General features: G+C 65.2%; 113 protein-coding genes, 1 tRNA gene and 2 pseudogenes (1 of these 116 only partly in view). 55 read left to right on the forward strand and 61 right to left on the reverse strand.

What is annotated here, in order from left to right; all coding sequences use genetic code 11:
- On the reverse strand, positions 1–938 hold a 938-nt coding region (locus LGN10_RS14945; RefSeq protein ID WP_226224101.1), incomplete at its 3' end, for a Bcr/CflA family efflux MFS transporter.
- A 248-nt stretch (positions 939–1,186) separates the two neighbouring features.
- On the opposite strand from LGN10_RS14945, the gene LGN10_RS14950 reads away from it, so the two are divergent.
- From LGN10_RS14950 to LGN10_RS14990, 9 genes are all read left to right on the forward strand, one after another.
- A complete protein-coding gene (locus tag LGN10_RS14950; protein ID WP_034182952.1) occupies positions 1,187–1,639 on the forward strand; it encodes a hypothetical protein in 453 nt (150 codons plus the stop codon).
- Positions 1,640–1,816: 177 nt separating this feature from the next.
- Positions 1,817–3,100: a glutamate-1-semialdehyde 2,1-aminomutase gene (gene hemL / locus LGN10_RS14955; protein WP_059574137.1), complete on the forward strand. Its 1,284-nt coding sequence runs from the start codon at positions 1,817–1,819 to the stop codon at positions 3,098–3,100.
- A 15-nt stretch (positions 3,101–3,115) separates the two neighbouring features.
- Positions 3,116–4,237, forward strand: a complete 1,122-nt coding sequence (gene ribD, locus LGN10_RS14960) for a bifunctional diaminohydroxyphosphoribosylaminopyrimidine deaminase/5-amino-6-(5-phosphoribosylamino)uracil reductase RibD (protein WP_226224102.1) — start codon at positions 3,116–3,118, stop codon at positions 4,235–4,237.
- 14 nt (positions 4,238–4,251) lie between these two features.
- Complete coding sequence (locus tag LGN10_RS14965; protein ID WP_059574139.1) at positions 4,252–4,881, forward strand: riboflavin synthase; 630 nt, start codon at positions 4,252–4,254, stop codon at positions 4,879–4,881.
- A gap of 317 nt (positions 4,882–5,198) precedes the next feature.
- Complete coding sequence (locus LGN10_RS14970) at positions 5,199–5,717, forward strand: DUF1993 family protein (protein ID WP_059574140.1); 519 nt, start codon at positions 5,199–5,201, stop codon at positions 5,715–5,717.
- A gap of 157 nt (positions 5,718–5,874) precedes the next feature.
- Positions 5,875–7,017: a bifunctional 3,4-dihydroxy-2-butanone-4-phosphate synthase/GTP cyclohydrolase II gene (ribBA, locus tag LGN10_RS14975; RefSeq protein ID WP_059574141.1), complete on the forward strand. Its 1,143-nt coding sequence runs from the start codon at positions 5,875–5,877 to the stop codon at positions 7,015–7,017.
- Between the two features lie 53 nt (positions 7,018–7,070).
- Entirely contained in the window at positions 7,071–7,586 is a 516-nt protein-coding gene (gene ribH, locus LGN10_RS14980; protein ID WP_034206641.1) for a 6,7-dimethyl-8-ribityllumazine synthase, read from the forward strand.
- Entirely contained in the window at positions 7,583–8,020 is a 438-nt protein-coding gene (gene nusB, locus LGN10_RS14985) for a transcription antitermination factor NusB (RefSeq protein WP_006476662.1), read from the forward strand. Before ribH ends, nusB begins: the two co-directional genes overlap by 4 nt.
- A gap of 69 nt (positions 8,021–8,089) precedes the next feature.
- A complete protein-coding gene (locus LGN10_RS14990; protein ID WP_059574142.1) occupies positions 8,090–9,286 on the forward strand; it encodes a pyridoxal phosphate-dependent aminotransferase in 1,197 nt (398 codons plus the stop codon).
- A 106-nt stretch (positions 9,287–9,392) separates the two neighbouring features.
- Here LGN10_RS14990 and LGN10_RS14995 read toward each other — a convergent pair whose 3' ends face one another.
- On the reverse strand, positions 9,393–10,520 hold the full coding sequence (locus LGN10_RS14995; RefSeq protein ID WP_059574143.1) for a transglycosylase SLT domain-containing protein: 1,128 nt from the start codon (positions 10,518–10,520) through the stop codon (positions 9,393–9,395).
- Positions 10,521–11,118: 598 nt separating this feature from the next.
- Here LGN10_RS14995 and LGN10_RS15000 point away from each other — a divergent pair.
- A complete protein-coding gene (locus LGN10_RS15000) occupies positions 11,119–12,675 on the forward strand; it encodes a UbiD family decarboxylase (RefSeq protein WP_059574144.1) in 1,557 nt (518 codons plus the stop codon).
- 58 nt (positions 12,676–12,733) lie between these two features.
- Positions 12,734–13,402 (forward strand): LysE family translocator, encoded by a 669-nt coding sequence (locus tag LGN10_RS15005; RefSeq protein WP_059574145.1) that lies wholly within the window; start codon positions 12,734–12,736, stop codon positions 13,400–13,402.
- A gap of 118 nt (positions 13,403–13,520) precedes the next feature.
- Here the strand turns inward: LGN10_RS15005 and LGN10_RS15010 are convergent, their stop codons facing one another.
- The gene (locus LGN10_RS15010; protein ID WP_059574146.1) at positions 13,521–13,817 is read right to left on the reverse strand and encodes a hypothetical protein; all 297 of its coding nucleotides are present in this window, start codon (positions 13,815–13,817) and stop codon (positions 13,521–13,523) included.
- Between the two features lie 514 nt (positions 13,818–14,331).
- On the opposite strand from LGN10_RS15010, the gene LGN10_RS15015 reads away from it, so the two are divergent.
- Entirely contained in the window at positions 14,332–15,261 is a 930-nt protein-coding gene (locus tag LGN10_RS15015; protein ID WP_226224103.1) for a Rossmann-like and DUF2520 domain-containing protein, read from the forward strand.
- Positions 15,262–15,337: 76 nt separating this feature from the next.
- On the forward strand, positions 15,338–15,901 hold the full coding sequence (locus tag LGN10_RS15020; protein ID WP_006488584.1) for a YggT family protein: 564 nt from the start codon (positions 15,338–15,340) through the stop codon (positions 15,899–15,901).
- Between the two features lie 13 nt (positions 15,902–15,914).
- On the opposite strand, the gene LGN10_RS15025 is transcribed toward LGN10_RS15020, so the two are convergent.
- Positions 15,915–16,265: a DUF190 domain-containing protein gene (locus LGN10_RS15025; protein ID WP_226224105.1), complete on the reverse strand. Its 351-nt coding sequence runs from the start codon at positions 16,263–16,265 to the stop codon at positions 15,915–15,917.
- A gap of 23 nt (positions 16,266–16,288) precedes the next feature.
- On the reverse strand, positions 16,289–16,675 hold the full coding sequence (gene crcB / locus LGN10_RS15030) for a fluoride efflux transporter CrcB (protein ID WP_059574149.1): 387 nt from the start codon (positions 16,673–16,675) through the stop codon (positions 16,289–16,291).
- Positions 16,676–17,090: 415 nt separating this feature from the next.
- Between crcB and LGN10_RS15035 the strand changes: the two genes are divergently transcribed.
- Complete coding sequence (locus tag LGN10_RS15035; RefSeq protein ID WP_089464599.1) at positions 17,091–18,302, forward strand: S53 family peptidase; 1,212 nt, start codon at positions 17,091–17,093, stop codon at positions 18,300–18,302.
- Positions 18,303–18,355: 53 nt separating this feature from the next.
- On the opposite strand, the gene LGN10_RS15040 is transcribed toward LGN10_RS15035, so the two are convergent.
- From LGN10_RS15040 to LGN10_RS15050, 3 genes are all read right to left on the reverse strand, one after another.
- The gene (locus tag LGN10_RS15040) at positions 18,356–19,222 is read right to left on the reverse strand and encodes an SIR2 family NAD-dependent protein deacylase (RefSeq protein ID WP_226224106.1); all 867 of its coding nucleotides are present in this window, start codon (positions 19,220–19,222) and stop codon (positions 18,356–18,358) included.
- 174 nt (positions 19,223–19,396) lie between these two features.
- Positions 19,397–19,777, reverse strand: coding sequence for a hypothetical protein (locus LGN10_RS15045; protein ID WP_059574152.1), 381 nt, complete (start codon positions 19,775–19,777; stop codon positions 19,397–19,399).
- Entirely contained in the window at positions 19,774–20,373 is a 600-nt protein-coding gene (locus LGN10_RS15050) for an NUDIX domain-containing protein (protein ID WP_226224108.1), read from the reverse strand. Before LGN10_RS15050 ends, LGN10_RS15045 begins: the two co-directional genes overlap by 4 nt.
- 81 nt (positions 20,374–20,454) lie before the next feature.
- Between LGN10_RS15050 and LGN10_RS15055 the strand changes: the two genes are divergently transcribed.
- The 3 genes from LGN10_RS15055 (at position 20,455) to LGN10_RS15065 (ending at position 22,493) form a co-directional block, all read left to right on the forward strand.
- Positions 20,455–21,210, forward strand: coding sequence for a DeoR/GlpR family DNA-binding transcription regulator (locus LGN10_RS15055; protein ID WP_059574154.1), 756 nt, complete (start codon positions 20,455–20,457; stop codon positions 21,208–21,210).
- A gap of 132 nt (positions 21,211–21,342) precedes the next feature.
- Positions 21,343–21,954, forward strand: coding sequence for a chromate transporter (locus tag LGN10_RS15060; protein WP_059574155.1), 612 nt, complete (start codon positions 21,343–21,345; stop codon positions 21,952–21,954).
- Positions 21,951–22,493 carry a chromate transporter gene (locus LGN10_RS15065; protein WP_059574156.1) on the forward strand — a complete coding sequence of 181 codons (543 nt, stop codon included), beginning with the start codon at positions 21,951–21,953 and terminating at the stop codon, positions 22,491–22,493. Before LGN10_RS15060 ends, LGN10_RS15065 begins: the two co-directional genes overlap by 4 nt.
- 144 nt (positions 22,494–22,637) lie before the next feature.
- Here the strand turns inward: LGN10_RS15065 and LGN10_RS15070 are convergent, their stop codons facing one another.
- Complete coding sequence (locus LGN10_RS15070; protein WP_059574157.1) at positions 22,638–23,816, reverse strand: mandelate racemase/muconate lactonizing enzyme family protein; 1,179 nt, start codon at positions 23,814–23,816, stop codon at positions 22,638–22,640.
- Between the two features lie 345 nt (positions 23,817–24,161).
- The gene (locus LGN10_RS15075; protein WP_059448122.1) at positions 24,162–24,506 is read right to left on the reverse strand and encodes a cupin domain-containing protein; all 345 of its coding nucleotides are present in this window, start codon (positions 24,504–24,506) and stop codon (positions 24,162–24,164) included.
- A gap of 529 nt (positions 24,507–25,035) precedes the next feature.
- Here LGN10_RS15075 and LGN10_RS33685 point away from each other — a divergent pair.
- A complete protein-coding gene (locus LGN10_RS33685) occupies positions 25,036–25,923 on the forward strand; it encodes an HNH endonuclease signature motif containing protein (RefSeq protein WP_226093716.1) in 888 nt (295 codons plus the stop codon).
- Positions 25,924–25,928: 5 nt separating this feature from the next.
- Here the strand turns inward: LGN10_RS33685 and LGN10_RS15085 are convergent, their stop codons facing one another.
- Together LGN10_RS15085 and LGN10_RS15090 are read right to left on the reverse strand one after the other, a co-directional pair.
- On the reverse strand, positions 25,929–26,141 hold the full coding sequence (locus tag LGN10_RS15085; protein WP_059574159.1) for a hypothetical protein: 213 nt from the start codon (positions 26,139–26,141) through the stop codon (positions 25,929–25,931).
- Between the two features lie 44 nt (positions 26,142–26,185).
- Complete coding sequence (locus tag LGN10_RS15090) at positions 26,186–27,280, reverse strand: hypothetical protein (protein ID WP_059574160.1); 1,095 nt, start codon at positions 27,278–27,280, stop codon at positions 26,186–26,188.
- Positions 27,281–27,539: 259 nt separating this feature from the next.
- On the opposite strand from LGN10_RS15090, the gene LGN10_RS15095 reads away from it, so the two are divergent.
- Positions 27,540–27,614: transfer RNA gene (locus tag LGN10_RS15095), tRNA-Gly, on the forward strand.
- Between the two features lie 84 nt (positions 27,615–27,698).
- Positions 27,699–28,115 carry a DUF6538 domain-containing protein gene (locus tag LGN10_RS15100; protein WP_179231715.1) on the forward strand — a complete coding sequence of 139 codons (417 nt, stop codon included), beginning with the start codon at positions 27,699–27,701 and terminating at the stop codon, positions 28,113–28,115.
- A gap of 711 nt (positions 28,116–28,826) precedes the next feature.
- On the opposite strand, the gene LGN10_RS15105 is transcribed toward LGN10_RS15100, so the two are convergent.
- Together LGN10_RS15105 and LGN10_RS15110 are read right to left on the reverse strand one after the other, a co-directional pair.
- Positions 28,827–29,279, reverse strand: a complete 453-nt coding sequence (locus LGN10_RS15105) for a hypothetical protein (protein WP_226224109.1) — start codon at positions 29,277–29,279, stop codon at positions 28,827–28,829.
- Between the two features lie 20 nt (positions 29,280–29,299).
- Positions 29,300–29,884 (reverse strand): recombinase family protein, encoded by a 585-nt coding sequence (locus LGN10_RS15110; protein WP_059574163.1) that lies wholly within the window; start codon positions 29,882–29,884, stop codon positions 29,300–29,302.
- Positions 29,885–30,067: 183 nt separating this feature from the next.
- Between LGN10_RS15110 and LGN10_RS15115 the strand changes: the two are divergent.
- Positions 30,068–30,358: pseudogene (locus LGN10_RS15115) on the forward strand (phage late control D family protein); the annotation flags it as partial.
- Between the two features lie 39 nt (positions 30,359–30,397).
- Positions 30,398–30,877, forward strand: coding sequence for an MltR family transcriptional regulator (locus LGN10_RS15120; RefSeq protein ID WP_143328695.1), 480 nt, complete (start codon positions 30,398–30,400; stop codon positions 30,875–30,877).
- Between the two features lie 68 nt (positions 30,878–30,945).
- Here LGN10_RS15120 and LGN10_RS15125 read toward each other — a convergent pair whose 3' ends face one another.
- The 3 genes from LGN10_RS15125 to LGN10_RS15135 form a co-directional block, all read right to left on the reverse strand.
- The gene (locus LGN10_RS15125) at positions 30,946–31,689 is read right to left on the reverse strand and encodes a hypothetical protein (RefSeq protein ID WP_143328694.1); all 744 of its coding nucleotides are present in this window, start codon (positions 31,687–31,689) and stop codon (positions 30,946–30,948) included.
- 947 nt (positions 31,690–32,636) lie between these two features.
- Positions 32,637–33,998: a P-loop NTPase fold protein gene (locus LGN10_RS15130; RefSeq protein ID WP_081066594.1), complete on the reverse strand. Its 1,362-nt coding sequence runs from the start codon at positions 33,996–33,998 to the stop codon at positions 32,637–32,639.
- 376 nt (positions 33,999–34,374) lie between these two features.
- A complete protein-coding gene (locus LGN10_RS15135; protein WP_059574328.1) occupies positions 34,375–34,707 on the reverse strand; it encodes a hypothetical protein in 333 nt (110 codons plus the stop codon).
- 487 nt (positions 34,708–35,194) lie between these two features.
- Here LGN10_RS15135 and trmB point away from each other — a divergent pair, with 487 nt between their 5' ends.
- Complete coding sequence (gene trmB, locus LGN10_RS15140; RefSeq protein WP_059574166.1) at positions 35,195–35,971, forward strand: tRNA (guanosine(46)-N7)-methyltransferase TrmB; 777 nt, start codon at positions 35,195–35,197, stop codon at positions 35,969–35,971.
- A 92-nt stretch (positions 35,972–36,063) separates the two neighbouring features.
- Here the strand turns inward: trmB and LGN10_RS15145 are convergent, their stop codons facing one another.
- From LGN10_RS15145 to LGN10_RS15155, 3 genes are all read right to left on the reverse strand, one after another.
- Positions 36,064–36,894: an undecaprenyl-diphosphate phosphatase gene (locus tag LGN10_RS15145; RefSeq protein WP_059574167.1), complete on the reverse strand. Its 831-nt coding sequence runs from the start codon at positions 36,892–36,894 to the stop codon at positions 36,064–36,066.
- A 79-nt stretch (positions 36,895–36,973) separates the two neighbouring features.
- Positions 36,974–37,555, reverse strand: a complete 582-nt coding sequence (locus LGN10_RS15150) for a DUF1439 domain-containing protein (RefSeq protein ID WP_059574168.1) — start codon at positions 37,553–37,555, stop codon at positions 36,974–36,976.
- Entirely contained in the window at positions 37,552–37,881 is a 330-nt protein-coding gene (locus LGN10_RS15155; RefSeq protein WP_226224110.1) for a YkgJ family cysteine cluster protein, read from the reverse strand. Before LGN10_RS15155 ends, LGN10_RS15150 begins: the two co-directional genes overlap by 4 nt.
- A gap of 160 nt (positions 37,882–38,041) precedes the next feature.
- Between LGN10_RS15155 and hemN the strand changes: the two genes are divergently transcribed.
- The 16 genes from hemN (at position 38,042) to ureG (ending at position 52,607) form a co-directional block, all read left to right on the forward strand.
- Positions 38,042–39,433 carry an oxygen-independent coproporphyrinogen III oxidase gene (gene hemN, locus LGN10_RS15160; RefSeq protein WP_226224111.1) on the forward strand — a complete coding sequence of 464 codons (1,392 nt, stop codon included), beginning with the start codon at positions 38,042–38,044 and terminating at the stop codon, positions 39,431–39,433.
- 95 nt (positions 39,434–39,528) lie between these two features.
- Positions 39,529–39,786, forward strand: coding sequence for a hypothetical protein (locus tag LGN10_RS15165; RefSeq protein ID WP_059574169.1), 258 nt, complete (start codon positions 39,529–39,531; stop codon positions 39,784–39,786).
- A gap of 104 nt (positions 39,787–39,890) precedes the next feature.
- Complete coding sequence (locus tag LGN10_RS15170) at positions 39,891–40,547, forward strand: protein-L-isoaspartate O-methyltransferase family protein (protein WP_060312942.1); 657 nt, start codon at positions 39,891–39,893, stop codon at positions 40,545–40,547.
- Positions 40,548–40,561: 14 nt separating this feature from the next.
- Complete coding sequence (locus tag LGN10_RS15175; RefSeq protein WP_006488544.1) at positions 40,562–40,885, forward strand: rhodanese-like domain-containing protein; 324 nt, start codon at positions 40,562–40,564, stop codon at positions 40,883–40,885.
- 354 nt (positions 40,886–41,239) lie between these two features.
- Positions 41,240–42,547 carry an urea ABC transporter substrate-binding protein gene (urtA, locus tag LGN10_RS15180; protein ID WP_059574171.1) on the forward strand — a complete coding sequence of 436 codons (1,308 nt, stop codon included), beginning with the start codon at positions 41,240–41,242 and terminating at the stop codon, positions 42,545–42,547.
- A gap of 139 nt (positions 42,548–42,686) precedes the next feature.
- Positions 42,687–44,306 carry an urea ABC transporter permease subunit UrtB gene (gene urtB, locus LGN10_RS15185; RefSeq protein ID WP_226224112.1) on the forward strand — a complete coding sequence of 540 codons (1,620 nt, stop codon included), beginning with the start codon at positions 42,687–42,689 and terminating at the stop codon, positions 44,304–44,306.
- A 1-nt stretch (position 44,307) separates the two neighbouring features.
- Positions 44,308–45,492, forward strand: a complete 1,185-nt coding sequence (gene urtC / locus LGN10_RS15190) for an urea ABC transporter permease subunit UrtC (RefSeq protein WP_059574173.1) — start codon at positions 44,308–44,310, stop codon at positions 45,490–45,492.
- Positions 45,489–46,346 carry an urea ABC transporter ATP-binding protein UrtD gene (gene urtD / locus LGN10_RS15195; RefSeq protein WP_059574174.1) on the forward strand — a complete coding sequence of 286 codons (858 nt, stop codon included), beginning with the start codon at positions 45,489–45,491 and terminating at the stop codon, positions 46,344–46,346. Before urtC ends, urtD begins: the two co-directional genes overlap by 4 nt.
- A gap of 4 nt (positions 46,347–46,350) precedes the next feature.
- On the forward strand, positions 46,351–47,043 hold the full coding sequence (gene urtE, locus LGN10_RS15200; protein WP_059574175.1) for an urea ABC transporter ATP-binding subunit UrtE: 693 nt from the start codon (positions 46,351–46,353) through the stop codon (positions 47,041–47,043).
- 114 nt (positions 47,044–47,157) lie between these two features.
- The gene (locus tag LGN10_RS15205; protein WP_059574176.1) at positions 47,158–48,033 is read left to right on the forward strand and encodes an urease accessory protein UreD; all 876 of its coding nucleotides are present in this window, start codon (positions 47,158–47,160) and stop codon (positions 48,031–48,033) included.
- Between the two features lie 236 nt (positions 48,034–48,269).
- A complete protein-coding gene (ureA, locus tag LGN10_RS15210) occupies positions 48,270–48,572 on the forward strand; it encodes an urease subunit gamma (RefSeq protein WP_006406310.1) in 303 nt (100 codons plus the stop codon).
- Between the two features lie 17 nt (positions 48,573–48,589).
- Positions 48,590–48,895, forward strand: a complete 306-nt coding sequence (locus LGN10_RS15215) for an urease subunit beta (RefSeq protein ID WP_059641908.1) — start codon at positions 48,590–48,592, stop codon at positions 48,893–48,895.
- A gap of 29 nt (positions 48,896–48,924) precedes the next feature.
- Positions 48,925–50,631 carry an urease subunit alpha gene (gene ureC / locus LGN10_RS15220; protein WP_006491061.1) on the forward strand — a complete coding sequence of 569 codons (1,707 nt, stop codon included), beginning with the start codon at positions 48,925–48,927 and terminating at the stop codon, positions 50,629–50,631.
- A gap of 18 nt (positions 50,632–50,649) precedes the next feature.
- The gene (ureE, locus tag LGN10_RS15225; RefSeq protein ID WP_226224113.1) at positions 50,650–51,276 is read left to right on the forward strand and encodes an urease accessory protein UreE; all 627 of its coding nucleotides are present in this window, start codon (positions 50,650–50,652) and stop codon (positions 51,274–51,276) included.
- Positions 51,263–51,943, forward strand: coding sequence for an urease accessory protein UreF (locus tag LGN10_RS15230; protein ID WP_099316138.1), 681 nt, complete (start codon positions 51,263–51,265; stop codon positions 51,941–51,943). Before ureE ends, LGN10_RS15230 begins: the two co-directional genes overlap by 14 nt.
- A gap of 16 nt (positions 51,944–51,959) precedes the next feature.
- Complete coding sequence (gene ureG / locus LGN10_RS15235; RefSeq protein WP_226224115.1) at positions 51,960–52,607, forward strand: urease accessory protein UreG; 648 nt, start codon at positions 51,960–51,962, stop codon at positions 52,605–52,607.
- Positions 52,608–52,670: 63 nt separating this feature from the next.
- Here ureG and waaA read toward each other — a convergent pair whose 3' ends face one another.
- The 4 genes from waaA to LGN10_RS15255 form a co-directional block, all read right to left on the reverse strand.
- Positions 52,671–54,023: a lipid IV(A) 3-deoxy-D-manno-octulosonic acid transferase gene (gene waaA, locus LGN10_RS15240; RefSeq protein WP_226224117.1), complete on the reverse strand. Its 1,353-nt coding sequence runs from the start codon at positions 54,021–54,023 to the stop codon at positions 52,671–52,673.
- Between the two features lie 37 nt (positions 54,024–54,060).
- Positions 54,061–54,945 (reverse strand): Kdo hydroxylase family protein, encoded by an 885-nt coding sequence (locus LGN10_RS15245; protein WP_059642178.1) that lies wholly within the window; start codon positions 54,943–54,945, stop codon positions 54,061–54,063.
- Between the two features lie 23 nt (positions 54,946–54,968).
- A complete protein-coding gene (gene waaC / locus LGN10_RS15250; protein WP_226224119.1) occupies positions 54,969–55,964 on the reverse strand; it encodes a lipopolysaccharide heptosyltransferase I in 996 nt (331 codons plus the stop codon).
- A 171-nt stretch (positions 55,965–56,135) separates the two neighbouring features.
- On the reverse strand, positions 56,136–57,530 hold the full coding sequence (locus LGN10_RS15255; protein ID WP_059574184.1) for a phosphomannomutase/phosphoglucomutase: 1,395 nt from the start codon (positions 57,528–57,530) through the stop codon (positions 56,136–56,138).
- Between the two features lie 246 nt (positions 57,531–57,776).
- Here LGN10_RS15255 and LGN10_RS15260 point away from each other — a divergent pair, with 246 nt between their 5' ends.
- The 5 genes from LGN10_RS15260 to LGN10_RS15280 are packed head-to-tail and all read left to right on the forward strand — an operon-like array spanning position 57,777 to position 63,214.
- Positions 57,777–59,033: a lipopolysaccharide biosynthesis protein gene (locus LGN10_RS15260; protein ID WP_059641920.1), complete on the forward strand. Its 1,257-nt coding sequence runs from the start codon at positions 57,777–57,779 to the stop codon at positions 59,031–59,033.
- Positions 59,030–59,854: a glycosyltransferase gene (locus LGN10_RS15265; protein ID WP_059641923.1), complete on the forward strand. Its 825-nt coding sequence runs from the start codon at positions 59,030–59,032 to the stop codon at positions 59,852–59,854. Before LGN10_RS15260 ends, LGN10_RS15265 begins: the two co-directional genes overlap by 4 nt.
- Positions 59,855–59,905: 51 nt before the next feature.
- Positions 59,906–61,042, forward strand: coding sequence for a glycosyltransferase family 4 protein (locus LGN10_RS15270; RefSeq protein WP_226224120.1), 1,137 nt, complete (start codon positions 59,906–59,908; stop codon positions 61,040–61,042).
- Positions 61,043–61,057: 15 nt separating this feature from the next.
- On the forward strand, positions 61,058–62,080 hold the full coding sequence (gene galE / locus LGN10_RS15275) for a UDP-glucose 4-epimerase GalE (protein WP_099316135.1): 1,023 nt from the start codon (positions 61,058–61,060) through the stop codon (positions 62,078–62,080).
- A 27-nt stretch (positions 62,081–62,107) separates the two neighbouring features.
- Positions 62,108–63,214, forward strand: coding sequence for an MraY family glycosyltransferase (locus tag LGN10_RS15280; RefSeq protein ID WP_226224122.1), 1,107 nt, complete (start codon positions 62,108–62,110; stop codon positions 63,212–63,214).
- Positions 63,215–63,317: 103 nt separating this feature from the next.
- Here the strand turns inward: LGN10_RS15280 and LGN10_RS15285 are convergent, their stop codons facing one another.
- Genes LGN10_RS15285 through LGN10_RS15300 form a run of 4 tightly spaced genes read right to left on the reverse strand, consistent with a single transcriptional unit; the run spans position 63,318 to position 68,028 of the window.
- A complete protein-coding gene (locus tag LGN10_RS15285; protein ID WP_226224124.1) occupies positions 63,318–65,192 on the reverse strand; it encodes a polysaccharide biosynthesis protein in 1,875 nt (624 codons plus the stop codon).
- 12 nt (positions 65,193–65,204) lie between these two features.
- Positions 65,205–66,221, reverse strand: a complete 1,017-nt coding sequence (locus LGN10_RS15290) for an MraY family glycosyltransferase (protein ID WP_226224126.1) — start codon at positions 66,219–66,221, stop codon at positions 65,205–65,207.
- A gap of 5 nt (positions 66,222–66,226) precedes the next feature.
- Positions 66,227–67,192, reverse strand: a complete 966-nt coding sequence (locus LGN10_RS15295) for a UDP-glucose 4-epimerase family protein (protein ID WP_226224128.1) — start codon at positions 67,190–67,192, stop codon at positions 66,227–66,229.
- The gene (locus LGN10_RS15300; RefSeq protein WP_226224130.1) at positions 67,189–68,028 is read right to left on the reverse strand and encodes a glycosyltransferase; all 840 of its coding nucleotides are present in this window, start codon (positions 68,026–68,028) and stop codon (positions 67,189–67,191) included. The genes LGN10_RS15295 and LGN10_RS15300 overlap by 4 nt, the downstream gene beginning before the upstream one ends.
- Positions 68,029–68,432: 404 nt before the next feature.
- Between LGN10_RS15300 and LGN10_RS15305 the strand changes: the two genes are divergently transcribed.
- Both LGN10_RS15305 and LGN10_RS15310 read left to right on the forward strand, forming a co-directional pair.
- On the forward strand, positions 68,433–70,874 hold the full coding sequence (locus LGN10_RS15305; RefSeq protein ID WP_226224132.1) for a glycosyltransferase: 2,442 nt from the start codon (positions 68,433–68,435) through the stop codon (positions 70,872–70,874).
- A gap of 2 nt (positions 70,875–70,876) precedes the next feature.
- Entirely contained in the window at positions 70,877–71,827 is a 951-nt protein-coding gene (locus tag LGN10_RS15310; protein ID WP_226224134.1) for a glycosyltransferase, read from the forward strand.
- A gap of 61 nt (positions 71,828–71,888) precedes the next feature.
- Here the strand turns inward: LGN10_RS15310 and glf are convergent, their stop codons facing one another.
- The 12 genes from glf to rfbB form a co-directional block, all read right to left on the reverse strand.
- The gene (gene glf / locus LGN10_RS15315; protein WP_264163162.1) at positions 71,889–73,037 is read right to left on the reverse strand and encodes a UDP-galactopyranose mutase; all 1,149 of its coding nucleotides are present in this window, start codon (positions 73,035–73,037) and stop codon (positions 71,889–71,891) included.
- A 1-nt stretch (position 73,038) separates the two neighbouring features.
- The gene (locus LGN10_RS15320; protein ID WP_226224136.1) at positions 73,039–74,895 is read right to left on the reverse strand and encodes a DUF4422 domain-containing protein; all 1,857 of its coding nucleotides are present in this window, start codon (positions 74,893–74,895) and stop codon (positions 73,039–73,041) included.
- Positions 74,896–74,958: 63 nt separating this feature from the next.
- Positions 74,959–75,231, reverse strand: coding sequence for a hypothetical protein (locus LGN10_RS33520; RefSeq protein WP_319001236.1), 273 nt, complete (start codon positions 75,229–75,231; stop codon positions 74,959–74,961).
- Positions 75,232–75,235: 4 nt separating this feature from the next.
- On the reverse strand, positions 75,236–75,880 hold the full coding sequence (locus LGN10_RS15325) for an NAD-dependent epimerase/dehydratase family protein (RefSeq protein ID WP_264163164.1): 645 nt from the start codon (positions 75,878–75,880) through the stop codon (positions 75,236–75,238).
- Between the two features lie 80 nt (positions 75,881–75,960).
- Positions 75,961–76,659, reverse strand: a complete 699-nt coding sequence (locus tag LGN10_RS15330; RefSeq protein WP_226224138.1) for a sulfotransferase family 2 domain-containing protein — start codon at positions 76,657–76,659, stop codon at positions 75,961–75,963.
- Between the two features lie 104 nt (positions 76,660–76,763).
- Positions 76,764–77,510, reverse strand: coding sequence for an ABC transporter ATP-binding protein (locus LGN10_RS15335; protein WP_226224140.1), 747 nt, complete (start codon positions 77,508–77,510; stop codon positions 76,764–76,766).
- 10 nt (positions 77,511–77,520) lie between these two features.
- A complete protein-coding gene (locus LGN10_RS15340; RefSeq protein ID WP_226224142.1) occupies positions 77,521–78,303 on the reverse strand; it encodes an ABC transporter permease in 783 nt (260 codons plus the stop codon).
- 39 nt (positions 78,304–78,342) lie between these two features.
- Positions 78,343–79,251: a glycosyltransferase family 2 protein gene (locus LGN10_RS15345; RefSeq protein WP_226224144.1), complete on the reverse strand. Its 909-nt coding sequence runs from the start codon at positions 79,249–79,251 to the stop codon at positions 78,343–78,345.
- Between the two features lie 4 nt (positions 79,252–79,255).
- The gene (gene rfbD / locus LGN10_RS15350) at positions 79,256–80,137 is read right to left on the reverse strand and encodes a dTDP-4-dehydrorhamnose reductase (protein ID WP_226224145.1); all 882 of its coding nucleotides are present in this window, start codon (positions 80,135–80,137) and stop codon (positions 79,256–79,258) included.
- A gap of 8 nt (positions 80,138–80,145) precedes the next feature.
- The gene (rfbC, locus tag LGN10_RS15355; protein WP_226224146.1) at positions 80,146–80,697 is read right to left on the reverse strand and encodes a dTDP-4-dehydrorhamnose 3,5-epimerase; all 552 of its coding nucleotides are present in this window, start codon (positions 80,695–80,697) and stop codon (positions 80,146–80,148) included.
- Entirely contained in the window at positions 80,682–81,575 is an 894-nt protein-coding gene (gene rfbA / locus LGN10_RS15360; RefSeq protein ID WP_226224147.1) for a glucose-1-phosphate thymidylyltransferase RfbA, read from the reverse strand. The genes rfbC and rfbA overlap by 16 nt, the downstream gene beginning before the upstream one ends.
- Positions 81,576–81,586: 11 nt before the next feature.
- A complete protein-coding gene (rfbB, locus tag LGN10_RS15365; protein WP_226224213.1) occupies positions 81,587–82,648 on the reverse strand; it encodes a dTDP-glucose 4,6-dehydratase in 1,062 nt (353 codons plus the stop codon).
- 334 nt (positions 82,649–82,982) lie between these two features.
- On the opposite strand from rfbB, the gene LGN10_RS15370 reads away from it, so the two are divergent.
- On the forward strand, positions 82,983–83,822 hold the full coding sequence (locus LGN10_RS15370; RefSeq protein WP_226224148.1) for a symmetrical bis(5'-nucleosyl)-tetraphosphatase: 840 nt from the start codon (positions 82,983–82,985) through the stop codon (positions 83,820–83,822).
- Between the two features lie 42 nt (positions 83,823–83,864).
- Here LGN10_RS15370 and LGN10_RS15375 read toward each other — a convergent pair whose 3' ends face one another.
- The 8 genes from LGN10_RS15375 to LGN10_RS15410 form a co-directional block, all read right to left on the reverse strand.
- Entirely contained in the window at positions 83,865–84,722 is an 858-nt protein-coding gene (locus LGN10_RS15375) for a lysophospholipid acyltransferase family protein (RefSeq protein ID WP_059641977.1), read from the reverse strand.
- Between the two features lie 19 nt (positions 84,723–84,741).
- Positions 84,742–86,019 (reverse strand): dihydroorotase, encoded by a 1,278-nt coding sequence (locus LGN10_RS15380; RefSeq protein WP_226224149.1) that lies wholly within the window; start codon positions 86,017–86,019, stop codon positions 84,742–84,744.
- Between the two features lie 61 nt (positions 86,020–86,080).
- Positions 86,081–87,112: an aspartate carbamoyltransferase catalytic subunit gene (locus LGN10_RS15385; RefSeq protein WP_006476735.1), complete on the reverse strand. Its 1,032-nt coding sequence runs from the start codon at positions 87,110–87,112 to the stop codon at positions 86,081–86,083.
- Positions 87,113–87,185: 73 nt separating this feature from the next.
- On the reverse strand, positions 87,186–87,698 hold the full coding sequence (pyrR, locus tag LGN10_RS15390) for a bifunctional pyr operon transcriptional regulator/uracil phosphoribosyltransferase PyrR (protein WP_226224150.1): 513 nt from the start codon (positions 87,696–87,698) through the stop codon (positions 87,186–87,188).
- Positions 87,685–88,134: a Holliday junction resolvase RuvX gene (ruvX, locus tag LGN10_RS15395; RefSeq protein WP_226224151.1), complete on the reverse strand. Its 450-nt coding sequence runs from the start codon at positions 88,132–88,134 to the stop codon at positions 87,685–87,687. The genes pyrR and ruvX overlap by 14 nt, the downstream gene beginning before the upstream one ends.
- Positions 88,131–88,709: a YqgE/AlgH family protein gene (locus LGN10_RS15400; RefSeq protein WP_006491354.1), complete on the reverse strand. Its 579-nt coding sequence runs from the start codon at positions 88,707–88,709 to the stop codon at positions 88,131–88,133. The genes ruvX and LGN10_RS15400 overlap by 4 nt, the downstream gene beginning before the upstream one ends.
- Before the next feature lie 182 nt (positions 88,710–88,891).
- Complete coding sequence (locus LGN10_RS15405; protein ID WP_089464582.1) at positions 88,892–90,193, reverse strand: hypothetical protein; 1,302 nt, start codon at positions 90,191–90,193, stop codon at positions 88,892–88,894.
- A gap of 102 nt (positions 90,194–90,295) precedes the next feature.
- Positions 90,296–90,466 (reverse strand): rubredoxin, encoded by a 171-nt coding sequence (locus tag LGN10_RS15410; protein WP_004186709.1) that lies wholly within the window; start codon positions 90,464–90,466, stop codon positions 90,296–90,298.
- 256 nt (positions 90,467–90,722) lie between these two features.
- Here LGN10_RS15410 and LGN10_RS15415 point away from each other — a divergent pair, with 256 nt between their 5' ends.
- Positions 90,723–91,589: a hydroxymethylpyrimidine/phosphomethylpyrimidine kinase gene (locus LGN10_RS15415; RefSeq protein ID WP_059574212.1), complete on the forward strand. Its 867-nt coding sequence runs from the start codon at positions 90,723–90,725 to the stop codon at positions 91,587–91,589.
- A gap of 146 nt (positions 91,590–91,735) precedes the next feature.
- On the opposite strand, the gene groL is transcribed toward LGN10_RS15415, so the two are convergent.
- From groL to LGN10_RS15475, 11 genes and pseudogenes are all read right to left on the reverse strand, one after another.
- Entirely contained in the window at positions 91,736–93,376 is a 1,641-nt protein-coding gene (groL, locus tag LGN10_RS15420; RefSeq protein ID WP_006485462.1) for a chaperonin GroEL, read from the reverse strand.
- A 46-nt stretch (positions 93,377–93,422) separates the two neighbouring features.
- Complete coding sequence (groES, locus tag LGN10_RS15425) at positions 93,423–93,716, reverse strand: co-chaperone GroES (RefSeq protein ID WP_011351136.1); 294 nt, start codon at positions 93,714–93,716, stop codon at positions 93,423–93,425.
- Positions 93,717–94,108: 392 nt separating this feature from the next.
- Complete coding sequence (locus tag LGN10_RS15430; protein ID WP_226224152.1) at positions 94,109–94,624, reverse strand: SRPBCC family protein; 516 nt, start codon at positions 94,622–94,624, stop codon at positions 94,109–94,111.
- 44 nt (positions 94,625–94,668) lie between these two features.
- Positions 94,669–95,301 carry a LolA family protein gene (locus tag LGN10_RS15435; protein WP_059574214.1) on the reverse strand — a complete coding sequence of 211 codons (633 nt, stop codon included), beginning with the start codon at positions 95,299–95,301 and terminating at the stop codon, positions 94,669–94,671.
- On the reverse strand, positions 95,298–95,720 hold the full coding sequence (locus LGN10_RS15440; protein ID WP_059574335.1) for a hypothetical protein: 423 nt from the start codon (positions 95,718–95,720) through the stop codon (positions 95,298–95,300). The genes LGN10_RS15435 and LGN10_RS15440 overlap by 4 nt, the downstream gene beginning before the upstream one ends.
- 26 nt (positions 95,721–95,746) lie before the next feature.
- A complete protein-coding gene (locus LGN10_RS15445; protein ID WP_226224154.1) occupies positions 95,747–96,529 on the reverse strand; it encodes an anti-sigma factor family protein in 783 nt (260 codons plus the stop codon).
- On the reverse strand, positions 96,526–97,041 hold the full coding sequence (locus tag LGN10_RS15450) for a sigma-70 family RNA polymerase sigma factor (RefSeq protein ID WP_059574216.1): 516 nt from the start codon (positions 97,039–97,041) through the stop codon (positions 96,526–96,528). The genes LGN10_RS15445 and LGN10_RS15450 overlap by 4 nt, the downstream gene beginning before the upstream one ends.
- Positions 97,042–97,068: 27 nt before the next feature.
- Positions 97,069–97,428, reverse strand: a complete 360-nt coding sequence (locus LGN10_RS15455) for a hypothetical protein (RefSeq protein WP_099316113.1) — start codon at positions 97,426–97,428, stop codon at positions 97,069–97,071.
- 328 nt (positions 97,429–97,756) lie between these two features.
- Positions 97,757–99,634 carry a beta strand repeat-containing protein gene (locus LGN10_RS15460; RefSeq protein WP_226224156.1) on the reverse strand — a complete coding sequence of 626 codons (1,878 nt, stop codon included), beginning with the start codon at positions 99,632–99,634 and terminating at the stop codon, positions 97,757–97,759.
- Positions 99,635–100,143: 509 nt separating this feature from the next.
- Positions 100,144–101,386, reverse strand: a pseudogene (locus tag LGN10_RS33525) (NAD(P)/FAD-dependent oxidoreductase).
- A 67-nt stretch (positions 101,387–101,453) separates the two neighbouring features.
- A complete protein-coding gene (locus tag LGN10_RS15475) occupies positions 101,454–102,233 on the reverse strand; it encodes an ABC transporter substrate-binding protein (protein ID WP_089464579.1) in 780 nt (259 codons plus the stop codon).
- 377 nt (positions 102,234–102,610) lie between these two features.
- Here LGN10_RS15475 and LGN10_RS15480 point away from each other — a divergent pair, with 377 nt between their 5' ends.
- From LGN10_RS15480 to LGN10_RS15500, 5 genes are all read left to right on the forward strand, one after another.
- On the forward strand, positions 102,611–103,573 hold the full coding sequence (locus tag LGN10_RS15480; protein WP_226224157.1) for an ornithine cyclodeaminase family protein: 963 nt from the start codon (positions 102,611–102,613) through the stop codon (positions 103,571–103,573).
- Positions 103,570–104,364, forward strand: coding sequence for a transcriptional regulator (locus LGN10_RS15485; protein WP_089464577.1), 795 nt, complete (start codon positions 103,570–103,572; stop codon positions 104,362–104,364). Before LGN10_RS15480 ends, LGN10_RS15485 begins: the two co-directional genes overlap by 4 nt.
- A 196-nt stretch (positions 104,365–104,560) precedes the next feature.
- The gene (locus tag LGN10_RS15490) at positions 104,561–105,292 is read left to right on the forward strand and encodes a DsbA family oxidoreductase (RefSeq protein ID WP_226224158.1); all 732 of its coding nucleotides are present in this window, start codon (positions 104,561–104,563) and stop codon (positions 105,290–105,292) included.
- A 145-nt stretch (positions 105,293–105,437) separates the two neighbouring features.
- Complete coding sequence (locus tag LGN10_RS15495) at positions 105,438–106,877, forward strand: DHA2 family efflux MFS transporter permease subunit (RefSeq protein ID WP_060312794.1); 1,440 nt, start codon at positions 105,438–105,440, stop codon at positions 106,875–106,877.
- A gap of 303 nt (positions 106,878–107,180) precedes the next feature.
- Complete coding sequence (locus LGN10_RS15500) at positions 107,181–107,969, forward strand: sulfite exporter TauE/SafE family protein (protein WP_059574336.1); 789 nt, start codon at positions 107,181–107,183, stop codon at positions 107,967–107,969.
- A 287-nt stretch (positions 107,970–108,256) separates the two neighbouring features.
- Here the strand turns inward: LGN10_RS15500 and LGN10_RS15505 are convergent, their stop codons facing one another.
- Entirely contained in the window at positions 108,257–110,344 is a 2,088-nt protein-coding gene (locus LGN10_RS15505) for a D-(-)-3-hydroxybutyrate oligomer hydrolase (protein ID WP_226224160.1), read from the reverse strand.
- A 137-nt stretch (positions 110,345–110,481) separates the two neighbouring features.
- Complete coding sequence (locus LGN10_RS15510; protein WP_059574226.1) at positions 110,482–110,847, reverse strand: BON domain-containing protein; 366 nt, start codon at positions 110,845–110,847, stop codon at positions 110,482–110,484.
- A 432-nt stretch (positions 110,848–111,279) separates the two neighbouring features.
- Here LGN10_RS15510 and LGN10_RS15515 point away from each other — a divergent pair, with 432 nt between their 5' ends.
- Positions 111,280–112,722 (forward strand): TAXI family TRAP transporter solute-binding subunit, encoded by a 1,443-nt coding sequence (locus tag LGN10_RS15515; RefSeq protein ID WP_059642030.1) that lies wholly within the window; start codon positions 111,280–111,282, stop codon positions 112,720–112,722.
- Between the two features lie 94 nt (positions 112,723–112,816).
- On the forward strand, positions 112,817–113,067 hold the 5' end (the start) of the coding sequence (locus tag LGN10_RS15520; protein ID WP_059574337.1) for a 2-hydroxychromene-2-carboxylate isomerase. The gene runs 388 nt beyond the window's last position; only the first 251 of its 639 coding nucleotides appear in the window; the start codon lies at positions 112,817–112,819; its stop codon lies beyond the right edge, outside the window.

The raw sequence follows: 113,067 nt of genomic DNA on the forward strand, positions 1-113,067 counted from the left end.
CCCCCCCCCCCCCCCCCCCCCAACCCCGTCAGCGCGACGAACGCGACCGCGAGCGACGCGATGCAGCTCACGAGCGACGCGGCCGAGATGATGCGCAGCGAGCCGATGCGGCCGACGAGCCGCGTGTTCGCGAAGTTGCCGATCATGATCCCGACGACGTTCAGGCCGAACAGCAGCCCGTAGTGCTGCGGCGACACGTGGAAATACTCGATGTACACGAACGGCGTCGCGGTGATGTACGAGAACATCGACGCGAACGCCATCCCGCCGCACAGCATGTGCCCCCATGCGACGGGATCGGACAGGATGCGCCCGTACGACGCGAACGACGCGAGCACGGCCGCGCTCTTGCGCCGCTCCTTCGGCCAGGTTTCGGGCACGCGCAGGTACGCGGTCGTCGCGCAGATCGCGCCGAACACGGCCAGCACGACGAACACGCCGCGCCAGCCGGAGAAACGCAGGATCTGGCCGCCGATCAGCGGCGCGAGCAGCGGCCCGACCGCGGTGACGATCGCGACCATCGACAGCACCTTCGCCGCATCGCTCGGCTCGTGCGCGTCGCGCGCGATCGCACGCGCGAGCACCGACGCGGCGCCGGCGCCGAGCGCCTGCAGGAAACGCACGACGATCAGCATGTCGATCGAACCCGACACGAAGCAGCCGATGCTCGCGAGCGTGAACAGCGCAATGCCGCCGAGCAACACGGGGCGGCGGCCCCACGTATCGGACAGCGGGCCGTACAGCAGCATGCCGATCGAGAAGCCGGCCATGAAGCTCGTCAGCGTGCGCTGCGCGGCGCCGGCGCTGACGGAGAAGCTGTCGGCGATCGACGGCAGGCTCGGCAGGTACATGTCGGTGGCGATCGGCCCGCAGGCCGCGAGCGCGCCGAGCAACAGGATCAGCCGGGCATCGGGCCGGCGCCGGACGACGTGAGACATGGGTATCCGGAATGGGAGCCCGCGCGCATCGGGGCGCGCGTGGCGGTGAAGACGGGAAACCGCGCCGCAAGCGACGCGTTCAGGCTCATGATTGTACGCGCAACTTTTTTGCGTGCCTTGGGCCGCGTGCGGCGGCACGCCGCGAAACACCCATGCTCGTCATGCGCGGAACAAACGCGCGGGCCGATTCGATTAAGCTTGCTGCTGCTTGCCTCTCTCGTCTGACCATTCGACGTACGACCCACCCGATGACCGCTTTCCTGCTGATCTGGAGCCCCAAGAAATGGCCGTGGCCCGAGCTGCCCGACGTCGCCGCGCGCGTGAAGGCCGGCGAGGCCGTGCATGACGTGTGGGGCTGCGGCTTCGCGCGCGGCATCCTGCCGGGCGACCGCGTGTTCCTGCACCGCGTCGCGAAGGAACCGAAGGGCGTGTTCGGCTCCGGCTACGTGACGCGCGCGCCGTACGAGGTGCCCGATCCGTCGACGAAGCGCGGCTACCGGCTGTGCATCGACTTCGTGTACGACTGGCTGGTCGATGCGCATCAGGACGTCGTAATCGCGCGCGACGCGCTGCGCGTCCATCCGTATTCGGTCCAGACCTGGGATGCGCAGAGCTCCGGCACGTCGATCAAGCCGATGGTCGAAGGCCCGCTCGAAAAGCGCTGGGCCGAGCTGACCGGCAAGCGCAAGCCGCCGCGATAAGCGGAAACCGGGTCGCATCACGCGCGCCTTTCCGGCCGGCCGATGCCGCGCGCCGAAAGGCCGCAGACCGGCCGGCGGGCTTGCCGCGCGCGTCTCCGGTACAATCGGACGATCGTTCCGCCCAGGCGCCGCGGCCCGTGCACCGGCCCCCGCGCCCTTCTCTCGCAGGTTTCGCTCATGTCCAACAATCAGCTTCTCTTCGAACGCGCCCAGAAGACCATTCCGGGCGGCGTCAACTCGCCGGTGCGCGCGTTCCGGTCGGTCGGCGGCACGCCGCGCTTCGTCGCGCGCGCGCAAGGCCCGTATTTCTGGGATGCCGACGGCAAGCAGTACATCGACTACATCGGCTCGTGGGGCCCGATGATCGTCGGCCACGTCCATCCGGAAGTGCTGTCGGCCGTGCAGAACGTGCTCGCCGACGGCTTCTCGTTCGGCGCGCCGACCGAAGCGGAAATCGAGATCGCCGAGGAAATCTGCAAGCTCGTGCCGTCGATCGAGCAGGTGCGGATGGTGTCGAGCGGCACCGAGGCCACGATGAGCGCGCTGCGTCTCGCGCGCGGCTTCACGGGCCGCAGCCGCATCGTCAAGTTCGAGGGCTGCTACCACGGCCACGCGGACAGCCTGCTGGTCAAGGCCGGCTCGGGCCTGCTGACGTTCGGCAACCCGACCTCGGCCGGCGTGCCCGCCGACATCGCGAAGCATACGACCGTCCTCGAATACAACAACGTCGCCGCGCTCGAGGAAGCGTTCGGCGCATTCGGCGACGAGATCGCCGCGGTGATCGTCGAGCCGGTCGCCGGCAACATGAATCTCGTACGCGGCACGCCCGAATTCCTGGGCGCGCTGCGCGCGCTGTGCACGAAGCACGGCGCCGTGCTGATCTTCGACGAGGTGATGTGCGGGTTCCGCGTCGCGCTCGGCGGCGCGCAGGCGTACTACGGCATCGCGGCCGATCTCACCTGCCTCGGCAAGGTAATCGGCGGCGGGATGCCGGCCGCCGCGTTCGGCGGCCGCCGCGACATCATGGCCCACCTCGCGCCGCTCGGCGGCGTCTACCAGGCCGGCACGCTGTCGGGCAACCCGATCGCGGTCGCCGCGGGCCTGAAGACGCTGCAACTGATCCAGGCGCCGGGTTTCTACGACGCGCTCACCGCGCAGACGAAGCGGCTCGCCGACGGCCTCGCGGCGCAAGCGCGCGCGGCCGGCGTACCGTTCGCGGCCGATTCGATCGGCGCGATGTTCGGCCTGTACTTCGCCGAGCGCGTGCCGGGCAGCTTCGCGGAAGTCACGAAGAGCGACATCGCGCGCTTCAACCGCTTCTTCCACCTGATGCTCGACGAGGGCGTGTACTTCGCGCCGTCCGCGTACGAAGCCGGCTTCGTGTCGAGCACGCACGACGATGCGGTGATCGACGCGACGCTCGCGGCCGCGCGCCGCGCGTTCGCGGCACTCGCCGCCTGACCCGGGGCCGCGCGCATGTTCTCGGATACCGATTTCGCCCACATGCAGCGCGCGCTCGGGCTCGCCGCGCACGGCATGTACACGACCGCGCCGAATCCGCGCGTCGGCTGCGTGATCGTCAAGGACGGCGACGTGATCGGCGAAGGCTTCACGCAACCGGCCGGCCAGGATCACGCGGAAGTGCAGGCGCTGAAGGATGCGCGTTCGCGCGGCTACGACGTCGCGGGCTCGACCGTCTACGTGACGCTCGAACCGTGCAGCCATTTCGGCCGCACGCCGCCGTGCGCGAACGCGCTGATCGACGCGCGCGTCGCGAAAGTCGCCGCCGCGATGGAAGACCCGAACCCGCAGGTGTCGGGGCGCGGCCTCGGGATGCTGCGCGACGCGGGTATCGACGTGCGCTGCGGGCTGCTCGCGCACGAGGCCGGCGAGCTGAACATCGGCTTCGTGTCGCGGATGACGCGCGGCCGCCCGTGGGTGCGGATGAAGACCGCCGCGTCGCTCGACGGCCGCACCGCGCTGCCGTCCGGCGAAAGCCAGTGGATCACCGGCGAGGCCGCGCGCCTCGACGGGCACGCGTGGCGCGCACGCGCGTGCGCGATCCTCACCGGCATCGGCACGGTGCGCGAGGACAATCCGTTGCTGACCGTGCGCGGCATCGACACGCCGCGTCAGCCGCAACGCATCCTGGTGGACAGCCGCCTCGACCTGCCGCTCGACGCGCGGCTGCTCGAAGGCGCGCCGCTGCTGATTTTCTGCGGCCGGCTCGACGCCGCCGGCGAAGTCCGCGCGAACGTGCTGAGGTCGCGCGGCGCGGAAATCGTGCCGCTCGCGAATGCGCACGGCAAGGTCGACCTGCCCGCGATGCTGGCCGCGCTCGGCGCGCGCGGCGTGAACGAACTGCACGTGGAGGCCGGCCACAAGCTGAACGGTTCGCTGCTGCGCGAGCGGTGCGTCGACGAATTGCTGGTCTATCTGGCGCCGAGCCTGCTGGGCGCCGACGCGGCCGGCATGTTCGATCTCGCCGCGCCGGCCAGCCTCGATGCGCGCACCCGGCTGTCGTTCCACGGGTTCGAGCGGATCGGCGACGACTTGCGGATCCTCGCGCGGCTCACGCCGCCCGACGCCTCTCACTGAACGGGATCGTCACGATGTTTACCGGAATTGTCGCGGCCGTCGGCCGCATCGAATCGATCGCCGCGCTCGGCACGTCGGCCGAAGCCGGCGTGCGCCTGACCGTGCAGGCCGGCGGGCTCGACCTGGCGGATGTCGCGCTCGGCGACAGCATCGCGATCCAGGGTGCGTGCATGACGGTGATCGAGAAGACCGACACCACGTTCGACGTCGACGTGTCGCGCGAAAGCCTGAACCGGACGGTCGGTCTCGCGCAGCCCGGCGAAGTGAACCTGGAGAAGGCGCTGCGCGCGCACGACCGCCTCGGCGGGCATATCGTGTCGGGCCATGTAGACGGCCTCGGCGCCGTCACGCGCTTCGCGCCGGTCGGCGAGTCGCACGAACTGCGAATCGTCGCGCCGCGCGAGCTCGGCCGCTATCTCGCGTACAAGGGCTCGATCACGGTGAACGGCGTGAGCCTGACCGTCAATACGGTCGACGATCGCGCGGACGGCTGCGAATTCTCGATCAACCTGATTCCGCATACGGTCGAAGTCACGACGCTGCGTCACGTGAAGGCCGGCGACAAGGTCAACCTCGAAGTCGACATGATCGCGCGGTATGTGGAGCGGATGCTGTCGGCGTCGCAGGGCGTCCAGCAGGACTGATCGGGCAGTTCGGTCCCATATATGTAACGACGGCTGACGGTTCGGCCCGGCATTGTCCGGGCGTCGCCGCAGCCCCATCGCTTCACCGAGCGTTGCTCCCGCCCTACTTCGTGCTGGGCCGCCCCGTCGGCCATCCCAAGCGACAGCATCGCGATCGCGTTCGCTCGTTGGCCGTCCGGCAAGCCGACACCTGGCCGAACGGCCAACGACGCGCACGGGTCATGCCGCCGCGCTAAGATGCGTCGACAGCGGTTCCCATGCTGCCACGTACGACGCGCCGCGTAGCGGCCGCCATTCTTCCCATTGGAGTCGTCCCCATGTCCATCTCGATGTACCAGGCTTCGCTGCCCGTCCTGATCCGCGGTCTCACCAACCTGCAGCACATCCTCGGCAAGGCGCAGGCGCATGCGGCCGAGAAGCAGATCGATCCGTCGGTGTTCATCGGCGCACGCCTTTATCCGGACATGCTGCCGCTCGTCCGCCAGGTCTACATCGCGACCGACACGGCCAAGGGCTGCGCCGCGCGGCTCGCCGGCGCCGAGATCCCGAGCTACCCGGATGTCGAGCAGACCTTCGACGAACTCCACGCGCGCATCCAGAAGACGATCGACTATCTGAAAAGCTTCGACGCCGCGCAGATCGACGGCAGCGAGGCGCGCCAGATCGTGCTGAAGATGCGCGTCGGCCCGATCGAGTTCACCGGCCAGTCGTACCTGCTGAATTTCGTGCTGCCCAATTTCTTCTTCCACGTGACGACCGCGTACGACATCCTGCGCCACAGCGGCGTCGAACTCGGCAAGCTGGACTACCTCGGCGGCCGCAACGACCACGCGTGACGCGCGGCCGGGCCACGCCCGGCCCACAACCGTCCGCACCCGCGCACAGGCCGGCCGCAGCGCTTTCCGGAGCACTCGCCGGCCCCGCGCCGCCCGCGCCAGCCGAAACGCCGTCCGGCTGGCGTAAAATACGCACTTTCCTCTTTCTCGCCCCCTTATGACGCTCGCCTCCACGCTCGACATCATCGCCGAGCTGAAAGCCGGCCGGATGGTGATCCTGGTCGACGAAGAAGACCGCGAAAACGAGGGCGACCTCGTGATCGCCGCCGAATTCGTCACGCCGGAAGCGATCAACTTCATGGCCAAGTACGGCCGCGGCCTGATTTGTCTGACGTTGACGCAGGAACGCTGCAAGCAGTTGCACCTGCCGCTGATGACCTACCGCAACGGCACGCAGTACGGCACCGCGTTCACGGTCAGCATCGAAGCGGCCGAAGGCGTGACGACCGGCATCTCGGCCGCCGACCGCGCGCACACGATCGCCACGGCGGTCGCGCACGACGTGCGCCCCGAGCACATCGTGCAGCCGGGCCACGTGTTCCCGATCATGGCGCAACCGGGCGGCGTGCTCGTGCGCGCGGGCCACACCGAAGCCGGCTGCGACTTCACGGCGCTCGCGGGCCTCACGCCGGCCGCGGTGATCTGCGAGGTGATCAAGGACGACGGCACGATGGCGCGCCTGCCCGACCTGATCGAATTCGCGAAGGAACACAACCTGAAGATCGGCACGATCGCCGATCTGATCCAGTACCGCAGCCGCACCGAGTCGATCATCGAGCGGATCGCCGAGCGCACGATGCAGACCGCGCACGGCACGTTCCGCGCGGTGCTGTACCGCGACCAGCCGAGCGGCTCGCCGCACATCGCGCTGGTGCGCGGCACGCCGTCGCCCGACGTCGACACGCCGGCGCGCGTGCACGAGCCGCTGTCGGTGCTCGATCTGCTCGAGACGGGCGTGTCGACCCACTCGTGGACGCTCGACGCGGCGATGCGCGAGATCGCCGCACGCGACCTCGGCGTGATCGTGCTGCTCAACTGCGGCGACACGAAGGAACACCTGATCGACGTCTTCAAGGCGTTCGACGAGGAAGAAAAGGCCGCTGCGCTCAAGCGCCGGCCGGTCGATTTCAAGACGTTCGGCATCGGCGCGCAGATCCTGCGCGATGTCGGCGTCGGCAAGATGCAGGTGCTGTCGAATCCGCGCAAGCTGGGCAGCATGTCCGGCTACGGCCTCGAAGTCACGGGCTTCATCCCGATGCCCGGCGGCGAAGCCACGTCCTGCCCGGCGTCCCACGCGTAACCCGCCACGGCGCTTTCGCCCTATAACCGTTCATCCACACCACGGACCAGATCATGGAAATCGGACAATACCAACCGAATCTCGAAGGCGACGGCCTGCGTATCGGCATCGTGCAATCGCGCTTCAACGAACCCGTGTGCAACGGCCTCGCCGACGCGTGCGTCGAAGAACTGGAGCGCCTCGGCGTCACCGGTGAAGACGTGCTGCTCGTGTCGGTGCCCGGCGCGCTGGAAATCCCGCTCGCGCTGCAGAAGCTCGCCGAAAGTGGCCAGTTCGACGCGCTGATCGCGCTCGGCGCGGTGATCCGCGGCGAGACCTACCACTTCGAACTCGTGTCGAACGAGAGCGGCGCGGGCATCACCCGCATCGGTCTCGATTTCAACCTGCCGATCGCGAACGCGGTCCTGACGACCGAAACCGACGAGCAGGCCGTCGCGCGCATGACCGAGAAAGGTCGTGACGCCGCACGCGTCGCCGTCGAGATGGCCAACCTGACGATGGCCCTCGACCAGCTCGGCGACGACGAGGACGAAGAGGAAGACGAAGACGACGAAGAGGAGCGCGCATGAAGAAGAGCGCCCGCCGACAATCGCGCGAGCTGGCGACGCAGGGCCTGTACCAGTGGCTGCTGTCGAACGCGCCCTCCGGCGAGATCGACGCGCAACTGCGCGGCGCGCTCGGTTACGACAAGGCTGACAAGGAACTGCTCGAAGCGATCCTGCACGGCGTGATCCGCGAGCATGCGACGCTCGTCGAAGCGCTGGCGCCGTCGCTGGACCGTCCGATCGATCAGCTGTCGCCGGTCGAACGCGCGGTGCTGCTGATCGCGACGTTCGAGCTCACGCACCACGTCGAAACGCCGTACCGCGTGATCATCAACGAAGCCGTCGAACTCGCGAAGACGTTCGGCGGCTCCGACGGCTACAAGTACGTGAACGGCGTGCTCGACAAGCTGGCCGCGAAGCTGCGCCCCGCCGAAACGCAGGCGCGTCGCAACGGCTGATACCCGTTCGCTGGTCCACGGGCGCGCAAGCGCCCGTTTTTCATTCTTTTCTCCCCGCCCTGCCCGCCGATGAATACCACCGCCGATTCGCTCGTCACGCTCGCCGCACGCGTCGACGCGATCCAGCCCTTCTACGTGATGGAACTGATGAAGGAGGCACAGCGGCTCGAGTCCTTGGGGCGCGATGTTATCCACATGGGCATCGGCGAACCGGATTTCACCGCGCCGGAGCCGGTTGTCGAGGCCGCCGCGGCTGCGCTGCGCCGTGGCGTCACGCAGTACACGAGCGCGCTCGGCATTACGCCGCTGCGCGAGGCGATCGCCGCGCACTATGCACGTGCATACGGCCTCACGATTGGCCCGGAGCGGATCGTCGTGACGGCCGGCGCATCGGCCGCGCTGCTGCTCGCGTGCCTCGCGCTGGTCGGTCGCGACGACGAAGTGCTGATGCCCGACCCGTCATACCCGTGCAACCGGCACTTCGTCGCGGCGGCCGAAGGTCGCCCGGTGCTCGTGCCGAGCGGCCCGGACGCGCGCTTCCAGCTCACCGAAAACGACGTCCGCACGCACTGGAACGCGCGCACGCGCGGCGTGCTGCTCGCGTCGCCGTCGAACCCGACCGGCACGTCGCTCGAGCCGGACGAACTCAAGCGAATCGTCGACGCGGTACGCGCGCGCGGCGGCTTCACGATCGTCGACGAGATCTACCAGGGGCTCAGCTACGACGCCGCGCCCGTGTCGGCGCTGTCGTTCGGCGACGACGTGATCACCGTGAACAGCTTCTCGAAGTATTTCAGCATGACGGGCTGGCGGCTCGGGTGGCTCGTCGTGCCGCCCGCGCTCGTCGGCACGTTCGAGAAGCTGTCGCAGAACCTGTTCATCTGCCCGTCCGCACTCGCGCAGCATGCGGCGCTCGCCTGCTTCGAACCCGCGACGCTCGACATCTACGAAACACGCCGGCTCGAATTCAAGCGCCGCCGCGATTTCATCGCACCGGCGCTCGAGCGGCTCGGCTTCACGGTGCCGGTGATGCCCGACGGCGCGTTCTACGTGTATGCGCATTGCGGCGGCGTCGCGCACCCGGCGGCCGGCGACAGCGCCGCGCTCACGCAGGCGATGCTGCACGACGCGGGCGTGGTGCTGGTGCCGGGCATGGACTTCGGTGTCCATGCGCCGCACGACTATATCCGCCTGTCCTATGCGACGGCCTACTCGCGGCTCGAAGAGGCCGTCGACCGGCTCGCGACGCTGTTCGGTCGACACTGACGCCGCGGCCGGCGCAGCGGCCGCTTCACCGTACCGCAAAACGAAAAGGCACCCGGGTGCCTTTTTCATGTCCTGCCGGCCGCAGCCGCACGGCGGGCGTGACGCGTTACGCGCCGAGCTCCGAATGATCGCCGCGCGACTGCTTCGCGGTATCGACGCTCGCGTCGTCCTGCGAAGCCGCTTCCTTCGGCGCCGCCTTGACCGACGTCGTGCCGTCGAGCGTCGCATGTACGCGCTTCGCGCCGCCTGCCGCGGCCGTCACGGCAGCGGCGGTGACGATCGGCTTCGCGGGCTGCGCAGGCGCCTGCGGCGCATTGATCGGCACGTTGCGGCCACGCGCGACGTCGCGCAGGCGGGCGCGCTCGGCCATCACCTTCGAGCCGTAGCCATTGTCGTCGGGGTTCGTCGAGCCGTTGTACAGACGCAGGCCGTTCGCGAGCGAGCCGCCGCGCGCGATGCAGTCCTTCAGCACCAGCGCGCCGACCTGCAGGTTCGCGAGCGGCTGCAGCGCGGTGTCGGTACCGCCGAAGTACTCGAATTTGTCGGAGTGGACCTTCGACATGACCTGCATCAGGCCCTTCGCGCCGACGCCGCTTTCGGCGTACGGGTTGAAGCCGGATTCGATCGCCATCACGGACAGCAGCAGCAGCGGATCGAGGCCGACGTCGCGGCCGGTCTGGAACGCCGCCTTGACGAGCTGACCGAGCGGCTCCTGCGCGACGCGGTAACGGCGCGACAGGTAGGTGGCGACGAGCGCCTGTTCGCGGTTCGACGCGAGCGCGCGATCGTCGCGCGCATCGGCCGCCACCCGCTGAATCGGAATCAGCTTGGCCAGCGCGACCGGCGACGGGCCGGTGCGGGCCGGATCGGACGCATCGCCCTGGGCGCCCTGCGCGGCAGCTTCCGGTGCGACATCGAGGCCGACCGCAAGCGTATCCGTTTCGGGATTGTCTTCCTGCTGCGGCTGCGCACCGGCAGGCGCGAAGTTCGGCAGCGGATGGCCGGACAGCAGACGGGCCGGGCCGGCCTGCACGGCCGCGGATACGACCGGCATCAGCTTCGCGGCGAGCGTGCCGCGGACGGTTGGCAGCAGCCACAGTGCAAGCGCAACCGCGACAGCGAAACAGCCGACAACGCTGAATAGATGGTGACTGACACGCGTCCCGCGACGCAGCAAGTTGCGCACGATTTGCGCATGCTGCTCAGTGGGACGCCACGATAACCAAGCGTTCATTCAGATCATCTCCCATGAACATGACTCGTGCGGCTCGCTCAGCTCGAAGGCGAGACAGAAAACGCGCCGCGGAATCACGACGCCGCACGCCTTGGTTGGGACGCGCAAGCATCGGGGAAACGGTATAAGTACCGTTCGAGGCCACGGTGTAAGAAGGCCGGCGCCTTCGCACACACTGGGCGAGACGGGCATACGCGGTGGCACCCACGCAAAAAACCAGCGTCTGGTGGCGCTGGCTGGGACTACGACAAAGGCCGTCGAAGACGCCGTGCAGGATTCGGCGGACGGTGACGCGCTGCGTCAAAGATCGGTGATTGGCGGCTCGAAGCCTTTTACCCTGCAACCAATGTGAGCGGATTCTAGCAGGGTTTTATAGATCATCAACACTATAAAAACTCAAAATGATAACAAAAAGTAATTTAAAACCGCTCTTCAGAACGCAAGCCCCGTGCCGTAGGGGTTTGCGCGCGGTCGACTTTTTTCCGCGCCGGGCGTCCGGGCGGCTGCCCGGGTAAAATCGTCGGTCGATTCGGGGTCGCAGCCGGCCGCCGCGCCCTCTCATCGCCGCCCGTCCCCGCGGGTGGCCCGGACCTTCTTCATGAAATACAAAGACTTACGCGATTTCATTCAGCGCCTCGAGGCGCTCGGCGAACTGCGGCGCGTCACGCAGCCCGTGTCGCCCGTGCTCGAAATGACCGAGCTGTGCGACCGCGTGCTGCGCGCCGGCGGCCCGGCGCTGCTGTTCAACGCGCCGCCCGGCAATGCATTCCCGGTGCTCGGCAACCTGTTCGGCACGCCGCGCCGCGTCGCGCTCGGGATGGGCGTCGATGCGGGCGACGATGCCGCGCTCGCTTCGTTGCGCGATCTCGGACGCCTGCTGTCCGCGCTGAAGGAACCCGATCCGCCGAAGAGCCTGAAGGACGCCGGCAAGCTGCTGTCGCTCGCGAAGGCGGTGTGGGACATGGCGCCGAAGTCGGTGTCGTCGCCGCCGTGCCAGGAGATCGTCTGGGAAGGCGCCGACGTCGACCTGAACAAGCTGCCGATCCAGACCTGCTGGCCTGGCGATGCGGGGCCCCTCGTCACGTGGGGCCTGACGGTCACGCGCGGGCCGAACAAGGCGCGCCAGAACCTCGGCATCTACCGCCAGCAGCTGATCGGCCGCAACAAGCTGATCATGCGCTGGCTCGCGCATCGCGGCGGCGCGCTCGACTTCCGCGAGTTCGCGCTGCGCAATCCCGGCAAGCCGTATCCGGTCGCGGTCGTGCTCGGCGCCGATCCGGCCACGACGCTCGGCGCGGTGACGCCCGTGCCCGATTCGCTGTCCGAGTATCAGTTCGCCGGCCTGCTGCGCGGCAGCCGCACGGAGCTCGCGAAGTGCCTGACGCCGGGCGTCGACACGCTGCAGGTGCCGGCGCGCGCGGAGATCGTGCTCGAAGGCTTCATTCATCCGCAGGAAGGCGCCCCTGCCCCCGCTCCGGCCGGCGCACCGCCGCGGCCGGCCGGTAATGCGGCGGCCGCGTACGAGCACGCGCTCGAAGGGCCGTACGGCGACCACACCGGCTATTACAACGAGCAGGAGTGGTTTCCGGTGTTCACCGTCGAGCGCATCACGATGCGTCGCGACGCGATCTACCACTCGACCTACACGGGCAAGCCGCCCGACGAGCCCGCGGTGCTCGGCGTCGCGCTCAACGAGGTGTTCGTGCCGCTGCTGCAGAAGCAGTTCACGGAAATCACCGACTTCTACCTGCCCCCCGAAGGCTGCAGCTACCGGATGGCCATCGTCCAGATGAAGAAGAGCTACGCGGGCCACGCGAAACGCGTGATGTTCGGCGTGTGGAGCTTCCTGCGGCAGTTCATGTATACGAAGTTCATCGTGGTCGTCGACGAGGACGTGAACATCCGCGACTGGAAGGAAGTGATCTGGGCGATCACGACGCGCGTCGACCCCGTACGCGACACGGTGATGGTGGACAGCACGCCGATCGACTATCTGGACTTCGCGTCGCCGGTGGCCGGACTCGGCTCGAAGATGGGGCTCGACGCGACCAACAAGTGGCCCGGCGAAACCAGCCGCGAATGGGGCCGCCCGATCGAGATGGATGCGGCCGTGAAGGCCCGCGTCGACCGGCTGTGGCAGGAGATCGGCCTCTGACGCCACGCGGCCGGCGCCCGCCGGCCCGCGCATCGCAATCGTCGCACGCACCCAGAAGATGAGCTTTCCACCCGCCTCCATGCTGTCCGACGGATTCTTTCTGTCGCTGTCGCTGTGTCTCGACATCGGCCTCGTCAACGTCGCGATGCTGTCGCTGACGCTGTCGCACGGCTTCCGGCCGGGCTTCTGGCTCGGCGTCGGATCGTGCGTCGGCGATCTCGTCTACGCGGCGCTCGCGCTCGCGGGAATGGCCGTACTGCTGCAGTTCGAACCCGTGCGCTGGATCGTATGGATCGGCGGCGGCGCGGTGCTGCTGTTCCTCACGTGGAAGATGGCGCGTGAAGCGCTCACGCCCGCCAAGGCGGCCGACGACGATGCGGACGCCCCGCTTCCGCCGCGGGCGAGCGCGCGGCGCAGTTTCATGCGCGGGATGCTGCTCGCGATGTCGTCGCCGAGCGCGATCCTGTGGTTCGCGGCGGTCGGCGGCGCGCTGATCGCGAAAGCCGGCGCGACCACCCCCGCCACCGCGTCGGTGTTCCTGACGGGCTTTTTCCTCGGCGGCCTCGCGTGGACGCTCTTCATGTGCACGCTCGCGAGCCAGGGCCGCAAGCGCGCGGGCGCCGGGCTGATGCGGGCCTGCCATGTCGCGTCGGCGCTACTGTTCGCGTACTTCTCGTACAGCGTGATCGTCGGCGGCTACCGCGACCTGATCGTGCACGCGGCGTAATCGCGGCCGCGCTGCGCGCAGCCACGCACGTAACGGCGGCCCCAATGAAAAACGGCGCAGCGCCCCTCGCGGGACGTTGCGCCGTTTTGCCATGCGCGGTCAGGCCGCGCGGGGCGAATCAGCGACGCCAGTAGCCGTGATGGCCCCAGCCGCCATAACCGTGGCGCCAGTACGGGCGACCGTAGTAGCCGCCGACGACCACGGCGGGCGGCGGCGCATAGTAGGCCGGCGCCGGCGCGTAGTAGACGGGCGGAGGCGGCGGCGCGTAATACACAGGCGGCGGCGGTGCATAGACGGGATAAGCGGGCGCGACCGGGACACCGATGCCGACCCCGATCGACACGTGAGCCTGCGCGGCGCTTGCGGCACCCAGGCCCAGCGCGGCGGCGGCGATGAACGGAATGAGCTTTTTCACTTCGATTCTCCTGCTGGAGCGGTATTTTAGGCGCTCCCTGTCGGCAACGGCGGGCATGCACGTCGCATGGAAGCAATGTAGCGAAAACCCGCCCCGCGCGTATCGGGCATTTGTTGCAAATTGCAATCGCACGCGGCCGGAGCCGCCGTGCGGCGCGATACCCGGCGCGGGCGGCGCCCCTTGCAGGTCGCGCGATTCCGTCCGAGGAGACGGGTCGCCACACAACGACCGGTCAGTCTTACCGGATCCGTCGCGGGCACGGGGCGCGCGTACGTAATGAACGATTACAAATTAAAGACGAGATGCCGACATTTCAAGCGGGATACGGGCACGCGGTGTTTCGGGGTCGGATTCCACGATCCTGATGCGGTCGTCATTCCGAGCGTCGGCCGGCCCGAATCGCGCCGCCTGTCGGTCATTCATACGTGCGGCGGCTCCGCAACCGGCCTTCCACGGCACCGGCATCATTCCTGCGATACTGGCGGCTGCCTCGTTTTTGCTTACCGCCGCTGCCATGCCGCTTCCCGACACACCCCGCCTCGGCTTCATCGGCGCCGGCCGCCTCGCGCGCTGTATCGCGCAGCGCTTCGCGCAGGCCGGCTTCCCGGTCGTCGCGATCGCGAGCCGCACGCCTGCGTCGGCCGCCGGCCTCGCCGCACGCATCGACGGCTGCCGCGCGGTCGACACGCCGCAGCAGGTGGCCGACGCCGCCGACCTGATCTTCGTGACGACACCCGACGATCATCTCGCGTCGAGCGCCGCGGCGCTGCGCTTCGACCCATCGCGCGCCGCCGGCCAGGCGGTCGTCCATTGCAGCGGCGCGTCGGCGGTCACGCTGCTCGATCCGGCGAAGCAGCAAGGCGCGGCCACAGGCGGCTTCCATCCGCTCTATCTGTTCGGCGGCACCGACGCCGACCTCGCGCGCATCGACGGCTGCTCGGTCACGATCGAAGCGGAAGGTGCGCTGCACGCGACGCTGCTGCGACTTGCCGCCGCACTCGGCTGCCATCCGCTGTCGATTCCGGCCGGCGGCCGGATGCTGTATCACGCGGCCGCCCACTACGCGGCGAGCTTCGCGCTGTGCGGGCTGTCGGAAGCGGTCGAGCTGTGGCGCGGCCTCGGTTTCGACGAGGACGCCGCGCTGCGCGCGCTGTTGCCGATGCTCGCCGGCACGATCGAGACCGCGCGCGACAAGGGGCTCGCGAATGCGCTGGCCGGCCCGGTATCGCGCGGCGACACGGGCATCGTCGAGCGCCAGCTCGCGCTGCTCGAGGCGCGCGGCGGCGATCACGCGGCGCTGTATGCGCTGCTCACGCGCCGCGCGATCGCGCTCGCCGCGAAGCGCGCGACGCCGCCGGCGTCGCTGCCGGCGCTGGCCGAAGCCGTCGAAACGTCGCTCGCGCGCGTGGCCGCGCACCCCTCCCCGCCGCGAGACGAGGCGTGATAAGGTGTCGGCCGATGCGCCGCCAACCGGCGTTGGCGGCCGCACGCTACTGACTGTAATAAAAAGGATGCCAACGATGTTCGGCGAGATCGCCCGTTTTCTGCTCAATACCGTCTTCACGCTATTCGGCGCCGCGCTGATTCTGCGCGTCTGGATGCAGGCCGTCCGCGTGCCGCCGTACAACCCCGTCACGCAAGCCGTGCTGCAGGCGACCAACTGGCTCGTGCTGCCGCTGCGCCGCGTGATCGCGGGCGTACGCGGCATCGACTGGGCCAGCGTCGTCGCCGCGCTGCTCACCGCGCTCGTCTACGTCGTGTTGATGGTCGTGATGGCCGGCTTCGATCCGGCCGCCGTGATCGCGACGCTCGTCGTGGTCGCGCTGCTCACCGTCGTGAAGTGGGCGCTCAACCTCGTGATCTGGATGACGATCCTGATGGCGCTGCTGTCGTGGCTCAACCCGCGCTCGCCGGCGATGCCGATCCTCTACCAGCTCACGGCGCCGTTCCTGAACCCGCTGCGCCGTGTGATCCCGAACCTCGGCGGCATCGACCTGTCGCCGATCCTGCTGTTCGTGATCGTGCAGGTGCTGCTGATGATCGTCACGCGCGCCGCCGTGTCGCTGACGATGTTCGGCATCTGATCAGGCGCGACACCTACGCCGCCGGCCCCCGCGCCGGCGGTACGCCGAGCGTGTCGATCACGCCGAACCGCGCGGGCATCATCGCGTAGCACACGCGCACTTTCTCGCGCGACAGCCGCTCGAGCAGCCGCTGCGCCTCGTCCTCGGTGACGACGAATTCGACCTCGATCGCAAGCGAACCCTGCAGTTCGAAGAAGCGATCCTCGTGCAGCACGCGATGCTGGCCGAAACCGGCCATCGCGCGAAACGCGGACCCGCCCGCGACACCCATCCGGTTCGCCTCTTCCAATAGCCACTCCCACAGCGGCTTCCAGTGCAGCCGATGCTGCTCGTGCACGTAGAAGCGCAACAAGACCCTGTCCATCGCTCCCTCCGATGGCGGCCCGCTCAGGCCGCCGCGAGCCACGCGCGCGCGGTCCACATGCCGAGCGCCGTCAGCGCGAACGATCCAGTCAAGTGTAGGGCAGCCACCGCCAACGCCCATCCGAATTCGCCCTCGAGCGCGTGCGTCATCACTTCGACCGAATAGGTCGAGAACGTCGTGAGGCCGCCGAGAAAACCGGTGATCACGAACAGCCGCCACTCGGGCGGCAACCCAACGCGGACCGTGAACACGACGGCGGCCACGCCGATCACGTAGCCGCCGATCAGGTTCGACGCGAGCGTGCCGAGCGGCACCGCGGGAAAACAGGCGTTGAGCGCGAGGCTCAGGAACCAGCGCAGCAACGCGCCGAGGCCGGCGCCGACGAAGATCGCGACGATCGAATAGAACAAGGGCACCCCTCAGTGACGGCGCCGCGCGGCGCACGCGGCCTACGCTGAACTGTATGCGTAATCGCGCCACACCGGCAATGCCGACGAACCGGGCCGACAGGCATCGGATCGCGTCGCGAGCGCATGATGCCTTTCACGATTTCCACCCGCGCGCCGCGGCGAACATTTACCAGGCAATTTCATCCGACATGACAAATCGATTCTGAATCGGCCGATTATTTATCAGATTTTTAAAAACCGATAAAACCGTTCGATCCGGCTCGGACCAACCCCGTGGAATTCCCGTCCTACGTGGGCTCCACGTACTTTCCCTTATCAGACATTCCCGTATCCGGCCGATATTCGATGCAATTACCGCCGTCGATTTCGTAAAATCGTTTCGCCACCCCACTCCATCGACATGGAGACTCGAAAAATGAACGATATCCGCCTGTCGTCCATGTTGATTCCGGCGCTGTGCGCGTCGCTGCTCGCGTCCGGCGGTGCGCTCGCCGACGGCAACGGGCCGCCATCCTACGTCGAAGGCCACCGCGCACCGAACGGATTTGCCCGCCCGCCGTTCCACACGAAGTCGCGCGCGAGCACGGCCGCGATCGCCGGCCTCACGCCGGCGCTCACGCGGCGTGCATACGGATTCGACACGATCGCGAACCAGGGCGACGGGATGGTCGTCGCGATCGTCGACGCGTACGACCACCCGAAGATCGAATCCGATCTCGGCGTGTTCAGCAATGCGTTCTCGCTGCCGGCCTGCACGTCGTCGAACGGCTGTTTCACCAAGGTGTACGCACGCGGTGGGCGGCCCAGGACCGATTCAGGCTGGGCGCTCGAAATCTCGCTCGACGTCGAATGGGTCCACGCGATCGCGCCGAAGGCGAAGATCCTGCTCGTCGAAGCCGCGTCGGCCAGCTTCAACGACCTGCTGGCCGCGGTCGACGTCGCGGTCAAGCGCGGCGCGTCGGTCGTGTCGATGAGTTTCGGCGGCAACGAATTCAGCAGCGAGACCGGCTTCGACAGCCATTTCAACGCACCCGGCGTCACGTTCGTCGCGTCGTCCGGCGACAGCGGCACCGGCACCGAATACCCGGCCGCGTCGCCTTATGTGGTGTCCGTCGGCGGCACGACGCTGTCGTCCGATACGGCCGGCAACTACATCGGCGAGGCGGCATGGAGCGGCAGCGGCGGCGGCGTGAGCGGCATCGAAGCCGAGCCGGCCGGCCAGACCGCATGGCCGGTTCCGGTGGCCGGCAAGCGCGGCGTGCCCGACGTCAGCTACGACGCGAATCCGTCCAGCGGTTTCGCGGTGTACGACTCGGTCGCCTATCAGGGGCAGGCCGGCTGGTTCCAGGTCGGCGGCACGAGCGCCGGTGCGCCGCAATGGGCGGCGCTCGTCGCGATCGCGAATTCGCTGCGCGCGGCGGCCGGCAAGAAAGCGTTGAGCGGCACCTACGACACGCTCTATACGGTCGGCAAAACCGCGTACGGCAGCGACTTTCACGACGTGACGACCGGGTCCAACGGCAATTGCGGCAGCATCTGCAACGCGGCGGGCGGCTACGACTACGTGACGGGCCTCGGTTCACCGATCGCGCCGGCGCTCGTGCAGGCGCTCGTCGCGCGGCCGTAGTCGCGCGGCCGCCATCACGCGGCTTCGGCGCCGGTCGGCGCGAAGCGCGGGGCTCAGCCGCCGCGCCATGCGCGGTCGAGCACGTTCAGCGTCGCCAGCGCACCGCCCTTCAGCCCGATCACGTCCGCCCGGCGCGCATGCGCCTCGCGCGCGTTGATGCGGATCACGTCGGCGCCGAGCCGTTCGCTCAGCAGACGCACGGTCGGAATCGCGGTGCCCGCGCCGATCTCGACCACGGCCACGCGCCCGGCCTGCGCGATCCAGTCTTCCAGTGCGCGCTCCTGCGCGTCGTAGCGCGCGCCGAGCCAGCCGGTGTCGCCGAACATCAGGATGTTCGGCCGCGCGAGACCGCCGCAGTGCGGGCAGCGCGGCATGTCGCCAACCAGGCGGCACGTCGCTTCGTCGACTTCCGGCACGAACGGCGCCGCGTCCCACGTCGCGTCCGTGCACGGGCGCAGGCATTGCATCGCGTGAATCGAGCCGTGGATCTCGACGATGCGTGCCGGCTCGAAGCCGGCTTTCTGGAACTGGCCGTCGACGTTGCTCGTCAGCACGAAGGCGCCGTTCGGCATCGCGTCGATCCAGCGGCGCAGGATCGCGAAGCCCGCGTGCGGCGTCGTCGCGCGATAGAGCGCGAGACGATGCCCGTAGAATCCCCATGCGAGCGGCGCACGCGCACGAAATGCGTGCGGCGACGCGATCTCGTGGAATTCGAAACGCTCGTGGCGCAGCGCCGGATACGCGCGCCAGAAGCCGTCCGTGCCGCGAAAATCGGGCAGCCCGGAATCGACGCCGATGCCGGCGCCGGCCGTGACGAGCAAGGCGTCGGCACGCGCGAGCGCGTCGACGGCGGACGCGACGAGATCGGCGGGAAGCGGCGCGATGGAATCGGCGGGATCAGCGGGATCGGAAGGCGGCATGATGGAGAAGCGGTGGCGTCGAACGTTGCGCGAGTGGCGTCGCGATCATACGCCGGTTCGGGCGTCGCGCCGCATCGGCAACGCAACTGCGTGGCGCGGCGCGCGTGCGGCTTCCGACAGTGCGAATACCGACCGTCCGCACCGCCGATACCGCGACGCGGCGCCCATGCTTGCTTAGTGACCCGAATCGTCCTGCCCAGCCGGAATCTCGTCGACCGCGAAATAGACCGGCTTGCCGAGTTGCCGCGCAAGCGCCACGTCCGCATCCGCCCCGCGCGACGCACCGTCGATGCGCAGCACCGCATCGCAGCGTCGCAGCAGCCGGTGCGCGGCCGGATACAGGAAGGTTTCGCCGATCGCGTCGCCCAGTTGCGTCGACCCGGCCGCGGCGGCGAGCGGGAGCGACACCCATTCGCCGATCATCGGCACGTGCCCGCGGCGATACACGGCGAGCGCCGCCGCTTCCAGCCGGTGCAGGTTCGCGGCGATGCGCGCCGGGTCGCCGTCCGTGCCGCTGCGATAGGGGCCGGCGACCAGCACGAGCCGCGGCGTCATGCGGCGCGCACGCCCGCGGTTTCCCGCAGCGCGACGTACTGGAGCAGCATGATCGTCTTCGCGTCGACGATCTCGCCGCGCTCGACCGCGTCCAGCGCCGCCTGCAGCGGCATCTCGACGACCTCGAGATCCTCGCCCTCTTCCGCGACGCCGCCGCCCGCGCCCGTGCGCAGCGACGCATCGTATTCGCCGACGAAGAAATGCAGCCTCTCCGTCACGGAGCCCGGGCTCATGAACGCCTCGAACACCTTGCGCACGCCGCGCACGCGATAGCCGGTCTCCTCCTCGGCCTCCGCGCGGATGCGCGCTTCGGGCGTTTCGTCGTCGAGCAGCCCGGCGGCCGCTTCGAGCAGCATGCCATCGTGCCCGCTCACGAACGCCGGCATCCGGAACTGCCGCGTCAGCAGCACGTCGCCCGTCTCGGCATGACGCAGCAGGATCGTCGCGCCGTTGCCGCGATCGTAGGTCTCGCGGCTCAGGCGCTGCCACGTCCCGTCGCGGCGCAGGAAATCGAACGTCACCTTCCTCAGCACATACCAGTCGTCGGACAGCACCGTCGTATCGACGATGCGGACCCGCTCCCGCGTTGCAGCCATCGCAGCCTCCGGTTCGACAAAGGACGGCGCCCATGGTAACGTGCATATTCGTGCAATTTCAAGAATCTTCGTGCAAACACGATGCTGACGACGCAACGCAAGAAGGCGATCCTCGACGCGCTCGCGCGCGACGGCCAGGTGCTGGCCGCCGAGCTGAGCGTGCAATTCGGCGTATCCGAAGACACGGTGCGTCGCGACCTGCGCGAACTCGCGGCCGAAGGGCGGTTGCAGCGCGTGCATGGCGGCGCGCTGCCGGCGTCGCCGGCCGTCGCGCCGTTCGCGCAGCGCGAAGCGCTCGAAACCACGGAGAAGCGGCGCATCGCACGGCGAGCCGCGCAGATGATCGCGCCCGGGCAGGTGGCGATCGTCGACGGCGGCACGACCTCCGCGCTGCTCGTCAGCCAGTTGCCGGCCGACCTGCGCGCGACGATCGTCACGCACAGCCCGAGCGTCGCGGTGGCGCTGGCCGCGCATTCGTCGATCGACGTGATCCTGATCGGCGGGCGACTCTACAAGCACTCGATCGTCGCGGTCGGCGCGGCGGCGATGGAAGGCATCGCGCGCATTCACGCGGACCTGTACTTCATGGGCGTCACGGGCGTCCATCCGGCCGCGGGCCTGAGCACCGGTGATTTCGAGGAGGCGGCGATCAAGCGCGCGCTGTCCGAACGCGCGGCCGAGACGGTCGTGCTCGCGTCGCAGTCGAAACTGCGCGCGGCGTCGCAGTTCGTGATCGGCGAGCTCACGCTGGCGCAGACCATCGTCGTCGAAAAGGAAACCGACGCCGCGCTGACGAAGCCGATCGAGGCCGCGGGCGTGACGGTGGTGCGCGCGTAGCGCGCGTCGGGCCGGCCGCGTCGAATCGGTGCGGAGAGGGGGATGGTGCAGGCTTCGCGCCAATGTCAGCGTGCTGACAGGCACCGCTTGCTAACATGGGCGATCGCTCGATCGCCACGTGCCACCCGCCCGATGCCCTCACCCTTCGCCACGACTCCCACGGCACCGCCCGCGGGCGACGCACCGCCGCCGGGCGTCCTTGCCCTGTTCATCGCATTCGCGCAGATCGGCCTGACCAGCTTCGGCGGCGGGCTCAGCGGGCGGATGATGCGCGATTTCGTGCACGAGCGGCGCTGGCTCGACGAAGAGGCGTTCCTCAATGGTCTCGCGCTGTCGCAAGCGTTGCCGGGCGTCAACGTGAAGAACCTCGCGATCTGGATCGGCTACCGGCTCGCCGGATGGCGCGGCGCGGTGGCCGGCTTCACCGGCATCATCGCGCCGCCGGCCGTGCTGATCGTGCTGTTCGGCGTCGCGTTCTCGACCCTCACGCGCTTCCCGCTCACGCATGTCGCGCTCGCCGGCGCGGCGGCCGCGGCGATCGGGCTGTCGATCTCGATGGCGATCACCGCGGTGCGCCGGCTGCCGCGCCGCGTGCTGCCGTTCGCGGTGACGACGCTCACGTTCGTGTCGGTCGCCGTGCTGCACTGGCCGCTCGTATGGACCGTGCTGATCGGCGGCACGCTGAGCGTCACGCTCGAATACCGCCGTGCGGCCGCCGCGCCGGTCGGGAGCGATACACGATGAACGCATCGGCGCGCTACGCGGCACTGTTCGGCGTATTCGCGCCGCTGTCGATCGCGACGATCGGCGGCGGGCAGGCGGTCATCGCGGACATCCAGCGGCAAGTCGTCGATGTCCATCACTGGATGAGCGCCACGCAATTCGTGAACGACTTCGCGATCGCGCGGATGGCGCCGGGCCCCGGCTCGTTGCTGGCGACGCTGATCGGCTGGCAGGTGGCCGGCTTCTGGGGCGCGGTGATCGCGACGCTCGCGCTGTTCGGCCCGACCGCATTCCTGATCTACGGCGTCGCGCATCTATGGCGGCGACACCGGGGCGCGCGCTGGCAGATCGCGCTCGAAACCGGCCTGCGCCCGGTCGCGGCCGGCATGATCCTCGCGTCGGTATGGGTGCTGCTGCGGGCGCTCGACGGCGGCTGGGCCGCCCGGGCGATCGCGGCGGCGTCGGCGCTGTGCGTGATCTACACGCGTGTTCATGCGCTGCTGCTGATCGCGATCGGCGCGCTGCTGCTCGTCGGCGTGCATGTGCTCGGGGGCGTGTGACGCGGCGCTATCGCCTTTACATCGCGACATCACCCGGGCGCCGATCCGTCCTGACGCCTGAACGGCGCGAAACACCGGCGCGCTCGGACAGCAGCCTGAACGAGCAGGGAATGCCCGCGGTACGCGATCGACGCGCTGTAGGTGTCAGCGGCCCACTATCGGCGCCGATTCCGATACCGCGCGCAGTACGTCGTGCGCGTGGGTATGCAACTCGAACCCGATACCCGGCGCCTGCGGCACGCGTGCGTGTCCCGCATCGACGATTTCCCTATCGGCAAGCCCGCTGAACGGATGGAATGCGAACGGGCTGACTTCCGCGCCACCGAGCCCGAGCGCCGCAACGACGTGCAGCGAGAACAGATGGCCGCCGTGCGGCCAGAACGCACCGCGCCGCCAGCCGCGCGACACGAAGTGATCGACGATCTGCAGATAGCCCGGCAGCCCGTAGCTGTGCACGGGATCGAACACCAGCACGTCGCGGTCGTTGCGCAAGCCGCCATAGCGGTCGAGCAGCTTTGCTTCCGCGAGCGAGAACAGCGCTTCGCCGGCCGCGATCGGCGATGCGTATCGCGTGGCGACGTCTGCTTGAAGCGGCAGATCGAGCGGATCGCAGATGTCCTCGAACCACCAGAGGTCGAACGGCGCGAGCATGTCGGCCGCGTCGTGGGCGGTCGTCGCGTCGTACGTGTTCATCGCGTCGACCGCGAGATGCGAAGGGCCTGCCAACTGCGCGGCAGCGGCGTCGATGCGGCACCGGTCCTGATCGAAATCCACCCCGCCGATCTTGATCTTCGCGTGCGTGTGGCCGAGATCGACGATCCGGCGCATCTCGTCCGACAGGCGCGCGAGGTCGTCGTGCGGATAGCGGTAGCCGCCGCCCGCGTACACGCGCACGCGTGGTGCTGCCGTGCGTTGGAGACGATCGGCGAGAAATCGATGCAGCGGCAGCTCGGCGATCTTCGCGGCGGCGTCCCAGATCGCCATGTCGAGCGTGCCAACCGCGACGCAGCGTTCACCGTGCCCGCCCGGCTTCTCGCCGGCCATCATCGCGCGCCATGCGCGGAACGGGTCGAGGCTCGTGCCAGCTTCGTCGGCGAGCGTATCGGCAGCAGCCAGCAGACGCGGCGCGAACCGTTCGCGGATCAGGCCGCTCTGCGCGAAGCGGCCGATCGACGCGTAGCCATAACCCGTCACCGGGCGGCCGTCGCGCACGACGTCAGTGACGACCGCGACGATGCTCGTCGACAGGCCGCCGGACGGGATCGCCGGATCGGCATAGCGGGAAACGGGAATCGCGCGTTCATGGATCGCGGTGATGCGCATGGTCGGGGCTCCGGAGAGGCGTCCGGCGCAGGCGCAAGCTTCACGCGCAGCAGCGGAAACGGTGGACGGGATCGCTGCATCTTAGGGGTTTGCGCGTTAGCGTGCAGGACCGGCGGCGAGCGTTATCGCGTCGTCATCGACAACCGCGCGTCGCCGTCATCACGCGTTGCAGCCGGATAGCAGAACACCGAGCGTATAACCACGCTCGGCGCGCTGTTTTCGAACCTGGGCCACCTTGATCGAGGCGGAATTCCCGTTCGCCACTCCTGCCTTCGTGCACCGGGACAAGATAAGGCGACGAGAATAGCCCGCGCCGGGAGAATCGACCGGCCCGCTCAGACAAACTCAGGCGAATACGAAGTACTTGCGCACCGTCTCGACCACTTCCCACGTCCCCTTCATGCCGGGTTCGATCACGAACACGTCGCCGGCTTTCAGGTGCACCGGCTCCTCGCCTTCCGGCGTGATGATGCAGTAGCCATCGAGGAAGTGGCAGTACTCCCATTTTTCGTAATTCACCTCGAACTTGCCCGGCGTGCAGATCCAGGTACCCATGATCTTGCTGCCGTCCTTCGAGACGTACGCGTTGAGGTTCACGGTGTGCGGATCGCCGCCAATGCGCTTCCACTTGGTCGCGTCAACGACAGGCGTCGGGCAGGTTTTGCGCAGAACGGTGATGAAATCGGACATGTCGGCTCCAGACTGACGATCGTATGAAAGACCTGTCACGTTAGTTCGAAAGCTTTACCCGGGCTTGTATGCTTCCGACGCCGACTCGTTTATTTTCGACATTGGGCACGAGGATGCCGACCTTGCATCGGCTCCAGCAGCTCAGTGACGCGTTAGACTACTCCCAGATCAGCTATTGCAGCGCGGATCGAAACGGCCGGACGATCAACTGGCTATGATTGCAGATACTCTCGATGGATTGGATAGCAACGAGCGGGAACTCGTCGTGAATTTCGTTCAGCAGTTCACTGATATGCTCAAATCAAAGCATCCGACCAAGAGCAAGCGGCGCAAGTAACGACCAATGTCTGGTAGATGGACCACTCCTCGGACCAAAGCAACTCAAATTCTTAGCATCTTTCTTCGGTTCGATGCTCAGCGAACAAACTCGAACATGCCCAATTCACCTCGAAAGATTACCCGTGATCATGTCCTCAGAGCAGCACGGATATGGAAGAAGGACCATGGACATGGAGGATTTCGAGACAGCGTGCGATACGACGTCGTCATCAATCGCGAACGCTTTCCGCCCAAGGCAATCGCTGCCATTGCGAATAGGCTTGCCGGAAACGGTGATTTGCTTCCATCCGAATTCGCCGGTGCCAGAGATGGCAAGTGGCACCGATTACTCGAAGATCTGGATTTTGAGATCGTCCCGAAAGAAAAAGGTAGTCCCGTCGATGAACAAGACGGCTCGCCCACGAAGCTCGAAGCAGATTGGACCAAAAGCGAATTGAGAGGCTCGGTGGCCGCATACCTCGACATGGCCCGTTGTTTCCGAGACGCTCGTCCGGTTGTGAAACGACAGGTCTATCGAAATCTCGCCGCGCAAATTGGCCGATCCGAAAAATCTTGCGAATACAGGATGCGGAACATCTCCTACGTTCTGGAGCTCATGGGACGCGATTGGATACCGGGTCTCCCACCGGCAACAAATGTTGGGGTAAGGGTTGCCGGACAGATAGAAGCCATCATCGGCGAGTTGGAAGGTCGACAGGAATTGCCTCGGGCTGCCGAAGCCGTAACCATCGCCGAGATTCGCAAGACTCTAGAGGAACGGCCCGATGGCAATAAAGCCCCAGGCACAACAACGTCAACGACCACCAGCTTCGTGCGCGACCTCAAGGTCAAAGCATGGGTGCTTAAGCGAGCGAAGGACAATTGTGAGGCTTGCGACCAACCCGCGCCATTTTCCGGGGCAAATGGTCCGTTTCTCGAAGTTCATCACCTCCGCAAGCTCGCGGATGGCGGGTCGGATACGGTGACGAATACGGTCGCCGTTTGCCCGAACTGCCATCGGCGACTGCACTTTTCCAAAGACGCTCGCGCATACCGAGAAACGCTCTATGGAAAGGTGACTGAGCTGGTACGTGAGTAGCAGCGTCAGAGTTCAGACGGGCGACCGCTGTATATGAGGCTTGCATCCACCTGGTCCGCCTCGAACCCTGGAACGTCTTCGAGAAGCCACAGCAGTTTCTCCGTGAAAGCTGCTCGCGAGAGGTCGCCGCCGAAATCGTCACACACCGCCGCAGCCAGCTCGCAAAGCTGCTCATTGGTCAACGTCGGGAAATCGTTGTGGTGTCGGGTTTCGTCCATGCTGGGACTATCCCGGCAATCCGACGATCAGGACAACGCCACAGCTATACAACCCGCTCAACTGGCTCGATCATTGCGAGCTCGGCACCCGGCTTCCACTCTGGAGCAAGGGCAAGCAAGGCCTCACGTGCCCCCTTGCACTGGTAAACGGGATAGTCCCCGCGGAGCCTTAGAAGATTGAAATATGCGAAAAGCCTGAACACACCCTTACCCGGCCTCGTATAGACCCCGTAGCGAAGCCCGTCGGTCACTACCAGTCGGTGACAATTGGTGCGAGACTGAGCGTAGTTGAGTGCCTGTGACATGGCTGAGAGGCAGGAATCGTCCATCTTCTTGGCCTCAACAACGGCGCAGAGGTTTTCATCTCTGCGCGGCAACCGCTCAAAGAGCGCGAGATCAACACGGTTCCATTCGATCGCCATCCGTTGTGGCGTCCAGCCAAGGGCACGCAGCAACGGTACCACCAGATACGCCACCGTCTCATGTTCAGAAGGCTTCTGGGAACGCTTGTACCAGCGTCCGATCCGAGACAGTTCGTCTATCTCATGCACGAGACTCGTGATCGAAGCACTGGCAACCCCATGGTCAAACAGGAACGATGAAATCTCGGCCAACTGGATTTTCCTAGACGCTTGGTCAGGCAATACTCGCAGGGGCACAGAAGACGACTCATTCGACACCAGTTCAAGCGACCTGATCCAATCAAGTACGGGGCCATTCCGCAATTGCTGGGTTGTGTCCCCCTGATTCATCGCATAGGCGTCGAAACGCATTGGCTTGCCCTCAGGCCTCCAGAGCCATCGGACCCTGCGAACGTGTTGCAGGTCCCACCCGTCGATATCGCCGAACTCATCGTGCCATTCGTAAGGCCCGATTATCTCGCCAACCCCATGGACCTCATTTGTTCCAAGCCTAAGCACGACGATATCGCCCGGAGCCATGGAAACAGCGAAGCGCTTCAGATCGGTAATCTTCCGTGACGACCAACCGTCAGCTCTAAGTCGGTCAGCGGCTTCGGGAATGGGTCCTGCATAGCCAGGTCCGTTGAGTATTACATCCCAATCGAGGCAAAAGCTGACGTAATTTCTATTGGTATCGCCAGCAGCCTGTTGCCAGACTGTTCTTCCCTCAAGCTTCATCGTTGTTTGACTGATTGTGAACAGGGCAGAAAGCTTACCAGTCGAGACTTACGCTGGCGCCACTTGATCAGAAGTATCGACAAAGAAATTGCCGACGATTCAAGCGAGCGTGTCGAGCGAGCGCTCCAGGCCGATCCCCAATCGGCATCACTGCCAGCGACGCCACCGCTCCAGCATCGAGCGATGCCAGTTTCCCTGCCACCGCCCCAAACCTCCCACTTGCCATCCCCACCCAAACCCCTGTAGAATTATGCGCTCTGCGGGCGTCGTATAATGGCCATTACCTCAGCTTCCCAAGCTGATGACGTGGGTTCGATTCCCATCGCCCGCTCCACACCCCACCTAGCCCGTTGATTCCACTGGGCTATGTGTGTGCCTCACGAGCATCTCCGCAAGACTCCTACATCGGCGTCCTACGGTGGCTCAAACCTCCTGCCTTTATCGTCGCCCTAGCGGCATCTACGTTGTCCGGCTCGCCGTCCCGAAACGGTTGCGCGCAGCAGTCGGCAAGAATGAAATTCATGCGTCCACGCGACTTCGAGAGTGGGAAGCCGCTAAACTCGTCGCCCATCGAATTCAGTCTCATTGGCGCGAGCACTTCATGACGTTAGACATCGAAAAACTCAAAGCCGAAAACCCGCTGCTGGACGGTGCGGGCATGATCCGCATTGTGGACGCTGCGCGGACCATTGGTATGGAGCCGAGGCTGCTGGCGAACGAACTGCTCAACGACGGCGCGCAAGCACGCTTCAACAATGGATGTATTCGCAAGCATCGGTGCTCGGCGGCACATCCTCAAACATCGCCATCCTGTTCGACAGGGATGGGAAGATGATTCGGATCCCCAGCAAAGGGCAGGTGAACACCGGATAATCGACATGCAATCAGGATGGCGGCGCGCCCCACGCGCCGCACATCACCAGATTTACGCCCCGCGGTTCAAACCCGAGTCTCGGAGACTGACTGGCCACCGCCGGACCACGCTCCGGCTCGTTTCATCGCGCTCAGCAACCACGCCGGCGTTAGCCGATGAGTTAATCGTGTATATGGCCCGGCGACAGGCTCCACCGCGCCACCCAAGACCCACGCCGTATCCGCACTTGCTTCGTAAACTGCGAGACCTCGCTCCGTAACCGCAAGAGAGAAGGCTCGACCGGTCTTCCCCGATCGATAGCTAGTTTGGAATTGACCATCTGGATGGCTGACGATCTGAACCAAGTGATCGACATCCTTCCGCAAGGCATCTCTGGCTAGAGTTACACGGGTAGCAGTTGACGCAGTCGTTACTCCCATCCCGGGCGGGTAATAAGCAACGCCATCTACAACCACGAACCCAGACACCCCACCGCGACGCCCCATGTCGATTTCTTGAGCCGTATATGGGTTGCTGCGGGCCAACGTTCCGGACAGGGGACGGAGCAGTCCGGGCCAGCTTCTCACAACCGTCTCTATCAGAGATTGCTGGCAGAACGGTAACTCCTCGCTATGTGTTCGGACATCGATAATGCACGCCGCATCGTCAACAAACATCACGTAGAGCAAGTAATCACCGCGCTCCGTGAAGTAGTCTCTCGACGCAAGCGATGCCCCCCTCGGAAACCGGCGCGTCGGTCAGATGCAAGTGATGAATACCCCAGTCTGCCCACAACAAATCCGTTCTCATCTGGCGCTTCGTTGCGCTCGTGTCATGGAGCCCAATCAGCCTCTTGCCTTGAAACGGATTCAGGTCACGGCCGCCGAGCATACGTTTCTCGATCGCTCGCAACCCTGTTTCGGTGGCTCCACTGAGCCGCATCGGGAAACGATTCGATGCAACGATTCGCCGAGGAACCGGGTCGATGTATCTCATACGAAAATCAAGCCAGCGGTAGAGACCCTCACTGAGGTGCGGGACGTCCTTTGAATGCTTGAGACCGACGAAGCTGATTAGCGACGCAACAATGTCATCAACATCGCGCTGGAAGCGCTGTCTTAGTTCTTTGCTCTCGTCGTCGATCAATTCCCTCTCCTTCTTGCCAGTTAATTCGCGACGGCACTTGCCCGAACGTTGATGATATTGGCTCTTGAAACCGAATACGCTCGTGCCAGCGCGCTGACCGATTCACCCTGACCGAGCCTACGTAGAATCTCTGCGCGCTGCTCCGGCGTGGTTTTGGACGGTCTGCCAAGCCGCTTCCCTTCCGCCCGAGCACGAGCAAGCCCGGCCTGCGTGCGCTCGACCAGCAAGTCTCGCTCCATTTCTGCGACCGCCGCCAACATCGACAGCAGCAGCTTCCCGGCGGGTGACGTTAGATCGGTCGCCCCGAGTTGGAGCACGATGACCCTGATGCCACGCTCGCCCAGATGCCGGACAGTCTGCAACACGTCGATCGCGTCGCGCCCAAGCCGGTCCAGCTTCGACACGACCAGCGTTTCGCCCCTGCGTATCTGCCCGAGTAGGCGCTTGAACGCGGGACGCTGCTCCGCACAGACTTTCCCGCTGACGCCCTCATCGGCGAACCAAAACTCCGGTTCGATCTCGTAACCCGCCTGCGTGATCTCAACGAACTGGTTATCTGCCGTCTGCTGTCCAGTCGAGACCCTACCGTATCCAAACGTCGCCATCGCTGCTCCCCCAATGACATGCGCCAGAAATTGGTGCCAGAGTAGGACGCCGTGCCTGGAAAGCCAAGGGCTAATTTTCTGGCGGCGCGGAAGCGACGTTCGGATACTGCCGGAATCCGGCCGTTTGCTGGCAAACGAAGTCACAATGTCCGTGACTTGGATCGATTGGCGATTTCATGCTATGGATACGCTACCGAGGCGGAAGCGCGGGCCGCTGCGCACGGAGAATTCACACGCACGCAGCGCAGCTAGGCAACGCTCGATTACTCGCTGGCACGCGGCAAGACTGACTTGTTTCCGGAAGCGCCTGTCAGGGTGAGCGGCCTCAAACCGGAAATCCACGAAACGGCATGGTTGGCGAAGAAGGCAACGCATCGGATCGCGAACGACGGATTCGTGACCGATTTGGAGCTAGAAATGCTCGATGACCCGACGACGGATAGGCATCGGCCGCACTTTCGGAAGGCGAGGTAGAGGTGAGGGTAAGATATCGTAAGTCTAAAGGAGGACTACGTGGGGCTCCCTCAAAATATCGACTTTCACCAAATCAACGACCTGATTGGAGCTTTCAATAAGGAATCAGATCGTGGCGCGGCAATATTCGCTGGTAGCTTTCTGGAACACTATTTGGGCGCTTACCTTCAGTCCAAGACAGTTGATGCAAAGGTTGCAGAAAAATTATTTGGCGCAATGGGGCCGCTTGCAACGTCCTCCCAACGTATCGCTGTGGCCTATGCCTTCGGGTTCATTGACAAGGAGCTATACAGGAATATCGAACTGATTCGGAAGATTCGCAACCACTTCGCTCATCATCCGTTCGAGGGATCGTCCGAATCGGATGAGGTAAAAGGAAAGGTTCTCTCACTATCCACATACGGAGGCTCACCTGCAAACTATAGCGCAGCGCATGCGCGACAGGTTTACGTATTCGCATGCAGCGTAATTTGCGGATATTTTTGGAAACTCATGCAATCTGCACAAGAGAAAATATAGAGACTCGCGACGACGCGCCTCATAGCGCCAACATTGATTAGCGCGAGCACGTATTCAATCCGAGGGTGCTACTTCTTCGAATTCTTCTTCGATGGCTTGACGCTCTCAAGAAACTCCTCGCAAAACGAACCTGTAAACTGTGCATCTTCTAATTTTTTTATCTCTAGCCGAGCATCTGCGTTCGGACTCTGCGATGACGTGTTCGGGGTGTTCGGTTGTGGATCATAGTCAGATCTTTTTCCGAGACGGAATCTGCTTGGAAATAAGCCCGGAGCTTGGTCGGCCACATTAAAGTCGAGCAGGCCGGCTGCTCGATTAACATGCACTTTTGCCTCAGCGAATGTGCGTCGTTCACCGGCTATGCAATCCCAGAAAACAACGTGTCCGACGTTACGAGAAATACTTCCCTCGACGAAAACATCTGTGTGAAGGTTGTATTTGCATACACGCTTGCTTACCGCTGATCCGGAAATCTGACCATCCCGCACGGTGACGTCCAGAAAAACTGCGTCATCGTCACTGACAGCCCATGCCGGGGGTTCAATGTCGCCCTCGCTAGTGTTAGTCGACCGGCCACTCACATTTTGGTCCATGCGATACCACTCAACGAAGTCTTTCCCGTTCTTCAGGAGAGTCGGGCCGTTCACCGCCAGTGTGATTATTAATCCCGTCGCCGAAACGAAGAGGCCACTCAATGAAACGAGAAACGGTCCTTTTTTAAGAACGTTGTCCCAACGAGCTGGCGTTGACGGTGTCTCTGACTTCGCTTGTTGTGCCAATGTTCTTGGCGATCGTGGAATCTTGCGCCGCATGGTTTCCCCGTTTCTGTGGCGTGTTAGAAGGGCGCGAGCGTATCACAACGTCCTGGCCCGGAATCGCCGCCAGCGCTATGCATTGCAACCCGGGACCGATACCGAGCCCGACATCGCGACCTAACGTCTGGCGAACGTGCGTGAAAAAATCACACAACAAAATTCACTCCGAACGAGCGAAAGACAACCATCGCTCACTACTGGTTGACAAAAAAACGAAATGTATTTCACACCCCACTGCCGGTTGTGCTAAATTATCGCTCGCACACCCAAGAGACCGGGTTTGCGCTTCCTTGCTTTTCGGCGATAGAACGGTCGAGCAAGGTCGTAAAGCTGCGAGAGAAATGCAGCGGAGCATAGATGGGATCGTCGTAATGCTCACCGGTAGAGTTGCCTCGAAAGAGGAAGACGCAGCCGGGACGATGGGGAGAGGTTCGATTGGCTCAGCTTTGGATCCAGCCTCTCCTGACATAATGCGTCACGACCAAAGCGAGGGATTACCCATAGGGAAGAATATGGGAGCGTCGATGCCTCCAACTAGGTTTCTCCTTTGCGAGAAGCCTAGGGAGAGTATTGGCTCTCCCACGGGAAGGGTCTAACAACGAATACAAAACGATGGGAATAACTAGGAACAAGTTGCTCCCCAATTGATCCTATCCCCTACTACTTGAATCGCTGACACATAAGCTTGTGTCAATCCCGCGTCCACCTGCAGAACGCAGAGCAACGCACGAGCAGCCGTCATCGGCGGTTGGACCTCCTAGGATTGCCGCGACCGCCCCAAGGTATCGCGTCCTTCAATCCAGCCCCAGATCGTCGATCCTTATACGCGGCGACGAATACGAACCGGCACCCAAGATGCGTGACGCGCGAGGCGGAGCATTTCCCCCCGTATGCTCACGCAAATCGGCGTGGCGGGCCGCAATGATTACGGCACAGTTCGCGGCTCACACCTCAAGCGACAAATCGATACGGGCCAAAACAACCGGAAATGCCCTTTCAACATCAAGCATGGTGTCGCCTAAGATCCAACTCGCGATTTGCCCCGTCAAGTGCTTGCGCTCCGTCCTATCGGGTGCGAGCCAAACGAAGTGCAATTCTCGAAGAGCAGCTAGATACATTCCCTCTGTCGTGTCCGACCCAAATTCGGATCCTGCGACGCACCCGTTAATCCACTCTGTAGCGGCCTTATGCGCGTCGCGATCCCCCCTAAGCACGCCATCGAAAATCGATGGCTCACGCAATTTCAAGGTGATCAGATATGCGAGAAGTCCCGATGGCCCCATTGGCCCAGATAAAGCAAACAGAGCGCATATTTTCTCCATATCGCGCAACGACAACCGAGCGGTATGCACCCAAATCAAAGCAGCAGCGTGAAAGTTCGCCACAGGGCGATTCTGAGAACGATCGAAACCATAACGCAATAGCTCCTGAGTGAGAAAATCGTTAGCTTTAGAGCCATACTGCGTATTCCTTTCTGCAGAAGGCGCTGGCAGACGAAAGAAGAAGCGCACAAACTTCGAAAGATATGCCGCAGCGTCGGTCTCACGTCCGAACATTCCCTTCACGGCCTGCTCAAGCTGCTCGCGGTTCAGCAGCAAGACGAAGACAACGTTCGGAATCTCGAAGAAGTGCTTTATGCGCTCAATCAGTCGAACCGCGAACATAGGATTGCAGCGGTCAAGCTCATCCACAAACACGACAACCGGCTTATCTTGCTTTGCTGCGAACTCGGCCAATGCGCGGCGATATTCGACGAACGACCTTTTCTCTTCCTCGTGCTCTTCAAGCTTTTTCTCAATGGACTTTTCCGCTTGATCCGCTACGCCGTCCTGCGCCGCGTCAACCACATCTTGGATATCTTCCGAAAGGTCAGCGGAACCAAATGCCAGCCGTCCGACGACACCCACAAGCATTCTTGCACTGAGCGGCAAGATGGCCTTCATAACCGCCGCGGCTCTCCCACGTAACAGGCGGCCACTGCCCTCACTATCGTCGAGCAAGGTCGCCAACTCTGCCGCAATGACCATGAACGGGTCTTCGACGTAGTCTTGTTCGAAAGCGTCGATAAAGGCAACTTTATGCCCAGCAGCAAGCAACTGCGCAGCCCAATTCCGTCCAAACCACGTCTTGCCACCACCCCATGGGGCATCGATGGCGATCGCACCGCCCGCAGTCAGGCGGCCGACGAAATCCGTTAGACGCGTGGCGTATCGCTGTCGTTTCAGGCGATCATCATGAAATGGTGGCTGTTCGGGATCGAATTGCCATGCGGAAAAGGCCAGCGGCGGATGGTTTGTGCCTGTCATGGTTATCGTTTCGGCATTGATATGTCCCAAACACTATCATGGGAACAAGAAAGCGAAGTAGCGGCCTCTCTCTCCGGCCCTATCGCGAACCGGCTTCTTCGGTTCTGTACAATGCGCTCCAACAGAAGTATCCGACATGGGGTTGTGCTGCCCGCTCCATGTTCCTTTTAAATCATAGTGTTGCGGATGCGCGTGTAGGAGCCTTCGATTCCCATCGCCCGCTCCAGTCGTTCCCCAACCCTTGCCGCGCAAAGCTTGCAGGGTTCCGGCGGCTCCGCACCTTCCCTCTCAGCGATATCCGATCCCGAATGTGTGCGACGAATCATGTCCGTCACGCGCCCATCGCAAGTTCGTGACGAAAAGCCTGCCGCCTACCTCATGCCGCCCGCAAAATCACAATGAGGATGGGCAAGCACAACAAACCATGAAGCACGATCGCGCAATACGCCGGCACGGCATCCGCACCAGCATCGTCGTTCGCGTTGAGCAACGCGCTGATCGCCCAGACGAGACCGCCGAGAGAAACGACGCCGCACAGAACCACGATAACCAGTACCGCGCCGATCGCACCGAATCCCGACGCGCCGGCAAAGCTGCTCGGATCACTGACGATTGAAATGCCTGCAATGCCGGCGATCACGCACTCGGCAAGGGCGAGCATCGCCGGGCCGCTGCCGACTTTGCGCCGTACAAAAGTTGTTTCACTCATGGCTGTTCTCCCCAAAGGCCATTGGCCGTGGATCATTCCGACGCGTTCTTTCTCACGACCGTTGCGAAAACAACCATTGATCGAACTTGAAGCATCATCCGGCCGTTACCTCTTCTTGTCGTTCTGGCCGCGAGCATTCGGAATGAAGCGCGCACTATTCATTTTCATCACGCTGCGCCCGTGTCCGACACATCCGGTCACGCCGGCCGCGTCAGCGATTCTACTCAATAGCCTGACGGCGGCGAGATGTTGCGCGAACACCCCTGCAACCTTGCCAGCCCGGTCAAACCAGTCCATAATCCGGCTCTTTCCGGTTGGCTGAACGGGAAATCCTTAAGGATCAACGGCTTGACGGCGTATCGCCACGCCCGTCGCCACGTTCCGCAACCGCGCGCCAGCCGCCTCGTCGAAGGCGGCTTTTTTGTACCGCGCCGGCGCGTCCCGCGCGCCCGATGCCCTCGCCCGAACCGAGCCTTTCTCTGTACCGATGATGCACGACGATCCGAACGAAGCCGGCCTGCCGCCGCACGACGACGCCATTCCCGACGAGGCCGACCAAGCCGCCGAAGGCGCCGACGAAGCCAACCCGCTGCATCGCCGCCGCATCCGCAGCTTCGTCACGCGCGCCGGCCGCGTATCGACCGGCCAGCGCCGCGCGATCGACGAGTTCGGCCCGCGCTTCGTCGTCCCGTATGCGCCGGCGCTGCCCGACTGGAACGCGATCTTCGGCCGCACTGCACCGCGCATCCTCGAGATCGGTTTCGGGATGGGCGCATCGACCGCGGAAATCGCCGCGCACCGCCCGGGCGACGATTTCCTCGGCGTCGAGGTGCACGAGCCGGGCGTCGGTGCGCTGCTGAAGCTGATCGGCGAGCAGGATCTGACGAACATCCGCATCATCCAGCACGACGCGGTCGAGGTGCTCGAGCACATGATCGCGCCGGAAAGCCTCGACGGCGTGCACATCTTCTTCCCCGATCCGTGGCACAAGGCGCGTCACCACAAGCGCCGGCTGATCCAGCCGCCGCTCGTCGCGCATCTCGCGTCGCGACTGAAGCCCGGCGCGTACCTGCACTGCGCGACCGACTGGCAGAACTACGCGGAGCAGATGCTGGAAGTGCTCGGCGCGGAACCGACGCTCGAGAACACGGCCGCCGACTACGCGCCGCGCCCTGACTACCGCCCGGTGACGAAGTTCGAACGGCGCGGGCTGCGGCTCGGCCACGGCGTGTGGGACCTGGTGTTCCGCAAGCGCGCAGGTTGAACGCCCCGCCCTGCGCAAAATAAAAAAGCCCGACCGGCGTCTCGCGCCGGTCGGGCTTTTTCATTGGAAACGTCCTGGTCTCCTGGTTCGCCTCACGACCAGTTCAGCCACCCGCTGTAACCGACCAGTAGCACGAACAGCCCGAACGCGATCCGGTACCACGCGAACACCGTGAAATCGTGCGTCGCGACGTAGCGCAGCAGCCAGCGCACGCACACGAACGCGCTGACGAATGCCGACACGAGCCCGAGCGCGAACAGCCCGAGCGAATCGACGGTGAACGCCTGCCAGTCCTTCACGGTTTCATAGAGCGTCGCGCCGAAGATGATCGGAATCGCGAGAAAGAACGAGAATTCGGTGGCCACGCGGCGGTCGAGGCCGAACAGCATCCCGCCGATGATCGTCGAGCCCGAGCGCGACATGCCGGGCACCAGCGCGAAGCACTGCGCGAGTCCGACCTTGAATGCGTCGAGCGGCGTCAGCGCATCGACCGACATCACGCGCGGCGGCTGGCCGCGTTCGCGCTGCCGCGCCTCGGCCCACAGGATGATCGCACCGCCGACGACGAGCGCGAACGCGACGGGCACCGGCGAGAACAGCACCGCCTTGATCTTCTTCTCGAGCAGGAGGCCGAGCGCGATCGCGGGAATCGTCGCGATCACGACGTTCAGCGTGAAGCGCCGCGCGTCGGGCCGGCTCGGCAGCCCGGACACGACGGACACGATCCGCTGCCGGTATTCCCAGCAGACCGCGAGGATCGCGCCGAACTGGATCACGACGTCGAACGTCTTCGCGTGCGAATCGTTGAAATTCAGGAAACTGCCCGCGACGATCAGGTGACCGGTACTCGACACCGGCAGGAATTCCGTCAGCCCCTCGACGACGCCGAGGATCAATGCCTTGCAGATCAGGATCCAGTCCATCCGTGGCCCAACTCCGAAATGGTCGAAAGAAAAGGCCACTCTTGCGCGCGCGGCCCGCCCGGCCGTGCGCGCCCCGTCGTCACTTTTCGACGATCGCCACGCGTATGCCGTTTGTAAGGATCGTAATTGTACCGGGTTCGTAGTTCACCCCGGCAAATTGCAGTTGTTCCGGCTTGAACGTGTAGATCGGGTAGTTGGTCAGCAACTGCGTCGCGAGCAGCCCGGCGGCCGCGCCCACCTGCTGCGCGTACATCTGCGCGTCGCCGTCGAGCACGAGGCTGTCGACGGCCGGCGCCCTCAGCACCACCGAGCGGCTCGGCGCGTCGTACGCGAGCTGGCCCGACACGGTGAACTTGCCGCTGACGGGCGCGCGCAGGAACGGGCTCGCGAAATTCGCGTCGAGTTGCACCGCGACGCGGTTCTGGTCGGGCAGCAGGTTGACGGCCGGGTTCGCGAGCGACACGTCGACGACCTGCGCGACCGTCTTCTGGTAAGGAAACTTGCGCGCGACGGCCTTCTGCACGTCGCCGCGCGAAAACGTGTAGTGATCGGGGATGAACGGGAACGTCGACGCGCACGCGGCAAGCGATACGCACACGCCGACGGCGCCGATGGCGGCAGCGAGAAAACGGCGCCGGCCGGGCGCGCGAGGGACGGTCATGCTGAACTCTCTCCTGGATGCGCCGGCCGCGTCGCGGCCTCGAGGCGCGTAAGCCACGCGAGCGCGTCGTCGCGCGACGCGCCGCACATGTCGGCGGACGGCTGCAGCCCGGAGCAGCACGCGGGGCGCTCGGGCCGGCCGAAGATCATGCAGCGCAGGTCGTCGCCGAGCTGCACGCAGCGCACGCCGGCCGGCTTGCCGTCGGGCATGCCCGGAATCGGGCTGGAAATCGACGGCGCGATGCAGCACGCGCCGCAGCCCTCGCGGCACGCGTGCGGCGGCGGGACTTCGGCGGGCGCCGGGCGGACAGGGATTTCGACGGACACTCGGCTCTCTCGACGAACAACGAAAAATGGTGCGGCAACCGGACGCGGTATCCGGCAGCCCTACCCCGCATTGTGCCATCGCCGGCTGCGACGTTATTACACAATCCAGGCCACGCGCGCGTTCATATACTCGAAAGCATCTAAAAAGCGCGAGACCGTCATGCATTCTGGTTCTGACGACACGATGTTCCGTCCCCATTTGCTCACGAAATACGGCGCGAACGGGCCGCGCTATACGTCGTACCCCACCGCGCTGCAATTCCGCGACGACTTCGATCCGGCCGACTACGTGCGCGCGGCCGGCGACCCCGGCGCGTCGTCGAGCGACCTGTCGCTGTACTTCCACATCCCGTTCTGCAACACCGCATGCTTCTACTGCGGCTGCAACAAGGTCGCGACCAACAACCGCCGCCGCGCGCGCCCGTATCTCGACCAGCTCAAGCGCGAAATGGCGCTGCAGGCCGCGCTGTTCGATCCGTCCCGTCCCGTCACGCAGCTGCACTGGGGCGGCGGTACGCCGACCTTTCTGTCCGACGACGAAACGGCCGAGCTGATGGCGGCCACGCGCGAGCATTTCGCGCTCGCGGCGGACGCCGATGCCGAGTTCTCGATCGAGATCGATCCGCGCACGGTCACGCCGGCGACGCTCGTCCACCTGCGCACGATCGGCTTCAATCGGCTGAGCCTCGGCGTGCAGGATTTCGACCCGGCCGTGCAGCAGGCGATCAACCGCGTCCAGCCGCGCGCGATGACGGCCGACCTGCTCGCCGCCGCGCGGGCGACGGGCTTCCATTCGGTGAGCGTCGACCTGATCTACGGGCTGCCGCACCAGACGGTCGCCGTGTTCGCACGCACGCTGGAGACGATCATCGAGCTCGCGCCCGATCGCCTGTCGGTGTTCGGCTACGCGCACATGCCGCACCTGTTCAAGATGCAGCGGCAGATCGACGATGCGACGCTGCCGCCGCCGGAAACGCGCATCGCGCTGCTCGGCCTCGCGATCGACATGCTGACGTCGGCCGGCTACGTGTACATCGGGATGGACCACTTCGCGCGGCCGTCCGACGAACTGGTGCGCGCGCAGCGCAACGGCACGCTGCAGCGCAATTTCCAGGGCTACAGCACGCGCGCGGATACCGACCTGATCGGCTTCGGCGTGTCGTCGATCGGCAAGGTCGGCGACGTCTACGCGCAGAACGCGAAGGATCTGCCCGCGTACGGCGCCGCGCTCGACGCGGGCCGGCTGCCGATCGCCCGCGGCGTACGGCTCACGCCGGACGACCGGCTGCGCCGGGACGTGATCACGCAGCTGATGTGCAATCTCGAACTGCCGTTCTCGCATGTCGAGGCCGCGCACGGCATCCGCTTCGCCGATCATTTCGCGCGCGAGCTCGACGCGCTGCGCCCGTTCGAGCGCGACGGGCTGCTGACGATCGCGCGCGACCGGCTGACGATCCATCCGGCCGGCCGGATGGTCGTGCGCAACATCGCGATGGCGTTCGACGCGTATCTCGGCCAGACGCCGCGGCAGCGCTACTCGCGCACGGTCTAGGGCCGTTCGCGCGGGCCATGGGGCGGGCGCCGGCCGCACGCGGGCGGCCGGTTTGATAGAGTGTGAGGCTTACACCCGCTTCGCCAGCCCCCAAGATGCGCACCACCAAAGCGACCCACGCGGTCGAACGCCTGAAAACCCGCTCCGGCAACCCGCAATTCGCGGCCGTCGCGATGGCGGGCGGCCTGTTCTATCTCGTCGACCGCTCGGGCGGCACCGCCGAAAAGCGCTGCGAGCCGCTGCCGCTCGACGAATTCGTCAAGTTCGTCGACGCATTTGGCCCCCAAAAGCCGCGCAAGGCGAGCAAGCTCGACCTCGCATTCGAGGCGCAGATCAAGAAGAGCAAGGGGTAAAGGTCTGTTGCAGGCCGCCTGAAGGCTTCGCGGCCGCGCCGTTTGGTACAATCACGAAGTTTCTCTATCCCCGCTGATGGCCGACCAGGCTGCGTGACCACACCATGAATATCGAAAACGCGCGTTTCAACATGATCGAACAGCAGATCCGTCCGTGGGACGTGCTGGATCTGGATGTCCTGGGCCTGCTGTCGATCGTCAAGCGTGAGAACTACGTTCCTGCCCAATTCCGCGATCTCGCGTTCGCCGATCTCGAACTGCCGCTGCCGGGCGGCGCCAGCAAGATGCTGTTCCCGCGCGTCGAAGCACGCGTGCTGCAGGAGCTGGCGGTCAAGAAGCACGAGAACGTGCTCGTGATCGGCGCGGGCTCGGGTTACCTGGCCGCGCTGTTCGCGCATCGCGCGCAGCACGTGACGGCCGTCGAGATCGATCCGGCGATCGCGAAGTTCGCGGCGGACAACCTGCGCAACGACGGCGTGACCAACGCCGAAGTCGTGCTCGGCGACGGTTCGCGCGGCTGGGCCGCGAAGGCGCCGTACGACGTGATCTGCGTCGCGGGCGGCCTGCCGGTCGTGCCGCAGGACATGCTCGAACAGCTGAAGATCGGCGGCCGCCTGTCGGCGTTCGTCGGCGGCCGTCCGGTGATGAAGGCGCAGATCATCACGCGCATCGACGACAAGCAGTACCGCGTCGCCGACGTGTTCGAAACCTACATCGACCACCTCGTCAACGCGATCGAGCCGTCGCGCTTCAAGTTCTGAGCGGCGGAGCCTCCATGCAGATCCTGACGCCCGCGATGCTCGCGGAATGGCTCGGCGACACAGCGCGCCCCGCGCCGGTCGTGCTCGACGTGCGCGAGCCGTGGGAAATCGCGACCGCGCAGATCGCCGGCAGCGTGTCGATTCCGATGCAGCAGATTCCCGCGCGCAGCGAGGAGCTCGACGACGAAGCGGAAATCGTCTGCGTGTGCCATCACGGGATGCGCAGCGCGCAGGTCGCGATGTTCCTCGAATCGCGCGGCTTCACGAAGCTGTACAACCTGCAAGGCGGAATCGACGCGTGGTCGCGCGACGTCGACCCGTCCGTGCCGCGCTACTGACCGATCCTTCCGGCCGCGCATCGCGCGCCGCCGCGCCGCCCGGCACCCTGCCGCCGGCCGCACCGATCCGCCGAACGGGCGCGCACCGCGCGCCCGTTTCTCATTCCCCTTCCGTTCCGACATTTCCCCGCGCCGCGACGCCGCGACACCTTCGTGCACCATTTGCGCCCGCGCGCCTGCACCGCAACGGACCGCGCATGCTGCACGACGCGTCATCCGCACCGCGTCGATGCCCGCCGATGGCCCGCACAGGCACGCCGGGCGTGCATCGGCGCGACTGGCACATGCCTTGCGTTACACGATGGCCGGCGCCGCCACGGCGCACGCGCATCCAACACGACAAAGGGGATCTCGATGAAACGTCGCAGTCTGTTGAAGTTCGGTTCGATGGCCGGCGCGCTCGCGCTGGCGGGCAAGAGCCCGTTCGCGCACGCAGCCGACGCGGGCACCGGCCCGATCAAGGTCGGCATCCTGCATTCGCTGTCGGGCACGATGGCGATCTCGGAGACGTCGCTGAAGGACACCGCGCTGATGACGATCGCCGACATCAACAAGAGCGGCGGCGTGCTGGGCCGCAAGCTCGAACCGGTGGTGGTCGATCCCGCGTCGAACTGGCCGCTGTTCGCCGAGAAGGCGCGCCAGCTGCTGACGCAGGACAAGGTCGCGTGCGTGTTCGGCTGCTGGACGTCGGTGTCCCGCAAATCCGTGCTGCCGGTATTCGAAGAGTTGAACGGGCTGCTCTACTACCCGGTGCAGTATGAAGGCGAGGAAATGTCGCGCAACGTGTTCTACACGGGCGCCGCGCCGAACCAGCAGGCCATTCCGGCCGTCGAGTACCTGATGAGCGCGGAAGGCGGCGGCGCGAAGCGCTTCTTCCTGCTCGGCACAGACTACGTGTATCCGCGCACGACCAACAAGATCCTGCGCGCGTTCCTGAAATCGAAAGGCGTGAAGGACGCCGACATTCAGGAGGTCTACACGCCGTTCGGCCACAGCGATTACCAGACCATCGTCGCGAACATCAAGACCTTCTCGCAAGGCGGCAAGACGACCGTGGTCTCGACGATCAACGGCGATTCCAACGTGCCGTTCTACAAGGAACTGGGCAATCAGGGGATCAAGGCGACCGACGTGCCGGTCGTCGCATTCTCGGTCGGCGAGGAGGAGCTGCGCGGGATCGACACGAAGCCGCTCGTCGGCCACCTCGCCGCGTGGAACTACTTCATGTCGGTGAAGAACCCGACCAACACCAAGTTCAAGGACCAGTTCGCCGCGTGGGTGAAGGCGAACAACCTGCCGGGCGGCGCGAAGCGCGTGACCAACGATCCGATGGAAGCGACCTACGTCGGCATCCACATGTGGAAGCAGGCCGTCGAGAAGGCGAAGAGCACCGACGTCGACAAGGTGCGCGTCGCGATGATCGGCCAGACGGTCGCCGCGCCGTCGGGCTTCACGCTCGCGATGGACGGCAACCACCACCTGCACAAGCCGGTGATGATCGGCGAGATCCGCGGCGACGGGCAGTTCAACGTCGTGTGGAAGACGAAGACGGCCGTGCGCGCGCAGCCGTGGAGCCCGTTCATCGCGGGCAACCAGAACAAGCCGGACGTCGTCAGCTCGATTCCGGCGTTCCTGCGCCGGCAGCGCGCGGCGCTGGCGTGACGCCGGGCGGCGCGTCGGGCCTTGCGCGCGACGTGCCGCTCGCCCGCCCGCCGTCGATGCGCCGGCCGCGCTTGCCGTGACGAACCGCGCGCGCCGGCGCAGCGCCGCTCCGATTCCCCTCGCCCGACAGGACTTCCCGATGCCTACACGCTTTCGCCGAGCCGCCCGCGCGATCGCGGCATGCGCCGCCCTCGCGAGCCTGCTGCCGCACGCCGCGTTCGCGCTGACGGCGGCCGACACCGCCGCGCTCGCCGGCGACGACTTCGACGCGAAGACGGCCGCGATCGAGCGGCTCGCCACCGATACCGATCCGCGCGCGGTGACGATCCTCAACGCGCTGTCGAGCGGCGATGCGCTCGCGACCGGCGACGGCCGGCTGCTGATCCAGTCCGGCGACACCGCGCACGACGCGCTCACGCAGGCCGCGACGCCGGCCGGCGACGCGCAGCCGGTGATGCTGAACAACCTGCTGCGCACGAAGATCGCCGGCGCGCTGTCGGGCCTCGCGCTCGCGTCGCCCGACGTCGCCGCGCGGCGTGATGCGATCGACGCGCTGCTGAAGTCGCCCGACCCAGCGCTCAAGCCGATGATCGACCGCGCCCGCGCGAAGGAAACCGATCCGGCGTTGAAACGGCGCCTCGACGCATTGTGGGCGATCGCCGCGCTGCACGACGCCGATCCGGCGAAGCGCCTCGAAGCCGTGCAGGTGGTGGCCGCGCGCCAGGATCTCGACATGATCGAACAACTGCGCCCGCTCGTCGCGAAGAACGCGGACGGCAGCTACGCGGAACCCGACGCGCGCGTGCGCGAGGCCGCGCAGCAAGGGCTCGATACGTTGCACGCGCTGCAGCGCCGCGGCGAAATTGTCGGCACGCTGTTCGCCGGCCTGTCGCTCGGCAGCGTGCTGCTGCTCGCCGCGCTCGGCCTCGCGATCACGTACGGGCTGATCGGCGTGATCAACATGGCGCACGGCGAATTCCTGATGATCGGTGCGTACGCAACCTATGTCGTGCAGACGCTGATCCAGCGCTACGCGCCCGGCGCATTCGACTGGTATCCGCTCGTCGCGGTGCCGGTATCGTTCGCGGCGGCCGCGCTCGTCGGCATCGTGCTCGAACGGCTCGTGCTGCGGCATCTGTACGGCCGCCCGCTCGAGACGCTGCTCGCGACGTTCGGCGTGAGCCTGATCCTGATCCAGGCGACGCGCATGCTGTTCGGCGCGCAGAACGTCCAGGTCGTGAACCCGTCGTGGATGAGCGGCGGCGTGACCGTGATGCAGAACCTGATCCTGCCGTTCAACCGGCTCGCGATCCTCGCGTTCGCGCTCGCGGTGGTGTTCGTCGCGTGGGCCGTGCTGACGAAGACGCGGCTCGGCCTGTTCGTGCGCGCGGTCACGCAGAACCGGCGGATGGCCGCCTGCGTCGGCGTGAAGACCGCACGCGTCGACGCGTATGCGTTCGCGTTCGGCGCGGGCATCGCGGGCCTCGGCGGCTGCGCGCTGTCGCAGATCGGCAACGTGGGCCCCGATCTCGGCCAGAACTACATCATCGATTCGTTCATGGCGGTCGTGCTCGGCGGCGTCGGCCAGATCGCCGGCACCGTGCTCGGCGGCTTCGGGCTCGGCCTCGTCAGCAAGGCCATCGAGCCGTTCTGGGGCGCCGTGCTCGCGAAGATCGCGGTGCTCGTGATGATCGTGCTGTTCATCCAGAAACGCCCGCAGGGCATGTTCGCCCCGAAGGGCCGCAGCGCGGAGGCTTGACGTGACTTCATTCACCGATTCGATATCGAACCCGGTCGCCGATACGCCGAAGCCCGCCGCCGGCACGCGCGCGGACGGCTTCGCGCTCGGCCTGCCGCCCCGCCCCGCGCTGCTGTCGCGCCGCGCATGGCTCGCGCTCGTCGCGCTGTGCGTGGCGATCGGCATCGGCGTGCCGCTCGCCGCGCTCGTCGCGCCGGAAGCCAGCGCGTTCCATCTGTCCGCGTACGCGATGACGCTCGCCGGCAAGCTGATGTGCTACGCGATCGCCGCGCTCGCGCTCGATCTCGTATGGGGCTACTGCGGGATCCTGAGCCTCGGCCATGGATTGTTCTTCGCGCTGGGCGGCTATGCGATCGGCATGTACCTGATGCGCGAGATCGGCCGCGACGGCAAGTACGGCAGCGACCTGCCCGACTTCATGGTGTTTCTCGACTGGCATCAGTTGCCGTGGTACTGGAGCGGCACGCAGCATCTGGCGTGGGCGCTCGCGCTGGTCGTGCTCGTGCCGGCCGTGCTCGCATGGGTGTTCGGCTTCTTCACGTTCCGCTCGCGCGTGAAAGGCGTGTACCTGTCGATCATCACGCAGGCGCTGACGTTCGCCGCGATGCTGCTGTTCTTTCGCAACGAGACGGGTTTCGGCGGCAACAACGGCTTCACCGACTTCAAGCGCATCGCCGGCTTCGCGATCACGTCGCCGGGCACGCGCACCGTGCTGTTGCTGCTGACCTTCGCGACGCTCGTGCTCGCGTTCATCGTCGCGCGCGCGGTCGTCACGAGCAAGCTCGGGCGCGTGGTGACCGCGGTGCGCGACGGCGAGACGCGGCTGATGTTCCTCGGCTACAGCCCGCTCGCGTACAAGCTGTTCGTGTGGACGCTGTCGGCCGTGCTGTGCGGCATCGCAGGCGCCTTGTACGTGCCGCAGGTCGGCATCATCAATCCCGGCGAGATGTCGCCCGGCAACTCGATCGAAATGGCGATCTGGGTCGCGGTGGGCGGGCGCGGCACGCTGATCGGGCCGATCGTCGGCGCGTTCGCGGTAAACGGCGCGAAGAGTTTCTTCACCGCGTACTTCGCCGAATACTGGCTGTTCTTTCTCGGCCTGATCTTCGTGCTCGTGCCGCTCTTGCTGCCGCGCGGGATCATGGGCCTCGTCGACACGCTGCTCGCGAAGGGGAAACGCGCATGAACGGCACGGCTCTCTATCAGTTCACGCCGCCGCCCGAGGACGAGCTGCTCGCCGTCAGCGGCAGCGCGTCGATGGGGCGCGTCGTGCCGCCCGGCATCGACACGTCGCACGGCACGATCCTCTATCTCGAGGATATCGAGGTGAGCTTCGACGGTTTTCGCGCGCTGAAGAAGCTGTCGCTCGCGATCGACGCGGGCGAGCTGCGCTGCGTGATCGGCCCGAACGGCGCGGGCAAGACGACGATGATGGACGTGATCACCGGCAAGACGCGGCCCGACGCCGGCAAGGTGTTTCTCGGCCAGACGATCGACCTCGCGCGGTTGAACGAACCCGAGATCGCGCGCGCGGGGATCGGCCGCAAGTTCCAGAAGCCGACCGTGTTCGAACAGCACCCGGTGTGGGAAAACCTCGAACTCGCGATGCAGACCGACAAGGGCTGGCTCGCGTCGCTGCGCGCGCGGCTCGACCGCACCGCGCAGGCGAAGATCGAGGAGACGCTCGCGCTGATCGGTCTCGAAAGCGATGCGTATCGCGCGGCCGGCGAACTGTCGCACGGGCAGAAGCAGCGGCTCGAAATCGGCATGCTGCTGATGCAGCGTCCCGCGCTGCTGCTGCTCGACGAGCCGGCGGCCGGGATGACCGACCACGAGACGATGGAGCTCGCCGAGCTGCTGAACACGCTGCGCGGCACCTGCTCGATGATGGTCGTCGAGCACGACATGGAATTCGTCGCGGCGCTCGCGGGCGACACGGGGCGCGTGACGGTGATGGCCGAAGGCGCGGTGCTCGCGCACGGCACGCTCGACCAGGTCAAGCGCGACGAAGCGGTGATCGAGTCTTACCTCGGACGATGATGCGATGCTGAAAATCGAAGCGCTGAACCAGTACTACGGCGGCAGCCATATCCTGCGCAACGTGAACCTCGTCGCCGACGACGGCAAGCTTACCGTGCTGCTCGGCCGCAACGGCGTCGGCAAGAGCACGCTGCTGCGCTGCCTGATGGGTGTCGTCGCCGCGAAAAGCGGCAGCGTGTCGTGGCGCGGCGCCGCGCTCGGCGCGTTGCCGCCGTATGCGCGTGTGGCGGCCGGGCTCGCTTACGTGCCGCAGGGCCGCGACATCTTTCCGCGGCTCACCGTCGAGGAAAACCTGCTCGTCGGCGCGGCGAGCCGCAAGGCGCCGTCGAAAGTGCCCGATCGTATCTACGAACTGTTTCCGGTGCTGAAGGACATGCGCGCACGGCGCGGCGGCGACCTGTCGGGCGGCCAGCAGCAGCAGCTCGCGATCGGCCGCGCGCTGATGAGCGAGCCGCAATTGCTGATCCTCGACGAGCCGACCGAAGGCATCCAGCCGTCGATCATCCAGGACATCGGGCGCACGCTGCGCCAGCTCGTCGACGAATCGAGGATGACCGTGCTGCTCGTCGAACAGTATTACGATTTCGCGCGCTCGATCGCGGACCATTACTGGGTGATGAGCCGCGGCGAGATCGTCGCGGGTGGTGACGCGCGGGATATGGAGACGAATGGGGTGCGGGAATTGATCGCGGTGTAGTGACGGCTTGGACGAATGCCGAGAGGCGACAAGAATTTCATTAAAATGGTCTTCTTCAACGCTCGCTGAAACCGAGCATTTCAGTGAAAGTCTTAGCCTCTCCACGTCCAATAGATGTCCGCCCCCGACTCCCACGCCCCGCTGTCCCGCCCCGCCGTCGCCAAGTCGTGGCGCGGCCGTCTCGAACTCGGCTTCGAGCGGCACGGTGCGCGCACGACGCTCGCGCACCGGCTGCACGACGGCCCGCTGCGCGTGCAGCGGCCGCTGTACCCGGAAGGCGACGCGATCTGCCATGCGGTGATCGTGCACCCACCAGGCGGCGTCGCGGGCGGCGACCGGCTCGACATCGACATCGCGCTCGGCGACGGCACGCACGCGGTGCTGACGACGCCCGGCGCGACCAAGTGGTACAAGTCCAACGGCCTCGATGCGACGCAGCGCATCGGCATCGCGGTCGGCGCCCACGCGAAGCTCGACTGGCTGCCGCAGAACAACCTGTTCTTTGACGCGGCGCACGCCGCGCTCGACTTCACGGTGACGCTCGGCGCAGGCGCGAGCGCGATCGGCTGGGACGCGACGCAGCTCGGCCGGCAGGCGGCCGGCGAAACCTGGTCGGCAGGACGCATCGCGTCGACGTCGGCGCTCGTCGATGCCGACGGCCGGCCGCTGTGGACCGAGCGCGCGCTGCTCGATGCACGCGACCCGCTGCGCGGCGCGCCGCAGGGCCTCGCCGGCTTTCCCGCCTACGGCACGCTGTGGGCGGCCGGCGCCGCGTGCGACGCCGCGCTCGCCGAAACGCTCGCCGCCGGGATGCCGTTCGACGATACGCTGCGCGCGGGCGCCACTTGCGTAACGCCCGGCGTCGTGCTGGTGCGCGCGCTGGCGACGTCGATGGAAGCGCTGCAGCGCCACTTCACCGACTGCTGGCTGCAGTTGCGGCCGATCGTGCACGGCATCGACGCGCGGCCGCTGCGTCTCTGGCAAACCTGAACGCGCGCGCATCGCGCACCGTTTCGGCGCAATGCCGCGACACACGGCGCACACTCTTCAAGCATCGCGCACCACGAAAGAGCATGACGGCGCGCCGGATGCACATGGCACGCCCCTTGCTGCTTACATAAGCGATACACGACGCACGCCAAACAGCGCGGTGCTACGATGATCCGCTCGCCTGCCCGATCGCGTGCGCACCGATAAAAATTACGTTTTCCTGAACGCCTGCCTTCATGAAACTGACTCCCCGCGAAAAGGACAAGCTGCTGATCTTCACGGCGGCGCTGCTCGCCGAACGCCGCCGTGCGCGCGGCCTGAAGCTCAACTATCCGGAGGCGGTGGCCTTCATCACCGCGGCGTTGATGGAAGCCGCACGCGACGGCAAGACGGTCGCCGAAGTCATGCACTACGGCACGACGCTGCTCACGCGCGACGACGTGATGGACGGCGTGCCGGAAATGATTCCCGACATCCAGGTCGAAGCGACCTTCCCCGACGGCACGAAGCTGGTGACCGTCCATCATCCGATTCCGTGACCAAGGTGGTACCGCGCATGATCCCCGGCGAAATTCTCACCGACGACGGCGAACACGAACTGAACGCGGGCCGTGCGACGCTGACGCTCGCTGTCGCGAACACCGGCGACCGCCCGGTGCAGGTCGGCTCGCACTACCACTTCTTCGAAGTCAACGATGCACTGTCGTTCGACCGCGCGGCCGCGCGCGGCTTCCGGCTCAACATCGCGGCCGGCACGGCCGTGCGCTTCGAGCCGGGCCAGACGCGCACCGTCGAGCTCGTCGCCCTCGCGGGCGAGCGCGCCGTCTACGGTTTTCAGGGCAAGGTGATGGGGCCGCTGTAAGCCACGCCCCGCTCTTCAGGAACAGCAACATGACACTACGCTTGAGCCGCCGCGCGTACGCGGAAATGTTCGGGCCGACGACGGGCGACCGCGTCCGGCTCGCCGATACCGAACTGCTGATCGAGATCGAACGCGACTTCACGACCTACGGCGAGGAAGTGAAATTCGGCGGCGGGAAGGTGATCCGCGACGGGATGGGCCAGTCGCAGCGCGTGGCCGCCGACGTGCCCGATACCGTCATCACGAACGCGGTGATACTCGATCACTGGGGCATCGTGAAGGCCGACATCGCGATCAAGCACGGCCGCATCGCCGCGATCGGCAAGGCCGGCAACCCCGACATCCAGCCGGGCGTGACGATCGCGATCGGCGCGGCCACCGAAGTGATCGCCGGCGAAGGGCTGATCGTGACGGCGGGCGGCATCGACACGCACATTCACTTCATCAGCCCGCAGCAGATCGACGAAGCGCTCGCGTCGGGCGTCACGACGATGCTCGGCGGCGGCACGGGGCCGGCCACCGGCACCAACGCGACGACCTGCACGCCGGGCCCGTGGCACATGGAGCGGATGCTGCAGGCGGCCGACGGCTGGCCGATCAACCTCGGCTTTCTCGGCAAGGGCAATGCAAGCCTGCCGCAGCCGCTCGTCGAGCAGATCGCGGCCGGCGCGATCGGCCTGAAGCTGCACGAGGACTGGGGCACGACGCCCGCCGCGATCGACAACTGCCTGTCGGTCGCCGACGACACCGACACGCAGGTCGCGATCCACACCGACACGCTGAACGAAGCCGGCTTCGTCGAATCGACGGTCGCCGCGTTCAAGGGCCGCACGATCCACACGTACCACACCGAAGGCGCGGGCGGCGGCCATGCGCCCGACATCCTGAAGGTGTGCGGCGAGATGAACGTGCTGCCGTCGTCGACCAATCCGACGCGCCCGTACACGATCAACACGCTCGACGAGCATCTCGACATGCTGATGGTGTGCCATCACCTCGATCCGTCGATCGCCGAGGATCTCGCGTTCGCCGAATCGCGCATTCGCCGCGAGACGATCGCGGCCGAGGACATCCTGCACGATCTCGGCGCGCTGTCGATGCTGTCGTCCGATTCGCAGGCGATGGGCCGCGTCGGCGAAGTGATCATCCGCACGTGGCAGACCGCGCACAAGATGAAAGTGCAGCGCGGCGCGCTGCCGGAGGACACCGCGCGCAACGACAACTTCCGCGCGAAGCGCTACGTCGCGAAGTACACGATCAACCCGGCGCTCACGCACGGGATCGCGCATGAAGTCGGCTCGATCGAGCCCGGCAAGTGGGCCGACCTCGTGCTGTGGGAGCCCGCGTTCTTCGGGATCAAGCCGTCGATGATCCTGAAGGGCGGGATGATCGCGCTCGCGCAGATGGGCGACCCGAACGCGTCGATCCCGACGCCGCAGCCGGTTCATTATCGCGAGATGTTCGCGACGCGCGGCGGCGCGCTCGCGCGCACGTCGCTGACCTTCGTGTCGCAGATGGCGGCCGACGCCGGCATCGCGGAACGCTACGGCCTCGCGAAGCGGATCGTGCCGGTGCGCAATTGCCGCAACGTGACGAAGGCCGACATGATCCACAACGCATGGCGCCCGTCGATCAGCGTCGATCCGGAAACCTACGACGTGATCGCCGACGGCCAGTTGCTCACCTGCGAACCGGCGACGGTGCTGCCGATGGCGCAGCGCTATTTCCTGTTCTGATTCGGAATCCCCAGTTTCATGCGCACCCTCGACAAACGCATTGCCCCGAACGTGAAACTCGCCGCGTCGCTCGTCGCGCGCGCGCCGACGCTCACGCTCGCCTATGACGCCCGCTGCAAGAGCCGCCTCGCGGCGACGCTCGACACCGGCGAGGACGTCGCGGTCCTGCTGCCGCGCGGCACCGTGCTGCGCGACGGCGACGTGCTCGTCGCCGACGACGGCGCGCTCGTTCGCATCGCCGCTGCCGCCGAAACCGTGCTGCTCGTACGCGCGGCCGACCCGCTCACGCTGATGCGCGCCGCCTACCATCTCGGCAACCGTCACACGCCGGTCGAGATCGGCGACGGCTACCTGAAGCTCGAGGCCGATCCCGTGCTCGCGGACATGCTGCGCCGGCTCGGCACGCAGGTCGAGGAAACGCACGCACCGTTCCAGCCGGAAGCCGGCGCGTACGGCGGCGGCCACAAGCACGGACACGACGCGACGTTCGCCGAGGATTACGCGCTCGCGCAGCAGGTGTTCGGCGAACACCACGGGCATTCGCATTCGCACGATCACGATCACGGTCACGATCACGATCACGATCACGGCCATCAGCATGGTCCCGGCTGCACGCACGGCCACCACGGTCATGACCACCACTGAACTCGTCGCGCTGCTGCACCTCGCGTCGCCCGCACTACCGATCGGCGCGTACAGCTATTCGCAGGGCCTTGAAGCCGCGCTCGACGCAAACCTGATCCGCGACGCCGATTCCGCGCGCGACTGGATCGCGAGCGGCCTGACCGACGTGCTCGCGCACGGCGAATTGCCGTTCCTCGCGCACCAGCTCGCCCGCTGGCAGGCGCACGACACGCACGCGCTCGCCGCCGAAAACGCATGGTTCGTCGCGAGCCGGGAATCGGCCGAACTGCGCCGCGAAACCGAACAGATGGGCTGGTCGCTCGCGCAGCTGTGCGCATCGCTCGAATGGGGCGACGCCGCACGCCGCGCGACGCTCGCGTCGATCGCGCCGATCGCGCTGCCGACCGCGTTCGCGTACGCGGCCGCCGCACACGACGCGAGCGCCGACGCGACGCTCGCCGCGTATGCATTCGGCTGGGTCGAGAACCAGACGTCCGCCGCGCTGAAGGCCGTGCCGCTCGGCCAGCTCGCCGGGCAACGCATCATCGTCGCGCTGCGCGGCGCGATCGACGCGGCCGTGCGCCGCGCGCTCGCGACGCCGCCCGACGCCGTCAACACGTTCGCGCCGCAACTGGGCATCCTGTCCGCGCGGCACGAAACCCAGTACTCGCGGTTGTTCCGCTCCTGAACCTCTTCGCCCGACCATGAACGCACCTGCTCCCTCCTCCGCCCGCCGCACGAAGAAACTGCCGCCGCTGCGCGTCGGCATAGGCGGCCCCGTCGGCTCCGGCAAGACCACGCTGCTCGAAATGCTGTGCAAGGCGATGCGCGACAAGTACGACCTCGTCGCGATCACGAACGACATCTATACGAAGGAAGACCAGCGGCTGCTGACGGTCGCCGGCGCGCTGCCCGAGGAACGCATCATGGGTGTCGAGACGGGCGGCTGCCCGCACACGGCGACCCGCGAGGATGCGTCGATCAACCTCGAGGCGGTCGACCGGATGCTCGCGCGCTTTCCCGATGCCGACATCGTGTTCATCGAGTCCGGCGGCGACAATCTCGCGGCGACCTTCAGCCCCGAGCTGTCGGACCTGACGATCTACGTGATCGACGTGGCCGGCGGCGAGAAGATTCCGCGCAAGGGCGGCCCCGGCATCACGAAGTCCGACCTGCTCGTGATCAACAAGACCGACCTCGCGCCGCTGGTCGGCGCGAACCTCGACGTGATGGCGTCCGACACGAAGAAAATGCGCGGCGAGCGGCCTTACGTGATGACGAACCTGAAGGCGCTCGACGGCGTCGCGGACGTGATCGCGTTCATCGAGAAGAAGGGCTTGCTGACGGTTTGAGCGGCGTGGCGGCGGCTCATGTCGCCGCCATGCGTTCGGGGGCGGCCTTGCGCCGCCCGTCGTCTATTCGTCTTCGGAAGCGGCGCCCGGCAGCGCACGCGTCTCGGCTTCGACAGGCGGCAGCAGCGCGGCGAGCACGTCGACCGTGCGCGCGGTCGCGCCGCGGTGACGCGCCGCGAAGGCCGCTCCGGCCGCGCCCATCGCGATGCGCCGCGCCTTGTCGGCGAACAGCGCGTCGAGCACGTGCGCGAGATCGAGCGGATCCGCGACCTGCATCGCCGCACCGGCCGCGACCGCATCGGCGGTCGCCTGCGTGAAGTTGAACACGTGCGGCCCGATCAGCACCGGCACGCCGACCGCGCACGCCTCGATCAGGTTCTGCCCGCCGAGCGGCAGCAGGCTGCCGCCGATGAACGCGATGTCGGCCGCCGCGTAGTACGCGCCGAGCTCGCCCATCGAATCGCCGAGCAGCACCGTCACGTCGCCGGCCAACGGTTCGGCGGCCGGCCGGCCGGCCGCGAGCGCGGCCGCATCGGCCGCCCAGGCAGAGCGCCGCACGCACTTGAGCCCGCTGCGCACGACGAGCGCCTCGACTTCGGCGAAGCGCTGCGGATGACGCGGCACGAGCACCAGCAACGCGCCGGGCGTGCGCATTTCCGCGAACGCCTGCAGCACCAGCGCTTCCTCGTTCTCGCGCGTGCTGGCCGCGACCCACACCGGCCGCGCGCCGATCGCGTCGCGCCACGCATGGCCGCGTGCCGCGAGCTCCGGCGGCGTCGTCATGTCGAACTTCAGGTTGCCGAGCACGGTCACGTTGCGGGCGCCGAGCGACGTCAGCCGCTCCGCATCGGCCGGGCTCTGCGCGAGCACGCGCGAGAAGCCGCCGAACACGTCGCGCGTGGCCGCGCCGAACTTCGCCGCGCGCCGGAACGAACGCGCGGACATCCGCGCATTGGTCAGCACGAGCGGCACGTCCGCGCGGCGGCACTCGTCGATCAGCGTCGGCCACACCTCGGTCTCCATCACGAGGCCGAGCGTCGGCCGCCAAGCGCGCAGGAAGCGCCGCACCGCGCCCGGCATGTCGTACGGCAGGTAGCAGCGCAGCACGCGATCGCCGAAGATCTGTTCGCCCGTCGCGCGGCCGCTCGGCGTCATGTGCGTGAGCAGGATGCGCGCATCGGGGCGCGCGCGCATCAGCGCATCGATCAGCGGCTGCGCGGCGCGCGTCTCGCCGACCGACACCGCATGCACCCAGATCAGCGGCGCGCGGTCGTCCGGCGAGCGGCCCGCGACCTGGCCGAAGCGCTCGCCGATATGCTCGCGATAACCGCGCTCCTTGCGCGAACGCACATAGAGCCGGATGACCGCGGCCGGCGCGACGAGCCACCACAGCGCACGATAGATCGCCCTCAGCATGCGGCCGCCCGGGCGTTACGTCGAAACAGGGGCGCGCTCAAACCAGCGCCCTGCCCGTCAGGCGTTCGAGAATGCCGAGCGGCGCGCACTCGCGGCGCACCATCGCATCGACCGGCAGGAAGAAGGTCTGCTCGAGCATGAACTGGCCGGACATCACAGCGTGCGAAGTCTGATCGGAGAAACATATCCACACGCTGCCCGGCGGAAACGGCATCGTCTGCTGTGGACACGTCTTCTGGTAGTCGAGATCGGCCTTCATCCCGTCGTGCAGATTCAGCATCAGGTGGTCGTATGCGCTGCGCGGCGATTTCGTCACGTGCAGCAGGTTGAGCAGCCACGCCGAGCCCGGCAACTGCGGCCGGATCTTCGGCAGGAAACGCTTCGCGACGTCCTCGAACGGCTCGCCGACGCGCCACACGCGCGGCGCGCCGGCCGGGTTCACGTTCGTGAACACGCGCAGGATGCGCTCGCCGTAGTTCGGCCGCGACGGAAACGCGTCGACGTGCAGCCGGCTGTCGTCCTTGCGCCACGACGTCTGGCGCGTTTCGACCTGCATCAGCCGCAGGCTCGTCGGCGCGACGCGCAGCTTGCCGCGATATTCGGGGAAAAGGCCGTCGACGAGCGTGCCGGCCTGCTGCTGGAAGCGCGCGACGAGCGCGCGCACGGCCGACTGCGTGACGCTGTCGCCGAGCACGCCGGCAAGCGCGCCGCCGTTCGGCGCGAGGCTGATGTTCTTGCGTTTCGGATCGGCGAGCGCCGGATCGAGCAACGCTTCCTCGCCGCCTTCGATCGCGAAGCGCAGATGCGGGAAATACAGCACCTTGCCTTCCTCGACCGCCGCCAGCAACTGCTCGCGCGGCGTCGACAGGTTGTGTCCGCTCCAGTCGGCGGACGGGACTTCGATGATCTGGGATTCGCTCATGATCGGTTCGCGTGTGGACAGCATTACAGGAGACCGAAGCCCGCGAGCGCCGACTTCACCTGCGCGATCGACGGGGGCTGCCCCGCCGTGCCGAGATTGACGACGTTCGGCGACCAGTAGCCGCCGGTCCGCCAGGCCGTCGCGAAATTGTACAGTTCGACCGTCGGACGCTTCAGCGCGGCCGCGATGTGAACCAGACCTGTATCAACCCCGACCGTCGCGGCCGCGCCGTCGATCAGCCCGACCACGGCCGGCAGCGACAGCTTCGGCGGCACGATCGCCGCCGCGCCGAATTCCTTCGCGAGCCGCTCGCTGGTCGCGCGTTCCGCGTCGTTGCCCCACGGCAGCACGAGCGACGCGCCGCGCCGCACCAGCGCCTGGCCGAGCTCGATCCATGCGGCGTCCGGCCACTGCTTGTCGGCGCGCGACGTCGCGTGGACGAACACGACGTACGGCACCGGCAGGTTCAGGCCGAGCGCGGCCACCGCGAGCGCCGCCGCGCGCGTGTCGATGCCGAATTCGACCGGATCGGCCGGCGTCGGCGCCGGATCGTCCAGCGCGGCCGCGACGAGCTGCCGCGAGCGCTCGACCACGTGCGTGCGCGGCGCGATCGGCACGCGCTTGCGGTAAAAGAAGCGCACCGGCCATTCGTAGCCGGCGCCGTCGGTGCGGTTGCCGAGCCCGACGAGCGGGCCGCGCGCCCAGCTCGCGACCCATGCCGTCTTGATGAGGCCCTGGCAGTCGATCACGAGGTCGTACTGCTCGGCCGCGAGGCGCCGGCGGAACGCACGGATCTCGCGCCACGTCGCGCCCGAGAACGGCCTCTTGCGCCAGCGGCGCAGCGAGAACGGCAGCACGTTGCGCACGCCGTCGACGAGCCGCACGAGGTCGACGAAGCTTTCCTCGACGAGCCAGTCGATCTGCGCATCGGGGTGGCGGCGCCGGATATCGGCGATCACCGGCATGTTGTGCACGACGTCGCCCAGCGACGACACGCGCACGATCAGGATCTTTTGCACGCTGAAAAAACGCCGGCTGGCAGCCGGCGACGGACATAAAGGGGGGATTTTATCGCGGCCGGACGACCGGACAGACAAAAAGCGGCCGCGCGCCCGGGGCGCGCGCCGCTTTTCGGGATGAACACGGCCGGTGAACGGCCGTCGTACGGGCGGCCCGCCGGCCGCCGGCGCTCAGAACGGCAGCTTGACGTCCGGCTTCGCGGCGGTCAGCACGCGGCGGAAGTCTTCCTGGATACGCTTGAGCCCTTCCTGCGTCTCGGCTTCGAAACGCATCACGACGACCGGCGTCGTATTCGACGAACGCGCGAGGCCGAAGCCGTCCGGGTATTCGACACGCAGGCCGTCGATCGTCACGACTTCCTCGGCGCCCTCGAACTTCGCCTCTTTCTGCAGCTTGTCGATCAGGCGGAAATTCTCGCCTTCGTCGAGCCAGAGCTGCAGTTCGGGCGTGCTCATCGCGTCCGGCAGGCTGTTGAGCAGCGCGCTCGGATCGGCCGTCTTCGCGAGAATCTCGAGCAGGCGCGCGCCGGTGTACAGGCCGTCGTCGAAGCCGTACCAGCGATCCTTGAAGAACACGTGGCCGCTCATTTCGCCGGCGAGCGGCGCACCCGTCTCGCGCAGCTTCGCCTTGACCAGCGAGTGGCCCGTCTTCCACATCAGCGGCTCGCCGCCCTTCGACTTCACCCACTGCGCGAGGTGGCGCGTGCACTTCACGTCGTAGATGATCTGGGCGCCCGGGTTGCGCGACAGCACTTCTTCCGCGAACAGCATCAGCTGGCGGTCCGGATAGATGATCTGGCCGTCCTTCGTGACGACGCCCAGGCGGTCGCCGTCGCCGTCGAACGCGAAGCCGAGTTCCGCATCGGTGTCCTTCAGCGCCTGGATCACGTCCTGCAGGTTTTCCGGGTGGGCGGGATCGGGGTGGTGGTTCGGGAACGTGCCGTCGATGTCGGTGAAGCGCTCGACGAGTTCGCAGCCGAGCGCCTTGAACAGGCGCGTCGCGAGCGGGCCCGCGACGCCGTTGCCGGCGTCGACGACCAGCTTCAGCGGCCGCGCGAGCTTCACGTCGCCGACGATGCGCGCGATGTATTGATCGGCGACGTCGATTTCCTCATACGTGCCGCTGCCCGTCTCGAACCGCTCGTCGACGATGCGGCGGTACAGCGCCTGAATCTGCTCGCCGTAGATCGCGGCGCCGCGCAGCACCATCTTGAAACCGTTGTAGTCGGGCGGGTTGTGGCTGCCCGTGACGACGATGCACGAATCGACGCGGCGCTCGCCGCCCTTCAGCGCGAGCGGCACGTTCGCCGCGAAATAGCCGACCGGCGTCGGCACCATGCCGACGTCGACGACGTCGACACCCGCAGCACGCAGGCCGTCGGCCAGCGCACCGACGAGTTCCGGCCCGGACAGGCGGCCGTCGCGCGCGACGACGACCGCATCGCCGCCCTGCGCACGCACTTCGCTGCCGAATGCGCGGCCGATCCCGCGCGCCGTGTCGACGTCGAGCGTCTTGCCGACCACGCCACGGATGTCATATGCCTTGAAGATGGATTGGGAGATCATCGATTCTCTTCTCTCTCAGTTGCGTGCATGGAAAATTGTCTGGCTTGGCTGGCCGCCTCTCGCCGGTGCCGCGCATGATACATGCGGCCCCGCAAAACAAGGAATGGAACGGCTGGCGCAGTCGCGATCCCACTTATAATCGCGGGTTTCGATGACGCGCATATCGCCCATTTTAATGCCTGGCCGTCCCGCCGCCGCCCACCCGCCGCTTCCGGCCGCCCTGCCCGCGCGCCGCCGCTGCCGCGCATGCTGAAGCGCTTCGGCAACCCCGACGTCGCGAAAGCCGTCGCGAACCTCGTCTGGCTGGGGCTCGAACGGCTCACGCAGATCGGCGTCGCGATCGCGATCAGCGGCCTGCTGGCCCGTTATTTCGGTCCAGATGTGTTCGGCAAATGGCAGTATGCGAATACGCTGCTCCTGGTACTGGCGCCGCTCACCTGGGTGTGCGGCGCGGAAATCCTCGTCCCGACCATCGTCCAGCGCCCGCCCGCCCAGCTCGGCGCGGTGCTCGGCAGCGCGTTCGTGCTGCGCATCGCCGTGTCGGTCGCCGCGCTCGCCGCAACCTGGATCGCGATCGCCGCGGGCGCCTTCGACCCGCTGGTCGGCGCGATGCTCGCGGGCCTCGCGGTCACGATGGTGTTCCGCGAGCCGTTCGTCGGCGTGATCAACGCGTGGCTGCAGAGCATGACCTACAGCAAGCCGCAGCTCGTCGCCAGCATGGTCACCGCGCTCGCCAAGGCGCTGCTCGTATGGCTGCTGGTGCGCGCGGCCGCCGGCCCTGCCCGCTTCGCGTGGCTGTGGGCGCTGGAAGCCGCCGCGATCGGCTTCGCGCTGCTGCTGTACTACCGGCATCGTAACGGCGGCGCGCTCGGCTGGACGTTCGACAGGCCGCTGTTCCGGCACTTTGCGACGGCCGGCACCGTGTTCTGGCTCGGCCTCATCTGCATGTATCTGTTCCTGAAGCTCGACCGCCTGATGCTCGAGCGCCATGTGTCGTTCGCCGATCTCGGCCGCTACTCGGCCGCGCAGCAGCTCAACGAGAACTGGATCACGCTCGCGCTGATGCTCGCGCAGACCATCGCGCCCGCCTTCGTCTACCGCGTGCAGGACGTCGCGCGGCTGCGCCGCAACATCGTCCGGCTGATCGCGATGACGGCCGGCCTGATGACGGCCGGCGCGCTCGTGCTCGACGCCGCCGCCCCGCTGATCGTCGGCAAGGTGTTCGGCCGCGGCTACGAGGCGTCGGTCGACATCTTCCGCTGGGCCGTGTGGCTGTCCGTGCCGGCCGGCATCGAGGCGATAGGCAATCTTATCGTTCTCAAATATCAAGCAAAATTCGTGTTGCTCACGAAATGGCTGCTCGCGCTGGCGATCGCCGCGCTCGTGAACCTGTTCGCGATCCCGCGGCTCGGCCTGTACGGCGCGCTCGTCGGGCTGGCGGCCGGCTACCTGGCTGCTGCCGCCGTCAACTTTTATTACATCCGTTTCAAGCTGCGAACATGACGCCCTCCGATAGCCCGCCCCCGCTCGACGACGTGGCCGTGCTGATGCCGGCCTACAACGGGCACGACGACGTCGTCCGGACCCTCGCGTCGTTTCGCGAGGACGCGCGCGTGCACGTGCTGATCGTCGACGACGGCAGCACGCCGCCGATCGTCGCGCCCGACCTGCCGGGCCTCGCGATCGACGTGCTGCGCATGCCGCAAAACGGCGGCATCGAACGCGCGCTGGCGGCCGGCATCGACGCGCTCGCCGCGCGCGGCTTCCGCTACGCGGCCCGCATCGACGCGGGCGATCTCGCCGCGCCGCGGCGCCTCGCGAAAGAGCGCGCGTATCTCGGCGCCCACCCGCGCGTCGCCTGCGTCGGCATGTGGACGCAGGTCGTGTCGCGCGCCGGCGAGCCGCGCTTCATGCTCACGCCGCCCACCGATCCGCGCACGCTGCGCCGCACGCGCTTCCTGCGCTCGCCGCTCGTGCATCCGTCGGTCATGTTGCGCATCGACGCCGTGCGCGAAGTGGGCAACTATCGGGCCAAGTACCGCGCGGCCGAGGATCTCGATCTTTTTTTACGGTTAATGCAACGCTACGATTGCGCGAACCTGCCGGAACTCGGCCTGTACTACGAGCTTAACGAGGGCGGGATCAGCGCGACCAAGCGCCGGCGCCAACTGGTGTCGACGCTCACGCTGCTGCTGCGCCACTTCAACGTGCTGAACCCGTACGACTGGGCCGGCCTCGCCAAGAACCTGCTGCACTTCGTGACGCCGTACCGTACGCTGCAGCGCATCAAGCAGACGCTGTTCGCCGCGCGGCCGTCCGCCTGACGCGCATCCGGCCCGTTCGGCAATTTCGACGCTTTATTTTTTCTTTTTTTCATGTCCGCCACCTCCCCGCTGCGCATCGCGCTCGTCTGCAACACGGCCTGGGCGATCCATACGTATCGCCACGGGCTGATCCGTGCGCTCGTCGCGCGCGGCGCCGAGGTCATCGTGATCGCGCCGCACGACCGCACGGTGCCGTTGCTCGAACAGATGGGCTGTCGCTACGTCGCGCTCGCGGTCGCGTCGAAAGGCACGAGCCCGCGCGAGGATCTCGGCACGCTCGCCGCGCTCGCGCGCCACTACCGCGCGCTGCGGCCCGACCTCGTGTTCCATTACACGATCAAGCCGAACATCTACGGCTCGGTGGCCGCATGGCTCGCGCGCGTGCCGTCGATCGCGGTGACGACGGGCCTCGGCTACGTGTTCATCCAGAAGAGCCGCGCGGCGAGCATCGCGAAGCGCCTGTACCGGTTCGCGTTCCGCTTCCCGCGCGAGGTGTGGTTCCTGAACCGCGACGATCTCGCGACCTTCACCGACGAGCGCTTGCTCGCGCATCCCGAGCGCGCGCGGCTGCTGCACGGCGAAGGCGTCGATCTCGACCAGTTCTCGCCCGTGCCGCTGCCGGGCGGCGACGCGCCCGTCTTCATCCTGATCGGCCGGCTGCTGTGGGACAAGGGCGTGCGTGAATACGTGGAAGCCGCGCGTGTCGTGCGCGAGCGCTTTCCGAACGTGCGCTTCCAGTTGCTCGGGCCGCTCGGCGTCGACAATCCAAGCGCGATCGGTCGCGCGGACGTCGACGCGTGGGTCGGCGAAGGCATCGTCGAGTATCTCGGCGAAGCGCACGACGTGCGCCCGCACATCGCGGCGGCCGACTGCGTCGTGCTGCCGTCGTACCGCGAAGGCGTGCCGCGCACGCTGATGGAGGCATCGGCGATGGGCCGCCCGATCGTCGCGACCGACGTGCCGGGCTGCCGTGACGTCGTCGCCGACGGCGAAACGGGGTTCCTGTGCCGCGTGCGCGACAGCGGAAGCCTCGCGGAACAATTGATTCGCATGATCGCGCTCGGGCCGCAAGGCCGCGCGGCGATGGGCGCACGCGGCCGACACAAGGTCGCGGCGGAATTCGACGAACAGCAGGTCGTCGAACGCTACAGGGAGACCATCCATTCGTTGACGGGATTCACACTCTGAAGGAGCGCATCAGCAATGACCGCTAAAGGCACCATCCTCGTTACCGGCGGCGCGGGCTATATCGGCTCGCATACGGCCGTCGAGCTGCTCGACAACGGCTACGACGTCGTGATCGTCGACAACCTCGTGAACAGCAAGGCTGAATCGGTGCGGCGCATCGAGCGGATCACGGGCAAGACGCCCGCGTTCCACCAGGTCGACGTGTGCGACGAAGCCGCGCTCGCGAAGGTGTTCGACGCGCACCCGATCACCGGCACGATTCATTTCGCGGCGCTCAAGGCCGTCGGCGAATCGGTCGCGAAGCCGCTCGAGTACTACCAGAACAACATCGGCGGCCTGCTCGCCGTGCTCAAGGTCATGCGCGAGCGCAACGTCCGGCAGTTCGTGTTCAGCTCGTCGGCGACCGTGTACGGCGTGCCCGAGCGCTCGCCGATCGACGAATCGTTCCCGCTGTCCGCGACGAACCCGTACGGCCAGTCGAAGCTGATCGCCGAGCAGATCCTGCGCGATCTCGAAGTCTCGGACCCGTCGTGGCGGATCGCCACGCTGCGCTACTTCAACCCGGTCGGCGCGCACGCGAGCGGGCTGATCGGCGAGGATCCGGCCGGCATCCCGAACAACCTGATGCCGTACGTCGCGCAGGTCGCGGTCGGCAAGCTGGAAAAGCTGCGCGTGTTCGGCTCCGACTACCCGACGCCGGACGGCACCGGTGTGCGCGACTACATCCACGTCGTCGATCTCGCGAAGGGGCACATCGCCGCGCTCGATGCGCTGGCCACCCGCGACGCGAGCTTCGTCGTGAACCTCGGCACCGGCCAGGGCTACAGCGTGCTGGAAGTCGTACGTGCGTTCGAGAAGGCATCGGGCCGCCCGGTGCCGTACGAACTCGTCGCGCGCCGCCCGGGCGACATCGCCGAATGCTATGCGAACCCGCAGGCCGCGGCCGACATCATCGGCTGGCGTGCGACGCTCGGCATCGAGGAAATGTGCGCCGACCACTGGCGATGGCAGGAGGGGAACCCGCGCGGTTTTGTATAATCCGCTGTCCATTTTTCGAGCGATCCCATGCTCAGCTTCGCGTCCGGCTTCATCGTCTCCTTGCTCGTCACGCTGTTCATCGTGCGCTACGCGCACCTTCACGAGAAATTCTCGATCGACAGCGACCTGGCCGGCGTGCAGAAATTCCACGTGCGGCCCGTGCCGCGAGTGGGGGGCATCGGGATCCTCGCCGGGGTCGTGATTGCCGCACTTGTCGTGTCGCGACGCTACCCGACGATCGCCGGCAGCATTCTCGGGATCGTCGCCTGCGGGCTGCCGGCGTTCCTGTCCGGCCTCGTCGAGGACCTGACCAAGCGCGTGTCGCCGCGCGCGCGGCTGCTGTGCACGATGGGCGCGGCCGCGCTGGCGTTCTGGCTGCTCGGTATCGCGGTCAAGCGCATCAGCGTGCCGCCGCTCGATTTCCTGCTCGGCTACGTGGCCATCTCGGCGTTCATCACCGTGCTCGCGGTCGCGGCGCTCGCGAACGCGATCAACATCATCGACGGCTTCAACGGGCTCGCGTCGATGGTCAGCTTCATGATGTTCGCGTCGCTCGCGTATGTCGCGTTCCACGTCAACGACCCGGTCGTGATGTCGGCGTCGATCATCATGATGGGCGCCGTGCTCGGCTTCTTCCTGTGGAATTTCCCGGCCGGGCTGATCTTTCTCGGCGACGGCGGCGCGTATTTCATCGGCTTCATGCTCGCGGAGCTCGCGATCATGCTGGTGATGCGCAACCGCGAGGTGTCCGCGTGGTATCCGGTGCTGCTGTTCATGTATCCGATCTTCGAGACCTGCTTCTCGATCTACCGGAAGAAGTTCATCCGCGGGATGTCGCCGGGGATTCCGGACGGCGTGCATCTGCATATGCTCGTGTACAAGCGGCTGATGCGGTGGGCCGTGGGGACGAAGCACGCGCACGATCTGACGCGGCGGAATTCGCTTACGTCACCTTATCTGTGGCTGCTGTGCCTCGTTGCGGTGATTCCGGCGACGCTGTTCTGGCGGCATACCGTGCATCTGTTCGTTTTTGTCGTGGTGTTCGCGCTGACTTATGTGTGGCTTTATCTCAGTATCGTCAGGTTCAGGGCGCCGCGGTGGATGGTGGTGAGGAAGACGCGGCAAGGCCGCTGAACGGTCGAACCGCCTAGCCGCTCACGGCCAGACATGAAAAAGCGCCTCGCGGGGCGCTTTTCTTTTGGCGGAAACGGCTGCTGCGCCGGCGCGAGCGCAGCTATCAGCGGTTCGACGCGACCCGCACACTCTTCAGTGCCGGCACGGCGGCTGTTTGGTACTCGGGCACCCAACGCCGCAGATCGCGCCGCACTTCGTCGTCGGACAGCACGCGGTGCTGCATCAACCACGGCAGCAGCGCGTCAAGGAAATTGTCGGGCACTTCACGTGCTCGCGCGATCCGCAATTTCGGGTGCGGCGTGCGCGTCGTCGCCTCGTCGTCCGCAAGCAGTTCCTCGTAGAGCTTCTCACCCGGCCGCAGCCCGGTGAATTCAATGCGGATCTGTTCTTCCGAGAACCCGTACAGGCGAATCAGGTCGCACGCGAGATCGACGATCTTCACCGGTTCGCCCATGTCGAGAATGAAAATCTCGCCGCCACGCCCCATGCTCGACGCCTGCAGCACAAGCTGCGACGCTTCCGGGATCGTCATGAAGAAACGCGTGATTTCCGGGTGCGTGACCGTCACCGGGCCACCCTTCGCGATCTGCTGCTGGAACTTCGGGATCACACTGCCCGCACTGCCGAGCACGTTGCCGAAGCGCACCGTCTCGAACTGCGTACGCCCGCTCGTCTGCTGCAACGCCTGGCAGGCCATTTCCGCGAGGCGCTTGCTCGCGCCCATCACGTTGGTCGGATTGACGGCCTTGTCGGTCGAGATCAGCACGAAGTGACGCACATCATGGCGAATCGCCGCGCGGGCCACCCGGTAAGTGCCGAGCACGTTGTTGCGCAGCGCCTGCCACGCGTTGTGCTCCTCCATCAGCGGCACGTGCTTGTAGGCGGCCGCGTGGAACACGATGTGCGGTGCGTGGCGCGACATCACCTGGTCGAGCAGCAGCGAATCCTTGGCATCGCCGATAATCGGCACCACGGGCAGATCGGGGAAGCGCTCGCGCAATTCCTCGGTCAGCCGGTACATCGCGTATTCGGACAGGTCGAACGCGACCAATTGGGCAGGCGCGAAGCGCAGGATCTGCCGGCACAGCTCGGAACCGATCGAGCCGCCCGCGCCCGTCACCATCACGACGCGTCCACGCAGCAGCGCCTCGACGTGCGGCGTATCGATAGTTACGGCGTCGCGACCGAGCAGATCCTCGAGATCGATGTTCCGGACCTGCGACAGGAACCCTTGTCCTGGCATCAACGCAGTCAGCGACGGCAGCACCATCGCCTTGATGCCGGCACGCACGCATAGCGTCGCGACGCGGCGCTGTGTTTCGACCGAGGCCGACGGAATCGCGATGATCGCGTATTCCACCTTCAGCGCGTCGGTCCAATGCTTCAGGTCGTTGAACGAGCCGAGTACCTTGTAGCCGTAGATTTCGCGGCCCTGCTTCGTGACGTCGTCGTCGAGCAGGCCCACCAGGCGCCATTCGCCGGAACGCGACAGCTCGCGCGCAAGGCTCGCGCCGGCCGTGCCGGCGCCAAGCACCAACACCGGCTTGCCCTTGCCGACGAGCCCGCCATACAGGTAGTACTCCTTCGTCGCTCGATAGAGCGCCCGTGCGCCGCCCATCGCCAGGAACAGCATTAGCGGCGACACGAGCAGCACCGAGCGCGGGATGATCGGCTGCGGCTGGAACATCACGGCGCCGATCATCACTATCACGCCACCGCCGACCACTGCCTTCGAGATTCGAACGAGGTCGGGGAGGCTCGCGAATACCCAAAGGCCGCGATAGAGGCCGAACACGAGGAACATCAGTGCGTAGACGGGCAGCACCCAGACGAGCGCCATCAACGCGCCGCCCATGAAATCGGACGGAACGCTGCCGTTGAACCGGACGAGATAAGCGAACAACCACGCGGTGGTGACCGCCGTCAGGTCAAACAGGAAAGCGCTCAGCGAAAGCCATGATGCTTTGGATCGCAACATCGGCGGGAAACCTCAAGAGTTATTTTCGGCGGCCGACTGAAACCGGCGCCAACGCATGTCGATCACCAATCCGATACATGCCAGGACGCCGTACCACGCGAAGAACGACAGCCACTGCTGCAATTCCGGGCGGCCCTTTGCCCACGCGGCGACGATTATGCCTGCAAGCATGATGAGGTACCAATAAAGAGCAGTCCGGCGGTGACCTACGCCCGCACGGACCATCCGTTGATAATAGTGCTCCCGGTGCGCTTGCCAGAACTTTTCGCCACGTAACAGACGTCTCAAAAGTGTTACAGATGCGTCGGCAATAAAGGGAGCGAACACCAGCGCCGGAAACCAGACTGGCCATACGCCCGCGCGCCAGCCCCAGTAGCCGAGCGCTCCGGCCAGAAATCCGAGGGGAATCGACCCGGCGTCGCCAAGAAACAGCCGGGCCGGGTGGAAATTCAGCAGCAGGAAGCCAAGAGCGGCGCCGGAAACAGCCGATCCAGCCACGACCAGATCCGGGGATGGCATCGGGGCGGTGAGCGCCGCGACCGCGTACGCGCCGAAGCCGAATAGCGCCATGCCGCCCGCGAGGCCGTCGGCGCCGTCCATGAAGTTGTACAGGTTCGTCAGCCAGACCATCACGAAGCCGATGCCGACCAGCAGCCACCACGGTGCCTGGGCCGGAAACATGGCGATCAGCGCGATGACCGCCGCGAGGTGCGCCGAGAACCGCACGCGGGCGGGGAGCCCACGCCGGTCGTCGATCTGCGACATCGCGGCAAGGCCGGCCACGGCGGCGGCGATCAGCCACAAGTGCGGCGCCAGCGCGAGCAATGCGACGACGCAGACCGGTACGATGCCCCATCCGCCGACGCGCGGCGTCGGCCGCGTATGGAGCGAACGGTCGTTCGGAATATCGGTGGCAAGACGCCATGCAAGGCCGGTCGCGAGCAGCATGCGTAGAATGGACGTCGATGCGATGGCAGCGGCCAGCGCCACCGCGGCCGCTTCGGGCCACGTTGATATCGGGTAATGCATATCGACTATTGTTGGGTATCGCGCGAACAATACCATGCGGCGGTCGCTTCGAGGCCCTGTCTTGTCGTATATGGGGGATGCCAGCCGAGCACGCGCGTGATCCGGCCCGTATCCAGTTGGAGGCTGCCGGTCAGGCGGTCGATCGCCGCGCGGCGGCCGGTCAGCGTACCGAGCGCGCGTAGTACGGGGGACGGGACGGGGATCAAGCGGGCCGGCTTGCCGAGCGCATCGCCGACCAGACGCAGCAGGCCCGTGACCGACGGCGCATCGTCGTCGGCAACGTGGAAGCATTCGCCGGCCGCGCGCGGATCAATCGCGCATCGGAGCAGTGCGTCGGCAAGGTTGTCGACGTAGACGATGCTGCGGCGTGCAGCGATGGAGCCGAGCGGCAGCGGTATCCCGCGCGCAACCGCCTCCATCATGCGTAGGAAGTTCGCACGGACCGCCGGACCGTAGACCAGGGGTGGCCGAACGATCACGACGTCGAGCCCATTCGACCCGCCGAATTGCGCAAGTTCGCGCTCTGCGCGCAGCTTCGAGCGGCCGTAGGCGTCCTGCGGATCGGGACTCACCGCTTCCGACAACGGCGCGCCACCGTCACTCTCACCGACTGCCTTGATGCTGCTTGCGTAGACGATGCGGCGCACGCCGTGCTGGCACGAGGCTTTGGCGAGACGCAAGGTACCGGCGACGTTGGTCGCGTCGAACGCGGCGTCGGGATTCGGTGACTCGTCGCGCATCACGTGCACACGGGCCGCGAGATGGATCACGCAATCGGCTACAAGATCCGTTGGCCATCCTTCGTCGAGGCCATCGAAATCGGCGGCGTCGTGCACCCATTCGCGCACGCCTTCGATGCCCCCCCCCGGGCGCCTCACCAACGCGGTCACCGTGTGCCCAGCCTCCAGCGCGCGGCGGCAGACCGCGCGACCGACGAAGCCGTTTGCCCCGGTGACGACGAGATGGATCACCACAACCTCCAGCCGAAACGGTTGTAGAACTTGAAGGCCGACGCGGCAAACATGCGGATGTGTGCGAAACCCTTGCGGGACGCGCCGCCGCCGTGGTGAATCACACGGACCGATGGAACGTAGGCCACGCGTGCGACGTCGTGGGTGCGCAGGCTCAAGTCGTAGTCCTCGAAGTAGAGGAAATAGCGCGGATCGAAACCGCCCAGCTTCTTCAGCACTTCCGTGCGGAACAGCATGAAGCAGCCGCTGACGATGGGTGGATCCCAGACGATATCGCAGTCGTTGATTACGTCGCGCATTTCGTAATGGGCAAGGCGCCGCTGGAACCACTCCCGCCACGCTACCGGCATGAACCCACGCACTGCGAGGTCCACCAAGCTCGGAAAGCGTCGACAAAGGTGTTGCAATGCGCCGTGCTCATCACCGATACGGGGCGCAAGCAAACCTACCTCGGGGTTGTCGTCAAGAAAAGCTATCGCGTCAGCTAGTGCGTGTGGCTCGATGTCAACATCCGGATTGAGGACGAGATGATATCGACTGCTAACGCTTTGTAAGACGATGTCGTGACCACGACCGTAGCCGACATTTCCATGTCCGCTTACGACTGCCACGTCGGCGCCGGCCGCATGTAGTGACTGGACCGCACTTCCGACGTCCGGTAGTCCGCCGTTGTCGACCAAGAAAATTGTCGTCCCATCCAGTCCTCTCTCATCGTTCAGGGTCGAGATCGCACACCTCAGTGTGTCAAGAGTCCTGATCAGAGCCGCAACGTCCGGCCGAAATACGACGACAGAAATCGAAAGTCGTGCGCCACCACTCCGTGCGTTGCCTGTCACCGCCCATGCCCTTGAATTTGGTACTTGACCATCCGGTTCACATCCCCCAAAAGCGGTAAGTGTGAGCATAAGACACCATATTGGCAAGCGATGATCTGGACACCGGTTACGGTTACTTACACTGCCATTCCTACCGCTTGCTAGACTTCCGGGACCCCAAGAAAGGGCATCGGAAACACCGATGTGCGTTAACATTGCGGTAGCTCCCCAACCGCAGCAATGAAGCACCATCCGTATACTTCCAGCATACCGCCGAGCCCCGCGCGCTCGACGCGACACTAGCGGGCCAGCACAGCGCGGCCTTGAGCGGGCGAACGAACATCCGTACGACGACGCTACCAACGCTGTCGCGCAATGGCCCCTGTATGACCCCACGTACCGCCCCTGTCGGCAGAGAAAGATCTATGAGTCAACCAAAATTCCGCGTACTCTTGCTTGACACGAAATATCGCAACCCAAACCATTACATTTGTCTCGCGATTTTTCATGCCTTGCAGCGACACCCGGATGTCGAATTCGTCGCCAAAGTAGACCCGATCGATGCCGCCGCAACCGCAACGCGTCAAAAATGTGACCTGTTCATTGCGTTCGATGGCGAAGAACTTCGCAAGGACCTGTGTGCGACACTCGCAACCATTTGCGGTCGCTCCGTGCTCTGGGTTACAGAAGACCCGTACGAGCTTCCAATCAATCTGAGAAACGCAGAGTTGTTCGATGTTGTGTTTACGAACGATTCGTCCAGTGTTTCAGCCTACGGAAATCGTGGTCGGCATCTACCGCTGGCCGGCGCGTTGGAATTTCATTCGCTGCCGGTTCTCCCACTGCAGCAAGAACTGCGCTACCACATGTTTTTTGCGGGAACCGCCTGGCCCAACCGAAGCCAGTTCCTGCGCTCGGTTCTCAAGCAGCTGCCTGATGATTGGAAATTTAAACTTGCGCTTCCAACCAATCCCTTTCTACCACCGCACGGGATTGACTTACCGCCAAGCGCACTATCCTGGCGCACATCACCTTCAGATTTCGCCCGGTTTGCAAATCGAAGTGCAATTACTTTGATGTTGCCGCGCGTCTTTACCGCGTCCGGTGGTCGGGAATTTGCGGAGACTCCCCCCCCTCGCTTGTTCGAGGCCGCCCTGGCCGGCTCGGTTCAGATCATTCACGATTCGTTGACAGAGGCTAAAACCTTCTTTACCCCGGGGAAGGAACTTATCTTCTTTTCGGACGAGCACGATTTCATCGAAAAAGCGAAGCGAATAATAGACGATCGCGCTTATCGCAACGAAATTGCGGAAGCCGCTCGCGCGAAGGCCACAGAATTGCATACGTATGACCGGCGTGTCGATACCATTCTAACTGCAGCATCGGAGATTCACTCCGCTGCCTCCACCCCAGTCACGCCTGATCGAAGAACAGTTTTATTCGTCACGCATAATGTAATCGGAAGCAAAAATTTTGGTGGCGTCGAAGTATATCTTGATCGCCTTCGCCACGCCCTAAAAAACAACTATCGGATATTGTTCTATATCCCGGATAATCGAACTGGGCGGTCCGCCCAGCTTCTATCCGAAACATACGAAGCACTTGAAACTATAAATTTCTCTCGCACATACGGCACTGACCTGCTTAGATGCGCAGAAAGGGAAAACGCGTTCCGAAATATACTAAGCAAATACCACGTAGATCTCGTTCATTTCCATCATTTTATCGGTCATCCTCCATCACTTACCTTCGTGCCGCGCGTGCTAGGGATCTCGAGCGCGTTCACTGCTCACGATTTCTACGGCGCCTGCCATGAATTCAATCTATTGTCGTTCAAGCAGACGTTCTGCGGCGCGCCAGACATCCCTTTATCACAATGTGACGTCTGCCTGTGGCAAAAACATCATATCGCACCGGGTTCCCAAGCACTTCGACGCAGTTTCTGGAACGACACATTAAGTCGTGTCGACATGCTGGTGTTCAACACGAGCCACAGCAAGAACATATACGAGCGCATCTATCCGTCAGTCAGACTTCACTCCAACGTGCAGGTGCTTCCCATACCTATACCTGACTCTACGGCAACTACCGCGACCCACAACCATACAAAATCGACGCCTCTGAAGATAGCGTGGCTCGGCAACATCACGCATCAGAAAGGTGGAGACGTCTTGTCGCGTGCTCTTCCACTACTCGCACGCGCACCCGTGGAACTGCACTTGTTTGGTCGAATTGATCCACAGTACGCCGATCTTGCCGACCGTGCCCGCTATCCGAACGTCGTTGTTCACGGAGGCTACCGGTACGACGCTATGCCCGCAGCATTGAAGGACTGCGATGTGTCACTGCACCTATCGATCTGGCCCGAGACTTATTGTCTTACGCTGTCGGAAGCACTTCAGATCGGCCTCGTTCCAATCGTCGCGAACATTGGAGCGCTCGGTGAACGTATAGATCATGGCGTGAACGGACTGAAGATCGCTCCCAATAGCGAAGGAGATCTGATCGATGCGATCCACGCCCTCATTGATTCGCCGTCGATGCTTTCGAAGTACCGATCGAATATCTCCCCGGCGCTATATGCTCAAATTTCGGATCACGTAACTTCTCTGAACGATACCTATTCGAGGTTATTGCAAAATCGCTCTCGTGGCGCGCCACAATTCGAGGCGGAATTGAATCTCGCAGATACAGGAATCGCGCCTCACCCATTCAGTTGGCACCATGGGACACAGTTTTTGCCGCTTGGGGCAAAGGTGTTCTCTGGTGCAATACGGAAGGCGCATAAACTGGCTGCCTTCTACAAGATTCACGGCGTACGTCCAACGCTACGCATCATTGCAAATAGAATTCGGGTACCGAGGTAAAAATGAAAGTGCTAATTGCGGGAGCATCGCCCGACGCAGTCAACAACAATGCGATCCTCAGAGGATACGTTGCAAACGGCTTTCGCGCTCTCGAAAACGTCGCCGATGTAACCGCTTGCTCGCTTGAGAGCGCCACGTTGGTTGCGCAGGCCACATCGCCAGATCTGATCTTAGTATTCGGATCTTGCATGCCTTCAGAAGCGTACTATCTTCCGTTAAAGCAAGCTGCAATGAATGTCGATGCCACAATGGCATTCTGGCTTCATGACGATCCCTATGAATTCGATCATGCAGCAAAAATTACATCGCTAGCCGATATAGTTTTTTCCAACGACAAATGGACATCCACACACTACCAGCATCCGCATGTCGTGCATCTTCCACTCGCAGCAGATTGCGAGGCCCATTTTCGAGATTTTAAAACCGAAAAGACACGCGATTTATTTTTTTGCGGAGTTGCGTTCAACAATCGAATTCAACTCCTGAGGGACTGCGCACCCTATTTCGGCAACATCAATGTCGAGATATTTGGCGACGGCTGGCCGCAAGATTTGAGTTTCACTTCGAATCAGCGGATACCCAACAATATTCTTCCGGATATGTATGCATCATCGCTTGTTACACTGAACGTCGGCAGGCGACATAATTTAGCAAACGAACGTTTCAACCTAGATGCCTCAACCCCGGGACCGCGAACATTTGAAGCTGCTGCAGCCGGCACAGTACAGTGTATGTTCGTCGAAGGTCTCGAAATCAGCGACTATTACGATGAGGCACACGGAGAAATCCTCCTATTTGATTCGCCGGTAGAGTTACGTCAGCATTGGGAAATGCTGAAAGACGATCCCATCACCGCGGAAAAAATTGCCCTGGCCGCACAAGCACGCACTCGGCGAGACCATACATATAAGAACCGCGCACAGACTATTCTCGATTCGATTAAAAAACTTTAAACCGTTTAATTTCCTCTTTGCCAAACTTGCATTTGACAAAGAGGAAAAATATCCAATCGACTCAAAGAGGCGACACGACAAACGCAGGCATTTGGGCACGCTCCGCGCGAACGGTGAGAAAAGTCTCCGCAACATCTAGAGCTTCTGCGATGGTGACATCCATATCAAGATAGCGATAGGTGCCCAATCTACCAACAAACGTGACGTTACGCTCAGCCTCGGCCAGATCAACATAGTCGCGCAACATTACCTTATCTTCAACCAAACGGATCGGGTAGTACGGTATATCACCTGGCTGACATTGACTACTAAACTCCTTGAATACGATAGTTTCTTCGTGATCTTCCCAAGGAGTGAAATGCTTGTGTTCAGTAATGCGCGTATACGGAACATTTTCCTCCGGATAGCTCATCACCGCACAGCCTTGAAAGTCTCCCGTATCATAAATTGGCTCGAACCTCAATGTTCGATACGCGAGATGTCCCAACTTATGTTCAAACCAACTGTCCAATGGTCCACTGAAAAATACATGATCATATTTTGACGTCGATGCGCGATCGAAGTTACAGTTCAAATGGACGTCAATATTCTCATGATCAAGAATACGCTCGACCATGAGCGTATAACCCTCGATCGGCATTCCTTGAAAACGATGACCGAAGTAATTGTCATCGTAACTAAATCGGACCGGCAATCGCTTCAAAACAGATGCCGGCAACTCGCTCGGCGGTAGACCCCATTGCTTGATCGGATAGCCCCGAAAAAACGCATGATACAAGTCTTTTCCAAGAAAACGCAAAGCCTGGTCCTCAAAGCTTCGTACCTCAGAAATTGACTTCTCTGCATTCTGCTCGATAAAGTCCCTCGCCTCTTTCGGATTAAATGTTTTCCCGAAAAATTGATTGATTGTGTGCAAATTTATCGGAAGTCCATAAACGCGACCACCGGTTGTCGCCTTCACTCGACAAATGTACGGTGCAAACTCCGCAAATCGATTTACATATTTCCAGACTTCCTCATTGTCAGTATGGAAAATATGAGGGCCGTGGACATGAACCATCACTCCGGTGCGCGCATCCCGCTCGGTATGGCAGTTACCGGCCACATGATTACGCGACTCTACCACCGTAATCTTCATTCCTTTTTCGGCCAATTCGCGGGCGATCACCGCGCCAGACAAGCCCGCACCGACAATAAGTATCTTTTCCATATCAATTCTTCCACCGTTGATCCAATGTCGTGGCTAGCGGAAAGATTGCGCGGCGAACAAAGCCAGGCAATCGCCTCCACACTGCCGAAGCAACCCGTCGCCTCAAGGTATTGCTACGCAAAGACAAGGGTGCTGTCGAAGAACTTAGCTTCAGCAAGCGATCTTCGTACCAAAGCGTCATTCTCAGATAAAACCAGTAATACTGCGCAAACTCAGAGCTCGGATCATTCCACGGCTTAACCGCTCCTGCATAATGTAGCATGGAAGGGCTCTTTCGCGATTCGAGGTACGCGTTGTAGATGTCGACCGGTAGCGCACTTCCATGGCCTGGCGGCAGGCTCACGCTATTCCAATTTAGGTCAAGAAATTTGATATCACCGACGAGATATTTATTCAGGATATCCTGATCAAGGAACCAATATCGATTGCGCCGAAGATCAGAAATCATTTTCTGACACAAGCGACTTTCACGAAGCTGCTCAAGATTAAACAAAATTAAGCCGGCTTGAAAGTAGTCGCGGTACTGCTCCTTCATTCCGACCACATCAGACAAGTACTTCGCAGTCGGATAGCCTCCTGTCTCCGCCATTGAACGAACCCCCATCGCAACAAACGACGCCATGATGATGTCCTTTACCGCGGCGGCTGACTTGCCATCAAGCTCAGTGTCGAAAATTTTGGCAACGTCATCGATCACTACAGCGTCGGTATCGAGAAATAGGATCTTATTGCGATTGTAGACGATCTCAGGCAACGCAAGCCGATAGAACGTAGCTCGCGTGAAGTACATATGAGCATCGATGTCGAGAAACTGCATCGACATATCGATAAACGAAATCTTCGCATGTGGATGCAACCGTTCGAGCGCGCGAAGACCTCGACGCTCAAGCTCTGTCATCCCTCCATCAAGAATCAGAAAATCGATGAACCTATCGTGCGCCGCATTCGAAAAAACCGAAGCAACGAGCGCAGCCATATGAGCAACATAGTGCGAGTCTGTAGCCGCGACAACCGACACCGGCTTGAGATCCGTGACTGGCAACGGCGGACATGATGCAATCGGAGATGTATCTTTTACAAACACACGACGCAAGTACTTAATCTTTAAATCCTTGTCGTCTGCTGATTTCTTGGAGACGAAGACGCCAACCATGCGCTCTGCGATATACCCAATGACGCGACGCTCAGCCGGGCCATAATTTGAAACATCGATACGCTTCTCCAGCTCAGCGAGCAACGGAAAAAGCCAAGCGGAATACTCCTCGAATATCTCACGCTTAAAAATGAACATATTAGTGAATAAACCCGACTCCGAGCCCATCACTTTCTTGAAGTGCCCATAATACTCTGGGCATGTTTCATAAATTATCTCGCCAGCCAGATCAAGATCTTTGATGTGATGAAATGTGGCGTCACGATATTGATCGTAAATTGTCGTAGCGCCGCAGCCTGCGACGTTCCAGGGCTCAGGCAAAATCATGTCAACATCGTCCACACAGCGCTCGATATCATGATCGGTCAGACCATATTTGGCGAGCACTTCCGCAGACAGACGATCTTCAATGACGAGCCCACTTGAGTCTACAATTCGATCAATTCGCTCCGGAAAGAAATCAAAGAAACGACGATAATGAACAAATCCAATATAATCCGATTCTTTGTCGTTTTTCCAGACCCAATATTGCCCCGTCAATTCACAGTACGACGCATTTTTGCCGGAAATATTTTCGCCAATATTGTCTTTCAGCATCGGCAAATCGTGCTTCGATATCGCACATCCGGTCTGAATCGGCTTCATCACCCCACTCTTCACCATGTAAGCAGGGTTGAAGTAATTTATATAAAGAGAAATTTTCATTAAGGTAGCTCTTGACTCAGCATGGTCAGCATTTTGATACTTCTTCGCGCGCGGCAATAACGTTCACTGACCACGGGCCCACGTCAAAGTGGCCTCGATCCCACTCCTGACATCAACTTCAGGTCGCCAATTTAGTTTACTGACAGCCTTTCCAATATCGAGAACATTGACAGGAACATCCACACTTCTCGATGCCTGGTATTTCACCTCAAACGGCAATTCAAAATCGTTACGCAGAATCTCCACTATTTGATTCAGAGAAAGACCCACGCCCGACCCGATATTGAATATTTCATTTTCCGCATCACTCTCTGCAGCAGCTACGACGGCTCTCACCACGTCATCTATATATATATAATCGCGAACAACAGATCCATCCCCCCCAGATCTCGATCGGGACATTATTGACAATTTTTCCAATGAAGTTTGCAATTGCCCCTTGATTATAATTCAGGCGCTGACCAACTCCATACGGATTTGCAAGACGAATAACATTGTAACGCAATCCGTAAATTTTACTATATAGATGCAAATAGTACTCAACTGCCTTTTTTACAATTCCGTATGAACAAGTCGGAAAACCATGTTGATTTTCCGAAATCGGCACACTCGGCACCGTTCCGTAGACGGTACCTCCTGACGAAATGTAAACAAATCGCCGAATTTGCTTAGGCGAGAGCGCGTCAAGCAACGAGACAGTCCCGATTAAATTGGTCTCGATATCGAATACGATCTTCTCGTTCGACAGCGCGGGCCCAACGCTAGATGCGAGATGAAAGCACACGTCGATCTCTCCACCGCATTGCGCAATTACGTCCGGTGCATAGTAGGGCCCGTTGATCAAAGTCAACCTGTCCATCGGCAGCTCCACACACGGTGCAGCACCCTCCAAGTCGACAACGGTAACGTTCCAGCCCTTGTCGAGAAGGTGGCGTGTCAAATGGGAACCGATGAAACCGAATCCCCCAGTGATTAATGCTCTCATCTTTCTAAATCCACCAGATTTTCGATATTGCAGTGCATCGCCGCATGGCCGTGAGCGAAGCCCGGTGCTACTTGCTTTTACTACGAAGTGCCAAACACTGTCTCGATCAAGGCATAGTCTGCCGCGAACCTGTCTCGAATACGTCCAACGAGCTCCGCGTCGCGAAACTGTGACGATGCCGGGAACTGGCCGCAAATTTCTTTGAACCCGAGGAACACTTCACCGTTTACGTCCAGCACATTGCCGCCAATGCGTATGTCTGACTTAGTTGCGTGGGGTGCGTAAGTCCTGAGTTTGATCTCTCCCAACAGCGGATGGCCGCTCCATTGTTCCTGCAGCGTCTCCATCCAGAGCCAGATCGTCGGCTGTTCGGTCAAGAACGCCGACTGACTACGCCAATGTGGGTCAAGTTGATCGTCTGGGAAAGCGCATAGATGCGTTACAAATTCGCGGAATGTGATCGACGACGTCGATGATGGCCGCGGCTTCCCTCTTTGCGCCCGCCAGATGTATTCGACGAGTTCGTGGACGAACAATTCGTCCGGCAAGATTTCCGTAAACTTGTTCAAGTATGCGGAAACAACCCGCTCAAAAGGATCTCGCAGAACAGCGAGACACGGCCACTCGTGAGCGTCCGGCGAAGCGTCGGCGAACGGTTCCCCGACGTGATGCGGGTTCCTTCCTTGAGTTTTCGAGAAACCCAGGCTATTAATGACCGTCGAGCACGCATTCTTGGGGATACGAATGAATCTAAGCTTGTGGTCATCGAAATACATCATCGTCATATTTGCACTACCGACTATGCCCCTACCGGTTCTTCGTGAGAGACGCGCCGAGTCCGACCGCTCCCCTTTTGCCACGAACGACATCGATGCGTGGTAACTCAGACCTGTGCCTCATATTCTTGAAGCACTTCCTCCACGGCTCCGAATCGATGGACGCGGCCTCTTTCCATCCATAACACCTTATTACATACGCGGCGAATTTCGGTGTTCGAGTGCATTGCTAGCACTACAATCTCCGCGCGACCGTGGAGGTCTTGCAGACGTGTCTTCGCCTTTTGCATAAACGATGCATCGCCGACCCCCATGACTTCGTCGAGCAACAGGATTTCCGCATCGACCGCCGTAGACACCGCAAATGCCAGGCGAACCCTCATTCCGCTCGAGTACGTTCGAATCGGCAAATCTAGGTAGTCGCCGAGCTCACAGAAATCGGCAATTTCTTCTTGCTTTGCCTTGATTTCGGCATCCGACATACCGAGCAACAATCCCCGGAGACGAATATTCTGGAGGCCAGTGGAATTCTCATCCATCCCAAGGCTGATATCCAGCAGTGGCACGACCTTTCCGCTTCGTTGCACTTCGCCTGTCGTGGGTGTGTAGATCCCAGCCATCGTACGCAACAAAGTCGATTTTCCTGCCCCGTTATGACCGATTAGTCCAACTCGGTCCCCGCTCTCGAACCGCATCGAAACGCTATCAAGGGCTCGAACGACGATCACTCCATCGTTGTCCTCAGCAATAGTATTCCGTCGCCCCATTCGCATCACCTTTTTCTTTAGTGACCGACCTTGGAGATCGTAGATGGGTAAGTCCAGTGTCGCGTTTTTGAGTTCGATATAAGCCACTTTCCACCCCTCAAATCCAGTACGGGATACGCTTCAGATATCGCCCTGTCAGCATCAACGCGAGGGGCCAACCGACCAGAGCCATCCCACCAACAACGATCCATGTAGTCGCTCCCGGTATCTCACCGATCAACGGTGCACGAACGATATCGACCAGATAGGCAAGGGGATTCCATTCCACGATGAATGAAAACCGATTTAACGAAGTCGGCTTGAAGATGATCGGTGTCACATAGAATGCCACTTGCAGCAAGGCACCGATGATCTGAGGTAGGTCCCGAAATCGAGCAGACAAAAGCCCGGCGACCATTGCGATCCAGACCGCGTTCAGAACATAAAGACTGAACGCGGGAACAAAAAAGATCAACGATACCCAATCCCTCACCCCGAAAACAACGAGCAGGACGAGAATGATGACAAAGTTGTGAGTCAGCACCACTAGATTCCGCCAAACCACCTGCAAAACGAAAATGATTTTTGCAGTTGGGGTCTGACGGATATAAGAGCCGCTGTTGATGTACGATAGACTTCCCTCTTGAACCACTTGCGAAAAAAAACCCCACATGACAATACTTGTCGCAAGGAAAGGCAGATAGTCGCTCATCTTTTGACCGAAAAGCGTGCCGTACACGACGCCCAAGGAGCCAACCATCACCCCCATGCTGATGGTGAGCCAGAACGGCCCCACCCGTGAGCGAGCATATCGCTGACGAATTTCGAGCCACCCCAGCAACATCCAGAGCCGCCAAGATGCCAAGCTCTGACGCAAGTCAATTAGTGCACTATTGAACATAAGAACCATCAATCAAAATCAGAATCGCTGTGTAATAATTCATTGCTGCTCTAACCTCCCGTCACGCCCTTTTAGTCCATGCCACAAACCCAGCAAAGATAGGCGAATATGCTCCATCCTAGGAGTCATGAATGCGCCATAGATAGCCAGCCTAAACGGGAACTTGATCAGTTCCGTACTCTTCCAACTCAACGGAACATAGTCCCGTTTAATTAGAAGTACGGCATTTCTAAACAAGTAGTAGTGACGCAGCGCACTATGGCTCGGATAGAGTCGACCCAGCACCCTAACAGGCTCGCCCCCCAATTCGTGCACAAGCGTGATGTCCGGTATACCTAAAATGAGACATCCACACGCCCGCGCGCGAACGCACCATTCAAGGTCGACGAAATCAATAAACAATGAATCGTCCATCGGACCAATTTCACGCCACAACGACAAATTGATGCACGATCCTGACGTAATCAAAAAATCTACAGACACCGGCTCATTCGATGTCGGTCGAATGCGTTTAAGTGAAAAATGGCGAAACCGAATGAATGGCGCAACGCCACCGAGCCTAGCATCTGCGTACGCAGGACCGACAAGCGCAACACGTGGATTACGACTAACGGCGGCATCGATCCGCGTTGGTAAACCGGTCAGCAATTCCGGGGTCGGCTTGCTGTCTTGGTCAAACAGCAAAGCCCATCGGCAACCGCGCTCAAGCAACCGCTCGATACCCTGGTTCAATGCAGTCGCGATCCCCAGATTTCTGCCATTTGAGATGTACTCAATCGTCGGATCAAGTCCAACGCCACCTGCATTGGCACTGGCCTCCGTATTGTCTACAACAATACAATCGCCGAAACCAACAAGTCGATTGGCGTTACGCACGCAATCAGCATTGGGTCGATAAAACACGACGACAATGCCGATTTTTTGGGAGGCTGCGGAACGCTCGCTCATTCGATCAATCACCGAGACAAAGGCTCAGCGCCTCGTCCCACGCAGGCATGTGCAGACCGAATATCTTAGATATTTTCTCGGCACTCATCCGCGAGTTGGCAGGCCGCGCAGCAGGCGTCGGATACTCACTTGACGCGATCGGCACCACCACGGTATCGGAATGATTGCCGTGGTGTTCTAGAATCGACTTCGCAAAGCCGCACCATGATGTCTCGCCTGCTGCTGTAAGATGGTAGACGCCAGAGCGCTCCCGCCACCACTCCGAGCGATTTGCAGCGATGCCTTGCGAAATAATCTGCGCAGTCGCCTCTGCGATTGTCCGAGACCACGTCGGCGCGCCAATCTGATCGGCAACCACCTTCAATTCTCGACGTTCGGTTGCAAGTCGCTGCATCGTTAGCAGGAAATTCTTTCCCCGTCGCCCATAAACCCAACTCGTACGCAAGATCAGATGCGCACAATCTGCTGCGGCAATACTCAACTCTCCGGCGAGCTTGCTCTTCCCGTATACGTTTTGCGGGTTCGGCTGATCATCTTCGACATACGGACTAGACTTCCGCCCGTCGAACACGTAATCGGTTGAATAATGCACAAGCACCGCACCGAGCGCCGCCGCCTCTTGGGCGAGAGTCGCAGGTAACTCCGCGTTGATCCGCATGGCCATCACTGCGTCGGTCTCGGCACGATCCACCGCTGTATAAGCAGCTGGATTGACAATGATCGATGGTGCCGTTTTGCGAATGAATTCACGCACACGCGCCAGGTCAGACAGATCTAGAGTCGCGCGATCGCAAGGCACTACACGCCCTAGGCATTGAAGCGTGCGGCGGAGTTCGAAGCCAACCTGTCCGCTCACGCCCGTGACAACAATCGTCGGCTTATCCACAGTGCTCCTCACGCGAAGACATCCGCTTCGCTCAGATACCGGCCCGCCACATCTTTCGCAGCCAGCGTTGGCTGAAAATCGATGGGCCACTCAATACCGATTTCCGGATCATTCCATGCGATACTTCGCTCATGCTCCGGATACCAATAATCAGTGGTCTTATACTGGAAATCCGCCGTCTCCGACAACACAACGAATCCATGCGCAAAACCGGGCGGAATCCAAAATTGGTGAAAGTTCGACGCGCTTAGGATCGCACCGACCCATTTCCCAAAGGTAGGTGAGCTTTTTCTAATGTCCACAGCCACATCGAACACTTCCCCATCCACGACGCGCACAAGCTTGCCCTGCGCATGCTGAATTTGGTAGTGCAGTCCGCGCAGCACCCCCTTTGTGGAGCGCGAGTGATTATCCTGAACAAACGGCGCATCGACACCGAGCTTCTCGGAAAACTCGCGCGCATTAAAGCTCTCGAGGAAAAATCCGCGCGCGTCCCCAAATACACGGGGAACGATCAATTTGACGTCTGGAATCGCTGTCGCCTTTACTTCGATGCCCATGCAACCTGATCCGTGAGAATGTTCTTGAGGTATTGGCCGTAACCATTTTTGGCAAGCGGCTGTGCAAGTCTAGACAGTTGCTCCCCGTCGATCCAATGCTTCCGATATGCAATTTCCTCCGGACATGCTACGACCAAACCTTGCCGCTTCTGCAGCGTCGCAATAAAGCTCGCTGCCTCGATCAACGAATCATGGGTGCCCGTATCGAGCCACGCGTAACCACGCCCCATGATTTCGACATTTAGCACACCGTCTTGGAGATAGCGCGAATTGACATCGGTGATCTCCAACTCACCGCGCGCAGACGGTTTGATGTCGGCTGCAATGTCGCAGACCCGATTGTCATAGAAGTACAAACCCGTCACTGCGTAGTTCGAGCGTGGCTCCGTCGGTTTCTCTTCGATCGATATCGCACGAAACGATTTGTCGAACTCAACGACACCATATCGCTCAGGATCATGCACGTGATAAGCGAAGACAGTCGCGCCTGACTCCCGTGCATCCGCCCGTTCGAGTTGTCCCGCTAAGTCGTGGCCATAAAAAATGTTGTCGCCGAGAATCAGCGCCGACGGATCGTTGCCGACGAATTCCTTGCCGATGATGAACGCCTGCGCGAGACCATCGGGCGATGGCTGCACGGCGTACTGAATGTTCATCCCCCACTGGCTGCCGTCGCCGAGCATCGACTCGAAGCGCGGCGTGTCCTGCGGCGTCGAGATGATCAGGACATCGCGAATGCCCGCCACCATCAGCGTTGACAGCGGGTAGTAGATCATCGGCTTGTCGTACACCGGCAGCAGTTGCTTCGAGACGACGTGCGTGATCGGATACAGCCGCGTACCCGAACCGCCGGCGAGGATGATGCCTTTACGTGCCATCGCGTATCTCCTCAAGCGCGCTTCGCGTAGTTGGTTTCAACCCACTTACGGTATTCGCCCGATGCGACTTCGTCAGCCCATACCTGGTTGTCGAGATACCAATCGACGGTCTTGGCAAGACCCGTCTCGAACGTTTCCGCCGGCTTCCAGCCGAGTTCGCGCTCGAGCTTGCGTGCATCGATCGCGTAGCGGCGATCGTGGCCTGGCCGGTCCGTCACATAGGTGATTTGGTCGCGATACGAACCTGCTGCCTTCGGACGCGCCTTGTCGAGCAAATCGCACAGCGTGTGCACGACTTCGAGGTTCTTCTTCTCGTTCCAGCCGCCGACGTTATACGTCTCGCCGGGTACACCGCGCGCCAGCACCTCACGGATCGCGCTGCAGTGGTCGCCGACGTACAGCCAGTCGCGCACGTTCTGACCGTCGCCATAAACCGGCAACGGCTTGCCGGCGAGCGCATTCGCGATCATCAACGGAATCAGCTTCTCGGGGAACTGGTACGGGCCGTAGTTGTTCGAACAGTTCGTCGTCAGCGTCGGCAGGCCATACGTATGATGGTATGCACGCACGAGGTGGTCCGAGCCGGCCTTCGTCGCCGAATACGGGCTGTTCGGTGCATAAGGGGTCGTTTCGGAGAATTGCGGATCCGTCGCGGACAGCGAACCGAAAACTTCGTCCGTCGAAACGTGCAGGAAACGGAACGCTGCCTTGTCGGCGTCGTTTAGGCCGCTCCAGTATTGACGGGTTGCTTCGAGGAGGGTGAACGTGCCGACGACGTTGGTCTGCACGAAATCAGCAGGGCCGTGGATCGAGCGGTCGACATGGCTTTCGGCAGCAAAGTGCAACACTGCGCGTGGCTTGTGCTCGGCAAACAATGCATCGAGCGCGGTGCGGTCGCAAATATCGACGCGTGCGAACACGTGCTTGGGGTTGCCATCCAGCGACTGCAGCGTACGAAGGTTGCCCGCATACGTGAGCTTGTCGACGTTGAGCACGGCTTCGTCGGATTCACGCAGCCAGTCAAGAACAAAGTTGGCACCGATAAAACCCGCGCCGCCCGTAACCAGGATCATGAGGCTCCCTCTAGTAAAGCGCGGCAAGTCGCCAACCGACGCTTGCCGCTGAGAATCGCAAGTGACAATGACAGTCACATCAGGCCGAGGATTTTACCCGGTCGTCCCTACCATCAAAGTCATGAAGTGCTAATTTTGTTGGGGAAATGAGCAATTATAGAGATCCGCAGTGCGCAAAAGCCATGCCGCTAACAACTTGATACAGCGCTCCGCCCCTCTCGGCCAAAAATTTTATGCGTCGAGATCGCGTGCCATGATGGAATAAAATTCTCAAATCAAGCGCATTTTTACCATCATTTTCCTTGAACGTCACAAATTGTAACAGTCGCCCCTCATGACGCACACCCCCATCGCCATCGGCGACATCCAAGGCTGCCATTCCGCTTTCCAGTCGCTGCTCGCCAAGCTCTCAGCCCCCCCCGACACCCCGCTCTGGATCGCCGGCGACGTCGTCAACCGCGGCCCGGGCTCCCTCGCCGCGCTGCGCGCGGTCGTCGACCTCGGCCCGCGCGCGACCGTGGTACTCGGCAACCACGACCTCCACCTGCTCGCCGTCTCCGCCGGCCTGCGCACCGAACGCCCCGGCGACACGATCGGCGAGATCCTCGACGCCCCCGACGCCGACGCCCTGCTCGATTGGGTCCGCCACCGCCCGTTCGTGCATGTCGAAGACGGAAAGCTGCTCGTCCACGCCGGCGTGCTGCCGCAATGGGACGCCACGCTCGCACTCGAACTCGCCGACGAGCTCCAGCGCGCACTCCGCGCCCCCGACTGGCGCGACACGCTGCAAGGCCTGTACGGCAACGAACCCAACCAATGGAACCCGAACCAGAAAAAACGTGACCGGATGCGCGTCGCATTCAACGCGTTCACGCGCCTGCGCTTCTGCACGCCCGATGGCGCGATGGAATTCAAGGCGAACGGCGGCCCCGACAGCGCACCGCCCGGCTACCTGCCGTGGTTCGACGTGCCGGGGCGCCGCACTGCGGACGTGACGGTCGTGTTCGGCCACTGGGCCGCGCTCGGCCTGATGCTGCGCGACAACGTCGTCGCGCTCGATTCGGGATGCGTATGGGGAAACCAGTTGTCGGCCGTACGGCTGACGGCCGATCCGGCCCAGCGCACGGTCACGCAGGTGCAGTGCGAAGCGTGCCGCTCGCCGGGCGGCGAGTGACCACACGCTGATTCGCCCGGCCCGGCCGGGCCGGGCAGCGCGTCAGCCCTCGCGCCCCGGCACGGGCGCGTCCGCTGCCGCCTCGCCCGCCGCACCGGCGCCGAGCTCGGTCGCCGGATACGCATGCTTCTGCAGCTCGGCGAGCGACTCGGCCGTCGGCTTGCCAACCTTCTCCTGCATCGCCGCCAGCGCGGCCGCGATCGCATCGCGCGCCGCCGCGGACGTCGCGCGGCGATCGCCGCCCGGCGCGATCGGTTCGCACACGTACAGATGCGCGACGAGCGGGCCGCCGCGCAGCACCATGTCGAGCGACTTGCCGAGCGACAAATCGCCCGTGTAGGCCGGCGCGACCGACTGCCGCCCGTGCGCGTCCTCGTACATCAGGCAGATCGGCTGCACCGCGCAGCCGGCCGACACCGCGGCCTGGAACAGGTTCGCATGGAACGGCAGCAGATCCTGGCCGTCGGACGTCGTCCCTTCCGGAAACACGCACATCACGCCGCCGTTGCGCAGGCGTTCGGCCATCTCGTGCATGATCCGCATCGCCTCGGTGCGCTTCTCGCGCTGCAGGAACACGGTGTCGAGCTTCTCGGCGAGCCAGCCGACGACCGGCCACTGCCGCACCTCGGCTTTCGACACGAACGGCGTCGGCCGCCACGCGTTGACCGCGTAGATGTCGAGCCACGACACGTGGTTGCCCACGACGAGCGCGCTCGCGTCGAGCCGCGCGCCGTCGTTGTGGACGACGAGGCGCATCCCGCAGATGCGCAGCATCTTGACCGACCAGCGGCGCGTCAACTCGGCGCGGTGCGCGGGCGTGACGTGCGAAAAACGCAGCGCGACGATCACCATGCCGCGCAACAGGTGAAAGACGAGACGCAGCTTGCGAAAGGCGATCATGGCGAAGGTCCGGCGTGGTTCAGTGGCGCTCGAACGCGACCTGCCCGCCCACGAGCGTCGCGCGCACGGTGGCCGGCAGTTCGTAGCCGAGGAACGGCGAGTTGTGGCCCTGGCTCTTCAGCGCACGCGGCTCGACGCGCCAGTGCGCGCGCGGGTCGAACACGCACAGGTCCGCCGCGCCGCCTTCGGCGAGGCGCCCCGCCGGCAGTTGCAGCACGTCGGCCGGCGCGGCCGTGATGCGGCGCAGCGCCTGCGCGAGCGGCGTGCGCGTCTCGTCCGCCCATTTCAGCGTGAGCGACAGCAGCAGCTCGAGCCCCGTCGCGCCCGGCGTCGCTTCGGCGAACGGCAGCAGCTTCTCGTCGTCGTCGACCGGCGTGTGATCGGAGCAGATCGCGTCGATCGTGCCGTCGGCAAGCGCCGCGCGGATCGCTTCGCGGTCGCGCTCGCCGCGCAGCGGCGGATCGAGCCGGAACTGCGAATCGAAGTAGCCGATGTCGACGTCGATCAGGTGGACGTGGTTCACGCCGACGTCGCAGGTCACGGGCAGCCCTTCCGCCTTCGCCGCGCGCACGAGCGCGAGGCCGGCCGCCGACGACAGCCGCGCGAGGTGCACGCGCGCGCCCGTCACGCGCATCAGCTCGAAAATGGTGTGCAGCGCGATCGTCTCGGCCGCGGCCGGCACGCCGGACAGCCCGAGCCGCGACGCGAGCGCGCCGCTCGCGGCCACGCCGCCGCGGCCGATGAACGCGTCGAGCGGACGCAGCCACGTCGTGTAGCCATAGGTGCTCGCGTATTGCAGCGCGCGCAGCAGCACCTGCGTGTCGCGCACCGGCACGTTCGCATGCGTGAAGCCGACGCAGCCGGATTCGGTCAGCGCGACCATCTCGGTGATCACTTCGCCCTTGAGGCCGACGGTCAGCGCGCCGAGCGGATGCACGTTCGCCTGCTGCAGGTTGCGCGCGCGGAACTTGAGCATCTCGACGAGGCCCGGCTCGTCGAGCACCGGGTCGGTGTCCGGCGGGCACACGAGCGTCGTGACGCCGCCCGCGACGGCCGCGGCCATCTCGGACGCGAGCGTCGCCTTGTGTTCGTAGCCGGGCTCGCGCAGTCGCGCGCACAGGTCGACGAGGCCGGGCGCGACGATCAGGCCCGATGCGTCGATCGTCTTGTCCGCGTTGAAACCGGCCGGCGCGCCGCCAAGCGCGGCGATCTTGCCGTCCGCGACGAATACGTCGGCCTGCCGTTCGGTGCCGGCGACCGGGTCGATCAGCGTGCCGCCTTTGATATGAATCTTCATGCGCTGTCTGTGAATGCGTTGATTGCGTTGAATGCCTGAACGAGGATGCGCGAAAGCGGGCTCAGTCGCTGTTGCCGGCGACGATGCCCATCACCGCCATCCGCACGGCGATGCCGAACGTGACCTGGTTGAGGATCACCGACTGCGGGCCGTCGGCGACCTGCGAATCGATCTCGACGCCGCGGTTCATCGGCCCCGGGTGCATCACGATCGCGTCGGGCGCGGCGAGCGCGAGGCGCTCGGGCGTCAGGCCCCACGTCTTGAAGTACTCCTGCGCGGACGGCAGCAGCGCGCCGCTCATCCGTTCGTTCTGCAGGCGCAGCATGATGATCACGTCGACGCCCTTCAGCCCTTCGTCGAGGTTGTGGAACACCTTCACGCCCATCTGTTCGAGGCCGCCCGGCAGCAGCGTGCGCGGGCCGATCGCGCGCACTTCGGGCACGCCGAGCGTGGTGAGTGCGTGGATGTCGGAGCGCGCGACGCGCGAATGCAGGATGTCGCCGACGATCGCCACGCGCAGCTTCGTGAAGTCGCGCTTGTAGTGGCGGATCGTGTACATGTCGAGCAGGCCTTGCGTCGGATGCGCGTGGCGGCCGTCGCCGGCGTTGATCACGTGCACGTGCGGCGCGCAGTGCTCGGCGATCAGGTACGGCGCGCCGCTCGACGCGTGGCGTACGACGAACAGGTCGGCATGCATCGCCGACAGGTTGTTGATCGTGTCGAGCAGCGATTCGCCCTTGCTCGTGGACGACGCGTTGATGTTCAGGTTCAGCACGTCGGCCGACAGGCGCGTCGCGGCGATCTCGAAGGTCGTGCGCGTGCGCGTCGAGTTCTCGAAGAACAGGTTGAACACGGACTTGCCGCGCAAGAGCGGCACCTTCTTCACTTCACGATCCGTCACGCTGACGAACTGCTCGGCCGTATCGAGGATGTGATTGACGATCGAGCGCGGCAGGCCTTCGATCGACAGCAGATGCTTCAGCTCGCCGTTTTTCGTGAGCTGCGGGTTGCCCTTCAGGAAACCGTAGCGAAACCGGTCGGGGCTCGCGGCCGCCGCGGGATTGCCGGTGCGGCCAGTGGTGTCGGTGGTCATGGTGTGCGTGATTCCAACTATGCAAACGGGCCGCGGTGCAAACCAGCGGCCCGGGATACGGTTCGCGTGTGGTTCAGGCGCCGTGCGACTCGACGCGCAGCGTGAACCGCGCATCGTCGCGCGCGAGCACGAGCGTCGCGCCGGCCGGCACGTCGAGCGTGCCGCCCGCGAAGCGTGCGGCGACCGGCAGCTCGCGGCCGCCGCGATCGGCGAGCACCGCGAGCTCGACCGCGGCCGGACGGCCGTAGTCGAACAGCTCGTTGAGCGCCGCGCGCACGGTGCGCCCGGTGTACAGCACGTCGTCGACGAGCACGATGCGCGCGCCGTCGATCTCGAACGGCAGCGACGTCGGGCTGGCCTGGCTGTGCAGCCCCTTCTTCGCGTAGTCGTCGCGGTGCAGCGCGACGTTGACGACGCCGAACGCCGGTGCGCCGAGATCGCGCGCGAGGCGCTCGGCGAGCCACGCGCCGCCGCTGTGAATGCCGGCGAGCCGCGGGCCGCCCGGTTCGGCGAACGCCTTGCCGTACGCGGCGCGGATCTGGTCGAGCAGGACGCGGTAAAGCGCCTCGGCGTCAATGATGCTCATGGTCGGACAATTGATCGAGATACTGTTGAAGAATGACGCGCGCGGCCTCGGCATCGAGCATGTCGACGCGGGCGCGGCCGCGCACGTTGCGCTCGCGCAGCCCGGCCTCGGCCTCGACCGACGAATAGCGCTCGTCGACCCACGTGACGGGCAGCCCGAAGCGGCCGTTCAACTGGTTGCCGAAGCGCTTCGCCTGCTGCGTCATGTCGTGCGGCGTGCCGTCCGGATGCATCGGCAGGCCCACGACGAGCGCGTCCGGCCGCCATTCGGCCAGCAGGTCGCCGACCGCCTTGAAGCGGTGTTCGCGGTTCAGGTTCTGGATCACGACGAGCGCACGCGCCGAGCGCGTCAGCGCGTTGCCGATCGCGACGCCGATCCGTTTTTCGCCGTAGTCGAACGCCAGGAGCGTCGCATCGCGCGCGCTCGCGCCGCTCATGCGTGCCCTGCTTCGCCGGACAGCATCGACGAGCTCACGCCGAGCAGGCCGAGCGCGGCTTCGAAGCGCTCCTCGGCCGGCGTGTCGAACACGATGCGCGGATCGGCGGCGACGGTCAGCCAGCCGTTGCGGGAAATTTCTTCCTCGAGCTGGCCGGCGCCCCAGCCCGCATGGCCCAGCGTCAGCAGAAAGCGTTTCGGGCCGGTGCCCGTTGCGACCGCCTCGAGCACGTCCTTCGACGTCGTCATCTCGAGCCCGCCGTCGACGGACATCGACGAGTTGTAGCTCGCGCCCTCGACCGGCTCGTGCAGCACGAAGCCGCGCTCGGTCTGGACCGGGCCGCCGAAGTACACGGGAATGTGCAGCAACGGCTCGATGTCGAGCTTCAGGTCGATGCGGTTGAACAGCGACTCGAGGTCGATGTCGGTGGGACGATTGATGACGAGGCCGAGCGCACCGCGCTCGCTGTGATCGCAAAGATAGACCACCGTCCCCGAGAACGTCGGATCGGCCATGTTCGGCATGGCGATCAGGAACTGGTTGGTGAGATTGATGCGATCGGAAGGCTTTGACATGGTTTGAATTTTAGCAAAGACGCCGCGACCTGACCGGGCCGCGATCAACAAGCAACGCCGCGCCGCGCTGGCAACGGCGCGCGCGGATCACACGGCACTCTAACACGCGCGCGGGCGCTGTCGGCAGCGTGTTGCAGGCCCGCCCGGCGAGGCCCGCCGTCGCGTGTCCGTCCCCTTGTTCGTCAGCTCCGGCCGAGCGCCGCGCCGAGCGCTTCGGACGCCGCCGTGAGGTCCGGCGGCGCGACGCCGGCCGCGATCTTCAGGAGCGCCGCGCGCAGCATGTCGGACGCATGGCGGTGCGCATCGAGGCCGCCGTCGGCGAGCGGCACGCCGTGCGCCGCACGGCGCCACGCCAGGCCGAGCGTATCGGCCAGCAGCGCCGCGTGGCCGAGCCCGAGCGCGCACGCGGCCGTGCCGACCCGGTAGGCGGCGCCGGACGCGTGCCATGCGGCGCCGGCGTCGGCCGTGGCCGGATTGGCCGCCAGATCGGCCATCGACGCATCGGCGGTCTGCAGGAAATCCTCGTAGGCATGCGCATTGACGGTCACGACGCCGAGCGCACGAGTGGGGGCGGCGGCGACCGCATCGTGCTCGGCCCGCGCGGCATCGGCCTCCCACAGCGCCTCGGATGCGGGCGTGCCGGCGACGTGCCAGTCGACCGTCAACCCGTAGTCGTGCAGCACGTCGACGAGCGCGACATCCTCGGCCGCGGCGCCGAACAGCGCGAAATCGCGCCATAGCAGCGCCACCGTCTCGCGCACCAGGTCGGGCGGCGCGCTGCGCCGGCCCTGCGCGTGTTCGCCGAGCAGCAGGTTGGTCCGCGCGAGAAAGCGCTTGAGCTCGGGCGCGCCGCTTGCCCGCAGTGCGCGCACGCACGCGGCCGCGAGCCGCCAGAAGTCGTATGGTGCGTCGTCGGTGAGCGCGGCGAGCAGCGCGTCGAGTTCGTCGAGCGCCGCGCCCGGCGCACCGTGCTCGGCACGCAGCACGCCGAGCAGCGCCTGCTCGTAGCGGGCGCGAATCCGGGGCGCGACGGTATCGGGCAGCGCGCGCAGCGTGGCGGGCGGCACCGCGCGGCCGACCAGCGCCAGCGCATCGAGCGGCACGCTCGCGCGCAGGTCGGCAGCACTTTGCGCGCGCAACGCCCGGAAATGCTCGAAGAGAACGGGCGAGCACGCAAGCTCGCGCAGATTGTGGCGCCCGACGGCCGCACGAAAATCGCGCAGCGCCGCACGCCAGCCGGCCGACGTCGGCTCGGTGGCAACGAGCGGCACCGCGGCCGACAGTTGCCCGGCGAAGCGCGCGGCCGGCAGCCAGCCGGCTTCCGCCAGTACGGCCGCGGCAGCGGCAAGCGGCGCCGCGGCGTCGTCGCGCCGCTCGAACGCGTCGGCGGCCGCCGCCAGCCACGCGTCGGCCGCGCGCACGGCGCCGCCGCGCGGGTTGGGCAATGCGTCAGGGTGGGGAACGTTCGCCGGATCGGACGTCATGGACACGCGCGCCTGTCATCGTCAAGTCGCTCGCGCGTGCCGCAGCGCGAACGCCGGGCCGGTGCGAGGCCTGAGCGGAGTGCTCGTGGGCCAGCGGTCCGGTCAGATCTGGACCATCTCGAAGTCTTCCTTGCGGGCGCCGCATTCAGGGCACGTCCAGTTGATCGGGACGTCTTCCCAGCGCGTGCCCGGGGCAATGCCCTCTTCCGGCAGCCCGGCTTCTTCGTCGTAAATCCAGCCACAAATCAGGCACATCCAGCTCTTGTATTCCATCTTAAGCCGCGTCGGGGAAAAGTCGGTAAATTCGGGAGCCATGATGGTACCGTGTCGGGGCCGGACTGCCTAGCAATCGCGCTGGAGGACGGCAACTACGTTGCGCCGCGCTAAAAAATCCGTCGTACCGGCCGGATTCCACCGCATAATGGTTGAAAAGTGCGGCCTGCCGGGCAACACGGGGCCGAACAAAGCCCATCCGCCTCGCCGTCCGCATGTCCGTCGCTTGTCCGTTTTTCTCTTGCCCCATTTTTACATGTCCAGCAACGCCCCTCCGATCGTCCTCACCTTCGGCCTGTCCGATCCCACCGGCGGCTCCGGCCTCCAAGCCGATCTGATGACCCTGGCGAGCATGGGCTGTCACGGCGTGTCCGTCCTGACCGGCTATACCGTGCGCGACTCGGCCGCCTGCGACGAGGTGACCGGCCTCGACCCCGACGTCGTCGCCGCGCAGGCGCGCATGCTGCTCGAAGACATGCCGGTCGCCGCGTTCAAGATCGGCGCGGCCACGCGCGCGGAAGTCGTCAGTGCGATCGCCGAAGTCGTGGCCGACTACGACGGTGTGCCGCTCGTGCTCGCGCCCGATTTCACGCTCGACGACGAACACGTGCTCGCGGCCGACGACCTGCGCGAATCGATCGCCGATCTGCTGGCGCCGCAAACCACGCTGCTGGTCGCCGACCACGCGACGCTGATCGCGCTCGCGCAGCCGGACGGCGATGCCGAGGCGCCGAATCTCGACGCGGCCGTGTCGCACCTGCTGTCGCAGGGCTGCGAATACATCCTGTCGTCGGAAACGGGTTCGCACCGGCTCGTCAACACGCTGTACGGCGAGGAAGGCCAGCTTCGCGAAGACATGTGGGATCGCTCGCCGCACCGGCTGATGGGCATCACCGATACGCTCGGCGCGGCCATCGCGGCGCTGCTCGCGAACGGCCAGGAGCCGCCCGAAGCGGTGCGCGAGGCGCAGGAATATTTGTACCAGGCCGTGCGCGACGCGTTCCGGCCCGGCATGGGTGCGTACCTGCCCGACCGGTTCTTCTGGGCGCGCAGCAACGACGAGTCGGACACGCCGCCGGCCGTGAAGGCCGATTCGGCGCCGAGGACGTCGCATCGGCATTGAGCGGCGACGCGGCCGGTAGATCCCGCCGCCGCGAACGGCGCGCTGAATTCCACGTGCAAATAAAAAAGACCCGCATCGCTGCGGGTCTTTTCTTTTGGCTGGAACGCGCATCGCTGCGCGCTCCGGACATCGTCGACCGAAGTCGATTACATGTCCATGCCCATGCCGCCCATGCCGCCCGGCATGCCGCCCGGCATCGGTGCGTCTTCCTTCGGCAGTTCCGCGACAGCAGCGTCCGTCGTCAGCAGCAGGCCTGCGACCGAAGCTGCGTTCTGCAGCGCGGTGCGCGTGACCTTGGTCGGGTCGACGACGCCGGCTTCAACCATGTCGACGTACTCGCCCGTTGCTGCGTTGTAGCCGTAGTTGCCCTTGCCTGCAGCAACTGCCGCCACCACGACGCTGGCTTCTTCGCCGCCGTTCGTGACGATCTGGCGCAGCGGCTCTTCCATCGCGCGCAGCACGATCTTGATGCCGGCGTTCTGGTCGGCGTTCGCGCCGGTCAGGCCCGCGATCGCGGTGCGTGCGCGGATCAGCGCAACGCCGCCGCCTGCCACGATGCCTTCTTCCACAGCTGCGCGGGTAGCGTGCAGTGCGTCTTCGACACGTGCCTTCTTTTCCTTCATTTCGACTTCGGTCGCAGCACCGACCTTGATCACTGCCACGCCGCCTGCCAGCTTGGCCACGCGCTCTTGCAGCTTTTCACGGTCGTAGTCCGACGTCGCTTCTTCGATCTGCGCGCGCACTTGCTTCACGCGTGCTTCGATGCTTGCAGCTTCGCCTGCGCCGTCGATGATCGTCGTGTTTTCCTTGCCCACTTCGATGCGCTTCGCCTGGCCCAGTTCTGCCAGCGTTGCCTTCTCGAGCGTCAGGCCGGTTTCTTCCGCGATGACTTGACCGCCGGTCAGGATCGCGATGTCTTCCAGCATCGCCTTGCGACGATCGCCGAAGCCCGGCGCCTTGACCGCAACGGTCTTCAGGATGCCGCGGATGTTGTTGACGACCAGCGTGGCCAGTGCCTCGCCTTCGACGTCTTCTGCGATGATCAGCAGCGGACGGCCAGCCTTCGCGACTTGCTCGAGCACCGGCAGCAGATCACGGATGTTCGACACCTTCTTGTCGTGCAGCAGCACGAACGGGTTGTCGAGGACGGCGACTTGCTTGTCCGGGTTGTTGATGAAGTACGGCGACAGGTAGCCGCGGTCGAACTGCATGCCTTCGACGACGTCCAGCTCGTCGGCGAGCGACTTGCCGTCTTCGACGGTGATGACGCCTTCCTTGCCGACCTTGTCCATCGCTTCAGCGATGCGATCGCCGATCGACGAATCGCTGTTCGCCGAGATCGAGCCGACCTGGGCGATTTCCTTGTTGGTCGTGCACGGCTTGCTGATCTTCTTCAGCTCTTCGACAGCCGCCGCGACTGCCTTGTCGATGCCGCGCTTCAGGTCCATCGGGTTCATGCCCGATGCGACGTACTTCATGCCTTCGCGGACGATCGATTGCGCGAGGACGGTTGCCGTCGTCGTGCCGTCGCCTGCGTTGTCGCTGGTCTTGGAAGCGACTTCCTTGACCATCTGCGCGCCCATGTTCTGGAGCTTGTCCTTCAGCTCGATTTCCTTCGCGACCGACACACCGTCCTTGGTGACCGTCGGGCCGCCGAAGCTGCGCTCGAGCACGACGTTGCGGCCCTTCGGACCCAGCGTGACCTTGACTGCGTTGGCGAGAATGTTCACGCCTTCGACCATCTTCGAACGGGCGGAATCGCCGAATACGACGTCTTTAGCTGCCATCTTCTAACTCCTTGAATTCTTGGGAATATGTACCGTCGGAGGACGCTTACTTGGCGTTGACCACGGCCATGATGTCTTCTTCGCGCATGACCAGCAGTTCGTTGCCGTCGACCTTCACGGTCTGGCCTGCGTACTTGCCGAACAGAACACGATCGCCGACCTTCACGTCGAGCGCGATCGGGGCGCCCTTGTCGTCGCGCTTGCCCGGGCCGACGGCCAGGACTTCGCCCTGATCCGGCTTTTCAGCAGCGGCGTCGGGGATCACGATGCCCGAGGCGGTCTTGGTTTCCTGATCCAGGCGCTTGACGATCACGCGATCGTGCAAAGGACGAAGGTTCATATTCACTCCTCTCTTGACTGAGATTGAAGAACGCTTAGGGAACTGCCCGGCTCATCGCCCGGCAGAGAATTGTTAGCACTCTCGTGCAGCGAGTGCTAATTATATGGACGGGTTTTGACAAATTCAAGAAGGGAAACCGGAGGAATTTTCGGGGCGGCGACGCGGCGGGAAAACGGCTGAGAACAACGAAAAACCCTTTCAAAACAAAGCCATGACGATCGAAACCGACCCGACGGGCGGGCTCGCGAGGCCCGCGAATCCCATCCAGCCCCGTTTGGACACCGGGTAAGCCCGGAGTTCCCGAGGCCGCCGACATTGCATCGAAAAAAACGTGCGGGCGCCCATTTCATCCGCCGCGGCGCGGTCGTTCGCCGGCGTCGCCGGGTCGATCCTCACGCGTCGGCGCAATCCGCGCCCGACAGCGGCCGGAAGGTCCGGCCGTCCGTCTGGACGGTCGCGCCCAGCCGCCGCGCGAGCCCCTTCGCGCCTTCGCGCATCACGACGTCGTGATTCCATCGGAACAGCGGCCGCGCGAGCGGCTCGAGCCAGTTCATCCAGCGCAGGTGCGTACGAATGTGCCAGTCGTAGCGCACGACGGTGCGCGCGCCGTCGGCGGCAAACGACCAGCGGCCGTCGCCCTCGATCGCGCCGCTCGCATGGCCTTCCAGTGCATGCGGCCGCTCGACGCGACGCACCCGCATGTCGAAGGTCAGCCGGTACGGCAGCGCGCCCTTCCACGTATACCGGTGCAGCGCGCCGACGCCGCGCGCGTCGCCCGGTTCGAGCTCGACGGTGCGTACGGCACCCGTCCACCAGTCGGGCCAGCGGTCGACCTGGTAGATCGCGTCCCAGACCGCCGCGAGCGGCGCATCCACCCGCCAGGTCGTCGAGAACCGGTACTCCGCCATGCAGCCTCCGGCATTGCGCGTCAGGGACGCGGATCGGCGCGCCGTCAGGGCGCGAAGAAACGCTCGGGAAACGCGACGTCGATCTCCACGTCGTCGAGCGTCACGGTTTCGAGCGGCACATCGTCATCGCCGGCGTAGCTGACTACCTTCAGCGGAAAACCGTCGTCGGTGTCGAGCCACAACCGGTAGCGATGCACGCCGTCGATCGCATGCGCGGGCGCGCCCGTGACGAGCACGCGCAGCGCGCGCCGGCCGCCGATGGTTTCCTCGCCTTCGGTCACCGTCGCGCCGCCCTGCTGCAGCGCATGCACGCTGCGCAGCAGTTCGCCGACGTCCGAACGGTCGACCCGGTGGCCGCTGCGGTCGCGCACGAGCGGATTGGACGGCGACAGCGTCAGCGCGGGCGGCGCATGCGTGCCGAACGGGCGCAGCCGCACCTTGCCGTCGCCGGGATCGTACGCGAGCACCGCGCCGCGATGCGGCGACACGAAATCCATCCGGACGAAGCCCGGTTTCAGGTACGCGTAACGGATTTCGGTGTGCTCGCCGTCGCGCGCCGACGAGCGGATCGTCGCGCGGTACGAGCGGACGTGGTCGAAATGCGCCTGCGCGACGGTCACGGGATCGGCGGTCATGCTCGCTCCTATCAGGCTCGCGGCCAGCAACGCGGCGATCACGGCGCCGCCTCGACGTCGAGCACGCCTTCCATCCCGCGCTCGCGATGGCTGCTGAAAAACAGCAGCCGGTGCGTGCAATAGTAGGCGAATCGACCCGGCTGCTGCGGCGTGAAACGGAACGTCCTCGGCGTCGTGCCGAGTTCGGTATGCACTGCGATGCCCGCCTGCGGCGGCGCGTCGATCTCAAAGCTGTGCGGTACCACGCCGGGCTCGGCCGACACGGTCAGCTCCACCGGCAGGTTCGCGCGGACGATCACGTGATTCGGCCGGAAAAAATAGCTGCCGCCGACGATCGTCACACGCTGTACGCCGTCGGCATCGACCGGCACGCGCACGGGCGCATTTCCCTGCGCTCGCGCAAGCATCGTGCCCGCGAGGCACGCCGCCAGCACGAGTTCCTTCATCATCGTCGTCTTCATCGCCTGCTCCCCGCGGGCGCCGCGCGTCATCCCTTCCACGCATCGGCCGGCCCGCCCAGCGCTGCGCATGCGTCGATCGCCAGCTCGCGCAGACGCCGTTCGTCGCCACGGCCGGACAGCGCATAACCCATGCCGCGATCCGACCAGAAATACGTGTAGCGGCCGTCCGCCGACAGCGCCTGCGGCGCGAGGCGCCGCGCATCGTATGCGGTCACGTACAGCGTCACGCGCGCGCCGTCCGCGCGCTGGTACATCAGCTGTGCGGCCGGCCCCGCGTCGCCGGGCAGCAACCGGCCGCCCAGCAGCGCGTAACCATATTCGTCGAGCGACGGTGCGCGCACCGGCCGGCCGACGCGCGCCGACAGCCATGCGGCGAGACGCGCGGGATCGGCCGCACCGACTTCCACCGGATGCTCGCGGTCGGCCGCGTACACCGCGTACGCGGCATCGGCGCGCGCGGCGAACGCCGGCTCGCGGCCGAACGCCGCCCAGCCCGCATGCAGCGCGACACCGATCAGCAGCCCGGCCGCCAGCCCCGCGAACGCGTGCGCGGCGGCGCGCCAGCGCGACGCGCGGCGCTGCACGAACAATGCGGGCGCGGCGCCCGGCAACGGAAACAACGCCTTCAGCGCATCGCGCTGCGCACGGTAATGCGCGAATCGTTCCGCTTCCTGTGGATCGGACTGCAGGCGCTCGAGCATCTCGCGCCGCTCGTGCCCGGACAGTTCGCCATCCAGCAACGCGGACAGCAGTTGCGCCGACGCGTCGTCGTCCTGCCGGTTCGAAGGCTTGCGCGGATCGTCCATCATGGCTTCCCGATCACCCGTAACGTGGCCGTGCCGTGCGCCGCCGGCGCGTCGGTCAGCAACGCGCGCATCTGCGCGCGCGCCCGCGCGAGCCGCGACATCACCGTACCCACCGGCACGCCGAGCACCTGCGCGGCATCGCGATAGCTCAGCTCCTCGAGCGCGACCAGCAGCAGCACCTCGCGCTGCTCGACCGGCAGCCGATACAGCGCGCGCTGCACGTCGCGCAGCTCCAGCCCGCCGACTTCGCCAGCGGGCGCCGCCATCGTCTGCCACGGCGCCGTCGCGTCGTCCACGGCGATCTCGTGCCGCGCGCGCAACTGGTCGATGAAGCGGTGCCGCAGCAGCGTCAGCAGCCACGCGCGCAGGTTGCCGCCGTCGCGCGGCGGCCGGTTCAGCGCACGCTCGAGCGTGTCCTGTACGAGATCGTCAGCCCACGCGCGCTCGCCCGTCAGCGCACGCGCATAGCGCGTGAGGTGCGGCAGCCATACCAGCAGGTCCGATTCATAGCTCATCCGGGCGCCTCGCGCGTCGCCGCGCGGTCACGGCCGCGCGACGTGCCACATGCCGCCGATCCCGTCGCCGCCGGCGTCGCCAGCCTTGCGGTCCATCTTCCAGCGATACAGCGGACGGCCGCGGTACGCCCATTGCTTAGTGCCGTCGTCGCGGGCGACGACGCTCAGCGCACCCGACGGCTTGTCGTATGCGTCGGCGAGCGCGGGCGGCCAGTTGGCCGCGCACGCGCCGTCGCACATGCTCTTGCCCGGCGCATCGCGGTCGAACACGTACAGCGTCATGTGCGCTTCGTCGACCAGTTTCCCGTCGCCGGCCTGGGGCGGTTCCGCGGCCGCCGGCCGCACGATCGCCGCCGTCAGCGCGGCAGCGAAGAGCATCCGTTTCATTCCCGTTCTCCTTGGCGTCGTGTCGCGACACGATGCGGCCAGACGGGACGATCGGCTTCGTCGCGATCATTATCCCGCCGGCCGGCGGTGCCGGAACTCGGTATGTAAACGGACGGCGACGGCCTGTTATTCCATGCGGCGCCGCGACCGGCAGCCGCGATCGTTCATGTGACGAAAGAACGCGGGAAGCCCGAAATGACAACGCGGCATGACATCGCTGTCATGCCGCGTTGGGCGGCCGGTACTGCATCGCCGGTATTGCACGGCCCGTATTGCGCGACCGTCTCGCCCGACGGCCGATGCGGCGCCGTCGGGCGGTTTCGGCCGGTTACCTCGGCAATGCGCCGGTCAGCGACTGGAGCAGCGTCGTCACCGGTGCGAGCGGGTTGTTCGGCGAGCTGTTGCCCGAATGCGGCGTCACCGACAGACTCGGCGCGGAACCGAGCGCCGTACCCACCGACGTGCCGACCGCATTGACGACCGTCGCGGTCGAATTGGCCCCCACCGTCAGCAGCGAACCGACCGCGCCGGCTGTGCCGCCGGCCGCGTTCGCGCCCGAGCCGAGCAGGCTGCCGCCTGCCGCTGCCGTCGAACCGGCCGCGCCCGACAGCGCGCCGGCCGCCTGGCCGAGCGCCGCCGGACCGGACGCGAGTGCGCCCGTCACCGAACCGAGCGCACCGGTCAGGGCGCCCGCCGGGTTGCCGCCGCCCGTCAGGCCGCTCACGAGGCTCGTGATCGGCGCGATCGGGTTGTTGCCGGCAGCGCCGGACAGCGTGCCGACCACCTGGTTCACGACGCCTTGCACCGGCGCCAGCGGGTTGGCGCCGCCGAGGTTGCCGAGCGCGCCCGTCACCGAATTCAGCGCGCCCGTCAGTGCGCCGGCCGGATTGCCGCTGCCGAGCGCGCCCACGACCTGGTTCACGACACCCTGGACCGGCGCCAGCGGGTTCGTGCCGCCCAGCGCGCCGAGCGCGCCCGCTGCCGAGCCGACCGCGTTGCCGAGTGCGCCGGTGGCCGTCCCGACCGCGTTGCTCAGCGTGCCGGCCGGATTGCTGCCGCCGAGCGTGCCGACGACCTGGTTCACGACGCCTTGCACCGGCGCCAGCGGGTTCGCGCCGCCGAGGCTGCCGAGCGCGCCCGTCACCGAACCGAGGGCGCCGGTCAGCGCGCCGGCCGGGTTGCCGCCCGGCAATGCGTTCTGCAGACCGTTGACGAGGTTCGTGATCGGCGTGATCGGGCTGCCGCCGCCTGCGCCCGACAGCGTGCCGACGACCTGGTTCACGACGCCCTGCACCGGCGCCAGCGGGTTCGCACCGCTGAGCGCGCCCGTCACGGAGTTCAGCGCGTTCGTCAGCGCACCGGCAGGATCTCCGCTGCCGAGCGTGCCGGCGAGTTGCGTGACGGCGCCTTGCACCGGCGCGAGCGGGCTCCCTGCGCCGCCGACGTTGCCGAGCGTGCCGGTGATCGTGTTGACCGCGTTGCTCAATGCGCCGGCCGGGTTGCCGCTGCCTAGCGTGCCGGTGACCTGGTTCACGACGTTCTGGATCGGGGTGATCGGGTTCGCGCCGCCGCCGAGGTTGCCCAGTGTGCCGGTTACGGTGCCGAGGGCGCCGGTCAGCGCGCCGGCCGGATTGCCGCCGCCAACGCCGCCCAGTGCACCGGTTACCGTGCCCAGGGCGCCCGTCAATGCGCTGGCCGGATTGCCGCCGCCAACGCCGCCCAGTGCGCCCGTCACCGTGCCCAGGGCACCGGTCAACGCGCCGGCCGGGTTGCCGCCACCGATGCCGCCGAGTGCGCCCGTCACCGTACCCACGGCACCGCTCAGCGCGCCTGCCGGGTTACCGCCACCGAGCGCGCCCGTCACCTGATTCACCACGCCCTGCACCGGCGCCAGCGGATTCGTGCCGCCGCCGACATTACCCAGTGCCCCCGTCACCGCCCCCACGGCGCCCGACAGCACTTGCCCCGGCTCGCCGAGCGACGTCTGGATCGCGCCCGACCCACCCGCCGTCACGGTGACCGAACCCAGCGGCGACGTCCCCGTCGCGCCCAACCCGACCGACACGCTGTTCGTCGGCGGATTGACGATCACTTGCGGGATCGGCAGCGCATCGAGCGCCGCGGCCATCGCGGACCCCGAAGCCAGCACCCCGAACACCGTCGCGACCGACAGCGCCACACCCGTCAATTTAAAATTCTGTCCCATCGTTATTTTCCCCATCTCGGTTGGCACTACGTTGACAAAGCATGGGGACGGATTGCACGAAGCGTGCCAATACAAAAACCGGATCGATTCGTCTGCTTATTGACCGGCAATAATGCCTTTTTAATTGATTTCTGACGAATTCACGCGTCGCGACGCCACAATAGTCTGATGAAAAGCGCGATCGGAGCGAGGATGTAACGTAACGTTTGCGAGCCTCGTGGTGACGTGTACCGGTACATTCCGCCAAGGCCGGAACACGCGGCGGCGATGCAGCCCTATTCCGTTACGACGGGCCGCCCATTACGCATTTCGGCAATATGAAAATGCATTGACCAATCACGAATTTGCTTATTTTCTTTTGTCGCGAAATTTTCTTTCTTGTCGATTACGCAGATCATTTCCAATTGCGCGGATTTCGACGAGCCGGACAGCAGAACGAAAAACCGTGAAGCAAGCGCATGGCCGCCGGCGCGTGCCGGCGACCGAAACCGCATCCGCGCGCCGCAGGTTCAGCCGAAGCGGGCGGGCCGATACGGATGAGGATCGATATAGGTCGGCGCGCCCGTCATCATTTCAGCGAGCAGGCGGCCGGTCGCGGGCCCCAGCGTGAGCCCGTGATGGCAATGGCCGAACGCGAACCACAAATGACGGTGGCGCGGCGCCGGCCCGATCACCGGACGCATGTCGGGCGTGCATGGCCGCATCCCGAGCCACGGTTGCGGATCGAGCCGCTCGCCGATGCCGAACGCGTCGCGCGCCAGCGGTTCGGCGCGCGCGAGTTGCACGCCGGTCGGCGGCGCATCGCGCGGCGCGATCTCGACGCCTGTGGTGAGCCGCAGGCGGCCACCCTCCATCGGCGCGACGACGAAACCGGCCTCGGTATCGCACACGGGCACGTTCAGCGGCGTGCGCGTCGGCCGGTAATGCATGTGATAGCCGCGCTTCGCGCGCAGCGGAATCCGGTAGCCGAGCGGCGCGAACACATGATCGGACCACGGCCCGAGCGCGACCACGGCCGAGCGTGCCGAGATCGGCCCGTGTTCGGACCGGACCTGCCAGCCGCCATCCATCTGCACGAGCGTCGTCGCGTCGCCGCGCACGAACGTGCCGCCGTCGCGCTCGAACAGCCGCGCATACGCCTTGGTCAGCCCGCCCGGGCTCGATACGGTCTTCGGGTCCTGCCAGTGGAACGCGCCGCAGAATGCATCGCCGATGCCGGGCTCGCGCGCCCGCAGCGCATGCGCATCGAGCACGGTCATCCGCAGCCCGTGCGCGGCCGCCACGCGCTGCTGCGCGCGCTTGCTCGTCGAACAGCGCGGGCGAACGGAACGCCTCGATCCACCCGCCGTCGTGCACGAGCGGCTGCGCGTCGGTACGCGCGAGGAGCGCATCGTGCTCGACGACGCTCGCCGCAACGAGCGGCAGCAGGTCGCTCGCGGCGGCCGCGAGCCGCCGCGGCGACGATTCGCGCCAGAAGCGCGCGAGCCAGCCCGCGTACGCGGGCAGCGCGCGGTAGTCCCAATAGAGATCGACCGAGCGGTTGCGCGCATAGCGCAGCAGCGTGCCGAGCTGGCGCGGAAACGCATACGGCACGACCGACGAGCGCTCGATCAGCCCCGCATTGCCGTGGCTGGTTTCCTCGCCGGGCGCGCGCCGGTCGACGAGTGCGACGCGCAGCCCGCGATCCTGCAGATGCAGCGCCGACGACACGCCGACGATGCCGGCCCCCAGAACGATGACGTCGAAATCCATGGCTCCCCGCACTGCGTCGAGATGGGATGCGTGGTGCGCCGGCCCCGCGGCCGGCGCGCGGCGGCGCTTACTTCGCGATGATGTCGCGCTTGAAGTACTTCTGCGACAGCGCGCTCAGCGTGCCGTCCTTCTTCAGCGCATCGAGCGCGCCGACGATCTTCGCCTGCAGCGCCTTGTCGCTCTTGCGCATCCCGAAGCCCGTGCCCTCGCCGAGCGTCGCCGGATCCTTCAGCGGCTCGCCGACGATCTGGTAGTCGCGGCCGGCCGGCTTGTCGAGGAACCCGTCCTGCGCGGTCTGCGCCTCCTGCACGGCCGCGTCGAGACGCCCCGCGACGAGATCGGCGTAGATCTGGTCCTGCTCCTGGTAGGACACGACGGCCACGCCCGCATTGGCCCAGTGCGCCTTCAGGAAATCCTCCTGCGACGAGCCCTGCAGCACGCCGACGTGCTTGCCGCGCAGGCTCGCGACGTCGGGCTTCAGCGGCGCACCGCGCTTCGCGACCATCACGATCGGCACCACGTAGATCGCCGGCGTGAAGTCGATGCTTTGCTTGCGCTTCGCGGTGATGTTCATCGCCGAGTTGATCGCGTCGAACTTGCGCGCCTGCAGCGCCGGGATCAGCCCGTCGAACGCATTCTCGACCCACACGCACTTCATGTTCAGCTTCGCGCACACCGCGTTGCCGACGTCGACGTCGAACCCCTGCAGTTGACCGGCCGGCGTCTTGCTCTCGAACGGCGGATAGGCGGCTTCGATCCCGAAGCGCAACGTGGTTTGTTCCGCATGGGCCGTGACGGCCGCGCACGCGAGCGCCGCAGCGGCGCAGAGGGAAAGCTTCCAGTTCATGACGGTCTTCCGTTCCGGATTGAGGCGATGAAGATCGGTCGCCCGACGCCCTCGGTGGGCGGCGGGTCGGCATTCGAGTGCAGGCCGCCGCCGCATGGCGACGTGGCGGGTCCTGCATGCGAAATATAGACTAAAAGTCTACTATAGACTATAGGGGATACGAGGATGCAGCCTCGGTCCTCGATGTCAAAATTTCCTTAGATCACCCAAAACACCGTTGTTTTCATGGAATTTTTCGTGACATCGACTCCGACACAACATCTCAAAAATAAAAACCCTCACGGTTTTGTTTGTCTATATTAGACTTTTAGTCCATAAAAGCCCCGCCGAACACCGTCTTTCGAGACTTTCTGTCCAGCCCGAACCGGAGATGCCCCATGACGCAAACCGTCCCCACCCTGCCGCTGACCGTCGACGAAGCCGCGGTGCGCGCGGCGCTGCCGTCGCTCGACGTGCTCGGCACGCTGCGCCGGATGTTCGCGTCGCTGGCCGCGGCGCGCGCGGTGCAGCCGCCGCAGACGCTCACGCTGTTTCCCGACCGGGCTGGCGACTTCATCACGTATCTCGGCGCGCTCGCCGACGAGCAGGTGTTCGGCGCGAAGCTGTCGCCGTATGTCGTGACAGGCGGCAAACCTGTCGTCACCGCATGGACCGCGCTGATGTCGATGCAGACCGGCCAGCCGCTGATGTGGTGCGACGCGGGGCTGCTGACCGTCGAACGCACGGCCGGCACGACGGCGCTTGCGGTCGACTGTCTCGCGCCGCGCGACGCGCGTCATCTGGCGATCGTCGGCGCGGGCGCGGTCGGCCTCGCGCACCTGCGGCACACGGCGGCGCTGCGCGACTGGGACACGATCCGCGTGTACTCGCCCGCGCTGGCCGGCGACGCGGCGCTGCAGGCGAGCCTGACCGCGCTCGACGCGCGCGCACGTGCGGCGGCGAGCGTCGAGGCCTGCGTGCGCGACGCGGACGTCGTGATGCTGTGCACGTCGTCGGGCACGCCCGTGCTCGGCGACGGCATGCTCACGCGCCCCGCGCTCGTCACGTCGATCAGCACGAACGTCGCGCGCGCGCACGAAATCCCGCCCGCGTGGCTGCCTGACATGGACGTCTACTGCGACTACCGGCACACGACGCCCGCGAGCGCGGGCGAGATGCAGATCGCCGCGGCCGAGCACGGCTGGGATGCCGGCCGGATCGTCGGCGACCTGCCGGCGCTCGTCGCCGGCACCTGCGCGGCGCCGTCGCGCACGCGTCACGCGCTGTTCCGCTCGATCGGCCTGGGCCTCGAGGACATCGCGATCGCGCACGCGCTGTACACGCATCTGACGCACGCATGAGCGGCGCGCGCACACGGGGCCGATACAATGGCGCAACCGCCGCGGCGGCCGCGCGCGGGCGCACGGGCATGCCGGCCGACGGTGGCCCGGCCCGCCGGCCCGACACGCTGCCCCGCTCCCGCCCACCCGAGATCGCGACACCGATGCGCAAGAAGAAATCTCCCGTCAAAGACCTGCTGCTCACCCGCTATGCGCCGATCGCCGACGGTATCGCCGCGCTGTTCTTCCCGTACGCGGAAGTCGTGATCCACGACCTGCACGACCAGACCGTGCTGTATCTCGCGAACAACCTGTCGAAGCGCGAGGTCGGCGACGATTCCGCGCTCGAGGAAATCGATCATTCGGCGCGCGAGCGCGTGATCGGCCCGTACGAGAAGCTGAACTGGGACGGCCGGCGGATGCGCTGCGTGAGCAACGTGCTGTTCGACGACGAAGGCCGGCCGGCCGGGATGATGTGCATCAACTTCAACATCGCGGTGTTCGACGAGGTGCGCGCGACGCTCGACCTGTTCATCAAGGGCGCGGGCGTCGTCGCGCAGCCCGACGAACTGTTCCGCGACGACTGGCAGGAGCGCATCAACACGTTCCTGCACGGCTGGCTGCGCGAGCGGCAGGTCGGGCTGAACGGGCTCACGCGCGAGCACCGGCGCGAGCTCGTCGAGGCGCTGTACGCGGAAGGCGCGTTCCGCGGCAAGAGCGCGGCGAACTACGTCGCGAACGTGCTCGGGATGGGGCGCGCGACGGTCTACAAGCATCTGAAGCACCTGAAGGAAACGCAGGGCGACGCCTGAGCGGGATGCGGCGGGCGCGATGACGCGCAGGCCCCGGTCATCGGTACCGGGCCGCCGATTCCGGCGCCCAGGCTTCGCGATGCGCGGGTGCGGTCTCGGTTCCGCACGGGCCCGCCGCGGAAGCGCGGAAGCGCGGAAGCGCGGAAGCATAAAATGATATAGTCGCAGTTACATTTTTTGCCGCCCCGAACCGCCCATGACGACCGCTCCCGCCCTGACTGCCCGCCCGACCCTGACCGTCGAAATCTGGTCCGATCTGATCTGCCCGTGGTGCTGGATCGGCAAGCGCCGCTTCGACGAGGCGCTGGCCGCGTTCCCGCACGCCGACCGCGTCGACGTCGTGCCGCGCGCGTACCGGCTGATGCCCGGCCAGCCCATCGAGCCGGTCGAGGCGATGCTGGCAGGCAAATACCGGATGGCGCCCGCGCAGGTCGACCAGATGCTGCGCCAGGTGACCGATGCGGCCGCGAGCGTCGGGCTGCGCTACGACCTGCCGGGCACGCTCGTCGGCGACACGCTCGACGGCCACCGGCTCGTGAAGCTCGCGCAGGCGTCGGGCCGCGCGCACGCGCTGACCGAGCGGCTCTATCGCGCGTATTTCTGCGAGCACGGCTCGCTGTTCGATCATGCCGCGCTGACCGAATTCGCGGTCGAAGCCGGGCTCGAGCGCCCGGCCGTCGAAGCGGTGCTGCGCAGCGACGCCTACCGCGACGAAGTCGAAGCCGACATCGCGCGCGCCGAACAGATCGGCGGACGCGGCGTGCCGCTGTTCGTGTTCGGCGGCCGTTACGCGGTGTCCGGCGCGCAGCCGGCCGACGCGTTCGCGCAGGCGCTCGACCAGGCATGGCGCGACGGCGTCGTCGAACTCGGCGGCAGCGACGCGGCCGCCTGCGGCCCCGACGGCTGCGAACTGCCGGCCCGGTCGTAACGCGCCTCGAATACCGCGTGCGCGTCCCGCCGGACGCGCCGCCACGACTACGCTTCGCTGCTGCCACAAACCGGCAGGAAGCCCGCGCCGATGACGTCTACAATGCCTCCTTTCAAATAACTGTCAGAGAGAAGGCTGAGCGCCCATGACCCACGGTATCCACGGCGAGAAGCGCTGGTATGCGCTGATCGTGCTCTGCCTCGGCGTGCTGATGATCGTGCTCGACAGCACGATCGTGAACGTTGCGCTGCCGTCGATCAGCACCGACCTCCACTTCACCGAAACGGCCCTCGTGTGGGTCGTCAACGCGTACCTGCTGACGTTCGGCGGCTGCCTGCTGCTCGGCGGCCGGCTCGGCGACCTGTACGGCCAGCGGCGCATGTTCCTCGCGGGCCTCGTCGTGTTCACGCTCGCGTCGCTCGCCTGCGGCCTCGCGCAATCGCAGGCGATGCTGATCGCCGCGCGCGCGGTGCAGGGGCTCGGCGGCGCGGTCGTGTCGGCCGTCTCGCTGTCGCTGATCATGAATCTCTTCACCGAGCCCGGCGAGCGCGCACGTGCGATGGGCGTCTACGGTTTCGTCTGCGCGGGCGGCGGCAGCATCGGCGTGCTGCTCGGCGGGCTGCTGACGAGCTCGCTGTCGTGGCACTGGATCTTCCTCGTCAACCTGCCGATCGGCGTCGCGGTCTATGCGATGTGCGTCGCGCTGCTGCCGCGCACGCGTGCGCCGGCCGGCACGGCCCGGCTCGACGTGGCCGGCGCGATCACGGTAACCGCGTCGCTGATGCTGGCCGTCTACGGGATCGTCGGCGGCAACGAGGCCGGCTGGCTGTCGACGCAGACCGTCGCGCTGATCGGCGCGGCCGTCGTGCTGCTCGCGCTGTTCATCGCGATCGAGTCGCGCGCCGCGCATCCGCTGATGCCGCTCACGCTGTTCGCCGCGCGCAACGTCGCGCTCGCGAACGCGATCGCCGTGCTGTGGGCGGCCGCGATGTTCGCGTGGTTCTTCCTGTCCGCGCTGTACATGCAGCGCGTGCTCGGCTACGGGCCGCTGCAGGTCGGCCTCGCGTTCCTGCCGGCGAACCTGATCATGGCCGCGTTCTCGCTCGGGCTGTCGGCGCGGATCGTGATGCGTTTCGGGATCCGCGGCCCGATCGCCGCCGGCCTGCTGATCGCGGCATGCGGCCTCGCGCTGTTCTCGCGCGCGCCGGTCGACGGCGGATTCGTGTGGCACGTGCTGCCCGGCATGGCGCTGCTCGGCATCGGCGCGGGCGTCGCGTTCAATCCGGTGCTGCTCGCCGCGATGAACGACGTCGATCCGGCCGATTCCGGGCTCGCGTCGGGCATCGTCAACACCGCGTTCATGATGGGCGGCGCGCTCGGGCTCGCGGTCCTCGCGAGTCTCGCGGAGGCCCGCACCGGCGCACTGGCGGCGGCGCAAGCGGCGCCGCTCGACGCGCTGAACGGCGGCTACCATGCGGCCTTCGCGTTCGGCGCGGCGTTTGCGGCCGTGGCCGCGCTGACCGGCTTCGCGCTGCGCATCCGGCCGCCGCGCGCGGTCGAAGGCGCCGGGCCCGCGATGCACTGACCGTCGACGGACGGGCCGGGAACCGGCATCGGATCAGGGTGCGCATCGTCGCGCCTTTTTTGTGCACGCGGGCCACGCGGCGTACGCGCCCGGTTCGCCGCCGCTTTCGGGCCAGATCGTCGTCGGCCGCGCCCGCCCGAACGCGCGTTTCACGTCCCGCCGGCCGCCTGCCGGGCGGGCCTTCGCGGCCGATTTTTAACGCAGTCGTCCATTGACGCGTCACTTTTGCGACAATGGCGGACTTTGACGCGCGCGCCACGGGCCGCGCGCCGCCGCCGAACGCCGCATAACCGCCTGCTTCCGATGTCGCTTCCCCATATCGATCTGCTGTACTCGCTGTCCGGCCTGTTCGTCGGCATTCTCGTCGGCCTGACGGGTGTCGGCGGCGGTTCGTTGATGACGCCGATTCTCGTGCTGCTGTTCGGCGTCCACCCTGCGACGGCGGTCGGCACCGACCTGCTGTACGCGGCCGCGACCAAGGCCACCGGCACGCTCGTCCACGGCCTGAAGGGCTCGGTCGACTGGCGCATCACGGGCCGGCTCGCGGCGGGCAGCGTGCCGGCCGCGGCGCTCACGCTGTGGTGGCTGCACACGCACGGGATGAACACGCCGGGCACCGCGCGGATGATCCAGCTCGTGCTCGGCGTGGCGCTGCTGCTGACGTCGCTCGCGCTGATCTTCCGCCCTCAGCTCACTGCATTCGCCGCGCGCAACCCGCTCGCGCCGAGCCCCGCGCGCACGCTGTGGTCGACCGTGCTGACGGGCGCCGTGCTCGGCGTGCTCGTGTCGATGACGTCGGTCGGCGCCGGCGCGATCGGCGTGACCGTGCTCCTGCTGCTGTATCCGCTGCTCGCGACGACCCGCATCGTCGGTTCCGACATCGCGCACGCGGTGCCGCTCACGCTGGTCGCGGGGATGGGCCACTGGCTGCTCGGCTCGGTCGACTGGTCGATGCTGCTGTCGCTGCTGCTCGGTTCGCTGCCCGGCATCGTGATCGGCAGCCTGCTGTCGGCACGCGCGCCCGAGCGGCTGCTGCGCAACCTGCTCGCGTCGACCCTGGTCGCGGTCGGTGTGCGGCTCGTGCTGGCGTAAGCGGGCGCCGCTCCTGACGAACAACGCCGTCCCGGTGCTGCGTGCGCGCCCGCAGCTTCAGCACGCGTTGCAGCGCAGTACGGTTCGCGAGGATGCCGTCGTAGAAGTTGGCGAGATCGCCCTTCAGCGCGGTCCGCGACGCGTCGTTCAGGCAGATCATGTGGCCCGACGGGTCGTTCTCGATCGTCAGGTTCTGCGCGTTGAACGCGGTGCGACCGATTCCAGACGACGCGCAGAAAAAAGCCGGACGGCTGTCCGGCTTGCAGGAGGCGGCGCGTCGGCCGCGGTCAGAGCGGCACGTCGATCGTGCCCACGCCGGTCGTGATCGCGTTCGCGCCCGGCGCGGCCGAGATCGGCGGCAGGTTCGCGCTCGACAGCGCGGGCGCGGCGCCCGGCGTGCCGCCGCGCGGTACCGTGCGCACCACCTGCGACGGCGGCAGCGGCGCGCCGTTCTTCAGATGCTTCCACATCAGGTTCAGCGCCTGCACGTTGTAGTAGTGAACCGGCACGAAACGCGTATCGAAGCCCGGAACCGACAGGAATGCGTCGAAGTGCTGGCCGTTCGTCACTTCGTAGAACACCAGCCGGCTGCGCCCGGCTTCGCTGATCCCGTTCTGCGCGACGTACGCGCGCGACGCGTGGTTCACCGGCACGAGCGCGTCACCGCGGCCCTGCACGATGATCGCCGGCTTGCCGTGCAGGTTCGCGTTCACGCGCACCGCGTCGACGTTCGCGGGCATCCCGAGCATTCCGTTCGTCCATAGCTGGCGCAGGCACAGCGCGCCCGCGAAGCTCGCATCGGGCGTCGCGAGCCGGTGGTCGACGCCCGCGCCGTCGTTGAACACGAGATTGATGCCGGCCGTCGGCGGCACGCCGTTGCCGGCGCCGAACACGGCCGGCATCGGCGATGCGGCGGGCGCCGCGACCGCGCCCGTCGCGTTCGTCGTCGCGAAGCTGAAGTTGCACAGGTTGTCGGTGACGCGCGAGCGCGTGTATGCGTTCGCATAGGTGACCGCGATCGCGGGAATCGCCTGCGAATCCCACATCGACGCCTGCAGCAGGTCGGAATCGGCCAGATAGCCGGCCGCGTGGAGCTGCGCGAGCGCGTCGGCCGCCTGGCTCTGCGTGTCGGCGCCCGACACGAGCCCGGCCGCGGCGAGCGTCGCGCAGCGCTGCGTGCGGATCGACTGCGTGGTCGCGGCCGGCAGCGCGCTCAGGTACGGCGCGCCGGCGAGCGACGCCGACGCGGCCGCGCACGGTTCCAGCAGGTTCGCGAGCGTCGCGTAATCGGCCAGCGGCCGGCCGAACGACGGCACCGGCTGGCCGCCCGCTCGGACGACCGCATTCGGCGCCATCCGCACGTTGATCTGCGGCTCGCCGACCACGACCGCGGTGATCCAGCCGCGGTTGTCCTGCTCGGCCGCCGCGAGCGACGCGCCGCCGCCGTTGCTGACCGACGCGGCGATCGTCGTGATGTCGCCCGCGCGATAGCGCACGCCGCGACGCGAGCCGTCGATCAGCGGCCCGAACTGCTCGTTGAGCGCCCAGTACGCGAATTCGACCGACTGCAGCGTCACGCGCCCCCAGTCCTGCTCGGGATTCTGTTGCGAATGCGCGTGCTTGAACGCATAGCGGTTCGGGAAGCGGTTGTTGAACGCGGCGAGATCGCCGCTCGTCACGTTCGCGGTGAACAGGCTCGCGGTGCCGGCCAGCACCGCGTTGGCGAGCGTGCCGTCGATCAGCGTGACGGTGTCGGAGCCGAGCTCGTGCGCGCCGTTGCCGCCGCCCTTGTCGTTGTAGGCCACCGCGCAGCCGCGCTTGAGCGCCCACTCGCCGGCCGCGGAAATCGCGCCGTACACGCCGCGCGAGCCGGATGACGTCGCGGTGACGATGCACGGCTGCGCGGGATCGAAGCGGGCGGGCACCTGCACGAGCAGCGTGACGTTTTTGGTGCCGCTGCCGTCGTCGGCATACGCAAGGTATTCGGTGCCGGGAATCTTGCCTTCGCCGAGCGTATCGTTGCCGTCGAGGTCGACGTTCGACCCCCAGAAGCGGCCGTAGCCGCCGTTCGCGCTCATGTCGACGAGCGCGCGGTAGTTCGACCAGATGGCGAGGCGCCGCAATTCGGCGCTCGTCGGCCGCGCCGGATTCGCGAAGCCGGGCGCGCTCGCCGCGGCGAGCCCCGTCTTGCCGAGGCCGGCCGTCAGCAGGTCGTCGCTCGCGCCGTCGTAGGCCGTCGTGCGCACGCTGCCGGACACGAAGCCGGGCAACCGGTTGCGCTCGGCCGACTCGTCGCCGTTGCAGGCGCCGAGCATCGCGACCGCGGCCAGCGCCGCTCCCCACACCACCCGCCTGCCCCACCCGAGCTTCGTCATCGCCGCCCCCTCGATATCGTTATCGGTCCGCCGCCGCGCCGCGCGCGGCTTTCGGCCTCTGAAGCGCAAACGGGCCCCGGCATGCCGGGGCCCGCTGGAAACGGGCGCACGCGGCGCTCGCGCGCCGCCGCCCGGCGTTACTGCTGCTGAACCGTCAGCTTGTTCGAGACCGACGTCACACCCTTCACGCTCTTGGCCGCCTCTTCCGCCTTGTCGATCTGTGCCTGGTCGGGCACCGTGCCCTCCAGCGAGATCGCGCCGCCCTTCGAACGCACGACGATGTTCGCCACGTCGATGCCGCCCGCCTTCGTAATGGCCTTGCGCACCGCGTAGCCGAGCTTGCGGTTCGCCTTCTTCGCGGTTTTCGCGGCGGCCTTCGGCGCGCTCGCTGCGGCCGCCGGCGCTTCCGTCGCCGCTGCGTCGCTCGACTGCGCATACACGCTGCCCGACAGACAGGCCGCCACGGCGGCGACACCCAACGCTCTCAACACGATCGACTTCATGCTATCTCCTTATCACTTCGGAACGGCCGTGCACAGTACGGCCGGATACCCCCAAAAACAGCCGGCCCGCGCGCGAACGGGCGGGACAGCCGGTGTTTTCCACGGCGATACGAGAGAGGCGGCACGGGCCGGCGGCCGGCGCACGCGAGAAGCGGGCCAGCCGGGCCGGACAGCCGCCGGCCGGACGCGCCCGGTCTCATGACGTGCCGGGTCGCGCGCGATTCGGGCGCGGCTGCGTCGCACAATGTAATCCAGCGCCCGCCGAAGCGCAAAGCTTTTGACGCGACGGCCGCCGCCGCTGTCGCCGGACAGCCGCGCGGGCCCGCCCGACTCGCGCATGCGCGGCGAAACCGGGTACCATCGCCGCGAGCATCCGCGTCGTCCGGTGACGACCGTCACCGATGCGTCACGCCAGCGTCATCCACCCACCCCATGAAGCCTGCCAGCCCTCGCCCGCCGCGCCGCATCCTCGCCCGCTTCGTCGCCGTCTCGTGGCGCGACCTCGCGCTGTCGATCGGCCCGACCGTGCTGCTCGCCGGCGCGGCCGTCTGGCTCGCGGTCAAGCTGATCCAGCCGGCGCCGCCGTCCACGCTCGTGATCTCGGCCGGGCCGCCGGGCAGCACGTACTGGAACGCCGCGCAGAAATACAAGACGATCCTCGCGAAAAACGGCGTCACGCTCGACGTCCAATCGTCCGAAGGTTCCGCGCAGAACCTCGCGCGGCTGTCGAACCCGAACGCGCCGGTCGACGTCGGTTTCGTGCAGAGCGGCATCGGCCCGAAGGAGCGCGACGAGCATCTCGTGTCGCTCGGCAGCATCGGCTACGTGCCGCTCGCGATCATGTACCGCGGCCCGATCGTCGCGCGGCTGTCCGATTTCAAGGGCAAGCGGCTCGCGCTCGGCGCGGAAGGCAGCGGCGCGCGCGAGTTGAGCCTCGCGCTGCTGAAGATGAACGGGATCGTGCCGGGCGGCTCGACCGAGCTGCTGCCGACCGCCGGCGAGGACGCCGCGACCGCGCTGCTCGACGGCAAGATCGACGCGGCCTTCCTGTCGGGCGACTCGACGCAGATCCCGGTGATGGCGAAGCTGTTCCGTGCGCCGGGCGTGCACGTGTATTCGTTCACGCAGGCCGAGGCGTATGCGCGGCGCTTTCCGTACCTGACGGCGATCACGCTGCCGATGGGCGTCTACGATCTCGGCCGCAACCTGCCGCCCACCGACATCCACACCGTCGCGCCGACGATCGAACTCGTCGCGCGCGACTCGCTGCACCCCGCGCTGTCCGACCTGCTGATCGAGGCCGCGCGCGAAGTGCACGGGCACGCGACGATCCTGCAGCACGCAGGCGAATTCCCGTCGTCCGTCACGCGCGGCTTCCCGCTGTCCGACGACGCCGCCCGCTACTACAAGTCGGGCAAGAGCTTCCTGTACCGGCGGCTGCCGTTCTGGGTCGCGAGCCTCGTCGACCGGCTGCTGGTGGTGGTCGTGCCGCTGATCGTCGTGCTGATTCCGGGGCTGCGGCTCGTGCCGTCGCTGTACGGCTGGCGCGTGCGCTCGCGCATCTACCGCTGGTACGGCGCGCTGATCGCGCTCGAGCGCCGCGCGCTCGGCGAACACACGGCCGAGGAGCGCGTCCAGCTGCTCGACGAGCTCGACGACATCGAGGAAGCCGTGAACCGGATGAAGATGCCGCTCGCGTACGCCGGGCAGTTCTACGTGCTGCGCGAGCACATCGGCTTCGTGCGCGAACGGCTCACCGCGCAGGAGCCGGACACGCCGGCGGGCCCGCCCGCCGCCGGCAGCCCGCCGGCACGCACGGCAAGCGCGCCGCAACCGGCGGGCGACGCCCCCCGGGCGACTCCCGGTTCCGCATGAGCGGACGATCCGCGATCATTGCTGCATGCGCGCGCCGCCGCGTAACATGGAGGCCGCCGTCAGGCGCCGCACGCCCCACCTTCTGGAGAACGACATGACAACCGGCCTCGATACCGCCCAACCCGCCTGGTTCTTCGACTTCGTGTCGCCGTTCTCGTATCTGCTGCTCGAGCAGCACGACAAATGGCCGGACGTGCCGTTCGACCCCGTGGCCGTGTCGCTCGCCGACCTGCAGCGCCACTGGGGCCAGCGTCCGAGCGCCGACGTGCCGGCCAAGCGCGTGTTCACGTACCGCCACGCGCTGTTTCGCGCGGAACAGCTCGGCATCCGCTTCAAGATGCCGCC

The sequence above is a fragment of the Burkholderia sp. AU32262 genome (assembly GCF_020419985.1).
GTDB classification, from domain to species: domain Bacteria; phylum Pseudomonadota; class Gammaproteobacteria; order Burkholderiales; family Burkholderiaceae; genus Burkholderia; species Burkholderia semiarida.

Excerpts from the sequence above, each read along its gene's own strand:
- LGN10_RS14950 (WP_034182952.1), top strand. The coding sequence starts at position 1,187 with ATGACCGCTTTCCTGCTGATCTGGAGCCCCAAGAAATGGCCGTGGCCC.
- hemL (WP_059574137.1), top strand. The coding sequence starts at position 1,817 with ATGTCCAACAATCAGCTTCTCTTCGAACGCGCCCAGAAGACCATTCCG.
- ribD (WP_226224102.1), top strand. The coding sequence starts at position 3,116 with ATGTTCTCGGATACCGATTTCGCCCACATGCAGCGCGCGCTCGGGCTC.
- LGN10_RS14965 (WP_059574139.1), top strand. The coding sequence starts at position 4,252 with ATGTTTACCGGAATTGTCGCGGCCGTCGGCCGCATCGAATCGATCGCC.
- LGN10_RS14970 (WP_059574140.1), top strand. The coding sequence starts at position 5,199 with ATGTCCATCTCGATGTACCAGGCTTCGCTGCCCGTCCTGATCCGCGGT.
- ribBA (WP_059574141.1), top strand. The coding sequence starts at position 5,875 with ATGACGCTCGCCTCCACGCTCGACATCATCGCCGAGCTGAAAGCCGGC.
- ribH (WP_034206641.1), top strand. The coding sequence starts at position 7,071 with ATGGAAATCGGACAATACCAACCGAATCTCGAAGGCGACGGCCTGCGT.
- nusB (WP_006476662.1), top strand. The coding sequence starts at position 7,583 with ATGAAGAAGAGCGCCCGCCGACAATCGCGCGAGCTGGCGACGCAGGGC.
- LGN10_RS14990 (WP_059574142.1), top strand. The coding sequence starts at position 8,090 with ATGAATACCACCGCCGATTCGCTCGTCACGCTCGCCGCACGCGTCGAC.
- LGN10_RS14995 (WP_059574143.1), bottom strand. The coding sequence starts at position 10,520 with ATGAACGCTTGGTTATCGTGGCGTCCCACTGAGCAGCATGCGCAAATC.
- LGN10_RS15000 (WP_059574144.1), top strand. The coding sequence starts at position 11,119 with ATGAAATACAAAGACTTACGCGATTTCATTCAGCGCCTCGAGGCGCTC.
- LGN10_RS15005 (WP_059574145.1), top strand. The coding sequence starts at position 12,734 with ATGAGCTTTCCACCCGCCTCCATGCTGTCCGACGGATTCTTTCTGTCG.
- LGN10_RS15015 (WP_226224103.1), top strand. The coding sequence starts at position 14,332 with ATGCCGCTTCCCGACACACCCCGCCTCGGCTTCATCGGCGCCGGCCGC.
- LGN10_RS15020 (WP_006488584.1), top strand. The coding sequence starts at position 15,338 with ATGTTCGGCGAGATCGCCCGTTTTCTGCTCAATACCGTCTTCACGCTA.
- LGN10_RS15025 (WP_226224105.1), bottom strand. The coding sequence starts at position 16,265 with ATGGACAGGGTCTTGTTGCGCTTCTACGTGCACGAGCAGCATCGGCTG.
- LGN10_RS15035 (WP_089464599.1), top strand. The coding sequence starts at position 17,091 with ATGAACGATATCCGCCTGTCGTCCATGTTGATTCCGGCGCTGTGCGCG.
- LGN10_RS15040 (WP_226224106.1), bottom strand. The coding sequence starts at position 19,222 with ATGCCGCCTTCCGATCCCGCTGATCCCGCCGATTCCATCGCGCCGCTT.
- LGN10_RS15045 (WP_059574152.1), bottom strand. The coding sequence starts at position 19,777 with ATGACGCCGCGGCTCGTGCTGGTCGCCGGCCCCTATCGCAGCGGCACG.
- LGN10_RS15050 (WP_226224108.1), bottom strand. The coding sequence starts at position 20,373 with ATGGCTGCAACGCGGGAGCGGGTCCGCATCGTCGATACGACGGTGCTG.
- LGN10_RS15055 (WP_059574154.1), top strand. The coding sequence starts at position 20,455 with ATGCTGACGACGCAACGCAAGAAGGCGATCCTCGACGCGCTCGCGCGC.
- LGN10_RS15060 (WP_059574155.1), top strand. The coding sequence starts at position 21,343 with ATGCCCTCACCCTTCGCCACGACTCCCACGGCACCGCCCGCGGGCGAC.
- LGN10_RS15065 (WP_059574156.1), top strand. The coding sequence starts at position 21,951 with ATGAACGCATCGGCGCGCTACGCGGCACTGTTCGGCGTATTCGCGCCG.
- LGN10_RS15070 (WP_059574157.1), bottom strand. The coding sequence starts at position 23,816 with ATGCGCATCACCGCGATCCATGAACGCGCGATTCCCGTTTCCCGCTAT.
- LGN10_RS15075 (WP_059448122.1), bottom strand. The coding sequence starts at position 24,506 with ATGTCCGATTTCATCACCGTTCTGCGCAAAACCTGCCCGACGCCTGTC.
- LGN10_RS15085 (WP_059574159.1), bottom strand. The coding sequence starts at position 26,141 with ATGGACGAAACCCGACACCACAACGATTTCCCGACGTTGACCAATGAG.
- LGN10_RS15090 (WP_059574160.1), bottom strand. The coding sequence starts at position 27,280 with ATGAAGCTTGAGGGAAGAACAGTCTGGCAACAGGCTGCTGGCGATACC.
- LGN10_RS15110 (WP_059574163.1), bottom strand. The coding sequence starts at position 29,884 with ATGGCGACGTTTGGATACGGTAGGGTCTCGACTGGACAGCAGACGGCA.
- LGN10_RS15125 (WP_143328694.1), bottom strand. The coding sequence starts at position 31,689 with ATGCGGCGCAAGATTCCACGATCGCCAAGAACATTGGCACAACAAGCG.
- LGN10_RS15130 (WP_081066594.1), bottom strand. The coding sequence starts at position 33,998 with ATGACAGGCACAAACCATCCGCCGCTGGCCTTTTCCGCATGGCAATTC.
- LGN10_RS15135 (WP_059574328.1), bottom strand. The coding sequence starts at position 34,707 with ATGAGTGAAACAACTTTTGTACGGCGCAAAGTCGGCAGCGGCCCGGCG.
- trmB (WP_059574166.1), top strand. The coding sequence starts at position 35,195 with ATGATGCACGACGATCCGAACGAAGCCGGCCTGCCGCCGCACGACGAC.
- LGN10_RS15145 (WP_059574167.1), bottom strand. The coding sequence starts at position 36,894 with ATGGACTGGATCCTGATCTGCAAGGCATTGATCCTCGGCGTCGTCGAG.
- LGN10_RS15150 (WP_059574168.1), bottom strand. The coding sequence starts at position 37,555 with ATGACCGTCCCTCGCGCGCCCGGCCGGCGCCGTTTTCTCGCTGCCGCC.
- hemN (WP_226224111.1), top strand. The coding sequence starts at position 38,042 with ATGCATTCTGGTTCTGACGACACGATGTTCCGTCCCCATTTGCTCACG.
- LGN10_RS15165 (WP_059574169.1), top strand. The coding sequence starts at position 39,529 with ATGCGCACCACCAAAGCGACCCACGCGGTCGAACGCCTGAAAACCCGC.
- LGN10_RS15170 (WP_060312942.1), top strand. The coding sequence starts at position 39,891 with ATGAATATCGAAAACGCGCGTTTCAACATGATCGAACAGCAGATCCGT.
- LGN10_RS15175 (WP_006488544.1), top strand. The coding sequence starts at position 40,562 with ATGCAGATCCTGACGCCCGCGATGCTCGCGGAATGGCTCGGCGACACA.
- urtA (WP_059574171.1), top strand. The coding sequence starts at position 41,240 with ATGAAACGTCGCAGTCTGTTGAAGTTCGGTTCGATGGCCGGCGCGCTC.
- urtB (WP_226224112.1), top strand. The coding sequence starts at position 42,687 with ATGCCTACACGCTTTCGCCGAGCCGCCCGCGCGATCGCGGCATGCGCC.
- urtD (WP_059574174.1), top strand. The coding sequence starts at position 45,489 with ATGAACGGCACGGCTCTCTATCAGTTCACGCCGCCGCCCGAGGACGAG.
- urtE (WP_059574175.1), top strand. The coding sequence starts at position 46,351 with ATGCTGAAAATCGAAGCGCTGAACCAGTACTACGGCGGCAGCCATATC.
- LGN10_RS15205 (WP_059574176.1), top strand. The coding sequence starts at position 47,158 with ATGTCCGCCCCCGACTCCCACGCCCCGCTGTCCCGCCCCGCCGTCGCC.
- ureA (WP_006406310.1), top strand. The coding sequence starts at position 48,270 with ATGAAACTGACTCCCCGCGAAAAGGACAAGCTGCTGATCTTCACGGCG.
- LGN10_RS15215 (WP_059641908.1), top strand. The coding sequence starts at position 48,590 with ATGATCCCCGGCGAAATTCTCACCGACGACGGCGAACACGAACTGAAC.
- ureC (WP_006491061.1), top strand. The coding sequence starts at position 48,925 with ATGACACTACGCTTGAGCCGCCGCGCGTACGCGGAAATGTTCGGGCCG.
- ureE (WP_226224113.1), top strand. The coding sequence starts at position 50,650 with ATGCGCACCCTCGACAAACGCATTGCCCCGAACGTGAAACTCGCCGCG.
- LGN10_RS15230 (WP_099316138.1), top strand. The coding sequence starts at position 51,263 with ATGACCACCACTGAACTCGTCGCGCTGCTGCACCTCGCGTCGCCCGCA.
- ureG (WP_226224115.1), top strand. The coding sequence starts at position 51,960 with ATGAACGCACCTGCTCCCTCCTCCGCCCGCCGCACGAAGAAACTGCCG.
- waaA (WP_226224117.1), bottom strand. The coding sequence starts at position 54,023 with ATGCTGAGGGCGATCTATCGTGCGCTGTGGTGGCTCGTCGCGCCGGCC.
- LGN10_RS15245 (WP_059642178.1), bottom strand. The coding sequence starts at position 54,945 with ATGAGCGAATCCCAGATCATCGAAGTCCCGTCCGCCGACTGGAGCGGA.
- LGN10_RS15255 (WP_059574184.1), bottom strand. The coding sequence starts at position 57,530 with ATGATCTCCCAATCCATCTTCAAGGCATATGACATCCGTGGCGTGGTC.
- LGN10_RS15260 (WP_059641920.1), top strand. The coding sequence starts at position 57,777 with ATGCTGAAGCGCTTCGGCAACCCCGACGTCGCGAAAGCCGTCGCGAAC.
- LGN10_RS15265 (WP_059641923.1), top strand. The coding sequence starts at position 59,030 with ATGACGCCCTCCGATAGCCCGCCCCCGCTCGACGACGTGGCCGTGCTG.
- LGN10_RS15270 (WP_226224120.1), top strand. The coding sequence starts at position 59,906 with ATGTCCGCCACCTCCCCGCTGCGCATCGCGCTCGTCTGCAACACGGCC.
- galE (WP_099316135.1), top strand. The coding sequence starts at position 61,058 with ATGACCGCTAAAGGCACCATCCTCGTTACCGGCGGCGCGGGCTATATC.
- LGN10_RS15280 (WP_226224122.1), top strand. The coding sequence starts at position 62,108 with ATGCTCAGCTTCGCGTCCGGCTTCATCGTCTCCTTGCTCGTCACGCTG.
- LGN10_RS15285 (WP_226224124.1), bottom strand. The coding sequence starts at position 65,192 with ATGTTGCGATCCAAAGCATCATGGCTTTCGCTGAGCGCTTTCCTGTTT.
- LGN10_RS15290 (WP_226224126.1), bottom strand. The coding sequence starts at position 66,221 with ATGCATTACCCGATATCAACGTGGCCCGAAGCGGCCGCGGTGGCGCTG.
- LGN10_RS15305 (WP_226224132.1), top strand. The coding sequence starts at position 68,433 with ATGAGTCAACCAAAATTCCGCGTACTCTTGCTTGACACGAAATATCGC.
- LGN10_RS15310 (WP_226224134.1), top strand. The coding sequence starts at position 70,877 with ATGAAAGTGCTAATTGCGGGAGCATCGCCCGACGCAGTCAACAACAAT.
- glf (WP_264163162.1), bottom strand. The coding sequence starts at position 73,037 with ATGGAAAAGATACTTATTGTCGGTGCGGGCTTGTCTGGCGCGGTGATC.
- LGN10_RS15320 (WP_226224136.1), bottom strand. The coding sequence starts at position 74,895 with ATGAAAATTTCTCTTTATATAAATTACTTCAACCCTGCTTACATGGTG.
- LGN10_RS15325 (WP_264163164.1), bottom strand. The coding sequence starts at position 75,880 with ATGAGAGCATTAATCACTGGGGGATTCGGTTTCATCGGTTCCCATTTG.
- LGN10_RS15330 (WP_226224138.1), bottom strand. The coding sequence starts at position 76,659 with ATGATGTATTTCGATGACCACAAGCTTAGATTCATTCGTATCCCCAAG.
- LGN10_RS15340 (WP_226224142.1), bottom strand. The coding sequence starts at position 78,303 with ATGTTCAATAGTGCACTAATTGACTTGCGTCAGAGCTTGGCATCTTGG.
- LGN10_RS15345 (WP_226224144.1), bottom strand. The coding sequence starts at position 79,251 with ATGAGCGAGCGTTCCGCAGCCTCCCAAAAAATCGGCATTGTCGTCGTG.
- rfbC (WP_226224146.1), bottom strand. The coding sequence starts at position 80,697 with ATGGGCATCGAAGTAAAGGCGACAGCGATTCCAGACGTCAAATTGATC.
- rfbA (WP_226224147.1), bottom strand. The coding sequence starts at position 81,575 with ATGGCACGTAAAGGCATCATCCTCGCCGGCGGTTCGGGTACGCGGCTG.
- rfbB (WP_226224213.1), bottom strand. The coding sequence starts at position 82,648 with ATGATCCTGGTTACGGGCGGCGCGGGTTTTATCGGTGCCAACTTTGTT.
- LGN10_RS15370 (WP_226224148.1), top strand. The coding sequence starts at position 82,983 with ATGACGCACACCCCCATCGCCATCGGCGACATCCAAGGCTGCCATTCC.
- LGN10_RS15375 (WP_059641977.1), bottom strand. The coding sequence starts at position 84,722 with ATGATCGCCTTTCGCAAGCTGCGTCTCGTCTTTCACCTGTTGCGCGGC.
- LGN10_RS15380 (WP_226224149.1), bottom strand. The coding sequence starts at position 86,019 with ATGAAGATTCATATCAAAGGCGGCACGCTGATCGACCCGGTCGCCGGC.
- LGN10_RS15385 (WP_006476735.1), bottom strand. The coding sequence starts at position 87,112 with ATGACCACCGACACCACTGGCCGCACCGGCAATCCCGCGGCGGCCGCG.
- pyrR (WP_226224150.1), bottom strand. The coding sequence starts at position 87,698 with ATGAGCATCATTGACGCCGAGGCGCTTTACCGCGTCCTGCTCGACCAG.
- ruvX (WP_226224151.1), bottom strand. The coding sequence starts at position 88,134 with ATGAGCGGCGCGAGCGCGCGCGATGCGACGCTCCTGGCGTTCGACTAC.
- LGN10_RS15400 (WP_006491354.1), bottom strand. The coding sequence starts at position 88,709 with ATGTCAAAGCCTTCCGATCGCATCAATCTCACCAACCAGTTCCTGATC.
- LGN10_RS15405 (WP_089464582.1), bottom strand. The coding sequence starts at position 90,193 with ATGACGTCCGATCCGGCGAACGTTCCCCACCCTGACGCATTGCCCAAC.
- LGN10_RS15410 (WP_004186709.1), bottom strand. The coding sequence starts at position 90,466 with ATGGAATACAAGAGCTGGATGTGCCTGATTTGTGGCTGGATTTACGAC.
- LGN10_RS15415 (WP_059574212.1), top strand. The coding sequence starts at position 90,723 with ATGTCCAGCAACGCCCCTCCGATCGTCCTCACCTTCGGCCTGTCCGAT.
- groL (WP_006485462.1), bottom strand. The coding sequence starts at position 93,376 with ATGGCAGCTAAAGACGTCGTATTCGGCGATTCCGCCCGTTCGAAGATG.
- groES (WP_011351136.1), bottom strand. The coding sequence starts at position 93,716 with ATGAACCTTCGTCCTTTGCACGATCGCGTGATCGTCAAGCGCCTGGAT.
- LGN10_RS15430 (WP_226224152.1), bottom strand. The coding sequence starts at position 94,624 with ATGGCGGAGTACCGGTTCTCGACGACCTGGCGGGTGGATGCGCCGCTC.
- LGN10_RS15440 (WP_059574335.1), bottom strand. The coding sequence starts at position 95,720 with ATGAAGACGACGATGATGAAGGAACTCGTGCTGGCGGCGTGCCTCGCG.
- LGN10_RS15445 (WP_226224154.1), bottom strand. The coding sequence starts at position 96,529 with ATGATGGACGATCCGCGCAAGCCTTCGAACCGGCAGGACGACGACGCG.
- LGN10_RS15450 (WP_059574216.1), bottom strand. The coding sequence starts at position 97,041 with ATGAGCTATGAATCGGACCTGCTGGTATGGCTGCCGCACCTCACGCGC.
- LGN10_RS15455 (WP_099316113.1), bottom strand. The coding sequence starts at position 97,428 with ATGAAACGGATGCTCTTCGCTGCCGCGCTGACGGCGGCGATCGTGCGG.
- LGN10_RS15460 (WP_226224156.1), bottom strand. The coding sequence starts at position 99,634 with ATGGGACAGAATTTTAAATTGACGGGTGTGGCGCTGTCGGTCGCGACG.
- LGN10_RS15475 (WP_089464579.1), bottom strand. The coding sequence starts at position 102,233 with ATGAACTGGAAGCTTTCCCTCTGCGCCGCTGCGGCGCTCGCGTGCGCG.
- LGN10_RS15480 (WP_226224157.1), top strand. The coding sequence starts at position 102,611 with ATGACGCAAACCGTCCCCACCCTGCCGCTGACCGTCGACGAAGCCGCG.
- LGN10_RS15485 (WP_089464577.1), top strand. The coding sequence starts at position 103,570 with ATGAGCGGCGCGCGCACACGGGGCCGATACAATGGCGCAACCGCCGCG.
- LGN10_RS15490 (WP_226224158.1), top strand. The coding sequence starts at position 104,561 with ATGACGACCGCTCCCGCCCTGACTGCCCGCCCGACCCTGACCGTCGAA.
- LGN10_RS15495 (WP_060312794.1), top strand. The coding sequence starts at position 105,438 with ATGACCCACGGTATCCACGGCGAGAAGCGCTGGTATGCGCTGATCGTG.
- LGN10_RS15500 (WP_059574336.1), top strand. The coding sequence starts at position 107,181 with ATGTCGCTTCCCCATATCGATCTGCTGTACTCGCTGTCCGGCCTGTTC.
- LGN10_RS15505 (WP_226224160.1), bottom strand. The coding sequence starts at position 110,344 with ATGACGAAGCTCGGGTGGGGCAGGCGGGTGGTGTGGGGAGCGGCGCTG.
- LGN10_RS15510 (WP_059574226.1), bottom strand. The coding sequence starts at position 110,847 with ATGAAGTCGATCGTGTTGAGAGCGTTGGGTGTCGCCGCCGTGGCGGCC.
- LGN10_RS15515 (WP_059642030.1), top strand. The coding sequence starts at position 111,280 with ATGAAGCCTGCCAGCCCTCGCCCGCCGCGCCGCATCCTCGCCCGCTTC.